At 66.5% G+C, this 112,112-nt stretch carries 110 protein-coding genes and 2 tRNA genes (2 of these 112 cut by a window edge); 55 read left to right on the top strand and 57 right to left on the bottom strand.

Going from position 1 to position 112,112, the window contains the following annotated elements; translation table 11 throughout:
* The 6 genes from CHB74_RS07990 to xth form a co-directional block, all read left to right on the top strand.
* Window positions 1–1,460: the 3' portion of a bifunctional [glutamine synthetase] adenylyltransferase/[glutamine synthetase]-adenylyl-L-tyrosine phosphorylase gene (locus tag CHB74_RS07990; RefSeq protein WP_245842729.1), read on the top strand. 1,210 nt of this gene lie to the left of the window's left edge; the window shows 1,460 of its 2,670 coding nt (coding positions 1,211–2,670); the start codon falls outside the window, past its left edge; it ends in the stop codon at window positions 1,458–1,460.
* A gap of 17 nt (window positions 1,461–1,477) precedes the next feature.
* Entirely contained in the window at window positions 1,478–1,939 is a 462-nt protein-coding gene (locus CHB74_RS07985) for a peroxiredoxin (RefSeq protein WP_089219124.1), read from the top strand.
* Window positions 1,936–2,787: a ferritin-like domain-containing protein gene (locus tag CHB74_RS07980; RefSeq protein WP_089219094.1), complete on the top strand. Its 852-nt coding sequence runs from the start codon at window positions 1,936–1,938 to the stop codon at window positions 2,785–2,787. Before CHB74_RS07985 ends, CHB74_RS07980 begins: the two co-directional genes overlap by 4 nt.
* A gap of 87 nt (window positions 2,788–2,874) precedes the next feature.
* Window positions 2,875–4,020 carry a M23 family metallopeptidase gene (locus tag CHB74_RS07975; RefSeq protein ID WP_089219093.1) on the top strand — a complete coding sequence of 382 codons (1,146 nt, stop codon included), beginning with the start codon at window positions 2,875–2,877 and terminating at the stop codon, window positions 4,018–4,020.
* A gap of 92 nt (window positions 4,021–4,112) precedes the next feature.
* The gene (gene erpA, locus CHB74_RS07970; protein ID WP_089219092.1) at window positions 4,113–4,448 is read left to right on the top strand and encodes an iron-sulfur cluster insertion protein ErpA; all 336 of its coding nucleotides are present in this window, start codon (window positions 4,113–4,115) and stop codon (window positions 4,446–4,448) included.
* Between the two features lie 40 nt (window positions 4,449–4,488).
* Entirely contained in the window at window positions 4,489–5,265 is a 777-nt protein-coding gene (gene xth / locus CHB74_RS07965) for an exodeoxyribonuclease III (protein WP_089219091.1), read from the top strand.
* 18 nt (window positions 5,266–5,283) lie between these two features.
* On the opposite strand, the gene CHB74_RS07960 is transcribed toward xth, so the two are convergent.
* On the bottom strand, window positions 5,284–5,886 hold the full coding sequence (locus tag CHB74_RS07960) for a peptidylprolyl isomerase (RefSeq protein ID WP_089219090.1): 603 nt from the start codon (window positions 5,884–5,886) through the stop codon (window positions 5,284–5,286).
* A gap of 151 nt (window positions 5,887–6,037) precedes the next feature.
* Between CHB74_RS07960 and CHB74_RS07955 the strand changes: the two genes are divergently transcribed.
* The 3 genes from CHB74_RS07955 (at window position 6,038) to CHB74_RS07945 (ending at window position 8,160) form a co-directional block, all read left to right on the top strand.
* Complete coding sequence (locus tag CHB74_RS07955; RefSeq protein ID WP_089219089.1) at window positions 6,038–6,463, top strand: EF-hand domain-containing protein; 426 nt, start codon at window positions 6,038–6,040, stop codon at window positions 6,461–6,463.
* A gap of 108 nt (window positions 6,464–6,571) precedes the next feature.
* A complete protein-coding gene (locus CHB74_RS07950) occupies window positions 6,572–7,120 on the top strand; it encodes a DUF4136 domain-containing protein (protein ID WP_089219088.1) in 549 nt (182 codons plus the stop codon).
* Between the two features lie 125 nt (window positions 7,121–7,245).
* Entirely contained in the window at window positions 7,246–8,160 is a 915-nt protein-coding gene (locus CHB74_RS07945; RefSeq protein ID WP_089219123.1) for a formylglycine-generating enzyme family protein, read from the top strand.
* 110 nt (window positions 8,161–8,270) lie between these two features.
* Here CHB74_RS07945 and CHB74_RS07940 read toward each other — a convergent pair whose 3' ends face one another.
* Window positions 8,271–9,140 (bottom strand): bile acid:sodium symporter family protein, encoded by an 870-nt coding sequence (locus CHB74_RS07940; protein ID WP_089219122.1) that lies wholly within the window; start codon window positions 9,138–9,140, stop codon window positions 8,271–8,273.
* A gap of 389 nt (window positions 9,141–9,529) precedes the next feature.
* Here CHB74_RS07940 and CHB74_RS07935 point away from each other — a divergent pair, with 389 nt between their 5' ends.
* Window positions 9,530–10,177, top strand: a complete 648-nt coding sequence (locus CHB74_RS07935; protein ID WP_089219087.1) for a response regulator — start codon at window positions 9,530–9,532, stop codon at window positions 10,175–10,177.
* 53 nt (window positions 10,178–10,230) lie between these two features.
* On the opposite strand, the gene CHB74_RS07930 is transcribed toward CHB74_RS07935, so the two are convergent.
* Window positions 10,231–11,454, bottom strand: coding sequence for a sensor histidine kinase (locus CHB74_RS07930; RefSeq protein ID WP_218821402.1), 1,224 nt, complete (start codon window positions 11,452–11,454; stop codon window positions 10,231–10,233).
* Between the two features lie 307 nt (window positions 11,455–11,761).
* On the opposite strand from CHB74_RS07930, the gene CHB74_RS07925 reads away from it, so the two are divergent.
* Window positions 11,762–12,130: a DUF1622 domain-containing protein gene (locus tag CHB74_RS07925; protein WP_089219085.1), complete on the top strand. Its 369-nt coding sequence runs from the start codon at window positions 11,762–11,764 to the stop codon at window positions 12,128–12,130.
* Between the two features lie 62 nt (window positions 12,131–12,192).
* Here the strand turns inward: CHB74_RS07925 and CHB74_RS07920 are convergent, their stop codons facing one another.
* From CHB74_RS07920 to CHB74_RS07905, 4 genes are all read right to left on the bottom strand, one after another.
* Window positions 12,193–13,128, bottom strand: a complete 936-nt coding sequence (locus CHB74_RS07920; protein WP_089219084.1) for a TIGR03619 family F420-dependent LLM class oxidoreductase — start codon at window positions 13,126–13,128, stop codon at window positions 12,193–12,195.
* On the bottom strand, window positions 13,125–13,496 hold the full coding sequence (locus CHB74_RS07915; protein ID WP_089219083.1) for a nuclear transport factor 2 family protein: 372 nt from the start codon (window positions 13,494–13,496) through the stop codon (window positions 13,125–13,127). Before CHB74_RS07915 ends, CHB74_RS07920 begins: the two co-directional genes overlap by 4 nt.
* Window positions 13,497–13,557: 61 nt before the next feature.
* On the bottom strand, window positions 13,558–13,875 hold the full coding sequence (locus CHB74_RS07910; protein WP_179220760.1) for a 2Fe-2S iron-sulfur cluster-binding family protein: 318 nt from the start codon (window positions 13,873–13,875) through the stop codon (window positions 13,558–13,560).
* Window position 13,876: 1 nt separating this feature from the next.
* Complete coding sequence (locus tag CHB74_RS07905; protein ID WP_218821401.1) at window positions 13,877–15,040, bottom strand: cytochrome P450; 1,164 nt, start codon at window positions 15,038–15,040, stop codon at window positions 13,877–13,879.
* 167 nt (window positions 15,041–15,207) lie between these two features.
* Between CHB74_RS07905 and CHB74_RS07900 the strand changes: the two genes are divergently transcribed.
* On the top strand, window positions 15,208–16,314 hold the full coding sequence (locus CHB74_RS07900; RefSeq protein ID WP_144033749.1) for a helix-turn-helix transcriptional regulator: 1,107 nt from the start codon (window positions 15,208–15,210) through the stop codon (window positions 16,312–16,314).
* Between the two features lie 316 nt (window positions 16,315–16,630).
* Entirely contained in the window at window positions 16,631–17,299 is a 669-nt protein-coding gene (locus tag CHB74_RS07895) for a choice-of-anchor C family PEP-CTERM protein (RefSeq protein WP_179220758.1), read from the top strand.
* 31 nt (window positions 17,300–17,330) lie between these two features.
* Here the strand turns inward: CHB74_RS07895 and CHB74_RS07890 are convergent, their stop codons facing one another.
* Window positions 17,331–18,116, bottom strand: coding sequence for an AraC family transcriptional regulator (locus CHB74_RS07890; RefSeq protein WP_089219079.1), 786 nt, complete (start codon window positions 18,114–18,116; stop codon window positions 17,331–17,333).
* Between the two features lie 94 nt (window positions 18,117–18,210).
* On the opposite strand from CHB74_RS07890, the gene CHB74_RS07885 reads away from it, so the two are divergent.
* Window positions 18,211–18,978: a class I SAM-dependent methyltransferase gene (locus CHB74_RS07885; protein WP_179220757.1), complete on the top strand. Its 768-nt coding sequence runs from the start codon at window positions 18,211–18,213 to the stop codon at window positions 18,976–18,978.
* 7 nt (window positions 18,979–18,985) lie between these two features.
* On the opposite strand, the gene CHB74_RS07880 is transcribed toward CHB74_RS07885, so the two are convergent.
* Complete coding sequence (locus CHB74_RS07880) at window positions 18,986–19,480, bottom strand: YbaK/EbsC family protein (protein ID WP_089219077.1); 495 nt, start codon at window positions 19,478–19,480, stop codon at window positions 18,986–18,988.
* A gap of 67 nt (window positions 19,481–19,547) precedes the next feature.
* The gene (gene serB / locus CHB74_RS07875; RefSeq protein ID WP_179220756.1) at window positions 19,548–20,420 is read right to left on the bottom strand and encodes a phosphoserine phosphatase SerB; all 873 of its coding nucleotides are present in this window, start codon (window positions 20,418–20,420) and stop codon (window positions 19,548–19,550) included.
* Here serB and miaA point away from each other — a divergent pair.
* The 4 genes from miaA (at window position 20,413) to ilvC (ending at window position 25,020) form a co-directional block, all read left to right on the top strand.
* A complete protein-coding gene (gene miaA / locus CHB74_RS07870; RefSeq protein ID WP_089219075.1) occupies window positions 20,413–21,372 on the top strand; it encodes a tRNA (adenosine(37)-N6)-dimethylallyltransferase MiaA in 960 nt (319 codons plus the stop codon). The genes serB and miaA overlap by 8 nt on opposite strands.
* A 125-nt stretch (window positions 21,373–21,497) precedes the next feature.
* Window positions 21,498–23,252, top strand: a complete 1,755-nt coding sequence (locus tag CHB74_RS07865) for an acetolactate synthase 3 large subunit (protein ID WP_089219074.1) — start codon at window positions 21,498–21,500, stop codon at window positions 23,250–23,252.
* Window positions 23,253–23,366: 114 nt separating this feature from the next.
* Complete coding sequence (gene ilvN, locus CHB74_RS07860; protein WP_089219073.1) at window positions 23,367–23,882, top strand: acetolactate synthase small subunit; 516 nt, start codon at window positions 23,367–23,369, stop codon at window positions 23,880–23,882.
* Window positions 23,883–24,000: 118 nt separating this feature from the next.
* Window positions 24,001–25,020, top strand: a complete 1,020-nt coding sequence (gene ilvC / locus CHB74_RS07855; protein WP_089219072.1) for a ketol-acid reductoisomerase — start codon at window positions 24,001–24,003, stop codon at window positions 25,018–25,020.
* Window positions 25,021–25,110: 90 nt separating this feature from the next.
* On the opposite strand, the gene CHB74_RS07850 is transcribed toward ilvC, so the two are convergent.
* Both CHB74_RS07850 and CHB74_RS07845 read right to left on the bottom strand, forming a co-directional pair.
* On the bottom strand, window positions 25,111–25,428 hold the full coding sequence (locus CHB74_RS07850) for a PilZ domain-containing protein (protein ID WP_089219071.1): 318 nt from the start codon (window positions 25,426–25,428) through the stop codon (window positions 25,111–25,113).
* A 65-nt stretch (window positions 25,429–25,493) separates the two neighbouring features.
* The gene (locus CHB74_RS07845) at window positions 25,494–26,390 is read right to left on the bottom strand and encodes an SPOR domain-containing protein (RefSeq protein WP_089219070.1); all 897 of its coding nucleotides are present in this window, start codon (window positions 26,388–26,390) and stop codon (window positions 25,494–25,496) included.
* A gap of 178 nt (window positions 26,391–26,568) precedes the next feature.
* On the opposite strand from CHB74_RS07845, the gene CHB74_RS07840 reads away from it, so the two are divergent.
* The 3 genes from CHB74_RS07840 to CHB74_RS07830 are packed head-to-tail and all read left to right on the top strand — an operon-like array spanning window position 26,569 to window position 29,359.
* Window positions 26,569–27,285, top strand: coding sequence for a ParA family protein (locus CHB74_RS07840; RefSeq protein ID WP_089219069.1), 717 nt, complete (start codon window positions 26,569–26,571; stop codon window positions 27,283–27,285).
* 11 nt (window positions 27,286–27,296) lie between these two features.
* Window positions 27,297–27,917 (top strand): hypothetical protein, encoded by a 621-nt coding sequence (locus CHB74_RS07835; RefSeq protein WP_089219120.1) that lies wholly within the window; start codon window positions 27,297–27,299, stop codon window positions 27,915–27,917.
* Between the two features lie 20 nt (window positions 27,918–27,937).
* Complete coding sequence (locus CHB74_RS07830; protein WP_089219068.1) at window positions 27,938–29,359, top strand: SPOR domain-containing protein; 1,422 nt, start codon at window positions 27,938–27,940, stop codon at window positions 29,357–29,359.
* Between the two features lie 81 nt (window positions 29,360–29,440).
* Here the strand turns inward: CHB74_RS07830 and CHB74_RS07825 are convergent, their stop codons facing one another.
* The 6 genes from CHB74_RS07825 to CHB74_RS07800 all read right to left on the bottom strand — a co-directional run bounded on the left by CHB74_RS07825 (window position 29,441) and on the right by CHB74_RS07800 (window position 32,196).
* Entirely contained in the window at window positions 29,441–29,668 is a 228-nt protein-coding gene (locus CHB74_RS07825) for a DUF4170 domain-containing protein (protein WP_089219067.1), read from the bottom strand.
* A gap of 148 nt (window positions 29,669–29,816) precedes the next feature.
* Window positions 29,817–30,419, bottom strand: coding sequence for an MlaC/ttg2D family ABC transporter substrate-binding protein (locus CHB74_RS07820; RefSeq protein ID WP_089219066.1), 603 nt, complete (start codon window positions 30,417–30,419; stop codon window positions 29,817–29,819).
* A 63-nt stretch (window positions 30,420–30,482) separates the two neighbouring features.
* A complete protein-coding gene (locus tag CHB74_RS07815; RefSeq protein ID WP_089219065.1) occupies window positions 30,483–30,956 on the bottom strand; it encodes a hypothetical protein in 474 nt (157 codons plus the stop codon).
* Window positions 30,957–31,001: 45 nt separating this feature from the next.
* Window positions 31,002–31,331, bottom strand: coding sequence for a DUF3618 domain-containing protein (locus tag CHB74_RS07810; RefSeq protein WP_089219064.1), 330 nt, complete (start codon window positions 31,329–31,331; stop codon window positions 31,002–31,004).
* Window positions 31,328–31,684 carry a phage holin family protein gene (locus CHB74_RS07805; RefSeq protein WP_089219063.1) on the bottom strand — a complete coding sequence of 119 codons (357 nt, stop codon included), beginning with the start codon at window positions 31,682–31,684 and terminating at the stop codon, window positions 31,328–31,330. The genes CHB74_RS07810 and CHB74_RS07805 overlap by 4 nt, the downstream gene beginning before the upstream one ends.
* An 8-nt stretch (window positions 31,685–31,692) precedes the next feature.
* Window positions 31,693–32,196, bottom strand: coding sequence for a hypothetical protein (locus tag CHB74_RS07800; RefSeq protein ID WP_089219062.1), 504 nt, complete (start codon window positions 32,194–32,196; stop codon window positions 31,693–31,695).
* 171 nt (window positions 32,197–32,367) lie between these two features.
* Between CHB74_RS07800 and eno the strand changes: the two genes are divergently transcribed.
* From eno to CHB74_RS07775, 5 genes are all read left to right on the top strand, one after another.
* On the top strand, window positions 32,368–33,645 hold the full coding sequence (gene eno, locus CHB74_RS07795) for a phosphopyruvate hydratase (protein ID WP_089219061.1): 1,278 nt from the start codon (window positions 32,368–32,370) through the stop codon (window positions 33,643–33,645).
* Window positions 33,646–33,770: 125 nt separating this feature from the next.
* Complete coding sequence (locus tag CHB74_RS07790; RefSeq protein ID WP_245842727.1) at window positions 33,771–34,076, top strand: septum formation initiator; 306 nt, start codon at window positions 33,771–33,773, stop codon at window positions 34,074–34,076.
* Window positions 34,077–34,241: 165 nt separating this feature from the next.
* Window positions 34,242–35,327 (top strand): pyruvate dehydrogenase (acetyl-transferring) E1 component subunit alpha, encoded by a 1,086-nt coding sequence (gene pdhA / locus CHB74_RS07785; RefSeq protein WP_089219060.1) that lies wholly within the window; start codon window positions 34,242–34,244, stop codon window positions 35,325–35,327.
* Window positions 35,327–36,715: a pyruvate dehydrogenase complex E1 component subunit beta gene (locus CHB74_RS07780; protein WP_089219059.1), complete on the top strand. Its 1,389-nt coding sequence runs from the start codon at window positions 35,327–35,329 to the stop codon at window positions 36,713–36,715. Before pdhA ends, CHB74_RS07780 begins: the two co-directional genes overlap by 1 nt.
* Complete coding sequence (locus CHB74_RS07775) at window positions 36,706–37,920, top strand: serine hydrolase domain-containing protein (protein WP_342746580.1); 1,215 nt, start codon at window positions 36,706–36,708, stop codon at window positions 37,918–37,920. Before CHB74_RS07780 ends, CHB74_RS07775 begins: the two co-directional genes overlap by 10 nt.
* Here the strand turns inward: CHB74_RS07775 and CHB74_RS07770 are convergent.
* The 4 genes from CHB74_RS07770 to CHB74_RS07755 form a co-directional block, all read right to left on the bottom strand.
* Window positions 37,911–39,290 carry a methyl-accepting chemotaxis protein gene (locus CHB74_RS07770; RefSeq protein WP_089219058.1) on the bottom strand — a complete coding sequence of 460 codons (1,380 nt, stop codon included), beginning with the start codon at window positions 39,288–39,290 and terminating at the stop codon, window positions 37,911–37,913. The genes CHB74_RS07775 and CHB74_RS07770 overlap by 10 nt on opposite strands.
* Window positions 39,291–39,344: 54 nt before the next feature.
* Entirely contained in the window at window positions 39,345–39,902 is a 558-nt protein-coding gene (locus CHB74_RS07765) for a hypothetical protein (protein ID WP_089219057.1), read from the bottom strand.
* A 118-nt stretch (window positions 39,903–40,020) separates the two neighbouring features.
* Window positions 40,021–41,544 (bottom strand): fumarate hydratase, encoded by a 1,524-nt coding sequence (locus tag CHB74_RS07760; protein ID WP_089219056.1) that lies wholly within the window; start codon window positions 41,542–41,544, stop codon window positions 40,021–40,023.
* Window positions 41,545–41,726: 182 nt separating this feature from the next.
* Window positions 41,727–42,512 (bottom strand): DUF2189 domain-containing protein, encoded by a 786-nt coding sequence (locus CHB74_RS07755; protein WP_179220755.1) that lies wholly within the window; start codon window positions 42,510–42,512, stop codon window positions 41,727–41,729.
* Between the two features lie 623 nt (window positions 42,513–43,135).
* On the opposite strand from CHB74_RS07755, the gene CHB74_RS07750 reads away from it, so the two are divergent.
* The 5 genes from CHB74_RS07750 to CHB74_RS07730 all read left to right on the top strand — a co-directional run bounded on the left by CHB74_RS07750 (window position 43,136) and on the right by CHB74_RS07730 (window position 47,561).
* Window positions 43,136–45,046 carry a ribonucleoside-diphosphate reductase subunit alpha gene (locus tag CHB74_RS07750; RefSeq protein WP_089219055.1) on the top strand — a complete coding sequence of 637 codons (1,911 nt, stop codon included), beginning with the start codon at window positions 43,136–43,138 and terminating at the stop codon, window positions 45,044–45,046.
* Window positions 45,047–45,063: 17 nt separating this feature from the next.
* Window positions 45,064–45,330, top strand: a complete 267-nt coding sequence (locus CHB74_RS07745) for a hypothetical protein (RefSeq protein WP_089219054.1) — start codon at window positions 45,064–45,066, stop codon at window positions 45,328–45,330.
* Window positions 45,331–45,420: 90 nt separating this feature from the next.
* The gene (locus CHB74_RS07740; protein WP_089219053.1) at window positions 45,421–46,473 is read left to right on the top strand and encodes a ribonucleotide-diphosphate reductase subunit beta; all 1,053 of its coding nucleotides are present in this window, start codon (window positions 45,421–45,423) and stop codon (window positions 46,471–46,473) included.
* Between the two features lie 102 nt (window positions 46,474–46,575).
* Window positions 46,576–47,058, top strand: a complete 483-nt coding sequence (locus CHB74_RS07735) for a DUF3592 domain-containing protein (protein WP_089219052.1) — start codon at window positions 46,576–46,578, stop codon at window positions 47,056–47,058.
* A 128-nt stretch (window positions 47,059–47,186) separates the two neighbouring features.
* The gene (locus tag CHB74_RS07730; RefSeq protein WP_089219051.1) at window positions 47,187–47,561 is read left to right on the top strand and encodes a glycine zipper 2TM domain-containing protein; all 375 of its coding nucleotides are present in this window, start codon (window positions 47,187–47,189) and stop codon (window positions 47,559–47,561) included.
* An 85-nt stretch (window positions 47,562–47,646) separates the two neighbouring features.
* Here the strand turns inward: CHB74_RS07730 and CHB74_RS07725 are convergent, their stop codons facing one another.
* The 3 genes from CHB74_RS07725 to CHB74_RS07715 all read right to left on the bottom strand — a co-directional run bounded on the left by CHB74_RS07725 (window position 47,647) and on the right by CHB74_RS07715 (window position 49,963).
* Window positions 47,647–48,534 carry a hypothetical protein gene (locus tag CHB74_RS07725; RefSeq protein ID WP_089219050.1) on the bottom strand — a complete coding sequence of 296 codons (888 nt, stop codon included), beginning with the start codon at window positions 48,532–48,534 and terminating at the stop codon, window positions 47,647–47,649.
* 123 nt (window positions 48,535–48,657) lie between these two features.
* Window positions 48,658–49,260, bottom strand: a complete 603-nt coding sequence (locus tag CHB74_RS07720) for a YdeI/OmpD-associated family protein (RefSeq protein ID WP_089219049.1) — start codon at window positions 49,258–49,260, stop codon at window positions 48,658–48,660.
* 28 nt (window positions 49,261–49,288) lie between these two features.
* Entirely contained in the window at window positions 49,289–49,963 is a 675-nt protein-coding gene (locus CHB74_RS07715) for an arylesterase (RefSeq protein ID WP_089219048.1), read from the bottom strand.
* On the opposite strand from CHB74_RS07715, the gene CHB74_RS07710 reads away from it, so the two are divergent.
* Window positions 49,962–50,657, top strand: a complete 696-nt coding sequence (locus tag CHB74_RS07710) for an ABC transporter ATP-binding protein (RefSeq protein WP_089219047.1) — start codon at window positions 49,962–49,964, stop codon at window positions 50,655–50,657. The two genes, CHB74_RS07715 and CHB74_RS07710, sit on opposite strands and share 2 nt — an antisense overlap.
* The gene (locus CHB74_RS07705; protein WP_089219046.1) at window positions 50,654–53,149 is read left to right on the top strand and encodes an ABC transporter permease; all 2,496 of its coding nucleotides are present in this window, start codon (window positions 50,654–50,656) and stop codon (window positions 53,147–53,149) included. The genes CHB74_RS07710 and CHB74_RS07705 overlap by 4 nt, the downstream gene beginning before the upstream one ends.
* On the opposite strand, the gene pgeF is transcribed toward CHB74_RS07705, so the two are convergent.
* The 3 genes from pgeF to lgt all read right to left on the bottom strand — a co-directional run bounded on the left by pgeF (window position 53,144) and on the right by lgt (window position 55,935).
* Complete coding sequence (gene pgeF / locus CHB74_RS07700; RefSeq protein ID WP_089219116.1) at window positions 53,144–53,911, bottom strand: peptidoglycan editing factor PgeF; 768 nt, start codon at window positions 53,909–53,911, stop codon at window positions 53,144–53,146. The two genes, CHB74_RS07705 and pgeF, sit on opposite strands and share 6 nt — an antisense overlap.
* A 25-nt stretch (window positions 53,912–53,936) precedes the next feature.
* The gene (locus CHB74_RS07695) at window positions 53,937–54,989 is read right to left on the bottom strand and encodes a class I SAM-dependent methyltransferase (protein ID WP_089219045.1); all 1,053 of its coding nucleotides are present in this window, start codon (window positions 54,987–54,989) and stop codon (window positions 53,937–53,939) included.
* A gap of 73 nt (window positions 54,990–55,062) precedes the next feature.
* Window positions 55,063–55,935 (bottom strand): prolipoprotein diacylglyceryl transferase, encoded by an 873-nt coding sequence (gene lgt, locus CHB74_RS07690; protein ID WP_089219044.1) that lies wholly within the window; start codon window positions 55,933–55,935, stop codon window positions 55,063–55,065.
* Window positions 55,936–56,029: 94 nt separating this feature from the next.
* Here lgt and CHB74_RS07685 point away from each other — a divergent pair, with 94 nt between their 5' ends.
* The 6 genes from CHB74_RS07685 (at window position 56,030) to CHB74_RS07660 (ending at window position 64,561) form a co-directional block, all read left to right on the top strand.
* A complete protein-coding gene (locus tag CHB74_RS07685; RefSeq protein ID WP_089219043.1) occupies window positions 56,030–57,703 on the top strand; it encodes a class I adenylate-forming enzyme family protein in 1,674 nt (557 codons plus the stop codon).
* 130 nt (window positions 57,704–57,833) lie between these two features.
* The gene (locus tag CHB74_RS07680; RefSeq protein ID WP_089219042.1) at window positions 57,834–60,044 is read left to right on the top strand and encodes a xanthine dehydrogenase family protein molybdopterin-binding subunit; all 2,211 of its coding nucleotides are present in this window, start codon (window positions 57,834–57,836) and stop codon (window positions 60,042–60,044) included.
* Window positions 60,044–61,036 (top strand): ferrochelatase, encoded by a 993-nt coding sequence (hemH, locus tag CHB74_RS07675; RefSeq protein ID WP_089219041.1) that lies wholly within the window; start codon window positions 60,044–60,046, stop codon window positions 61,034–61,036. The genes CHB74_RS07680 and hemH overlap by 1 nt, the downstream gene beginning before the upstream one ends.
* Before the next feature lie 31 nt (window positions 61,037–61,067).
* Complete coding sequence (gene phbB / locus CHB74_RS07670; RefSeq protein WP_089219040.1) at window positions 61,068–61,790, top strand: acetoacetyl-CoA reductase; 723 nt, start codon at window positions 61,068–61,070, stop codon at window positions 61,788–61,790.
* A 45-nt stretch (window positions 61,791–61,835) separates the two neighbouring features.
* Complete coding sequence (locus tag CHB74_RS07665) at window positions 61,836–62,063, top strand: ribbon-helix-helix domain-containing protein (protein WP_089219039.1); 228 nt, start codon at window positions 61,836–61,838, stop codon at window positions 62,061–62,063.
* Window positions 62,064–62,155: 92 nt separating this feature from the next.
* Entirely contained in the window at window positions 62,156–64,561 is a 2,406-nt protein-coding gene (locus tag CHB74_RS07660; protein WP_245842725.1) for a TonB-dependent receptor, read from the top strand.
* A 49-nt stretch (window positions 64,562–64,610) separates the two neighbouring features.
* On the opposite strand, the gene CHB74_RS07655 is transcribed toward CHB74_RS07660, so the two are convergent.
* A complete protein-coding gene (locus tag CHB74_RS07655) occupies window positions 64,611–65,603 on the bottom strand; it encodes an FAD:protein FMN transferase (RefSeq protein WP_089219038.1) in 993 nt (330 codons plus the stop codon).
* A gap of 112 nt (window positions 65,604–65,715) precedes the next feature.
* On the opposite strand from CHB74_RS07655, the gene fliD reads away from it, so the two are divergent.
* The 3 genes from fliD to CHB74_RS07640 all read left to right on the top strand — a co-directional run bounded on the left by fliD (window position 65,716) and on the right by CHB74_RS07640 (window position 68,803).
* Window positions 65,716–67,329 carry a flagellar filament capping protein FliD gene (gene fliD / locus CHB74_RS07650; protein WP_089219114.1) on the top strand — a complete coding sequence of 538 codons (1,614 nt, stop codon included), beginning with the start codon at window positions 65,716–65,718 and terminating at the stop codon, window positions 67,327–67,329.
* Between the two features lie 70 nt (window positions 67,330–67,399).
* Window positions 67,400–67,798 carry a flagellar export chaperone FliS gene (locus CHB74_RS07645; protein WP_089219037.1) on the top strand — a complete coding sequence of 133 codons (399 nt, stop codon included), beginning with the start codon at window positions 67,400–67,402 and terminating at the stop codon, window positions 67,796–67,798.
* Window positions 67,799–67,927: 129 nt separating this feature from the next.
* Entirely contained in the window at window positions 67,928–68,803 is an 876-nt protein-coding gene (locus CHB74_RS07640; protein WP_089219036.1) for an LLM class flavin-dependent oxidoreductase, read from the top strand.
* 217 nt (window positions 68,804–69,020) lie between these two features.
* On the opposite strand, the gene CHB74_RS07635 is transcribed toward CHB74_RS07640, so the two are convergent.
* Together CHB74_RS07635 and CHB74_RS07630 are read right to left on the bottom strand one after the other, a co-directional pair.
* Window positions 69,021–70,250: a copper resistance protein B gene (locus tag CHB74_RS07635; RefSeq protein ID WP_089219035.1), complete on the bottom strand. Its 1,230-nt coding sequence runs from the start codon at window positions 70,248–70,250 to the stop codon at window positions 69,021–69,023.
* Window positions 70,247–71,968 (bottom strand): copper resistance system multicopper oxidase, encoded by a 1,722-nt coding sequence (locus CHB74_RS07630; protein WP_089219034.1) that lies wholly within the window; start codon window positions 71,966–71,968, stop codon window positions 70,247–70,249. The genes CHB74_RS07635 and CHB74_RS07630 overlap by 4 nt, the downstream gene beginning before the upstream one ends.
* Window positions 71,969–72,165: 197 nt before the next feature.
* Here CHB74_RS07630 and CHB74_RS07625 point away from each other — a divergent pair, with 197 nt between their 5' ends.
* The 4 genes from CHB74_RS07625 to CHB74_RS07610 all read left to right on the top strand — a co-directional run bounded on the left by CHB74_RS07625 (window position 72,166) and on the right by CHB74_RS07610 (window position 76,047).
* Window positions 72,166–73,317: an epoxide hydrolase family protein gene (locus CHB74_RS07625; protein WP_089219033.1), complete on the top strand. Its 1,152-nt coding sequence runs from the start codon at window positions 72,166–72,168 to the stop codon at window positions 73,315–73,317.
* Window positions 73,318–73,345: 28 nt separating this feature from the next.
* Window positions 73,346–73,750 (top strand): RidA family protein, encoded by a 405-nt coding sequence (locus CHB74_RS07620; protein ID WP_089219032.1) that lies wholly within the window; start codon window positions 73,346–73,348, stop codon window positions 73,748–73,750.
* Window positions 73,751–73,779: 29 nt separating this feature from the next.
* A complete protein-coding gene (locus tag CHB74_RS07615) occupies window positions 73,780–74,577 on the top strand; it encodes an SDR family NAD(P)-dependent oxidoreductase (RefSeq protein ID WP_089219031.1) in 798 nt (265 codons plus the stop codon).
* A gap of 81 nt (window positions 74,578–74,658) precedes the next feature.
* On the top strand, window positions 74,659–76,047 hold the full coding sequence (locus CHB74_RS07610) for an OprO/OprP family phosphate-selective porin (RefSeq protein ID WP_089219030.1): 1,389 nt from the start codon (window positions 74,659–74,661) through the stop codon (window positions 76,045–76,047).
* Between the two features lie 246 nt (window positions 76,048–76,293).
* Here the strand turns inward: CHB74_RS07610 and CHB74_RS07605 are convergent.
* The 3 genes from CHB74_RS07605 to moaA all read right to left on the bottom strand — a co-directional run bounded on the left by CHB74_RS07605 (window position 76,294) and on the right by moaA (window position 78,250).
* Window positions 76,294–76,368 (bottom strand) — tRNA-Asn (locus CHB74_RS07605).
* 89 nt (window positions 76,369–76,457) lie between these two features.
* Window positions 76,458–77,234, bottom strand: coding sequence for an NAD kinase (locus tag CHB74_RS07600; RefSeq protein ID WP_089219029.1), 777 nt, complete (start codon window positions 77,232–77,234; stop codon window positions 76,458–76,460).
* Window positions 77,231–78,250, bottom strand: a complete 1,020-nt coding sequence (gene moaA, locus CHB74_RS07595; RefSeq protein ID WP_089219028.1) for a GTP 3',8-cyclase MoaA — start codon at window positions 78,248–78,250, stop codon at window positions 77,231–77,233. The genes CHB74_RS07600 and moaA overlap by 4 nt, the downstream gene beginning before the upstream one ends.
* 269 nt (window positions 78,251–78,519) lie before the next feature.
* Between moaA and CHB74_RS07590 the strand changes: the two genes are divergently transcribed.
* Both CHB74_RS07590 and CHB74_RS07585 read left to right on the top strand, forming a co-directional pair.
* Complete coding sequence (locus tag CHB74_RS07590) at window positions 78,520–80,196, top strand: putative bifunctional diguanylate cyclase/phosphodiesterase (protein WP_179220753.1); 1,677 nt, start codon at window positions 78,520–78,522, stop codon at window positions 80,194–80,196.
* A gap of 38 nt (window positions 80,197–80,234) precedes the next feature.
* Window positions 80,235–80,936 carry a hypothetical protein gene (locus CHB74_RS07585; protein ID WP_089219026.1) on the top strand — a complete coding sequence of 234 codons (702 nt, stop codon included), beginning with the start codon at window positions 80,235–80,237 and terminating at the stop codon, window positions 80,934–80,936.
* Between the two features lie 34 nt (window positions 80,937–80,970).
* Here CHB74_RS07585 and recN read toward each other — a convergent pair whose 3' ends face one another.
* The 7 genes from recN to CHB74_RS07550 all read right to left on the bottom strand — a co-directional run bounded on the left by recN (window position 80,971) and on the right by CHB74_RS07550 (window position 87,585).
* On the bottom strand, window positions 80,971–82,632 hold the full coding sequence (gene recN / locus CHB74_RS07580) for a DNA repair protein RecN (protein WP_089219025.1): 1,662 nt from the start codon (window positions 82,630–82,632) through the stop codon (window positions 80,971–80,973).
* Window positions 82,633–82,674: 42 nt separating this feature from the next.
* Window positions 82,675–83,451 carry an outer membrane protein assembly factor BamD gene (locus tag CHB74_RS07575; protein WP_089219024.1) on the bottom strand — a complete coding sequence of 259 codons (777 nt, stop codon included), beginning with the start codon at window positions 83,449–83,451 and terminating at the stop codon, window positions 82,675–82,677.
* Between the two features lie 89 nt (window positions 83,452–83,540).
* Window positions 83,541–83,909, bottom strand: coding sequence for an MTH938/NDUFAF3 family protein (locus CHB74_RS07570; RefSeq protein ID WP_089219113.1), 369 nt, complete (start codon window positions 83,907–83,909; stop codon window positions 83,541–83,543).
* Between the two features lie 23 nt (window positions 83,910–83,932).
* Window positions 83,933–84,907 carry a protein translocase subunit SecF gene (gene secF / locus CHB74_RS07565; protein WP_089219023.1) on the bottom strand — a complete coding sequence of 325 codons (975 nt, stop codon included), beginning with the start codon at window positions 84,905–84,907 and terminating at the stop codon, window positions 83,933–83,935.
* Between the two features lie 15 nt (window positions 84,908–84,922).
* Window positions 84,923–86,521, bottom strand: a complete 1,599-nt coding sequence (secD, locus tag CHB74_RS07560) for a protein translocase subunit SecD (RefSeq protein WP_089219022.1) — start codon at window positions 86,519–86,521, stop codon at window positions 84,923–84,925.
* A gap of 8 nt (window positions 86,522–86,529) precedes the next feature.
* Entirely contained in the window at window positions 86,530–86,868 is a 339-nt protein-coding gene (gene yajC / locus CHB74_RS07555) for a preprotein translocase subunit YajC (protein WP_089219021.1), read from the bottom strand.
* A 234-nt stretch (window positions 86,869–87,102) separates the two neighbouring features.
* On the bottom strand, window positions 87,103–87,585 hold the full coding sequence (locus tag CHB74_RS07550) for a PaaI family thioesterase (RefSeq protein ID WP_089219020.1): 483 nt from the start codon (window positions 87,583–87,585) through the stop codon (window positions 87,103–87,105).
* A gap of 161 nt (window positions 87,586–87,746) precedes the next feature.
* On the opposite strand from CHB74_RS07550, the gene CHB74_RS07545 reads away from it, so the two are divergent.
* The 3 genes from CHB74_RS07545 to CHB74_RS07535 all read left to right on the top strand — a co-directional run bounded on the left by CHB74_RS07545 (window position 87,747) and on the right by CHB74_RS07535 (window position 94,274).
* Window positions 87,747–87,823 (top strand) — tRNA-Pro (locus CHB74_RS07545).
* Between the two features lie 164 nt (window positions 87,824–87,987).
* Window positions 87,988–90,081 carry an autotransporter assembly complex protein TamA gene (locus CHB74_RS07540; protein ID WP_089219019.1) on the top strand — a complete coding sequence of 698 codons (2,094 nt, stop codon included), beginning with the start codon at window positions 87,988–87,990 and terminating at the stop codon, window positions 90,079–90,081.
* An 8-nt stretch (window positions 90,082–90,089) separates the two neighbouring features.
* Window positions 90,090–94,274: a translocation/assembly module TamB domain-containing protein gene (locus tag CHB74_RS07535; RefSeq protein WP_089219018.1), complete on the top strand. Its 4,185-nt coding sequence runs from the start codon at window positions 90,090–90,092 to the stop codon at window positions 94,272–94,274.
* A 4-nt stretch (window positions 94,275–94,278) separates the two neighbouring features.
* Here CHB74_RS07535 and CHB74_RS07530 read toward each other — a convergent pair whose 3' ends face one another.
* Window positions 94,279–95,535: a multidrug effflux MFS transporter gene (locus CHB74_RS07530; protein ID WP_089219017.1), complete on the bottom strand. Its 1,257-nt coding sequence runs from the start codon at window positions 95,533–95,535 to the stop codon at window positions 94,279–94,281.
* 301 nt (window positions 95,536–95,836) lie between these two features.
* Between CHB74_RS07530 and CHB74_RS07520 the strand changes: the two genes are divergently transcribed.
* Both CHB74_RS07520 and CHB74_RS07515 read left to right on the top strand, forming a co-directional pair.
* Complete coding sequence (locus CHB74_RS07520) at window positions 95,837–97,081, top strand: glycosyltransferase (RefSeq protein ID WP_089219015.1); 1,245 nt, start codon at window positions 95,837–95,839, stop codon at window positions 97,079–97,081.
* A gap of 32 nt (window positions 97,082–97,113) precedes the next feature.
* On the top strand, window positions 97,114–98,130 hold the full coding sequence (locus CHB74_RS07515; protein ID WP_179220752.1) for a glycosyltransferase 61 family protein: 1,017 nt from the start codon (window positions 97,114–97,116) through the stop codon (window positions 98,128–98,130).
* A 27-nt stretch (window positions 98,131–98,157) separates the two neighbouring features.
* Here the strand turns inward: CHB74_RS07515 and CHB74_RS07510 are convergent, their stop codons facing one another.
* The 4 genes from CHB74_RS07510 to CHB74_RS21585 form a co-directional block, all read right to left on the bottom strand.
* The gene (locus CHB74_RS07510; protein WP_089219013.1) at window positions 98,158–99,519 is read right to left on the bottom strand and encodes an oligosaccharide flippase family protein; all 1,362 of its coding nucleotides are present in this window, start codon (window positions 99,517–99,519) and stop codon (window positions 98,158–98,160) included.
* 57 nt (window positions 99,520–99,576) lie between these two features.
* Window positions 99,577–100,137: a nucleotide exchange factor GrpE gene (gene grpE / locus CHB74_RS07505; protein ID WP_089219012.1), complete on the bottom strand. Its 561-nt coding sequence runs from the start codon at window positions 100,135–100,137 to the stop codon at window positions 99,577–99,579.
* Window positions 100,134–101,174, bottom strand: a complete 1,041-nt coding sequence (hrcA, locus tag CHB74_RS07500; RefSeq protein ID WP_089219011.1) for a heat-inducible transcriptional repressor HrcA — start codon at window positions 101,172–101,174, stop codon at window positions 100,134–100,136. The genes grpE and hrcA overlap by 4 nt, the downstream gene beginning before the upstream one ends.
* A gap of 92 nt (window positions 101,175–101,266) precedes the next feature.
* Window positions 101,267–101,506, bottom strand: a complete 240-nt coding sequence (locus tag CHB74_RS21585; protein ID WP_144033747.1) for a hypothetical protein — start codon at window positions 101,504–101,506, stop codon at window positions 101,267–101,269.
* A 55-nt stretch (window positions 101,507–101,561) separates the two neighbouring features.
* On the opposite strand from CHB74_RS21585, the gene CHB74_RS07495 reads away from it, so the two are divergent.
* Window positions 101,562–103,199, top strand: coding sequence for an NAD(P)/FAD-dependent oxidoreductase (locus tag CHB74_RS07495; protein ID WP_089219010.1), 1,638 nt, complete (start codon window positions 101,562–101,564; stop codon window positions 103,197–103,199).
* Window positions 103,200–103,280: 81 nt separating this feature from the next.
* Entirely contained in the window at window positions 103,281–103,961 is a 681-nt protein-coding gene (locus CHB74_RS07490; protein ID WP_089219009.1) for a hypothetical protein, read from the top strand.
* A gap of 716 nt (window positions 103,962–104,677) precedes the next feature.
* Here the strand turns inward: CHB74_RS07490 and CHB74_RS07485 are convergent.
* The 11 genes from CHB74_RS07485 to CHB74_RS07435 form a co-directional block, all read right to left on the bottom strand.
* Window positions 104,678–105,373, bottom strand: a complete 696-nt coding sequence (locus CHB74_RS07485) for an ATP12 family chaperone protein (RefSeq protein WP_089219008.1) — start codon at window positions 105,371–105,373, stop codon at window positions 104,678–104,680.
* Complete coding sequence (locus tag CHB74_RS07480) at window positions 105,370–105,600, bottom strand: hypothetical protein (RefSeq protein WP_089219007.1); 231 nt, start codon at window positions 105,598–105,600, stop codon at window positions 105,370–105,372. The genes CHB74_RS07485 and CHB74_RS07480 overlap by 4 nt, the downstream gene beginning before the upstream one ends.
* On the bottom strand, window positions 105,597–106,256 hold the full coding sequence (locus CHB74_RS07475) for an HAD-IA family hydrolase (protein WP_089219006.1): 660 nt from the start codon (window positions 106,254–106,256) through the stop codon (window positions 105,597–105,599). Before CHB74_RS07475 ends, CHB74_RS07480 begins: the two co-directional genes overlap by 4 nt.
* Window positions 106,253–106,714 carry a hypothetical protein gene (locus CHB74_RS07470; protein WP_144033746.1) on the bottom strand — a complete coding sequence of 154 codons (462 nt, stop codon included), beginning with the start codon at window positions 106,712–106,714 and terminating at the stop codon, window positions 106,253–106,255. The genes CHB74_RS07475 and CHB74_RS07470 overlap by 4 nt, the downstream gene beginning before the upstream one ends.
* Window positions 106,715–106,752: 38 nt before the next feature.
* Entirely contained in the window at window positions 106,753–107,886 is a 1,134-nt protein-coding gene (locus CHB74_RS07465) for an RluA family pseudouridine synthase (RefSeq protein WP_089219004.1), read from the bottom strand.
* Window positions 107,883–108,260 (bottom strand): fluoride efflux transporter CrcB, encoded by a 378-nt coding sequence (gene crcB, locus CHB74_RS07460; protein ID WP_089219003.1) that lies wholly within the window; start codon window positions 108,258–108,260, stop codon window positions 107,883–107,885. The genes CHB74_RS07465 and crcB overlap by 4 nt, the downstream gene beginning before the upstream one ends.
* Before the next feature lie 46 nt (window positions 108,261–108,306).
* Window positions 108,307–108,714, bottom strand: coding sequence for a RidA family protein (locus tag CHB74_RS07455; RefSeq protein WP_089219002.1), 408 nt, complete (start codon window positions 108,712–108,714; stop codon window positions 108,307–108,309).
* 157 nt (window positions 108,715–108,871) lie between these two features.
* Window positions 108,872–109,351 carry a VOC family protein gene (locus CHB74_RS07450; RefSeq protein ID WP_179220750.1) on the bottom strand — a complete coding sequence of 160 codons (480 nt, stop codon included), beginning with the start codon at window positions 109,349–109,351 and terminating at the stop codon, window positions 108,872–108,874.
* Between the two features lie 93 nt (window positions 109,352–109,444).
* The gene (locus CHB74_RS07445) at window positions 109,445–110,812 is read right to left on the bottom strand and encodes an FAD/NAD(P)-dependent oxidoreductase (protein ID WP_089219000.1); all 1,368 of its coding nucleotides are present in this window, start codon (window positions 110,810–110,812) and stop codon (window positions 109,445–109,447) included.
* The gene (locus CHB74_RS07440) at window positions 110,805–111,080 is read right to left on the bottom strand and encodes a (2Fe-2S)-binding protein (protein ID WP_218821400.1); all 276 of its coding nucleotides are present in this window, start codon (window positions 111,078–111,080) and stop codon (window positions 110,805–110,807) included. The genes CHB74_RS07445 and CHB74_RS07440 overlap by 8 nt, the downstream gene beginning before the upstream one ends.
* 5 nt (window positions 111,081–111,085) lie before the next feature.
* Window positions 111,086–112,112: the 3' portion of an NAD(P)/FAD-dependent oxidoreductase gene (locus CHB74_RS07435; RefSeq protein ID WP_089218998.1), read on the bottom strand. It continues 203 nt past the right edge of the window; the window shows 1,027 of its 1,230 coding nt (coding positions 204–1,230); its start codon lies off the right edge, out of view — the gene reads right to left on this strand; the stop codon is at window positions 111,086–111,088.

Raw genomic sequence — 112,112 nt, 5'->3', positions numbered from 1 at the left:
ACGATGCGGCTCGCGTCGAAGCAGCGCTTGCCGATGCCGGGTTCGCCGATCCCGCATCGGCCCGCGCGCGGATCGAGGCATGGCGGTCGGGCGGATCGCGCGCGCTGCGTTCGCCCGCCGCGCGCGAGGCGCTGGAAGCGGTGCTGCCCGGCCTTGTCGCGGCGCTGGGCCATGCGCCCGATGCCAATGCCGCGCTCAACCGCTTCGACGATATCGTGTCACGCCTGCCGAGCGCGGTGCCGCTGTTCCGCCTGCTCGAAGCGCGCCCGGCGCTCGCCCGGATGGTGGCCGATGTCCTCGTCCACGCGCCCACGCTGGCCGATGCGCTGGGGCGGCGGCCGACATTGCTCGACGGGTTGATCGACGCCAGCGCCTTCAATCCGCCCCCCGACGTGCCGGCTTTGGCGGCCGAGATCGGCCGGCGCGAGGCGGACGACGATTATCAGATGCTGCTCGATCGCGCCCGCCAGCGGGTTGGCGAAAAGCGGTTCGCACTGGGCGTGCAACTGATCGAACGGGTCAGCGATCCGCTCGACGTCGCGGCGGGCTATGCGCGCGTCGCCGAAGCGGCGCTGGTCGCGCTGGTCGATGCTACCGTGGCCGAATTCGAAGCCGCGCATGGCCGTGTGCCGGGCGAAGGGCTCGTCATTCTCGCGCTCGGCCGGCTTGGTGGCGCGGCGCTGACGCACGCGTCCGACCTCGATCTCATCTATCTGTTCGATGGCGATCATCTGGCGGAATCGGACGGGCCGAAGCCGCTCGGCGCCACGCAATATTATAACCGCCTTGCCCAGCGCGTGACGGCGGCGTTGAGCGTGCCCACCGCGTCCGGCCCGCTTTACGAGGTCGATACCCGGCTGCGCCCGTCGGGGGCGCAGGGCCTGCTCGCCGTGTCGATGGACAGTTTCGCCCAATATCAGCGCGACAGCGCCTGGACCTGGGAACATATGGCGCTATGCCGCGCCCGGCCGGTTTATGGACGGCCGCAAGCGCGCGCCGCCGCGGCCGCGATTATCGAGGAGACGCTGCGCCGTCCGCGCGATCCGGCGGCCCTGCTGGCCGATGCGGTGAAGATGCGCGGCGACATGGCGAAGCATAAGCCGCCATCGGGGCCGTTCGACGTCAAGCTGATCGATGGCGGCCTGGTCGATTGCGAGTTCACCGTCCACGTCCAGCAATTGCGCAACGCCACCGCTTTCGACCCCCGTCTGCGCGAAGCGATCCGCATGCTCGCCGATGACGGGCTGGTGTCGCCCGCGCTTGGTGATGCCTATGCGCTGCTCGCGCGGATGCTGGTAACGTTCCGGCTGGTTTCGCCGCAAGGCGGGGAGCCGCTGCCGGTATCCCGCGCGCTGGTGGCCGAAGCCTGCGGCCAGCCCGATTGGGACGCGCTGCTCGCCGCCTATGAAACCGCCCGTGCCACCGTCCGTGCCGAATGGGCGCGGGTGTCGGCGGCCTGATCTCAAGGAGAATGACCATGCTCAACCCCGGCGACAAGGCGCCCGACGTGACTTTGCAGATGGCCGACGGCAGCCTGAAGCCGCTGGCCGAACTCGCCCGGCCGCTGGTGCTGTATTTCTACCCCAAGGACGATACCAGCGGCTGCACTACCGAGGCGCTGGATTTCACCGCGCTGGCGGGCGATTTCGCGGCGGCGGGCGTCGGCATCCTCGGCGTGTCGAAGGACAAGCCGGCCAAGCACCAGAAGTTCATCGCCAAGCATGACCTGAAGGTCGATCTGGCGACCGACGCCGATGACAGCGTGTGCGAAGCGTTCGGCACCTGGGTCGAAAAGTCGATGTACGGCCGCAAATATATGGGCATCGAACGCGCGACCTTCCTGATCGGCAAGGACGGCACGATCGCGCGGATCTGGCGCAAGGTGAAGGTGTCCGGCCACGCGGCCGAGGTGCTGGAGGCCGCCAAGTCGCTCGCATGACGGTTATTGCCGAAGGCGCCAATGTTGCCGATGCCGTTCGCGCCGTGCTGCTGACGGCCGATCCCCGCGCCAAGGTGAAGGCGGCGCGCGCGGCGGCGCGGGATTGGCGGCTGGGCGGGCTCGCCCACGCCTTTCCGGTGGCGATGCCCGCACAGCCCTTGCGCGGGCCGCGGCCGGAGCTGCTGCCGCCGTCGCGCATGCCCAAAAGGGGCAGGGCGGGCAGCCTGCGCGCGCGCATCGCCATGCTCCACGCGCTCGCCCATATCGAACATAGCGCGATCGACCTCGCGGCGGACATTATCGGCCGTTTCGGCCACCTCTTCCCACGCGCCTTCGTCGATGATTGGATGCGTGTTCTGGCCGAGGAGGCGATGCATTTCGCGCTCGTCGCGCGGCGGCTGCGCGCGCTCGGCGCGGCTTATGGCGATCTGCCCGCGCATGACGGCTTGTGGGAAGCGGCCGAGGTGACGGCGCATGATCCGCTGGCCCGGCTGGCGATCGTGCCGATGGTGCTGGAAGCGCGTGGGCTGGATGTCACGCCGGCGATGATCGATCGCTTTGCCGCTGTCGGCGACATGGCGTCGGCGCGCATCCTGCAGCGCATTTTCGACGATGAAATCGGCCATGTCGCCACCGGCGTGCGCTGGTTCGAATCCAGTTGCCGGGTGCAGGGATTCGCCGCACCCGCGCAATGGCAGATGCTTGTCGACACGCATTTCAGGGGGGCGCTTAAGCCTCCGTTCAACGACTCGGCGCGCGACTCAGCCGGATTAACTCAGGATTTCTACCTAGCCCTTGCCGAACGCGATTCGGTTTTCCAGAAAGCCAAAAGCACCATAGCGGGATGAGCGCCCGCTATAGGTAAGCATCAGTAAATCAGGCTCCTCGGGTCGTACTTCCGGAGAGTTCCGCCCACCAGGTCGCCGGGGGAATGAATGTCAGTTGCCGTGCATCCGCTTAACGCGGGTCTGTTTGGAAGGTTCCGGGGCGCGCTTCGCCCCCGTGATCTCTTCTTCCACGACGGATCGAGCCTGCGCCGGATTCGGCTCTGCACCCGCCGGCAGCTTGCCCTGATCGCCGCCACCGTCGCCCTGCTCGGCTGGGCGGTTTTCGCCACCGTGCAGGCCTTCACCGCCACGCCGACCCGTCAGGTCGCGCAGATGGAAAAGAAGGTCGCCGCGATGAAGGCGGAATATGCCGCGATGAAGCGCGACGCGCTGGCGCAGGCGGCGCGTATCGAACAGCGCCAGGCATTCCTGTCGGCGCTGGTCGAAGGCACGGCCGATGCCAAGACGCTGGCCGCGATGGTTCCGGGCGACATGCCGGAATCCCCGGCCACCGCGCTGACCGCGCCTTATGCGCGCCTCGCGGCGAAGCAGGACGCGCTGGCCGGCAAGGCGCTGGCCGCGACCGAAGAACGCTATCGCACCACCACCGCCGCGCTCCGCAAGCTCGGCATCGATGCCCGCCGCTTCCAGCGCGGTGGCGCCCAGCTTGGCATGGGCGGCCCGTATGAGCCGGTGACCAAGGCCAATACCGACGATGCCGATCCGCAGTTCCGCGCCCTCTTCCTGTCGTGGAAGAAGATGGACTCGCTGGAACGCGAAGTGATCTCGGTGCCGTCGGCCCGCCCGGTGCCCGCCAAGCATATCTCTTTCACCAGCGGCTATGGCGTCCGTTCGGATCCGTTCCGTGGCAGCGCCGCGATGCACGCCGGCATCGATCTCGCGGGCCCGGTCGGCACGCCGATCTATGCGACGGCGGACGGCATGGTCGGCCGCGCCCAGTGGGCCAACGGCTATGGCAATCTTGTCGAACTGAACCACGGCAAGGGCATCCAGACCCGCTATGGCCACCTGTCGAAGATCCTCGTCTCGGCCGGCCAGCGCGTGAAGCGCGGCGATCTGATCGCCAAGATGGGCTCCACCGGCCGTTCGACCGGCAGCCACCTCCATTATGAAGTGCGCCTCGATGGCCGCGCGGTTAACCCGATCCCCTTCCTGCAGTCGACCGATTATCTGCTCGCCGTGCAGAACCGCGCCAATGCGCAGGTCGCGCTGGGTGGCCCGGACACCAACTGAGTTTCCAGCATTTTGAGATCCCGAAAGCGGGAGAGGAGAGGGGCCGTCGGCAAGCAGTTGCCGGCGGCCCTTTTCATTCCTATCTGGTGGATATGAGCGAAGCCGCCACCGTCGATATCACCCCCGCCGCCGCCGCGCGCGTCGCGGCGATCGCCGCACGCCAGGGCAAGCCCGCGATTCTCCGCCTCGCCGTCGATGGCGGCGGCTGCGCGGGGTTCCAATATCGCTTCGGCCTCTCCGATGTCGTCGAGCCGGATGACATGGTGAAGGAACGGGACGGCGCGACGCTGGTGGTCGATCCGATGAGCCTCGACCTGCTGGCCGGCAGCGCGGTGGATTATGTCGAATCGTTGGGCGGCGCGGCGTTCCAGGTCACCAATCCCAATGCGGCCTCGGGCTGCGGCTGCGGTTCCAGTTTTTCGGTCTGATCCGTTTCCACCGGGCGGTTGACCCTCTAAGGTCGCGCGCATGAAGATCGCGACGTTCAACATCAACGGCATCAAGGCCCGTCTGCCCCGGCTCATCGAATGGCTGGAGGAGACGCAGCCCGACGTCGCCTGCCTGCAGGAACTCAAGACTTCGGACGAAACTTTCCCAGAGGCCGATATCCGCGCCGCCGGTTATGGCGCGATCTGGCATGGGCAAAAGGGGTTCAACGGCGTCGCCATCCTCGCCCGTGGCACCGATCCGGTCGAACGCCGGCGCGGGCTGCCCGACGATCCCGATCCCGCGCACAGCCGCTATCTCGAAGCCGATGTGAACGGCATCACCATCGCGTCGATCTATCTGCCCAATGGTAATCCGGTGCCCGGCCCCAAATTCGATTACAAGCTCGCCTGGATGGAGCAGCTTCGGCTGCATGCCGCCGGTTTGTTCGCCAGCGAACGCCCGGTGGTGCTGGCGGGCGACTATAACGTCATCCCGACCGATCATAAGGACGATGTCTTCTCGCCGACCGCGATGGCGGCCGATGCGCTGACCAAGCCGGAAAGCCGCGCCGCCTTCCGCCGCATCGTCCATCAGGGTTGGACGGATGCGCTCCGCGCGCGGCATCCGGCCGGCCAGCTTTATACCTTCTGGGATTATCAGGCCGGCGCCTGGCCGCGCGACGCGGGGTTCCGCATCGATCACCTGCTGCTCAGCCCGCTCGCGGCGGATCGGCTGGTCGATGCCGGCGTCGACAAGGACTATCGCGGGCGCGAAAAGGCCAGCGATCACGCGCCGACCTGGATCACACTGAAATAAGCCGGCGTGGGGGCGGCGCTATCGCCCCACCCGCCGCGCGGTGATGATCCGGGGCTTGTCGATGATCGACTGGCCCATCGTCGTCCGCGAATAGCCGCCCGGATAGGTCGGCTTGGCGAGGATCTTGCGCACCACGGGCATGCCGCTCACGACATGGCCGAAGGCCGCATAGCCGACATAGCTGCCTTTGGCGTCCAGCGTTGCGGCCGGCCCCACGGTGATGAAGAATTCGCCCATCGCCGTGCCGGGCGCGTTGCGCGCCATGGATAGCGTGCCGTCGACATGCTTCAGCCCGGTCTTGGACGTCGGTTCATGCGCGATCGGGTTGAAGGCGCGGGTCATCCGCCGGTCGATGCCGCCCTGGATCAGCCCGTTGCCCGATCCGTTGCTGGCGCGCGCGGCACGATAGAAGGTCGTGTCGTCGAACCGCCCGGAATCGACATAGCGCAGGAAATTGGCGGCGGTGATCGGCGCCTTCTTCGTTTCGACCGCCACCACGATCGGCCCCTCGCTGGTCTGCAGCCGGACGAGCACCTGCCCGGGCGCGGGCGGCGCGGCGGCGGGGAGGGCCGGCAGGCAGAGGGCGAGGAAGGCGAGGCGGGTCAGGAAACGCGGAATCATCCCGGCCTTCCTAGCGCAATTGGCGGTGGTTGCGCCAATTCCTGCCGAGGATGCGGCGGATGGGCCGCCTGTCGGGGCAAATCCCGATGGCGATTGCACCGCGCCGGCCGGCACATTGGCGGTGACGTTCGGTCGCAAAGGAGTAGCGAGGATGCGGCTCGCGAAGATTTTCGGAGGCGGTTTGCTGGTGGTGGCGCTGGCCTTTCCCGCCGGTGCGCAACGGCCGGGGCGCGATCCCGCCGCCGCCTTTGCCGCAGCCGATGCGAATGGCGATGGCAGCATCAGCCGCACCGAATATGCCGCGGCGCGCGAGGCGCGTTTCGCGCGGATGGACCGCAATGGCGACGGCGCGGTCAGCCGTGACGATTTTCCGCGCGCGGGCCAGCGTCCACAGGCCGCCGCGCGGCTGGACGAGCTGATCGCGGAGGCCGATGGCGATCATGATGGCCGGGTGACGAAGGCGGAACTGGCTGAGGCGCCGATACCCTTGTTCGAGCGGCTTGACACGAATCGCGACGGCGCGGTGAGCCAGAGCGAACTGGCCGCGCTTCGGGAGGAAGCGGGGCGCCGGCGCTGAACCCCGGGCATGGCGGGATTTTCGCATGCTCCCGGGGTTTACCCCGATAGGTGCGCGCGCGGTTCTTCACGATAGTCGGCCGGTAAGGCATCCTTGGGGAGACGGGCGATGGCCAGGCGCGCGACGATGGTTTGGGGCATGCTGTTGCTGGCGGGGTGCAGTTCCACACCGCGCGTCAACATGGATGCCGATCCGTCGGTCAATTTCAGCGGCTACCGTACCTATACCTGGATCTATTCGGGCGTGCCGGCAGGGATGAACGCGTTGCTGTTCCAGCGCGTCAAGGCGTCGATCGATCGCGGGCTGGCGGCGCGTTCCTTCACCCAGGCCACGCCCGGCGATTTCGCCATCGCCTTCACGCTGGGGCGTCGCGATCGCGTGGAGGTGAACGATTACGGGCCCTACGGCCCTTATTATCCCGGCTGGGGTGCCGGTTATCGCTATGGCTGGGCCTATCCCTACAATAATGTCGACGTCCGCAACGTCACCGATGGCACTTTGGCTGTCGATATCTATGATGTGAAGACGAAGAAGCCGATCTGGCATGCCGTCGCCACCCAGCAGATCACGCCGGGCCAGGTGGATCAGGCCAAGATCGACGCCGCGGTGGATGCGGTGCTGGCCAAGTTCCCGCCACCCCTGCCGGGCAGCAAGTGACGGCGGGCGTGGAACGGCAAGAGGATGATGTGATGGCGCAATCGGCCCAGGCGATTGAAACAGCTGGCGAAGCAACCGGCGAACCGGCGGGTAAGCCGGCAGGCGATCCCGCGCCGCGCGAAGGCATGGTCTGGATCCCCGGCGGCCGGTTCCAGATGGGATCGGACCACCATTATCCCGAGGAAGCGCCTGTCCACCGCGTCGATGTCGATGGCTTCTATATCGATAGCCATCCCGTCACCAATCGCCAGTTCCGCCGCTTCGTGGAGGAAACCGGTCACGTCACCTTCGCGGAGATTCCGCCCAATCCGGCGGATTATCCCAATGCCTTGCCTGAGATGCTCTACGCCGGCTCGCTGGTTTTCTCGAAACCGCGCCATGCGGTCGAGACGCGGGACTGGAGCCAGTGGTGGCGTTTCGTCAAAGGCGCCGACTGGCGGCACCCTTATGGCCGCGCCAAGGCGAAAAGCGCGTTGCCCGATCATCCCGTCGTCCACATCACGCTGTCCGACGCGCTGGCTTATGCGCAATGGGCGGGCAAGGAATTGCCGACCGAGGCCGAGTGGGAATTTGCCGCGCGCGGCGGGCTGGATGGCGCCGAATTCGCCTGGGGGGATGAACTGACGCCGGGCGGCCGCCACATGGCCAACACCTGGCAGGGGCAGTTCCCCCACGAAAACCTGGTTGCAGATGGCTATCAGGGCACGTCGCCGGTCAACGCCTTCCCGCCCAATGGCTATGGCGTCTACGACATGATCGGCAATGTCTGGGAATGGACGACCGACTGGTTCACCGAAAAGCATGAGGCGGATGCCGGCAAGCCATGCTGCATCCCGCGCAACCCGCGCGGCGGGGCGGAGGAGACCAGTTACGACCATTGCCAGCCCGAGGTGCGCATTCCGCGCAGGGTGCTGAAGGGCGGATCGCATCTGTGCGCGCCCAATTATTGCCGGCGCTACCGCCCGGCGGCGCGCCATGCCCAGCCGGTCGATTCCTCATCCAACCATATCGGCTTCCGCTGCATCTCGCGTATCGGCTGACGCTGGCAAAAGGCGCGGGGTCAGCGGCACGGGGTCAGGGGCGCGGGGTCAGCGGCACAGGGGCCGGGGGTGCGGGGTGGCGGCGCTGGTCTCGCCGCCACCCCGCCCGGTCATTCCGCCGCGCTCTCATGGGCGGCGGCGCGCCGGTTGACGAAGATCTGATAGGGTATCTGCACGATCAGCCCGACGATCAGGGTCAGCAGCACGGCGGCGGACACCTTCTTGTCGACCAGATTGGCACCGGCGAGCGCGAGCGCGATGCCCGGATGGCGTGTCGCGGCGGTGAAGGCCAGGATCGGGCGATCCTCGAAGCGCGGGCCGCCGAGCGCATGGCCGCAAAGCAGCACCAGCGCGATGATGATCGCGATCGCGATCACCGCCCCGTCACGCACCAGCGCCATGATGTCCGACCAGAGCGGAATGATGAGCGCGATGAAGGCCAGCGAGACGCAGATCGCCGCGATCGTGGAGATGATCGGCGCATATTTGTGGGCGATCTTCGGCATCAGCCAGCGGCCCAGCACGATGCCGATCGCCAGCGGCACGACGACGCCGATCAGAACATTCTTGGCCAGCACGGACAGCGGGAAAATGGCGTCCACGCCATAATAATGGCTCAGAATTTCGCCCAGCAGCGGCACCGTGACGATCGAACAGATCGCCATGGCGGCATAGATGCCATAGGCATATTCGGTGCGGCCGCCATATTTGATGTCCTTGTTCGGCAGTACCGGCGGCACGGGCGATATCGCCATCAGCAATATGCCTGCCTTCACCGCCGGCAGCAGCGGAAAGAAGCTGGTGACGATCACCGCGATCAGCGGCGGCAGAATATTCACTGCCAGCATCGCCTTGCCCAGCAGGGGCGGGCGCTTGAGCACATAAGCGAAATCGCCGCGCCACGATGCCATGCCGACCGAAATCAGCAGCAGCATGATGCTTCCCGTCAGCAGGAGGGGAATCAGGGTTTTCAGATCCATCGCGGTTGCGCCTCCTTCATCCTGCCATTCATGGCTGAACCGCAGGCCCGTGGGCATCGGGTAAAGCCCGCATAGGGCGACGGAACATTACGGACCGGCATCAACCGGCCGGGGGCGGCTGCGCCAACCTGTCCGGCCATGGCGGCTACACCATAGCAATCGGCAAAATCGGGGATAATCCCTATGGTGATTGCCGCGCAGTCGTTAGACCATGGTGCAAGAGGGCAACGACAGGGATCGCGCACAATGCAAGCGATGCTAACAGCTTCACCAGCCTGTGCCGGCGATTGCGGGCAGCGGCGCGCGGATGATCGAATCGTCGATCGCCTGGTGGGCTCCCATCCCTCCGACCCCATTGATGTCGCCGTCCTGCGCCGATCGGAGAAGTGATGCCCAGTCCCACGCGCCGCGTTCTGATCGCCGACGACCATGATGTCATCCGCCGGGGTGTGCGCACGCTGCTGGAATCGCGGCCCCATCACCAGATCGTCGCCGAAGCGGCGAATCGCCGGGAGGCGCTGGAACTCGCCCGCGCCACCGCGCCCGACATCGCCGTGATCGATTATTCGCTGCCCGAACTGAACGGGCTCGATCTCACCGTCGCGCTGAAGGCGGCGCTGCCGCGGATCGAAATCCTGATCTATACGATGCACGATCGCGAGGATCTGATCCTCGAAGTGCTGCGCGCCGGCGCGCGCGGCTATGTGCTGAAATCCGATTCTGAAAAGCATCTGTTCGGTGCGATCGACGCGCTGTCGATCCACCGACCCTATTTCTCGGACGCGATTTCGGAAACCTTGCTCGATCGTTTCCTCGAAACCACGTCCGGCGGCAGCTCGACGACGCTCACCCATCGCGAGCGCGAGGTCGTGCAGCTCATCGCCGAGGGCAAGATCAACAAGGAAATCGGCCATATCCTGAACATCAGCGTCAAGACGGTGGAGACCCATCGGGCGTCGTCGATGCACAAGCTGAAGCTGAAGACGACCGCCGAACTGGTGCGCTATGCCGTAAGGAATAATATCATCGAGGCGTGATCCGCAGGCCGGATGGCCGGCGGCAATGGGCCGTCCTTATCCGACGGCCGCCCTTATTCGACGATCTTCAGGCCATGCGCATGGCCGATCTGCTTGCAGGGCACTGTCGCCGTCACCGATGTGCCGCGCGTAAGCCGGCGGATCCGCAGCGCGCCGCCAAGTTCGGCCACGCGGGCGATCATGCCCGGCACGCCGACGCCCAGGCTGGGGGCTTCGTCGCCGCCGTCGAAGCCCACGCCATCGTCGCGGATCGAAAGGCGCAGGCCGCTGCCCTTCACCTCCAGCCGCACGCGCACCGCCTTGGCGAAGGCATGTTTGTGGACGTTGATCAGCGCCTCCTGCGCGACGCGATAGAGCGCCGTTTCCGCGTCGCAGGCGCACATGCTGGTCAGCGGCCCCACCGTATAGCTGATCGTCAGCCCCGTCCGCTTGGCGAAGCCGCGCAGCAATGCGCCCAGCGCATCGGCAAGCCCGGCTTCCTTAAGTTCCGGGGGATGGAACATGTAGGACATGCTGCGGATCTCGTCCTGCGCGCGGCCCAGCGCGTCGCTCATCTCGGCGACGATCCGTTCGGTGCCGCTGTCATGCGGCGCCTGCTTCAACTGCATCAGGCTCAGGCTGAGGACGACCAGATGCTGCGAGGTTGAATCGTGCAGTTCGCGGCCGATGCGCTGGCGCTCGCGTTCCTGCGCGTTCAATATCTGCGCGCTGAAGGTCTGCTGGTTGCGCCGCAGTTCCAGCAATTCGGTGATGTCGTAGCAGGCGGCCGTCGCGCACACGCGGTCGCCGATGCGGTAACGCGACACGCAGATCTGGAAATGGCGCCCGGCGGACAGCCCCCAGCCCGAAAATGGCTGCCAGAACTGGGTGCGCTTGCCGTCCTCCAGCGCACGCAGGCCGGCCAGGATCGACGCGGCATGGGCGTAGCCATCCTTCGCAAAGCCAGCGCAAATCTCGGAGAAATTGCTGCCGACGGCGGCAAATTGCCGATAATGGATATTGGCATCGCGCCAGGGTGCGTTGACCGCCGTAATGACCCAGTTTTCATCCATCAGGGCGATCTGTTCGGGCAGTCGATCGATCACTGCCTGCAAGCTGTCGTCACCGCCAAAATCGTGGGGGACAAGCAAATCGGGGCGAAACTGGAAGATGCCGCTCACCCGCGGATCGGACGAAATCTTGACGTCAAAGCCCCGGCAATCGAAATCGTGGCCGGGTTTGGGCTGTGTCCCGGCCATGGGCAGATATTGAGGATGGCTTTCATCCTGCAGCATCATCACCCCCTTAACGACTACTGAACAAGAACTGGCAACGCACGACCCTGAAAAACGATGCATGCTTTTTCGTCGATGGTGCGGATTATTTTCGACCCGGCAATCAGGGTAATTCCCTAGGGGCCTGAACAAATGTGGAACTTGTCGATCCTGACTTGGGTGAAACGGTATTTGCCATTCCTTCCATGATTTGCCCGCCATTGGCGGATTTCCGTGCCTTTCCTCGCGAATCCCGTCGCCGGCGCATCGGGAAAATGCCCGATGTGCGTGACAGTGGTTTGACCGCATGTAGGGGCAGGGAGGGCGCTGCATGGAAGAGCAGTTCCGGATCATCGCCAGTTTCGGCGCGCTGATGCTCGAAGCCGCGGTCGTGCTGATCGTCGCTTGCGGGGCGATCGAGGCGCTGACGCATATCGTGCGCTACTTCCTCCTCGGGGCCGGGTCGGCGCTCAGCCGTCGCGAATTATGGCTGCGCTTCGCCAGCTGGATTCTGCTCGCGCTGGAATTCGCCCTTGCGGCGGATGTCGTCCGCACGGCGATCGCGCCGACATGGGACGATATCGGCAAGCTCGCCGCCATCGCCACCGTCCGCACGCTGCTCAGTTTCTTCCTCGATCGCGATATCCAGTCGATGCGCCGTCAGGGAGAGGCGGCTTCGGACAAGGCGGGTTCAGCCTGATCCGCGCCTGATCCGCGCGCGCCGGAAGTGGCCGTGTCGGGAAATGAACATCGCGGCGGCAATCAGCCCCTGAGCGCGAGGATCGCGGCCAACGCCTCGGGCAGCGCATCGGCGCTGCGGCAGAACAGGCCCGGCGCGAATTCGAGATGGGTGGCGCCTGCCGCCAGATAATCGGCCGCAGAGCCGATCGTCGCGCCAAGATCGAAGCCCTCGGCGCCCAGCACGGGTTCGGGCATCACGCGGATGGCGAAGCCGGCGGGGTCGCGCCCGCGTGCGGCCAGCGCGGCGTGGATGCGCGCGCGGCCCTCGGCGATCCGCGCCAGCGCCTCAGCGCGGCCGATGTCGCGCGCGGCATCGCCCGATGGCAGGCCGAACCAGGGGGCCCAGCCGGCGCCATGTTCCGCGATCCGCGCCACATTGGCCGGCCCCGGCGCGATGCCGAACCAGATCGGCACGCCGCCCGGCTGGCGCGGGAAGGGCAGGCTGTAAAGGCCGTCGAACGCCACATGGCGGCCGGCGAAGCTGGCCGGCGCACTGGTCCACAAGGCCCGCATCGCGCGCACCTGTTCGTCCAGCAGCGCCGTTCGTCCGTCAAAGGGCACGCCGCACCCGTCATATTCGGCCTTCTGCCAGCCGGTGCCCAGCCCGATTTCCAGCCGCCCGCCGGAAAGCTGGTCGATCGTGGCGAGTTGCTTGGCCAGCAGCACGGCCGGGCGCAGCGGCGCGATCAGGATGCTGGTCGATAGCCGCGCGCGGCTCGTCACCGCCGCGACGGCGGATAGCAAGGCGACGGGTTCGTACCAGTCGGCGTCCACCGTCGATGGGTAGCGGCCATAGGGATAGCCGATGATCTCGCGTCCCATCGCGACATGCTCGGATACGGTCAGCTGGTCCGCGCCCGCAGCGTCGGCGGCGCGCGCGAAATCGAGCACGCCGCCGATACCCCCGGTCAGATGCTCGATCCCGGTCAGGCTGATCGTGATCCGCGCTCGGCTCATTCGGCCGCCGCTCCGGCAAAGGGGGCCATGTCGAAATAATCGAGCCAGCGCGCGACCAGCCCGTCCTTCAGCTTGAAACTGCCCATCACCGGCAGGGCCACGCGCCGGCCGCCATAATCGAAATGGTCCACCCGTTCGGTCAGCACGGTGCCGTCCTCGGCCTCGGCGATCGACAGGATTTCGAAATCGACGGTCTGGGCATCGCCCAGGAAGCCGCGGATGAACTGGGTGATCGCCGGGCGGCCCACCACCGGCTCCATCGGCACATTGTGGTAGAAGCAGTCCTCGGTCATCAGCGCGGCGATTTTCTCGGCATCGCGCGATGTCCAGGCCTCGCAAAAGGCGCGCACGGCGGGAATGTTGGTCATGGGCTCTCTCCTGAAAACGATGATGGAAATGAGGGGGGGGGGACGGCGCCGGGCCGCGCGGTCAAACCTGCGATGCGGGCACGATGAAGGTGATGCCTTCCAGTTCGGGCGCCAGCACCACCTGGCAGGTCAGCCGGCTCGTCGGCCGGGTGTCGATGCACCCGTCGATCATGTCGCGTTCCTGCGCGGCCGGATCGGGCAGGGTGGCTCCGTCCGGCGGCGTCGCGTAGCAATGGCAGGTGGCGCAGGCCATGGCGCCGCCGCATTCGCCGATGATGCCGGGGATCAGCGCGCGGGTGGCACAGCGCATCGCGCTTTCGCCGGCTTCGCCCTCCACCAGATGTTCGCAGCCGTCGGGATCGATGAAACGGACCAGCATCTCACGCCTCCCCATAAGGCTGGACGATCATGTGGCGCACCCCGCGCAGCACCGCGCCGACATGCTGCACATCCTGCCCCGGCTTCAGCCGGATATTGGGGAAGCGTTCAAACACCACGCGCAGCGCCGTTTCCAGTTCGCGTCGGGCGACATGCATGCCCAGGCAGAAATGGGTGCTCCGCCCGAAGGTCAGGATCTCGCGATTGTCGCGGCTCGGATCGAACCGGCGGGGATCGGGGAAGACGGCGGGATCGTTGTTGGCGGCGGTGATGCCGAACAGGGTCCAGTCGCCCTTGGCGATGCGGACGCCGCCGAAATCCACGTCGGCGCTCGCCATGCGCGGCAGGAAGGCGGTGGGCGGCTGCCAGCGCAGCCCTTCGGTGACGATCGCTTCGCGGTCCTTGTCGCTGCCACGCGCCATCGCGCACAGTTCCGGCTTGCCCAGCAGTTCGGCGAACAGGCTGCTGCCATTCTTGTAGGTGGTGTCCGATCCGGCGGGGAACAGCAGGCCCAGGAAGGAAAGGATGCGTTCGTCGCTCAGCTTCTGGCCTTCATATTCGGCATGGGCCAGCCGCGATACGAAATCGTCGCCCGGATTGGCGCGGCGATCGTCGATGATCGCCTGCATATAAGCGTCGAACTCCTCCTTGGCGCGGACGGAGCCTTCCGGATCCCACGGAAAGTCGATCATCTTGATCGCCCATTCCATGAACCGCGCCTCATCCTCCACCGGAATGCCGAGCAGGCGGGTGATCACCAGGAACGGATAGGGGCGGGCGAAGGCGGACACGAATTCCACCTCGCGCTGGCCTTCGATGCGGTCGCACAGCTCATGCGCGATCGGCTCGATCAGCGCCTCGACATAGGATCGCACCTTCACCGGCATGAACAATGGATTCACCAGCGCGCGGCTCACCCGATGCTCCTCGCCCGCCATGGTCTGCAAGGTCTTGCCCATCGAAGGTTCGGCGATCAGCTTATAGCCTTCGGTCGCGTCGAAATGGACATAATCCTCGAACGCGCCCTTCAGCAGGCCATGGTCCATGATCAGCCAGACGGGCGATCCGTGATAGCGCACCGGCACCACCGGGCCATGGGCGCGCAGCTCGTCGATCAGCTCGTGCAGGTTGGGCACGTCGTCATGGGCGAAGTCGATGTCCGGCATCAGTGGCGTTACGGCATTCATGCTTTGCGGCCCTTCATCCCTCAATGTAGGATTTGGGGATAAGACGGCGCGCGCGGCGGCGCTGTCCCCGAATGGGGACATTCGTCGGGCGACGCGCTTTTTGGGGCGGAGAGGCCATGCCCGGAGCGGCAAAAGGCGACGATGGGATGCACGGCGCATCCATGCACGGTGACGTGATCGCCGCGATCTATGACGCGCCGATGGCGGCCCAGCCCTGGGCCGAACTCAGCGGGCGGCTGCGGCGCGAACTGGATTGTTCGGGCACGATGTTCAAGTTCGCGCGCGCCGACGCTGCGGACGGGCGGACCCGCTTCATCTTCGATACCGCCTGGGATGCGCGGGAAAGCTGGCGCCTCTACGACAGCACCTACCGCTATCTCGATCCCACCTGCCATCGGCCGATGGCACCGGGCGCGGTCTATGATTTCGATCAGATGATGCCCCTCTCACCGGATGGAGAAGCCGAACGCTATCTCGGCTTCTGCCGTTCGATCGGCGCCTCGCACGCGCTGTTCACCTATCTCGGCGAACATCGCGGCGTGCGCGCCTGGCTGTCGATCAGCCGGGATGATGCGCGCGGCAGGTTCGATGATGGCGAGGCGGCGGCGCTGGTGGCGCTGCTCCCCCATCTCCAGCGCGCGGCCGCGATCCACGCCCGGCTGGAGGCGGAGCGCAACAGTGCGACCATCCACGCGGCGGCGCTCGCCGATATCGGCGTCGGCGTGATCCTGCTCGATGGCGGCGGCGCGATCATCTCCACCAACCGGCTGGCCGATCGGCTGCTCGATCGCGGCACCGCCATCGTCCGCGATCGCGATCGCCTCAAGGTGCGGGGCGCGAATGGCGCCGCGCTCAGCCGCTCGCTGGCGGGGGCGGGCGTGGGTGAGGGCGATGGCCGCGTCATCGTCGCGGGCGATGGCGCCGGCGATCCGCTTCACCTCCTTGTCCGCCCGTGGCGCGATGAGCAGGGGGACGGCGCCGGCGCGGCTTATGTCGTCTATGTCGATAGCCCCGCCGATCAGGCGGTGCCGCGCGTCGATGCGCTGCGGCGGCGTTTCGGCTTCACTTATGCCGAGGCGCGGATGGCCGCCTTGCTGGCCGAAGGGCGCACGCTGGAAGCCGCCGGCGAGGCGATGGGCCTCACCCTCGCCAGCGCCCGCACCTATGGCAAACGCGTCCTCGCGCGGGTCGGTGCGACTCGGCAGGCCGATCTCGTCCGGATGATCCTCACCAGCCTCGCCCGACTGGATTGAGAAATCGGGGGCTTGGCGACATGTCCCAAAATGGGACATTTTTTCGCTATCGCATGTTTTCAGTCGCTTGGACGGTCATAACGGCGTCGTTCCGTCTTCGGGCTGTGGACGAATCGTGTTGCGTCGCAACATCTTGTCTTTTCGGTTCCCGATCGCGGCAATGAAATCGTCATCGCTTCCGTGGCTTGCCTCGCTGCGATCGCTTGCGCGAATTGCGTCGGCCCGATCACTTTTGCCTATGTTATGATCGCCCCGCTCAGATGATCCGTCTCTTGCCCGTTCCCGCTCGATGCGAGCCGAAAAAGGGGAGTGCGTCATGCGTAAGCTGTCGATCGGACTTGCGACCATTCTGTTTGCCACCACAAGTGCCCATGCAGCGACCATCATCAACGGCAGTTTCGAACTAGGTACCCCGCAGCCGGCGTCGGGAACCTTCAACACCCTGGGGGCCGGCAGCACGGCGATTACGGGGTGGACGGTCGTCAGCGGTTCGATCGATTGGATCAACGGTTACTGGCAGGCGCAGGATGGCACGCACAGTGTCGATCTCGCCGGCAATGAACCGGGGGCGATCGAACAGTCGTTCGTCACCACGCCCGGCGTGCTCTACACCGTGGATTACTGGTTGTCCGGCAATCCCGATGGCGGCGATATCGCCAAGGAAGGGCTGGTCGCCGCGATCAACGGCGCGTCGCAGATCGCCAGTTCCACGATCACGGGCATCAAGGGCTCGTCGCGTGGCGACATGCAATATCTGCTCAATACCTTCCAGTTCACGGCCACGGGGGCGCTCACCACGCTGCGCTTCTCGTCCAGCCCGTTCGAAGGGCCTTATGGCGCGTCGCTCGATTCGGTGTCGATCCGCGGCCAGAACGCCCCGACGCCGGTTCCCGAACCGACCACCTGGGCGATGCTGATGATCGGTTTCGGGGTCGTCGGTGTGTCAATGCGCCGGCGGCGCACGGTTCGCCGCCAGCTTTCCTGAAAGTTTCGGATCCGTATCGGGTGCCGCGATGTCATCGGTCCATGATGTCGCGACGCCCGTTCGGTTCCACCGTGTTGTTGCGATAGCGTACTGGATTCTCGCCCGTCAGGCGTGCGAAGACCTTGGCAAAGGCGCTTAGCGAGCTGAATCCGACATCCTGTGCCACATCGGTCACGCGGCGGCCCTGCGCCAGCAGCGCCATCGCCGCCAATATGCGCGCCTGCCCCAGCCATTGCTGCCAGCCCATGCCGGTTTCGCGGCGGAAGCTGCGGCGGAAATTGCGTTCGGACATGTGCGCGGCGGCGATCGCGCGGGCGATGCCGGGATGGTCGCTGCGGGCCAGCGCCAGCGGCAATTCGCCATCCAGCCATTCGCCGCACATCAGCGCCAGCGTGGCGAAGAAGCTTTCCGCCAGCAGGTCGCCCTCGGCCGTGCCCTGTGGCCAGCGCAGCGCATGCAGGATCATCTCGCGCATCACCGGCGTTGCGATCAGGATACGCAGCCGGTCGCCCGGATCGGCCACCGCGTCGGGCGCGAAATATAGCGATGCGCCGTCCACGTCCGACATCAAGGTGCGATGGGCAAGGCCCGCCGGGATCCACGCCGCGCGTCCGGGTGGCAGGAACAGCCGCGCGACGCGCGTCTCGATCTGCGTGGTGCCGCTGATCGCATAAAGCAACTGGTGATAGGCATGGGCGTGCCAGCCATAATGCACCCGCCGCTCGGGATCGCGGAAGGCAAAGCCGGGGCCGCGCGGCCGGGTCAGGCCATAATCGGTCAGCGCCGCCTGGGTTTCGGCATCGGAAAGCGTCTTCATGGCCGTTTGGCGTCCATTATTGGCCGTTCGACGTTAGCCGGCCATTCCGGCCTGCTCTACCCCTGTCGGCGGTTACCACCAAGGACAGATGCACATGACTGCCAACCAGACCCACAACCAGCGCATCGTTGCCCAGTTCACCCGCTGGGCGCGGCCCTTTGCCGATCTGCCGATCCATTCGGAAGCCGACGGCATGGCCCGCACGCTTGCGGCTGCCGCGATCACCCCCGGCGCCCGCCTGCTCGATGTGGCCTGCGGCCCGGGCATCGTCGCCTGCGCGGCGGCGGCCCAAGGCGCCGATGTCACCGGCATCGATATCACCCCGGCCATGATCGCCGAGGCGCGCCACCGGCAGGATGCGCTCGGCCTCCGCAATCTCGACTGGCATGTCGGCGATGCGACCGCGCTGCCCTTTGCCGACGGCGCCTTCGATATCGTCGTCACCCGCTACAGCTTCCACCATATGCCGCAGCCGGCTGCCGCGCTGGCCGAAATGCGCCGCGTGTGCCGTGCGGGTGGGCGGATCGTGGTGGTCGATGCCACGCCGTCGCCTGAAACGCAGGCCGCTTATGATCGGATGGAACGGCTGCGCGATCCTTCGCACACCAGCGCGCTCACGCTCGATCAGTTGCGCAGCCTCGGTCGCGCCGCCGGGCTGGAGGAGGTGCTGGTCGACGGCTATCGCCTCGAAGCGCTGCTCGCCACCCTGGCGGACGATGCGGACATGGCCGCGCTCGACGCGATGTTCGATGCCGATATCGCCAGCGGAGAGGATCGCATCGGCGTCGGCGCGTGGCGGGCGGCGGATGGCATCCGTTTCTACTTTCCGCTGTCGATCCTGGCCTGGTCGCGCCCGGCCTGACCATCGGTCACTCGGCGGCTTCGGCGGCCCCTTCGGCCATTGGCGGCTGGCAGACATCGACCCACTGGGCGTCGACAAGCGCTGCCAGCCGTTCCGGCGTCAGCATCACCGACGATGTGGTCGATCCCGCCGCGGGATAGACCTGGGCGAAATCCTTCAGCGAAAGATCGCAATAGACCGGGATCGGCGTCGCCAGCCCGAAGGGGCAGACGCCGCCCACGCGATGCCCGGTCAGCTCGAACACCTCGTCGGCGCCCAACATCCGGGGGCGCCCGCCGAAGGCTGCCTTGGTCTTGCGATTGTCCAGCCGCGCATCGCCCCGCGCCACGATCAGCACGACGCGCCCGTCGATGCGGACGGACAGGGTCTTGGCGATCTGCCCAGGCTCCACCCCCAAGGTCCGCGCGGCATCGGCCACGGTGGCGGTGCTTTCGCCCTGATCGATGATGGCGATATCGGGGGCATGTTCGGCGAGCCAGGCCCGCACCGATTCAAGGCTCATGTCCGTCCTTCGCGTTGGTTGCCACCCCCATGCCGGAAGGCGTGGGGGCGGTGCAAGCTGGTCCGTCTCAGGCCACCCAGTCCTTGCGCGCATAGCCCTGTGCGTAGAGGAGCGCGGTCAGGTCACCCCGGTCGATCCGCGCGGCGGCGGCGGCGGCGGTCTTGGGCTTGGCGTGGTAGGCGATGCCGAGCCCGGCCGCCTGGATCATAGGAATATCGTTGGCGCCATCGCCCACCGCCAATGTGGCGCCCAGGTCGATGCCGAGCGCTTCCGCTTCGGCGATCAGCGTTTCGCGCTTGGTCTGCGCGCCGACGATCGGGCGGGCGACAGTGCCGGTCAGCTTGCCATCGGCGATTTCCAGTGTGTTGGATAGCGCGCGGTCGAACCCGATTTCGGCCGCCACCCGATCCGCGAACACGGTGAAGCCGCCCGACACCAGCACCGATCGCGCGCCATGCGCCTTCATCGTGCGGATCAAGGTCGTCGCGCCGCCCATCAGCTTCACGCGTTCGGCATGGCAGCGATCGATGGCGGTGGCTTCAAGATCCTTGAGCAGCGCGACACGGGCATCCAGCGCCGCCTCGAAATCCAGCTCGCCGCGCATCGCCCGTTCGGTCACTTCGGCGATCTCGGCCTTGATGCCCGCATAATCGGCCAGTTCGTCGATGCACTCGATCGTGATCATCGTCGAATCCATGTCGGCGACGAGCAGCTTCTTGGCGCGGCCCGCCTCCGGCTGGACAACCACGTCGGCCAGCGGTTCCAGCACCGCACGCGCGGTTGCGGGATCGCGGGTAAAGGCGAGGTCGAGCGCATAGCCTTCGTCGATCCACCGCCCGACGACGGGTCCGCAGCCGGCATCGGCCAGCGCAAGGCGCGCCGTATCGGAAATTTCGGGCGCGAGGCTGCCGTCCGTTGCTATCAGCGTTGCAATGAACACGAAGGACTCCCTGGTGGCGGAAAAGAAACCGGCGGTGGCGCTCATTGCAGGGCCGACGGCAAGCGGCAAGTCGGCATTGGCGATTGCGCTTGCCGAATCTTCGGGCGGCATCGTCATCAATGCCGATGCGAGCCAGGTCTATCGCGATCTCCGCATCCTGTCCGCCCGCCCGTCCGAAGCGGATGAGGCCCGCGCGCCGCACCGGCTGTTCGGCTATATCGACGGCGCCGAAACCTGTTCGGCCGCGCGCTGGGCCGAAGATGCGAAGGCCGCCATCGCCGCCGCCCATGCCGCTGGCCGGCTGCCGATTCTGGTCGGCGGCACCGGCCTCTATATCCGCACGCTGATCGACGGGATCGCGCCGGTGCCCGATATCGACCCGGCCGTCCGCGCGGCCGTCCGCGCGCTTCCCGTTGCCGAGGCGCATGCCGCGCTCATGATCGAGGATGCGGAGGCCGCCCGGCGTCTCAACCCCGCCGATACGACGCGCGTCGCCCGCGCGCTCGAAGTGGTGCGCGCCACCGGCCGCACGCTCGGCCAATGGCAGGCTGATCGCGCCGGCGGGATCGGCGATGCCGTCCGCATCGTGCCCACCATCCTGCTGCCCCCGCGCGATTGGCTGCGCGCGCGGTGCGACATGCGCTTCGAAGCCATGCTGGCCGAAGGCGCGGTGGCGGAGGTCGAAGCACTGCTAGCCCGGCAGCTCGATCCCGCCCTGCCGGTGATGCGCGCGATCGGCGTGCCCGAAATCGCCGACTGGCTGGCGGGCCGGATCGATCGCGCCACGATGGTCGAACGCGCCACCGCCGCCACCCGCCAATATGCCAAGCGCCAATATACCTGGTTTCGCCAGCAGCCGCCGGCGGATTGGGCGCGTTTTGGCGAGCAACTCGATAACGTCAACATTGGTAAAATCGCAATAAAATTACACGATGAGGCGTTGACAGGTTAGTTTCTTACCTATAGCAGCGCCCATTCCCCGTGCTTTGTGCAGTGCGGCGGACCCGAAGCTTCAAGCGGGGACGGATTTGGATTATCCGGCCCCGCATATTTTGAGTGATGGAAAGGACGAGAGCGATGGTTGCCGAACGTTCCGGCGCGGACATTCTGATCGAGGCGCTGACTGATCTCGGCGTCGAGGTCGTGTTCGGTTATCCGGGCGGCGCGGTGCTTCCCATCTACGACGCCATCTTCAAGCAGAAGAAGATCCGCCATATCCTCGTCCGCCAGGAAGGCGGCGCCGCCCACGCGGCCGAAGGTTATGCGCGGTCGACCGGCAAGCCCGGCGTCGTCCTCGTCACCTCCGGCCCCGGCGCCACCAATGCCGTCACCGGCATTGCCGATGCCCTGCTCGATTCGATTCCCATGGTCGTCATCACCGGCCAGGTCCCGACCGGCCTGATCGGCACCGATGCGTTCCAGGAATGCGATACGATCGGCATCACGCGCCACTGCACCAAGCATAATTATCTGGTGAAGGATCCGGCGAAGCTCGGCGATATCGTCCACGAGGCGTTCCACATCGCCACGTCCGGCCGCCCGGGCCCGGTCGTGATCGATCTGCCCAAGGACGTTCAGGTCGCCACCGCGCCCTATCGGAAGCCCGCTACGGCGTCGCTGCCGCATAAGGGCTATCGCCCGCAGGTGAAGGCGGAACCGACGCTGATCGAGGCAGCGGTCGAAATGATCGCGGCCGCCGAACGGCCGATCTTCTACACCGGCGGCGGCGTCATCAATTCCGGGCCCGGCGCCAGCCAGGTGCTGCGCGAACTGGCGCGGATCACCGGCGCCCCCGTCACCTCCACGCTGATGGGCCTTGGCGCCTTCCCGGCCTCCAGCCCGCAATGGCTGGGCATGCTGGGCATGCACGGCACCTACGAAGCCAATCTGGCGATGAACGAGGCGGACCTGATCGTCGCCCTGGGCGCGCGCTTCGACGATCGCGTCACCGGCCGGCTCGATGCGTTCAGCCCCAAATCCAAGAAGATCCACATCGACATCGATCGTTCGTCGATCAACAAGATCGTGCGTGCCGATCTCGGCATCGTCGGCGATGTCGGCCGCGCGATGGAGGACATGGTCAAGCTGTGGAAGGTCCGCCAGCACCAGCCGCAGGATCTGAAGCCGTGGCACGCCAGGATCGATCAGTGGCGGGCGAAGAAGTGCCTCGCTTATCCTGAATCGAAGAAGGAAATCATGCCCCAGCACGCGATCAAGCGGCTGTGGGAAGCGACGCACGCGAAGAACCCGATCATCACCACCGAGGTTGGCCAGCACCAGATGTGGGCCGCCCAGCACTTCGATTTCGAAGGGCCGAACAAGTGGCTGACGTCCGGCGGCCTCGGCACGATGGGCTACGGCCTGCCCGCCGCGATCGGCGCGCAGGTCGGCAATCCCAACGCGCTCGTCATCGATATTGCCGGCGAAGCGTCGATCATGATGAACATCCAGGAGATGTCGACGGCGACGCAATATCGCCTGCCGGTGAAGATCTTCATCCTCAACAACGAATATATGGGCATGGTCCGCCAGTGGCAGGATCTGACCTATGGTGGCCGCTATTCGGAAAGCTATTCGGCCGCCCTTCCCGATTTCGTGAAGCTGGCCGAAGCCTATGGCTGGACCGGCATCCGCATCGAGGGCACGCAGGAACTGGACGCGGGCATCGAGCAGATGATCTCGACGCCGGGGCCGGTGATGGTCGACTGCCGCGTCGCCAAGCTCGCCAACTGCTTCCCGATGATCCCGAGCGGCGCCGCCCATACCGACATGATCCTGCAGGCCAATGAGGTATCGGGCGAAATGGACGACGAGGCCAAGGCGCTGGTGTAGCCGCGGGCGGAACCAGCGCCGCCGCCCCGGCGAAGGCCGGGGCCGCGCCCCCGCAAACCGCACATTTTCTGCACGAGATCCCAGCCTGCGCTGGGATGACGAGAGAAGAAACGAATGCATATCAAGGAAGAGACCGTCGAGCGCCACACGCTCTCCGTCATCGTCGATAACGAGGCGGGCATTTTGGCGCGCATCGCGGGCATGTTCTCGTCGCGCGGCTACAACATCCAGAGCCTGACCGTCGCGGACGTGACGGAAGACGAGACGATCAGCCGCATCACCATCGTGACCGCGGGCTCGCCGGAGGTGATCGACCAGATCATCTCCCAGCTCGATCGACTGGTGAATGTCCACAAGGTGACCGACCTCACCGAGCTTGGGCCCCATGTCGAGCGCGAACTGGCGCTGGTGAAGGTGAAGGGCACCGGCGATCACCGGATCGAGGCGCTGCGGCTGGCCGAGGTCTATCGCGCCCGCGTCGTCGACGCGACGATCTCCAGCTTCGTGTTCGAAGTGACCGGCGGCTCGGAGAAGATCGACAAGTTCCTCGAACTGATGCGCGAGGTGGGCCTGATCGAAGTCGCCCGCACCGGCGTTGCCGCCATCGCGCGCGGCCAGGAACCGGCCTGAATATAGGAGCAAGTCACCCCGGCGAAGGCTGGGGTCTCATGCGGAACGGGGTCCGCTCCAGCCCCACGAGATGCCAGCCTGCGCTGGCATGACGAATTGACGGAAGGAAAGTGAAGACATGCGCGTTTATTATGATCGTGACGCCGATATCGGCCTCATCAAGACCAAGAAGGTCGCCATCGTCGGCTATGGCAGCCAGGGCCATGCCCATGCCCAGAACCTCCGCGATTCGGGCGTCGGCGAAGTCGCGATCGCGCTGCGTCCCGGTTCGGCGACGGCCAAGAAGGCCGAAGAGGCCGGCTTCAAGGTGATGTCCAACGCCGATGCCGCCAAGTGGGCGGATATCGTGATGATCCTCGCGCCCGACGAACATCAGGCCGCGATCTACGAGAACGATCTGAAGGACAATCTGAAGCAGGGCGCCGCGCTCGCCTTCGCCCACGGCCTCAACGTCCATTTCGGCCTGATCGAGCCGCGCGCCGACCTCGACGTGTTCATGATCGCGCCGAAGGGCCCGGGCCACACCGTCCGTTCCGAATATCAGCGCGGCGGCGGCGTGCCCTGCCTCATCGCGATCGCGCAGGACGCGTCGGGCAACGCGCATGACGTCGCCCTGTCCTACGCCTCGGCGATCGGCGGCGGCCGTTCGGGCGTGATCGAGACGAACTTCAAGGAAGAGTGCGAAACCGATCTGTTCGGCGAACAGGTCGTGCTTTGCGGCGGCATCACCCACCTCATCCAGGCGGGTTTCGAAACGCTGGTCGAAGCCGGCTACGCGCCGGAAATGGCCTATTTCGAATGCCTCCACGAAACCAAGCTGATCGTCGACCTGCTGTATGAAGGCGGCATCGCCAACATGCGCTACTCGATCTCGAACACCGCCGAATATGGCGACATCACCACCGGCCCGCGGATCATCACCGATGAAACCAAGGCCGAAATGAAGCGCGTCCTCGCCGACATCCAGCAGGGCCGCTTCGTCAAGAACTTCATCCTCGACAACCGCGCCGGCCAGCCGGAACTGAAGGCCAGCCGCAAGCTCGCCGCCGATCACCAGATCGAAAAGGTCGGTTCGGAACTCCGCGCGATGATGCCGTGGATCGCCAAGAACAAGCTGGTCGACAAGGCCAAGAACTAAGTCCCGGTCTCAAGCCGGAACGGGAAGGGGCGGCCTGGCCGCCCCTTTTTCTTTGGGATCGAGGCGCGATTTAACCGCTTTGGCAACAGGCTAGCCGCGCCGGCACATGTCGCTGCCGATCGCGGTCAGGGCGAAGGCGACGGCGCGGCCGTCGCGATCGAAGCGGAGCGCGACGCCATCGCCGGTGACGCCCGCGACATGCGCGCGAATCGCGCCGGCTTCCGGGTGGCGCAGTTCCACCGCCGTGCCGAGCGCAGGGCGGGCGAGCGTTTCGACGAAGGCACCGGCGGCCGAAATATCGCGCAGCGCAGCGGGCGAGGGGGCATCGCTGACCAGCAGGCACATGCGCTGCCGCCGCCAGGGCGACGCCATCCTGATCCTGCGGGTAAAATCGCCCTGAATCGCCATGTCCGGCTTTCCTCTCCGCGCCGGGCTAGACCGGAGGCGGTGGACGAACCGTTAAGCAGGCGAAATCAGGGTTCGCGCACCGCGAAGCAGGGATGGTCCTGCCGGCGGATTGCGGCGCAGGCCTGTTCGGCGGCGGCGCTGCTGCCGAACGGCCCGGCCTGAAGCCGTGTGACCGACCCGGCCTTGACCACATAATGCTGCTTGTCGGCGAGGCTGGCATCGGCCGCGCTGATCTGGCGCCACAACCGTTCGGCGCGGTCCGCGTCGCCGAACGCGCCGAGTTGGACGCGCCAGCCGCGCCCCTTGGCCTTGCCGGATGCGGGCGATGATGCCGGCGTCGCAGCGGTGCGCGGGCTGGCGGTGGGCGGGGCGGCCGCGGGCAGGGGCTTTGCGGCGGTTGCGCCGCGCCCCATTTCGCGGGCGAGCGCGATGCCCTGCTGGCGCTGATCGAGCGGGATATAGCGATCCATCTCCGCCAGGCTGGCGACGGCCTGGGGTAGCGAGGCGGCCGCCGCACGCGTCATCAGCGCATAAGCACGCACCCAGTCCCGCGGGGGTGGATCGCCGTTGAAGAGCACGGTGCCGACGACATATTGCGCGCGCGGATCGCCGCGATCGGCGGCTTTTTGCAGCCAGGGCATGGCGCCGGCGCGATCGCCGTCTTCATAAAGCAGGAGGCCGTAATTGGCCTGGGCCTGCGCGTGATTCTGCTGGGCGGCCTTGAGATACCAGTCGCGTGCCGCGCGGGGATCGGCGGGCACGCCCCGGCCGAGGCGATAGGCCTGGCCAAGATTGAACTGCGCATCGGCAACGCCTGCGGTGGCGAGTGGCCGCCACAGTGCGACGGCGCGGGCATGATCGCCCGCCTTCCATGCGGCGACGCCGGCCTGCAGATCTTCCGCGGCGGAGGCGGCCGCAACCGCAGGCGCCATAACCGCCACGATCGCCGTTCCGATGGCCATTATCCGCACGTTCGCATTGCCCCCGTTCCTTCGCCCCTGCGCCCGATCATGCGCCAATATGGTTAGTTTGTCGCTAGGGAATGATGTGCGGCGCGGTGCGAAGATCTTTCCGGTTTAACCACTTCTTAGGCCCCGGGATGGCATCCGGGAGGGTAGCGACGACTATCGGGGAATGGTTATGCGGGTTTTGGCGTTGGCATCGCAGAAGGGCGGGTCCGGCAAGACCACGCTTTCGGGCCATCTGGCCGTTCAGGCACAGCGCGCGGGCGCGGGGCCGGTGGTGCTGATCGACATCGATCCGCAAGGATCGCTGGCCGACTGGTGGAACGAGCGGCAGGATGACATGCCGGCTTATGCGCAGACCACGGTTGCGCGCCTGGCCGCCGATCTGGAAATGCTGCGCCAGCAGGGCTTCCGCCTGGCGGTGATCGATACGCCGCCCGCGATCACGGTCGCGATCCAGAGCGTGATCCAGGTTGCCGAACTGATCGTCATCCCGACTCGGCCGAGCCCGCACGATCTGCGCGCCGTGGGCGCCACCGTCGATCTGTGCGATCGTGCCGGCAAGCCGCTGATCTTCGTGGTCAATGCCGCCACGCCCAAGGCCAAGATCACCTATGAAGCCGCCGTCGCGCTGTCGCAGCACGGCACCGTCGCGCCGGTAACGCTGCACCATCGCACCGATTTCGCCGCGTCGATGATCGACGGGCGGACGGTGATGGAGGTCGACCCCAAGAGCAAATCGGCCGCCGAGGTCGAGGGCCTGTGGTCCTATATATCGGACCGGCTGGAAAAGAATTTCCGCCGCACCGTGTTCGCGGCGCCCGGCCAGATCGCCGGAACCGCCGGTGCCCGCGCAATGGGTGGCTTCGGCCGCCGCGTTGTTCAGCACTGAGGGAGATGGCGATGAGCGACGCACGTCCTTTTGCTTCCCTCACTTCGGGGCTGCTGGCGCGCAAGGGCTTCGCCCGGCCGGCCATGCGCCCGCAGGGCCATGCGCTGACCCCGAGCCTGGAGGATCTTGGCTGGAACGACATGGGGAGCCATGTCGCCGAAGTTCCGGCGCAGCATCCGCCGGTTTCGTTCCTGACCCCGCTGAACAACGATGCCGAACCTGCGCCGCTCGTCGCCACCGCCGAGGCGCCGGTGCCCGAGGTGCTGCGCCAGCAGGCCGAAATCGAGCAGGAATTCGGCGTCGATCAGGCCTTCGATGCGGTGACGGAGCCCGCCGCCCCGGTGGCGCAGGCGATGCTAACCCCGGCCAAGCCCAAGGCCGCGCGCAAGGCGCCTGCCAAGCGCATGGTGACGCCGCGCGCTCCGCGCACCCGCGCGGCGGCCGGCAACGGCGCCAAGGCGGCGTTCACCCTGCGGCTCGATCCCGAACGGCATCTGCGGCTGCGGCTGGCCTGCGCGGTGGGCCATCGGTCTGCCCAGCGTCTGCTGATCAATGCGCTGGACGCCTATCTCGATGCCATTCCCGGCCTTGATGAGATCGCCGCCAACGTGCCCGACGGGCGCTCCGCCTGATCCGCACAGGGAGAAGCAAGATGAAGACCAGCGTCCTGCTCAAGCTTTCGGCCTCGGCTGCGATGCTTGCCCTCGTCACCGTGGGTTGCAAGCCCGCGAGCACCCGGCCGGCTTCGCTTTCGTCCAACGCCCCTTCGGCGCAGCGTGATGCGGCGCGGGCGGTGGCCAAGGCGCACGCCGCAATCGCCAATCGCAAGGCTGCCGAGGCGGTGGCCGAAGCCGAGAAGGCGGTGGCGCTGGCTCCGCGCGATGCCGGCTATCGCGCGACGCTGGGCCAGGCCTATCTGTTGGCCGGGCGATTCGTTTCGGCCCGCACCGCGTTCAACGACGCGATGCGGCTGCACGCCGATCAGCCGCAGGCGGGTTTCAGCCTGGCGCTGACCGAAGTGGCGACGGGCGACGGCTATGCCGCGCTGCGTACGCTCGACAGCCTGGAAGGGAAGGTCACCGAAAGCGATCGCGGGCTCGGCTATGCGCTGGCCGGCGATGTCGAACGCGCGATCGGGATTCTCGAAGTGGCGGCGCGGGCGCCGGATGCTTCGGCGAAGGCCCGGCAGAATCTGGCGCTGGGCTATGCGCTTGGCGGTCGCTGGGCGGAAGCGCGCGCGGTGGCCGCGCAGGACGTGCCGGCCGATCAACTCGACCGGCGGATGCTGGAATGGGCGATGTTCGCCAGACCGCGCACCAGCTGGCAGCAGGTCGCCGGGCTGCTGGGCGTCGAGCCGCATTTCGATACCGGCCAGCCGGTCGCTCTGGCGCTGGCGCCCGATGCGGCAGCCCCGGTGGCAGTCGCTGCGGCGGAGCCCGTGCCTGAACCGCAAGCACCGGCCGCGCCCGAATTGCCGATGCAGGTCGCGGACGTAACCCCGCCGCCTGCGCCAGTGGCCGAATATGCCGCGCCTCAGCCGCAGACGGAGCCGGCGGAATTGCTGCGTGCGCCGGCCCAGCAGGCGGTGATGCAGCGGGCTTCCATGCAGGAAGCACCGATGAACGATGCGTCGATGAACGAGGCGTCTGCGGGCCATGCGGTGGTCCCGGCGTTGATCGCGGCGCCGCGCGCGCCGATCAAGGTCGCTTATGTGGCGCCTGTCCGCAAGGCGGCGGCACCTGCCCTCGCTTCGCAGACCGCGAAGGGCGGCTTCGTCGTCCAGCTAGGCGCCTATAGCACGGCGGCGCGGGTGGAGACGGCGTGGAACCGCATCGCCGCGCGCGTGCAGATGATCGCCGATTATGTGCCGTCGAGCGGCACGTTCGACCTGGAACATAAGGGTGCGGTCTATCGGCTCAGCCTGGCCGGTTTCGAAACCCGGGCTGCTGCGGTCGACCTGTGCGAACGGGTGCGGGTGAAAGGCGGCGAATGCTTCGTCCGCGCAACTTTTGACGATCGGCCGGTGCGCTGGGCATCGCGCAAGGAAAAGGGCGTCCAGCTCGCATCGCGCTGATCGCGCCGCCCGACTCAGGGGCGATAAGGGCTCAATTGTCGGAAAGGGAATTGGCGGGGCGATAGCCCCGCCATTGCCGACTCAGGCGGCCGGGGCGTCGAGATCCGGCTGCAGCAGGCGGTGGAGGTGGACCACCACATATTTCATCTCGGCATCGTCCACAGTGCGCTGCGCGGCGCCGCGCCAGGCTTTTTCGGCCGACTGATAATCTTCGTAGAATCCAACGACGTCGATCTTGCTCAGGTCTTCGAATTCGAGCGTGCGCGGGTCTTTCACCCGGCCCCCGAAGACGAGGTGGATCTTGCTCATGGAAATGTCCCTAATTGTGGGTTTGGCGCCCCCTAGCACGGACGCCGCACTGCAACAATCATGCGCGGCAGGGAAATCCGGCTTTGATCCGATGCGGTGATCCGGGATGACGGGAAATGCGCCTGGAGTAGCACTTCCCGTCCCCTGTTCAGCCCTTGGACTTCATGAACGCGACCAGCTTGTCGAAGCCATTGCGCTGGATATAGGCGTCGAAATCGGCCGCCTGGGTGAGCGTGAGGTTGATGCCCGCGACGGTGAGGTTGCTGACCTTGTAGCCCTGCGGCGTCTTCACCACCGACCAGATCGCGTTGATCGGTGCCTGGCCCTTCTTCGTCACCTGCGAAACCACGGCGGCGCCGTTGGCGGCCGGCTGGGTGCGGATGATCTTCATATCGGCGCTGGCATATTCGAACAGCCGATCGGCGTAGAGGCCGATGATATAGTTGGGCAAAGCGGCCTTGTAGGCGTTGAGCTGTTCGGGCTTCAGCGTCGGCTTCCAGCGGCGGATCAGGCGATCGCCGATCTGGTCGACCGCAACATGCTGGGCCAGCATGCTGCGGAACTTGGACTTGGCGGCCACGCGATCGCCGCCGCGCAGCGCCGCGAAGCCTTCCTGCGAGAAGCCCGAGATGAAGGCGGTGGGATCCTGATTGTTGATCGCCGCGTGCGCCGGCGCGGCGATGGCGATCGGCGCCGCGATCGACGCGAGCGCAAGGGTAGCGGCAGTCAGAGGGCTACGCAGTAGACGCATTCGAGAAAGCTCCCAATCGGTTGGCGCATATGTGGGGTAGTGGTGGTGAACCGCGCTTGAATATCAGCGGTTCTTGACTGTTCCCATCGCGGCATTGCCGGCGGCGCTCGCCGATTTGGTGGCGGCCTGGACGAACTTGTCGACCTGCGCCTGCGCGGCATCCTTGTTGATGCCAAGCTCTTCCATCGCCTCGCGGCCGGCATCCTTGGCGGCGGCATAAGCGGTGCGGGCGGCTTCGTTCAGCTTGCCGCCGACCGTGCCCAACGCTTCCTTTTCCCGTTCGCCGCGCGGGAGCAGCGCGCCGACGATCGCGCCGAGCGCAAGGCCGGCGACGAGCGCCGCCACGGGATTGTCCTCGATCCCCTGCGCGGTGGCCGATTTGGCCTCGTCCACCTTGCCGCGTGCCGATTCCAGCGCGTCATGGGCCGCCGCGCGGGTGGCCTGCGAACGATCGCGGAGCGTCTGCTTGGCTTCCGCCAGCTTTTCGCTGGCAAATGCGCTTGCCCGTTCGGCGCTGTCCTTCACGCTGTTGCTCATCACTCGTCTCCTCGATCCGTCGCCGGGGTGCGCGACGGGATTGGTTCAGTCCTCATCAGAACCTTCGGGCGCGGGCTCGGTTTCATCGTGCCGGCGATCCAGCAGGCTCATCACGCCGTGGGCGATCGGCTTGCGGGCGAGAAACAGGGCCACCGCGCCGGCGATGGCGGCGGTGCGGCCGGGCTTTTCCTTCGCGCTCCTGATCGCGTCGTCGGCCATTTCGGTGCCGCGTTCGCGCAATTCCTCCCACGCTTCCTTCATCAGGGCGCGGGGGTGGAGGCGCTGCTGCAACTCGCCCAGCGTGGCGACCAGCCGGCCACGGGCGATATCCGCCTGCGCACGCGCGTTGGCGAGGTCCGCCTTGTCGCCGATCATGGCGCGGTCTCCTCTTCATCGGGGGCGGCAATGCTGGGCAGGCGCTTGAAGCCGGAGCGGAGGAGGAGCGCGGCGATCGCGAAACCGATCAGCGCCGCGACGATGCCGCCGCCGACGGGGCCGATGAAGTGCGCCAGCCCCAAAGCCAGCCCGACGATCAACGCGGCCGCCGATCCGAAGGCGAGCAGCACGCCCGCCAGCATCATGCCGACGGCGAGCCGCGCGGCGAGCGCGCGCCGGATCGCCAGCCGTCGATAGACGGCAAGCTCCGCCCGGACGAGCTGGCCGCCCTCCTGAAAGGCGCGGCTGAACAGATCGCCGATGGTTTCTTCTGGTTCCTCCACCCCCGCCATGGCCAGGCTCAGGCCGACTTGTCCTTGTCGACACCATGATTGGTGCCTGACCGGACGAGGCGGGCGAGAACGAAGCCGACGGCGACGGCCGCGCCGATCGCAAGCGCGGGGCTCTTGCGGACGACGCCACGCGCGTCGTCAAGCAGTTCGTCCACGTCCTTCGATCGCAGCGATCCCGCCACGCTGGCGACGGCGGACGCCGCCTTGCGGGCATAATCGCCATATTGCGCGCCAACCTTGTCGTCGATCGTGGTGGCGGCGTCGTCCATCAGGCGCGATACGCTGTCGAGGCCTTCGACCGTCTTGTCCTTGCCGATGGCGGCATAATCGCGGGCTTTGCCCGTGGCCTGATCCTTGATGCCGCTCGCCTGCTCGCCCGCCTTGGCGCGGGCCGCAGCGAATGCTTCGCGTGCCTTCGATCCGGTGGGGTTGATCTCGATATCGGCCGCGTTGGGCGCGGGCGCCGCATCCGTGTTCGCGTTGCCGGGCAGGTCGTTCGAGGTCGTGGCCATGTGCGTCTCCGTCGAAAGCGTTTCGGCTCGTCTTTCCAACATCCGCCCCCGTCCGGATGTTCCGCCGGAAAGATAATGTTGGCAAGCATCCGGCGGCGAAGCGTTGCCTATCGCGCCCCTCCCGGATAGAGCGCGGCCCATCCAGCGTCCAGAAAAAGGTGCGATCCCGAAATGACCGCGATCATCGACGTCCACGCCCGGCAGATCATCGACAGCCGGGGAAATCCCACCGTCGAAGTTGACGTGACGCTGGAGGATGGCAGCTTCGGCCGCGCCGCCGTTCCGTCGGGCGCGTCGACCGGCGCGCATGAAGCCGTCGAGAAGCGCGACGGCGACAAGGCGCGCTGGATGGGCAAGGGCGTTTCCGCCGCCGTCGACGCCGTGAACGGCGAGATCGCCGAGGCGGTTGCCGGGCTTGAGGCGGAGGACCAGGAAGAGGTCGACGCCGTGATGATCGATCTCGATGGCACGCCGAACAAGGGCCGCCTTGGCGCCAACGCGATTCTGGGCGTCAGCCTCGCCGTGGCGAAGGCCGCCGCCGATGCGCGCAGCCTGCCGCTTTATCGCTATGTCGGCGGCACCGCCGCCAAGGTGCTGCCGGTGCCGATGATGAACATCATCAACGGCGGCGCCCATGCCGACAATCCGATCGACTTCCAGGAATTCATGATCATGCCGGTCGGCGCGGAAAGCTTCGCCGAGGCACTGCGCTGCGGATCGGAGATCTTCCACACGCTGAAGACGGCGCTGCACGACAAGGGCCTTGCGACGGCGGTGGGCGACGAGGGCGGCTTCGCCCCCAACCTCGCTTCGGCGCCGGATGCGCTCGATTTCATCATGTCGTCGATCGAAAAGGCCGGATACAAGCCCGGCGACGATGTGGTGCTGGCGCTCGACTGCGCGGCGACCGAATTCTTCAAGAACGGCGTCTATGATTTCCACGGCGAAGGCGTGAAGCGTTCGCCCGCCGAAATGGCCGATTATCTGGCGGATCTGTGCGCGCGCTACCCGATCAAGTCGATCGAGGACGGCATGGGCGAGGATGATTTCGAAGGCTGGAAGATCCTGACCGACAAGATCGGTTCGAAGGTCCAGCTGGTCGGCGACGATCTGTTCGTCACCAACCCGGCGCGCCTGCGCGACGGCATCGAACAGGGGCTCGCCAACTCGCTCTTGGTGAAGGTGAACCAGATCGGCACGCTGTCCGAAACGCTGGAGGCGGTGTCGACCGCGCAGCGCGCCGGCTACACCGCCGTCATGTCGCACCGTTCGGGCGAAACCGAGGACGCGACGATCGCCGACCTCGCCGTCGCCACCAACTGCGGCCAGATCAAGACCGGATCGATGGCGCGTTCGGACCGGCTGGCCAAGTATAACCAGCTGCTGCGTATCGAGGAGGAACTGGGCTTCGTCTCGCGCTATGCGGGCCGCGGCATCTTCCGCAGCTGATCTGCCGTCATGACGCCACCCCGGCCACGGCCGGGGTGAGTCTTTCCGGGCACTGCCCCGATAATCCGCACGGGCCCGCCGATTCGGGCTTGCCTTGGCGCCGCGTTAGTGATTCCTGATTCACCGTGATCCGCAAGCGCTCCCCCTTTCGTCTGATCGCGTCGGCCGTCGCGCCGACGATGGCGGTGCTCGTCATGCTGATGTTCGCCGGCTATGCGGTGCTCGGCGCGAACGGGCTGCTGGCGCGCGGCGAATATCGCAAGCAACTGGTGACGGCGAAGGCCAGGCTGGCCCAGGTCGAGGCGGAAAAGCACCGCCTGATCAATCGCAAACGCCTGATCGCACAGGGTGATCCCGATCTTGCCGACGAGCTGACTCGCGGCGCCACCGAGATGGTCGGCGAAGGCGAATATGTGATCGTCACCCGCTGAACGGCGGGCTTTTTTCATAACAAGATTGCCAGCATTTTCGCGACTGTGTTCGATTGTGTCTTTAGACCGCGAACCCGCCTGTTTCCGCCGTCCGCCGTTGCGGAATCGGCCCGCTGCGGCCTATAGACCTCCCCGATATCCTATTCTCCACAGGAGCGTTTGAGCTTGGCCAAAGCAGCACAGCCGCGAACCCGGAAGGCGCCCGCCGCGGCCGCCCCGAAATCGGCGGTATCCGCCGCCCCCGCATCCAACCGTGAGCGTCCGGCCGAACCCGTCCGCTATAAGGCGTCGAAGCAGGAGATGCTCGACTTCTACAGCCAGATGCTGCTGATCCGCCGGTTCGAGGAAAAGGCCGGGCAGCTATACGGCCTCGGCCTGATCGGCGGCTTCTGCCACCTCTATATCGGCCAGGAAGCGGTGGCCGTTGGCCTCCAGTCCGCGCTCGAAGTGGGCAAGGACAGCGTGATCACCGGTTATCGCGATCATGGCCACATGCTCGCTTATGGCATCGATCCCAAGGTCATCATGGCCGAGCTGACCGGCCGCGCCGCCGGCATTTCGCGCGGCAAGGGCGGCTCGATGCACATGTTCTCGGTCGAACATAAATTCTACGGCGGCCACGGCATCGTCGGCGCGCAGGTGTCGCTCGGCACCGGCCTTGCCTTCAAGCACAAATATGCCGGCGATGGCGGCGTCGCGATGGCCTATTTCGGCGATGGCGCGGCCAACCAGGGCCAGGTGTATGAATCGTTCAACATGGCCGAGCTGTGGAAGCTCCCGATCATCTTCGTGATCGAGAACAACCAATATGCCATGGGCACGAGCGTCAACCGCGCCTCGTCCGAAGACCAGCTCTACCGCCGTGGCGAAAGCTTCCGCATCCCCGGCATCCAGGTCGACGGCATGGACGTGCTGGCCGTGCGCGGCGCCGCCGAGGAAGCGGTGGCCTGGGTCCGCGCCGGCAAGGGGCCGATCCTGCTCGAGCTCAAGACCTATCGCTATCGCGGCCATTCGATGTCCGACCCCGCCAAATATCGCTCGCGCGAGGAAGTGCAGGCGGTGCGCGACAAATCCGATCCGATCGAGCATCTGAAGAAGGAGCTTGAGGCGGCCGGCGTGACCGAGGACGAGCTGAAGGCGCTCGAAAAGGATATCCGCAAGGTGGTGCAGGACGCCGCCGATTTCGCCGAGGAAGCGCCCGAGCCCGAGCTTTCCGAACTCTATACCGATGTGCTGGTGGGGCAGTATTGATGGCCATTGAACTGAAGATGCCGGCGCTTTCCCCCACCATGGAGGAAGGCACGCTTTCGAAATGGCTCGTCAAGGAAGGCGACGCCGTGAAGTCGGGCGACATCCTTGCCGAGATTGAGACCGACAAGGCGACGATGGAGTTCGAGGCGGTCGACGAAGGCACGATCGCCAAGATCGTCATCGCCGAAGGCACGGACGGCGTGAAGGTGGGCGAAGTGATCGCCCTGATCGCCGCCGAGGGCGAAGATGCGTCCGCCGTCGAAGCCGCGCCGCAGGCGGCGCCCGCCGCCAAGGCCGAAGCGCCGGCCGAGGCCGCGCCCAAGAAGGCCGAAAGCGGCACGCAGCAGCTGGTGGCGCCCGCCGCCCGCGTCAGCGTTGCCGATCCCGATATTCCCGCCGGCACCGAAATGGTGAAGACCACCGTGCGCGAAGCGCTGCGCGACGCCATGGCCGAGGAGATGCGCGCCGACGAGACCGTCTTCGTGATGGGCGAGGAAGTCGCGCAATATCAGGGCGCCTACAAGGTGACGCAGGGCCTGCTCGACGAATTCGGCGACAAGCGCGTCATCGACACGCCGATCACCGAATATGGCTTTGCCGGCGTCGGCAGCGGCGCTGCGATGGCGGGCCTGAAGCCGATCGTCGAGTTCATGACGTTCAACTTCGCCATGCAGGCGATCGATCATGTCATCAACTCGGCCGCCAAGACCAACTATATGTCCGGCGGCCAGATGCGCTGCCCGATCGTGTTCCGTGGCCCCAACGGCGCGGCCAGCCGCGTCGGCGCGCAGCACAGCCAGAATTACGGGCCATGGTATGCCGCCGTTCCCGGCCTGATCGTGATCGCGCCTTACAGCGCGGCCGACGCCAAGGGCTTGCTGAAGGCGGCGATCCGCTGCCCCGATCCGGTCGTCTTCCTCGAAAACGAGCTGATGTACGGCCACAGCTTCGACGTGCCCAAGCTTGACGATTATGTCCTGCCGATCGGCAAGGCCCGCATCGCGCGCGAAGGCAAGGATGTGACGCTGGTCAGCTATTCGATCGGCGTGGGCGTCGCGCTCGAAGCCGCTGACAAGCTGGCGGCGGAAGGCATTGAGGCGGAGGTGATCGACCTGCGCACGCTGCGTCCGCTCGACAAGGAAACCGTGCTCAAGTCGCTCGCCAAGACCAACCGCATGGTGGTGGTCGAGGAAGGCTGGCCGGTGTGCTCGATTGCGTCGGAAATCGCGGCGATCGCGATGGAGGACGGCTTCGACGATCTCGACGCGCCGGTTCTGCGCGTCACCAACGAGGATGTGCCGCTGCCTTATGCGGCGAACCTCGAAAAGGCGGCGCTGATCAAGTCCGACGACGTGGTCGCCGCGGTGAAGAAGGTGACATACCGCTGAGGCGTGGCCGGCGGCAATGGTGGGGAGGGGCGGCGCGCCTGATCGCGCTCTCCCTTGCTCTCGTTGCCGCGGGCTGCACCACGTCCGCCCCCATCGGTCAGGTTCGGGTCGATTTCGATCGCGCCGGTGAAAAAGCGGTCTGGACCGAGGGACTGGCGGATCGCGCGCGCGGCCGCGCGATCGGCGCGGACGATCCGGTCCGCATCGCCTCCATCTCCAAGCTGGTCGTCGCTATCGGCGTGATGCGGCTGGTGGAGGAAAAACGGCTCGATCTCGACGCCGATATTTCCGCGACGCTGGGCTATCCGGTCCGCAATCCCGCTTTTCCGGATGTGCCGATCACGCTGCGCCTGCTCTTGTCGCACCGCGCCGGGCTGACCGACGCGTCGGATTATGCCCTGCCGCTCGACGCACGCATCCGCGACACATTGGCCGATCCGAAGGCGTGGGACGCCGCACATCGGCCGGGCGCCTTTTTCCGCTATGCCAACCTCAACTTCCCGGTGGTGGCGAGCGTGATGGAGGCGGTGACGGCCGAGCGGTTCGACCGGCTGATGGCGCGGCTGGTGCTGGCGCCGCTGGGCATCGACGCCTGCTACAACTGGCCCGGTTGTTCCGATGCGGCGGTGGCGCGGGCGGTGGTGCTCTATGACGGCAAGGGGCGGCCGGTGCGCGACGATCTGGGCGGGCGGCGGCCCGATTGCCCGGTCACGCCGGCGCGCGACGGCACCTGCGACCTCGCCGGCTGGCGGCCGGGCGCCAATGGCGCGATCTTTTCACCCCAGGGCGGCTTGCGCATTTCGGCGCGCGATCTTGCCCGGATCGGGCGGTTGCTGCTGAACGACGGCATGCTGGATGGCGCGCGCCTGTTGACCCCGGCATCGGTGGCGACACTGGTCGGCCCGGAATGGGGCTTTGACGGCCGCAACGGCGCGACCGAGCACGGCTTTTACTGCCGCTATGGCCTGGCCGTGCAGATGCTGGCGTCGGCGCAGCCGGGTTGCCATGACGATCCGTTCGGCGACGGGCGCCCGCGCGTGGGACATGCCGGCGATGCTTATGGCCTGCGCTCCGGCCTGTGGATCGATCGTGCGGCGGGCACCGGGGTCGCCTTCTTCGCGACCGGGGTAAGCGCGGGGGATCGCGGCCGGGATTCGGCCTTCACCGGGGCGGAGGAGAGGCTGGCGCGGCGCCCTCAGCCCTGATCGGCGTAAGCGAGCTGCAATATGCCCCAATGCTGGCCGGCGACGTGGATCGACGCGATCACCTGCTTGAGCAGCATCACCCCGCCGCCGGCGACCGGACGGCGATAGGCCTTGAGCCAGAAGGGCTGGGTGATCCGGCACTGCACCCGCTGGTCTTCATAATCGAAGAACACCTGATGCCGGCTATGTTCGGCATTCCACACGGCATCGTCGCGCCGGGGCAGCGAGCGTTCGGGCATCTGCACCGCGCCATAGGTGTTGCGATCGGTGAGCGACATGCCGAAGAAGCCGGGCAGGGCGCGGGCCTGTTCCTGATAGGGCCGCGCGGCGGCGACCATGAAGGCGGTGGCGGGATGTTCGAACTGCTGGGGATCGCTGCCCGCGATCGGCGCATAATGTTCGGAAAAGAACGCCTCGCGCGTGATCCGCCCGGTGGCGATGTCGGCTTCGAGCGCGGATATGATGGCGGTCGCCGCGTCCAGCGCGAAGCGGACATAGGGGCTGTCGGGGATTTCGACGCCGGTTTCCGCCATGTGCTGCAACAGCACGTTGGTATCGTCGCTGACATGGCTGAGCCGCTGGCTGAGCCGGACGAGATCGGCGGCGTTGGCACCGGATGTCGCCGACAGGGCATCGAGGCCGCCGCGAATGCCGGAAACCGAGCCGATGATCGATTCCAGGCTGCCGGCCACCGCATCGCTATTGTCCGAAAGGCCGCGCATCAGGGTGGAGAGGCTGCCGACGAGCGTTTCGATTTCCTGGGTGCCGTGATGGGCCGATCGCGCTTTCTCGACGCCGGTGCCGATCCGGCACAGCATCGCCTGCGCCTCGGCCGTCAGCGCGCCGATCGATTGATTGATCTTTTGCGTGGCGGCGGCGGTTTCCTGCGCCAGCTTCTTCACCTCGCTTGCCACCACCGCGAAGCCGCGGCCCGATTCACCGGCGCGCGCGGCTTCGATCGTGGCGTTGAGCGCGAGCAGGTTGGTCTGGCCGGCGATCTCGCTGATCGCCTCGGTAACGCTGGCGACGGTGGCGAGCGCGGCATTGAAGCTGCCGAGGCCGGCGTGGATCTGGCTGACCTGTTCGATCAGTTCGACGACATTGTCGGTCGCGGCGTGCAGGCGTTCGCTGGAATCGGCGATCACGCCGCGCGCGGCCGACGCCTTTTCCTTGGCGTCGCGCGCGGTTTCGGCGACGGCGGAGCGATCGCGTTCCAGCCGATCGGCATCGTCGCCGATCCGTTCCACCGTATCGGCCTGTTCCGTCACCCGTTCGGCGAGCGCGGCGATATCCGCCTGCAGATCGAGCGTCCTGATCCCCAGGTCACCCGATAGCCTGGCCGCCTTGACCACCGTTTCTGCGATCTGCATCCGGCAATTCCCCACTGAATGGCCGGATTATGCGCAAACTTGGCTAACAAGCCGTCAACGCGCGGGTGCGGACCGGGCACGCCTTTCACGCGCGGTCTTGAGCCGGTAGCGCCGGGCCTCGACCCGGTCGTTCAGCAGCGCCGAGATCGCCGTCTCATCGCGGTGGAGCCGGCTGCGATGCAGAAAGGACAGGCCGACGACGATGCCGATCATCACCAGCGGCGGCAGCAGCAGCAGCGTGCGGAGGAGTGGCCCGACATTGCTGGTCCACCCCATATAGACGGAAAAGCTGACCATCGACGCGAACCAGAACAGCAGATAGCGGCTGGTGCTGGTCGGCGTGCGGAAGCGGCCACGGATCTGCGTGCCGTTGCCGTCGCGATAGATGCGGGCGTGGAGGCCGAATTCGCTGTCGTCATGCTTGCGGCGATGGCGGCAGGCGATGTGGAGCGTCGATCCGCGCGCGACGCCGGCAAAGACCATGTCCGCGCCATCATCGGCAAAGGCGAGGTCCTGTGCGGGGACGAGCATTCCGGCCAGCCGCTCGACCACGGTTTCGGGCGGTAAGGGGGATCGGTAGCGCGCGTCGCGGCCGGTGATTTCGGGGATCATGCCGGGCGCTCGGAAAATGGGAGCGCGTTCCCGTGCCGCGCCCATGCAGGGGCGCGGACGGTGCCCGCCGGGACGGCACTGGCCGCCGCCGGCAGGGAAAGCGAGAACGCGCCCGCGATCATGCGTTCTCGAGCAGCTTTTCCTTGGCGATCTTCTCGCGCCAGACCAGCGGGGCCATGTGGTGGACGTTCTGGCCGGTGGAATCCACCGCGACCGTCACCGGCATGTCCTGCACGTCGAACTCGTAGATCGCTTCCATGCCGAGATCCTCGAAGCCGACGACCTTGGCGCCCTTGATGGCGCGCGCCACCAGATAGGCCGCACCGCCCACCGCCATCAGATAGGCGGCCTTGTGCTTCTTGATCGATTCCACGGCGGCCGGGCCACGCTCGGCCTTGCCCACCATCGCGATCAGCCCGGTCTGTTCGAGCATCATGTCGGTGAACTTGTCCATCCGGGTCGCGGTCGTCGGGCCGGCGGGGCCGACGACCTCGTCGCCCACCGGATCGACCGGGCCGACATAATAGATCACCCGGCCCTTGAAGCTGACCGGCAGTTCCTCGCCCTTGGCCAGCATGTCCTGGATGCGCTTGTGCGCGGCGTCGCGCCCGGTGAGCATCTTGCCGTTCAGGAGCAGGCGATCGCCCGGCTTCCAGCTCGCCACGATCTCCGGCGTCAGCGTATCGAGATCGACCTTGATCGCTTCCTTGCTGGGGGTCCATTCCACCTTGGGCCATTCGTCCAGGCTCGGCGGATCGAGATAGGTCGGCCCCGAACCGTCGAGGGTGAAGTGGGCGTGGCGGGTGGCCGCGCAGTTCGGGATCATCGCCACCGGCTTCGACGCCGCATGGGTGGGATAATCCATGATCTTCACGTCGAGGATGGTGGCAAGCCCGCCCAAGCCCTGCGCGCCGATGCCGAGCGCGTTCACCTTGTCGAAGATCTCGATGCGCAGCCGCTCGATATCATTCTGCGGCCCGCGCTCCTTCAGCTGGGCCATGTCGATATGGCCCATCAGCGATTCCTTGGCGAGGCTCATCGCCTTTTCGGCGGTGCCGCCAATGCCGATGCCCAGCATGCCCGGCGGGCACCAGCCGGCGCCCATCTGCGGCACCATCTCCAGCACCCAGTCGACGATCGAATCCGACGGGTTGAGCATCTTGAACTTGGACTTGTTTTCCGAACCGCCGCCCTTGGCCGCGACGTCGATATGCACCTTGGCGCCGGGCACCATCTCCACGCTCATCACGCAAGGGGTGTTGTCCTTGGTGTTGACGCGGCTGAACGCGGGATCCTTCAGGATCGAGGCGCGCAGGCGGTTTTCGGGGTGCAGATAGGCGCGGCGGACGCCTTCATCGACCACGTCCTGCAGCGATTTGTCGCTGTCGAGCAGGCACTGCTGGCCCCACTTCACGAACACGGTGACGATGCCGGTATCCTGGCAGATCGGGCGGTGGCCTTCGGCGCACATGCGGCTGTTGGTCAGGATCTGCGCGATCGCGTCCTTGGCCGCCGGGCCCTGTTCCGCCTCATAGGCGGCACCCAGCGCCTGGATATAATCCATCGGGTGATAGTAGCTGATATATTGGAGTGCGTCGGCGACGCTCTCGATCAGATCGGCTTCCTTGATGATGACGGTCATGTGGCCCCTCGAAGGCTGGATCGGACGCGATTTCGATTGTGTCGCGGCGTCCCTACGCCCGTGGCCGGAGGGGTGCAATCCCGTAGCGACGGGCGGCCCTGGCGGGAAATATGGTGGGGTGCGGCCTGCGCCACCGCCCGGTCGTTATGACGATCCGGGCGGTGGCGCCTCCGGTCCAGCCCTTACCGTTCCACCAAACGCGTATAGAGGTGCCAGGTTGCGTAGCCGAGCACCGGCAGCACCACGGCGAGGCCGACGAACAGCGGCATGCAGCCGATCACCAGCAGCGCCGCGACGATCAGGCCCCAGGTGCCCACCGTCACCGGGTTATGCGCCGTCGCCTTGAACGAGGTGGCGATGGCGGTGCCGACATGCACGGGCTTGTCGACCAGCATCGGGAAGGTGACGACGCTCGTGGCCAGCGCGAGGATGGCGAAGCCGAGCCCGACGAGATTGCCGAAGATGACGAGCTGCCAGCCTTCGGTGGTGGTGAACATCTGCGTCAGGAAGGCCGAGACGGTGAGGCCGCTGCTCTGGCCGAAGCTGCCCTGATAAAGCCGCCATGCGGTGCCGACCCAGGCAAGGAACAGCAAGGCGAGCGTGAGCGTGGCGAGCACCAGTTCGCGCCCCGAATGGCCGAACCACGGATCGAAGAAATGCGTCCAGCTCGATTCGAGGCCCTGTTCGCGGCGCCGGGCGAGTTCGTAGAACCCCGTCGCCACCGTCGGCCCGAGCAATGAAAGCCCGGCGACCAGCGGGAAGAGCAGGGGTGTCAACTCGCCATTGAGCGCGAACCAGGCCGCGATGAAACCCACCAGCGGATAGATGAAGCCGACGAGCACGATATCGCCGCGCTTCTCCCTGAAATCGGCCCATCCTTCGGCAAGCGCCCAGCGCAGATCGGCCATGCCGATCTTGCGGACATGCGGAACGGTATCGGTGACGGCGGCTTTGGGAATTGCGACCATATGCATGCCCTCCTTGTGCCGGCAGGCGGGCAGGCGCCCGTACGCTGCGAGCATCAATTCGGCCGCCGGCCGGAGGGACGCATCACGATCGCGACCCGGGAACTCAGCCCTGGTCGGCGGCGGATGGCAAAGTTTACGCCCGGCCGGCACCATCCCCAAGCGAAATCGCCTTCCGACGCCGGCACCTGGTGGCAGGGTCCAAATGATTGAGTCCCCGATGCATCGGGCGATGAATATTTTTTCGTTTCTCTTGTGTTCTCTTGCGCGCGACGGGAGTGCTGGGAAATCCACGCGTCGCGCCTGATGAAGCGCCCGATGGGTGCGGTGAAGCGAATCACGGGGGCGACCAGCCGAACCCCTGTCCAGCAAAATTCGGCCTTGCGTCCGCAGGCGGATCGGGCACTATGGATAGTGGTGATGCCAGGGGGCTGGCCCAAGAGATTGTTAACGCCGCGCCGCACCCCATATTGCGGAAGGGCCGTTCGCGTCTCTCAGAAAGGCGGGGATAAGCCGAAATTCGGCCTCCCCTTGCGGCCCCTCCATGCTACCCTCGGGGCGCGTTGCTCCGAGTCGAACATTTTGGGAACGAATGGCCAACCGGGCCACCAGACGAGGCGCGCGACATGGACCTTTCAGGCAGCAACAACGAAGCGGGCGCAAGCGACGTGGCGACTATCCTCGACAACCCGAAGGCCGATGCGGCCCCGGCGATCGACAGCAACCAGGGCGCGATCAAGGCGCCCTATCCGGTCGAGGTCGATCATGGCCGCGACGCGCTGCTCACCGATTTCGGTAAGGAGACGCTGAAGGATCGCTATCTGCTGCCCGGTGAGAGCTATCAGGATCTCTTCGTGCGCGTGGCGTCGGCTTATGCCGACGATGCGCCCCATGCCCAGCGGCTCTACGACTATATCTCGAAGCTGTGGTTCATGCCGGCCACGCCGGTGCTGTCGAACGGCGGCACGGGGCGCGGCCTGCCGATCAGCTGCTATTTGAACTCGGTTGACGACAGCCTTCAGGCGATCACCGAAATCTGGAACGAGAATGTCTGGCTCGCTTCGCGCGGGGGCGGCATCGGCACCTATTGGGGCAATGTCCGCGGCATTGGCGAACCGGTCGGCCTCAACGGCAAGACGAGCGGAATCATCCCCTTCGTCCGCGTGATGGATTCGCTGACGCTCGCCATCTCGCAGGGCAGCCTGCGTCGTGGTTCGGCTGCCTGCTATCTCGATGTCAGCCATCCGGAGATCGAGGAGTTCCTCGAAATCCGCAAACCCTCGGGCGATTTCAACCGCAAGGCGCTGAACCTCCACCACGGCGTGCTCTTGACCGATGCCTTCATGGAAGCGGTGCGCGACGGCCGCGAGTGGGAGCTCACCAGCCCCAAGGACGGCAGCGTCCGTGGCAAGGTCGATGCCCGCGCGCTGTTCCAGAAGCTTGTCGAAACCCGGCTGGCGACGGGCGAGCCCTATATCGTGTTCGCCGACACGGTGAACCGCGCGATGCCGCGCCACCACCGCGAACTCGGCCTCAAGGTCTCGACCTCGAACCTTTGTTCGGAAATCACGCTGCCCACGGGCCGCGACCATCTGGGCAATGATCGCACGGCCGTCTGCTGCCTCTCCTCGCTCAACCTCGAGACGTGGGACGAGTGGAACGGCGACAAGCAGTTCATCGAGGATGTGATGCGCTTCCTCGATAACGTGCTGACCGATTATATCGACCGCGCGCCCGAAGAGATGGCGCGGGCCAAATATTCGGCGATGCGCGAACGCTCGGTCGGCCTCGGCGTGATGGGCTTCCACAGCTTCCTCCAGGCGCGCGGCCTGCCCTTCGAAGGGGCGATGGCCAAGAGCTGGAACCTGCGCATGTTCAAGCACATCGCCGCGAAGGCCGAAGAAGCGTCGATGCTGCTCGCCACCGAACGGGGCCCGTGCCCCGACGCAGCCGAACGCGGTGTGATGGAACGGTTCAGCTGCAAGATGGCGATCGCGCCGACCGCTTCCATCTCGATCATCTGCGGTGGCACTTCGGCCTGCATCGAACCGATCCCGGCGAATATCTACACGCACAAGACGCTGTCGGGCAGCTTCTCGATCAAGAACGTCTATCTGCAGAAGGTCCTGGCCGAAAAGTCCAAGGATTCGGATGCGGTGTGGAACTCGATCCTCGAACAAGGCGGATCGGTCCAGCATCTCGATTTCCTGAGCCAGGAAGAAAAGGACACGTTCAAGACCAGCTTCGAGATCGACCAGCGCTGGCTGATCGAGCTGGCGGCGGACCGCACGCCCTATATCGATCAGGCGACGTCGCTGAACCTGTTCATCCCGGCCGACGTGGAAAAGTGGGATCTGCTGATGCTCCACTTCCGCGCGTGGGAACTGGGCATCAAGTCGCTTTATTATCTGCGGTCGAAGTCGATCCAGCGCGCGGGCTTCGCCGGCGGGGTGGAGGCGGACAACACGCCCGATCTCAAGAAGATCGAGCTTGCCACCGACAGCACCGATTATGACGAATGCCTGGCGTGCCAATAACAAGGGCGATCGAGATCATGACCACTCCGGGCTGGGCGTTGATCGTGCCGATCGCGGTGTTCAACATCGTCATCGGCCTGTGGAGCCTGCGCGATGCCGCGCGGCATGAACGCTATATCAAGAGCCGCATCGGCGCGGGCGACCCGTTCTTCGAGGAACAGAGCCGCCACCCCGATTTCCCGGGGATGAAGGAGGTCAGCTCCGCCCGCGCCAAGGGCATCATCCTCTCGCTTTCGGGCGTTGTGTTGCTGATGCTGCTATATCTGCCCCGGCTGACGGGCTGATTGTTTGGCGTCATCCCAGCGTAGGCTGGGATCCGGCCGCCACAAGAGTTTGAATATCCCGGCCCGCCGGGATGACGAAGGAAGAACGCCATGCCTCTCCTCCAGGCCTCCCGCACCTACAAGCCCTTCGAATATCCGTGGGCGTTCGAATATTGGAAGCGCCAGCAGCAGCTCCACTGGCTGCCCGAGGAAGTGCCGCTGGGCGAGGATTGCCGCGATTGGGCGCAGAAGCTGACCGATCATGAGCGCAACCTGCTGACCCAGATCTTCCGTTTCTTCACGCAGGCCGATGTCGAGGTGCAGGATTGCTACCACGACAAATATGGCCGCGTGTTCAAGCCGACCGAAGTGAAGATGATGCTGACCGCGTTCAGCAACATGGAAACGGTCCACATCGCGGCCTACAGCCACCTGCTCGATACGATCGGCATGCCTGAAACCGAATATTCGGCCTTCCTCCAATATAAGGAGATGAAGGACAAGCATGACTATCTGGCGCAGTTCGGCGTCGATAGCGACGAGGATATCGCCCGCACGCTCGCCATGTTCGGCGGCTTCACCGAAGGGCTGCAGCTGTTCGCCAGCTTCGCCATGCTGATGAACTTCCCGCGCTTCAACAAGATGAAGGGCATGGGCCAGATCGTCACCTGGTCGATCCGCGACGAGACGCTGCATTGCGAAGGCATCACGCGCCTCTTCCACGCCTTCGTGAAGGAACGGAACTGCCTGACGCCGGCGGTGCGCGACGACATTCTCGATCAGTGCCAGAAGACGGTGCGCCTGGAAGACGCCTTCATCGATCTCGTCTTCGAAATGGGCCCGGTGTCCGGCATGACGCCCAAGGACATCAAGAAATATGTCCGCTACATCGCCGATTGGCGGCTGGGCCAGCTCGGCTTCAAGCCGATCTACATGATCGACGAACATCCGCTGCCGTGGCTGGCGCCGCTGCTCAACGGTGTCGAACACGCCAATTTCTTCGAAACCCGCGCCACCGAATATTCCAAGGCCGCGACGCGCGGCAACTGGAACGAGGTGTGGGACGCCTTCGATCGTCGCAAGGCGGCCAAGGACAGCCCGGCCGCCAACGAGGATGTGGCGGGCGAGGATATGTTCAGCCGCGCGGGCGTCGCGGCGGAATAAGGGCCGGTTGCGGCGGGCAACGCACGCCGTTGCCCGCCACCCGCCAATTATGACATCCTTCCTCCCCACGGGCGCGTGCATCCATGGGGGGAGGGTAAGGCGATGTGGCCGAAGATTCTGTTCTTCTGCGTCGGGCTGCTGATCGCTGGCAGTGCCGGTGGCGTCTATGGCTATGGCCTCTATCGCTACGCCGTCGCGGAATCTGCGTGGGAGGAAACCGACGGCCGGATCCTGGCGTCCGAATATAGCGAACATGTCAGCGAGGATACGGACGGATCGAGCAGCACCTCCTACCGCGCGCATGTCCGCTATCTCTATGCGGTCGGCGGGCGGGAATATCGCGGCCGGGCAATCTGGCTCTATTATCATATCCCGATCGACGATCGTTTCGACGCGCAGGATCTGGTGGAGGCTTTTGCCGCAGGTCGGACGGTGCCGGTCTATTATGATCCCGCCGACCCCGGCGATGCCGTGCTGATCGTCGAACCGCCGTCGCTCTGGTGGCTTGCCGGCGTCGCCTTTGGCCTGCCTTTCCTGCTGGTCGGCCTGTTCGCGCCGCGTTTCGACATGCGGCCGCTGGCCTGAGCGGCCTTAAGCGCCTCGATCCGTTGTTTTCCTTCGGCCAGATGAACGAGCCGTCGCTGTCCGTTCAGGCGAATCGTGCAACAAGGCCCCGGTAGTCGCACTGAAGCGTACGAAAGGGAGAACAGAACATGCGCAAGCTCATCCTCGCCGCGATCGCGGCCGCCGTCATGGTTCCCACCGCCCCGGCCCTGGCCGATCGTGGCGATCGCGGACATGGCCGGTATGACGAGCGCCATGGCGGCAAGCATTATGACAAGCGCGGCCATTGGAAGGGCGACCGCTATTATTCCAACGGCCGTTATGATGGCCGTCGCCTGAGCCGCAACGATCAGGTGTGGCGGGGCAATGACGGTCGCTACCACTGCAAGCGCGACAATGGCACGACCGGCCTGATCATCGGCGCCGCGGGCGGTGCGCTGCTCGGCCGGATGATCGACACCAATGGCGATCGCCTGCTCGGTACGCTCCTGGGCGGTGCGGGCGGCGCGCTGCTCGGCCGCTAGATCGACCGTGGCGATTATCGCTGCCGTTAAGTGACGTTGTTGGAAAGGCGCCTGTTGCGCCTTTCCGGCTGGACGGGGAGGCGGCTTACATGGCCTCCCCGTCGGCACCGAACTCGATGAGCCGCCAGCCAGCGGCCGTCTTGCCGAAATAATAGCCATAAGGCCCGCAGAACAGCACGAAGCGATCCCCCTCGCGGATCGGCTTAGCGGTCATAAGGCATGGCCGCTGGGGCGGCGAAAACAGGCTCATCCACAGGCTGTCGAACTCGTCCGCTTCCATCCGGTGGCCTTCGAAGGCGAAGGGGAAGGCGATCAGCGCCTTCACGCCCGCCTGATCTTCCCTAGCGATTGCATCGCCAAAGGCGCGGCGAAAGGCGGCGAAGTCATCGGGCAGGCCGCTGAGGTCGGGCGCGGCGGCGGGATGGAGCATGGCGGGCCCGCCCCCGCGCGGCGGGCCGAGTTCCAGCCGGGTGATCCGGCGTTCGCTGTCATACCAGTCGTCGGCGAAATAGGCGGCCTTCGCCCACATGCCGTCGCGGATCGCGACCGGCGGATCGGCCGAATTGGTGAAGGACGCCTGGCTGGGATAACCGTTGACGATGAAGGTGAACGGCGTTTCGCCGACATAGAAATATTCGTAGGTCGTCGTGTCGTACCGATCGAAGCTGGTGACGCCCACCCCGCGCGACGAGCCCGCCCAGCGCCGTTCGGACCAGCGCTTGTGGCCGCTGACCGGGCCTTCGGCGGTGACGATATCGCCTGCCTTGGCCCGTGCCTGCACGCGGGCATGATCGGCGAAGGGGAGCGCCACCGTCAGCAGCGCCAGCAGCAGCGTGAAGATCGCAGCCCATTTCCATGCGCCCCGCCCGGCGGATTTCCAGAGCCATAGCGTCAGCAACAGGCCGCCCAGCGGAAAGAGCAGGAGCAGCCATGGATCGAAGGCCGTGCCGGCCGCATCATGCACCAGCTTCATCGCTTATGCCCTTTCGCTTAGAGCGATTTCAAACCGGGTGGCACATCCGGCGGCTCGGAAATCGCGGCATATCAGGAAAATAGAGCGGTTGATCTGATGCAGGCAGAGCAGCCGATCGGGCGATCAGCAGTTTTCATATTTCCAGTTGCGACGCTTGCCTTCGGCCAGCCATTCCACCGCCTGCGCAAGCCGCCGCGCGCGGGTTTCGGGGCGCTTCGCCTCGAAGATCCAGTCGACATATTCGCGTTGCTGGCCGGGTGGGAAGCCATCGAAGCTGGCCTGCGCCGCCGGATGGGCGGCCAGCGCCGCGATCAGATCGGCCGGCGGTTCGGCTGGCGGCCGGGCGTGTTTCAGCGGGCGCGGTGTCTTGGTGCCCTTGTCGATCAGGGCCATGCCCCGCGTGATGAAGCCGGCCAGCGTGGCGTCATCGGGCAGGTCGGCGATCGTGGCGATCCGGCCGAACTGGCCCATCGCGCTCCGTTCTTCGGGCGTGCCCGTCACTTCGGCCCCGCGCCAGAAGCCGAAGGCGGCATGGCCCTTGAACGCGGCCATGCTGCACAGGATCTGCCCCTTGTAGAGGAAGGCCGGGCTGGACCATTTGATCGCTTCCTCGACCTCCGGGCAGGCGGCGTGCACGCGGTCGCGCAAATGCGTCAGGATCGGCCGGGCGAATTCCGCCTTCCGTTCGATATAGGCATCCACCCGATCGTCGCGCGTTCCGCCCATCGCCGCTCTCCTGGTGGCGTGGCGCCTGCTATTGCGCCAGCGCCTTGCGCACCTGTGGCAGGATGCCCCGCACGATCACGTCCACCCCGCGCGGATTGGGGTGCATCCCGTCCTTCAGCAGCAGGGCGCGGTTGGCGGCCACGCCCTCCATGAAGAAGGGATATAGCGGAAGGCCGTGCTTGCGCGCCAGCGTGGGATAGATGGCGTTGAATTCCTTCGTGTAAGCCGGCCCCATATTGGGCGCGGCACGCATGCCCGCGATCAGGACGGGCACCTTGCGGCGCTTCAGGTCGGTCAGGATCGCGTCGAGGTTCAGCCGCGTCTGCGCATTGGGCAGGCCGCGTAGCATATCGTTGGCGCCGAGTTCGACGATCACGAGATCGGGCCTGGCCTTCAGCGCGCCGAGCACCCAGCCCAACCGCGCCTTGCCCTGAGCGGTGGTATCGCCCGACACGCCGGCATTGTGGACGTGCGCGGCCACCCCGCTCTTGCGCAACGCGGCTTCGAGGCGCGGCGCGAAGCCTTCGCCCGGTTTCAGCTGATATCCCGCCATCAGGCTGTCGCCGAACGCCACGACCAGCCGGTCGGCGGCATGGGCGGGCAGGGTAACGAACAATGTCAGCAAAGCGGCGGCATGGACAATCAGCCGGCGCACGCCATATGCGAAACGATCTGGCCTCAAAGGGATACCTTCCTTCATCATGTCAGCCGACAATATCGCCATCCATGCCCGGAATGTCACGCTGGCGCTGGGCAAGGGCGAAGCGCGCGTGGATATCCTGCGCGGGATCGACCTCGCCATCGCCAGGGGCGAGACGGTGGCGCTGCTGGGGCCCTCGGGATCGGGCAAATCATCGCTGATGGCGGTGCTCTCCGGGCTGGAACGGGCCGATAGCGGCGAGATCCATGTGGCGGGCGCCGATTTCGGCGCGATGGACGAGGACGCGCTGGCCAAGGCGCGGCGTGGGCGGATCGGCATCATCCTGCAGGCCTTCCACCTGCTGCCGACGATGACCGCGCTGGAAAATGTGGCGGTGCCGCTGGAACTGGCCGGGCAGGGCGATGCCTTCGCCCGCGCCCGTGCCGAGCTGGAAGCGGTAGGGCTTGGCCATCGCACGGGCCATTATCCCGCCCAGCTTTCCGGCGGCGAACAGCAGCGCGTGGCCATCGCCCGCGCGGTCGCCCCCGCGCCCGCCATCCTGTTCGCCGACGAACCCACCGGCAATCTCGATGCGAAAACCGGCGCGGCGATCATGGACCTGCTGTTCGGTCGCCAGCGCGAAACCGGCGAAACCCTGCTCGTCATCACGCACGATCCCGCGCTGGCCGCGCGCTGCGGCCGGGTGATCGAGATGCTTGACGGCCGCATCGTGCGCGACAGCGCGGCGGGCCGATGAACCTTCCCCTCACGCTGGCGCTGCGCGATCTGCGCGGGGGCTTTGCCGGGCTCCGCCTGCTGGCCGTTTGCCTGTTTCTCGGCGTCGCGGCGCTGGCCGGAGTGGGCAGCCTTTCCACCGCGATCACCTCCGAACTCGCGTTGCAGGGCCAGTCTATCCTCGGCGGCGATGTCGAGATGGAGATCGTTCAGCGCACCGCCGACGACGCCGAGCGCGCAGCCTTCGCGGCCGCCGGCGATCTTTCGGAAACGATCCGTATGCGGGCCATGGCCTCGCGCCCCGATGGCAGCCAGGCGGCGCTCGCGGAGCTGAAGGGCGTCGATGGCGTCTATCCGCTCTACGGCCAGTTTCGCCTCGCGCCCGGCGCGCTGGCGCCGCGCCCGGCGGGTCGCGACGTTGCCATCGCCCCGGCGCTGGCCGAACGGCTGCAGGTGAAGCCGGGCGATCCGATCCGCATCGGCGACGCGGAATTGCGCGTCATCGGGCTCATCGCGGAGGAACCCGATCGTGTCGGCGAAGGCTTCACCTTCGGCCCGGTCGCGCTGGTCGATATGGACGGGCTGAAGGCGACGGGGCTCGTCCAGCCGGGCAGCCTCTATACCACGCGCTACCGCATCCGGCTTGCCGATGGCGTCGATGCCGGCGCCGTCGCCAAGCGCCTTGCCGATCGTTTCCCCAGCGCCGGCTGGGAGGTGCAGGACCGGACCAATGCGGCGCCCGGCACGCGGCGCTTCATCGGTCGCCTCGGCCAGTTCCTGATGCTCGTCGGGCTGACCGCGCTGGCGGTGGCCGGGATCGGCGTGGGCAATGGCGTGACATCCTATCTGGAAGGCAAGCGCGGCGCGATCGCCACGCTGAAGGCGCTGGGTGCATCCTCGCGCACGATCTTCCTGTCCTATCTGATCCAGATCGGGCTGATCGCGGGCGCGGGTATCGTGGCCGGCCTCGTCGCGGGCAGCCTGGTGCCGCTGGCGGTCGTCGCCGTCGCGGGCGATGCGCTGCCGGTGCAGCCGCGCTTTGCCGTGCATCCCGGCCCGCTCGCCTTGGCCGCGCTTTATGGCGTGCTGATCACGCTGCTCTTCGTCCTCGCCCCGCTGGCGCGCGCGCGCGCGGTGACAGCCGCCTCCCTGTTCCGGGGCGGGGTGGAGGGCGCGGCACGCCCGACTGGCCCGGTGATCGCCGCGATCGGCCTGACATTGACGGCGATCGTGGCGCTCGCCGTCGGCACCGCGCGTGACCCGCTGTTCGCGGCGATGTTCGTCGGCGCGGCCGCGGGGCTCCTGCTCCTGCTCACCGCGCTTGGCTGGCTGGTGCGCCGTGTAGCGGCGGGCCTGCCGCGTTCGCGCCGCCCGCTCGTCCGCCTTGCCGTCGCCAACCTGCATCGCCCGGGCGCGCAGACGGGCCGGCTGGTCGTCGCGCTTGGCCTCGGCCTCACCCTGTTCGCCACGCTGGCGGTGGTGGAAACCAACCTGTCGGGGCAGATCCGCAGCACCGTGCCGGCCAAGGCACCGAGCTTCTTCGCGCTCGATATTCCGGTGGAGGACAAGGATCGCTTCCTCGCGCTGGTCGCCGCCCAGGCCCCGGGCGCCGAGGTGAAGATGGTGGCGTCGCTGCGCGGGCCGGTGGTGTCGTTCGGCGGCAAGCGCGTCGCGGAGCTCAAGGAGCTACCCGAAGGCGCGTGGATATTGCGCGGCGATCGCGGCCTCACTTATGCGGCGACGCCGCCCGAAGGGAGCCGCATCGTGGCCGGCAAATGGTGGCCGGCCGATTATCAGGGGCCGCCGCTCGTTTCGCTCGACCTAGAGGCGGCGCGCGCGCTCGGCCTCGGCATCGGGGACGAGATCATAGTCTCGGTGCTCGGCGTCGAAGTGCCCGCGAAGATCGCGTCGTTGCGCGAGATCAAGTGGGACACGATGGGCTTCAACTTCGTGCTGGTCTATTCGCCCGGCGTGCTGGAAGGCGCCCCCCACAGCTATATGGCGACGATCGCCATGCCCGAAACTGGGGAGGTGACGCTGAACCGGGCGATCACGCAAGCGTTCCCCTCGGTCTCGCTGATTCGCGTCAAGGAAGTGATCGGTCAGGTGGCGGGCGTGCTCGGCCAGCTTTCGACGGCGGTGCGGGCCGCCGCGTCGGTCGCGCTGGCGGCGGGGATCGCGGTGCTGGTCGGCGCGATTGCGGCGTCGCGTCGTGCCCGCATCTATGATTCGGTGCTGCTCAAGCTGCTTGGCGCGACGCGCGGGCAGGTGCTGGCGGCGCAGGCGATCGAATATGCCGTGCTGGCGCTGATCCTTTCCATCCTTGCCGCCGGCATCGGCGCGGCAGCGGGCTGGTATGTGGTGACCCGTGTGTTCGAACTCGACTGGGCGACCGACTGGCGGGTGGTGGGCGTCACGCTGGCGATCGGCGGTTTCGGCACGCTCGCGCTCGGTCTTCTCGGATCGCTGCCCGCGCTCGCCGCCCGCCCGGCGCGGGCGCTGCGCGCGCTATAGACCGATCAGCGAGACCTGGCGGCCATAGCCCGGCTCGCCGCGATGCGTGGCGCGGCGGAAGCTGTAGAAGCGATCCTCATGGGCATAGGTGTCGAGCCCCAGCGCCGCGACCCGGCCGATGCCCGCCGCCGCCAGCTGCGCGGTGACATAGGCTTCGATATCGAACTGGTGATGCCCGTCGCGCACGCCATCGGCAAAGAAGCGTTCATTCTCGGGATCGGCTTCGGCGAAGCGGCGGAAGAAGCCGTCGTCGACCTCATAGGAGGCGCGGGCGATGCATGGCCCGATCGCCGCGACGATGCGGCCGCGATCCGCGCCGAGCTTTTCCATCGCGGCGATGGTGGCATCGGTGACGCCGTTGATCGCGCCCTTCCAGCCCGCATGGGCGGCACCGACCACCCCGGCCGCCGGATCGGCGAACAGCACCGGCACGCAATCGGCGGTCAGGATGCCGAGCAGCAGGCCGGGCCGGTCGGTGACGAGCGCATCGGCATGGGGGCGGGCATCATCGGCAAAGGGCGCGGTGACCGCCACCGCATCCGCCGAATGCACCTGATGCAGCGTCACCAGCGCCGCGCCCGGCGCGACGGCCGCCACCGCCCGCCGCCGATTTTCGAGAATCGCGTCGCGATCGTCGTCCGATCCCAAGCCGACGTTCAGCCCGGCATGGATGCCGGTGGAAACGCCGCCCCTGCGGCCGAGAAAGCCATGGCGGACATCGCCCAGCGAAGGCGCGCGGATCGGTTCGACAATATCGGTCATGCCCCCGCCCATAAGGCAAGTCGGCTCAGTCGTCGAACCCCGCCGGCTCGGGCCATTCGGGGGCGGTGAGGGCCATCACCTTGAACAATTCGCCCATCTCCTCGGCATGGGTCAGCCGATGGCGCGCGGCGGCGATTTCCTCGCCGCGATGGGGCGATCCCTGGGTCAGCGCGGCGGCGCGGGCGCCGATGCCCAGCCGTTCGAGCCATTCGCCCTGGCCGATGGGGCCGTGGACATGCAGCCCTTCGCCGCGCGCGGCATGGTCGAGTGCGGTGAAATCGACATGCGCGGTCAGATCGCGCGTTCCGGGCCGGGCGAAGGGATCGGCATAGGCATGGGCATGGACGGCCTGCAGCGTATCGCCCGCCGCATAGCCGGCATAGCCATAGTCGACGATGATCGCGACGCCGCCCTGATCGGCGATGCGCGACGCGATGTCGCGCGCGATCGAAACCGAGGCGGGGGAACTTTCCAGGATGCTGCCGGGCTGCGCATCGTGCAGGCGCGGCGGCACCAGCGCATCGACCGGCAGGTCGCCGGCCACCGGCACAAAGCCGTCAGGGCCATAAGCGACCATCCGTTCGCGCCAGCCGTTGACCGAGCGGACGAGCTGGCGGATCGGCAGCGCATCGAAAAACTCGTTCGCAACGACGAGCAGTGGCTTGTTGGTCGGCAGCGTCGAAAGATCGTCATGCCAGGCGGCATTGGGAAAGCGTTCCGCCTGCGCGGCGCGGAGCGCGGGGCTGGTTTCCACGAAATGCACCGCCGGCGTGAGGCCCACGGCGCGCATCGCCCGTGTCGCATCCTGCGCCAGCGTGCCGCGCCCCGGCCCCAGTTCGACATAAGCGACGTCGCTTTCGCCCGCCTGCTGCCACAGATCGGCCAGCCACAGGCCGATCAGTTCGCCGAACATCTGGCTGATTTCGGGCGCGGTGATGAAATCGCCCGCCGCGCCCAGCGGATCGCGCGCGGCATAATAGGCCCCGTTGGCCTCCGCCATGAACTGCGCGATGGGAATGGGGCCCATCGTCTCGATCAGGCGGACAAGGCGATCCTCACAGGAAAACGGGGCGGTCATGCCGCCCCGTCTCCGTCTTTTCGGTTCGTTGCGCAAGCCGCCCCGGCCGTCATTAAGGCTGTTCCGGCGGGCTTCAGGGGACGCTCTCGCCGCCGGCGATCGGCTCGACCCGCTGGCGCCGGCCCTTGGCGGTGACGATGAGGTAGAGGCCGCCGAGAATCATCGGCACGGTCAGCCACTGGCCCATGCTGAGCCCGGTTTCGACCGCGAACTGCATCAGCTGCGCGTCCGGTTCGCGGAAGAATTCGACGGTGAAGCGGCTGAGGCCGTAGCCGAGCAGGAAGGTGCCGACGAGCTTGCCCGGCTGGTAGCGCGCGTCCGTCTTCCAGAACAGGAACCACAAGACGGCGAACAGCACCACGCCTTCGAGCCCGGCTTCATAAAGCTGGCTGGGATGACGCACGACTTCGCCGCCGCGCGGGAAGATCATGCCCCAGGGCGCGTCGGTGGCGCGGCCCCACAGTTCGCCATTCACGAAATTGGCGAGCCGGCCGAAAAGCAGGCCGAAGGGCACGCAGCAGGCGACATAATCGTGGATGCGCAGCCAGTTGAGCTTGTTCTTCCACGCCAGGTAGATGATGCCCAGCGACACGCCGATGACGCCGCCGTGGAAGGACATGCCGCCTTCCCACAATTTCAGCACATCGAGCGGGTTCTGCCAGATTTCCGGCTGGTAGAAGGTGACATAGGCCAGCCGCCCGCCGAGCAGGATGCCGAGCGTGGCATAGAAGACCATGTCGTCGGCGTGGCGCCGCGCCATCGGCGCGCCGGGCTGGGCCAGCAGCTTGAGCAGATACCACCAGCCGATCAGGATGCCGCCGATATAGGCAAGCGAATACCAGCGAAGCTTGAACGCGCCGAAATCCATACCCGGAACGACCGGGGACAGGCCGAGGTCTTCGAAACGTATGGCTGCCGTAGCGTCAGCGAGGAAGGTCAGGATCAAGGCTTTTCCCCGAGGATTTTGGCCCTCATAAAGGGCACGACAAGAAACGCAAAGAGCGAGAGGACGAGCGATGCCAAGTGAGCAGGACGCTCGCATGAAGGCGGTGATGGGCGCGCTGACGGGTCCGGGCGGACTCATCGAGACGACGCTCGACGCGCAGGGCCGGGCCGTGGCGGCGAAGCTGCCGGCGACGATCGGCGATCTGTTCCGCTTTTTCTGCGGCGAACATGGCGACGAAATCGCGCTGGTCGCGGGCGACGAGCGGCTGACCTATCGCGAGATCGACATGTGGTCCGAACGGCTGGCCCGCGCGCTCGCAGGCGGGCATGGCATCCGCAAGGGCGATCGCGTGGCGATCGCGATGCGCAATGCACCGGCCTGGATCGTCGCTTATGTCGCCATCGCCAAGGCCGGCGGTATCGCGACGCTGGTCAATGGTTGGTGGACGCCGGCCGAAATGGCGTTCGGGCTCGAACTGACGACGCCCAGCCTGATCATCGCGGATGGCCCACGCGCGCAGCGGCTGCAGGAAAGCGGATATGCCGGGCGGATCGTCGGCCTGCCGATCGAACAGCCGATCGCCCACGCGCTTGCGCCACTGATCGATGGCGTTGCCGAGGCGGCGTTGCCGCAGGTCGATGCCGATGACGACGCCACCATCCTCTTCACCTCCGGTTCGACAGGCAAGAGCAAGGGCGCGGTTTCCACGCATCGCGCGGTCACCACCTCCACGTATTGCTTCGTGTCGCTGACGGCGATGTTGCTCGGCACTTTCCATGGCGGCGATCGCAAGAACCTGCCCAGCCCGCCGGCGGCGCTGGTGACGGTGCCGCTGTTCCACGTCACCGGCGAAATCCCGGTGTTCATCGCCAGCTTCGTCATCCAGCGCAAGCTGGTGCTGATGCCGAAATGGGATGCGGGCGAGGCGCTGCGGCTGATCGAGGCGGAGAAGGTGAGCTATTTCGTCGGCGTGCCGACGATGAGCCTGGAACTGATGCAGCATCCCGAACGGCACAAATATGATCTGTCGACGCTGCTCGATATCGCCGCCGGCGGCGCGCCGCGCCCGCCCAGCCATGTGCCCCGGCTGATCGAAAGCTTCCCCAAGGGCCATCCGATGATGGGCTATGGCCTGACCGAGACCAATGCGGTCGGCTGCACCAATTGCCGCGACAATTATGTCGCCAAGCCGTCCTCCACCGGCCCGGCGCAGGCGCCCTTCGTCGAGGTTGCGATCTTCGGCGAGGACGGCAACGCCCTGCCGGCCGGCGAAACCGGCGAGATCGGGATCGCGTCCGCCGCCAATGTGCGCGGCTATTGGGACAATGCCGAAGCGACGGCGGCCGCGTTCCGCCCCGATGGCTACTTCCTGACCGGCGATCTCGGCTATCTGGACGAGGATGGCTATCTGTTCATCGTCGATCGGGTGAAGGACATCATCATCCGGGGTGGCGAGAACATCTCGTGCATCGAGGTCGAATCGGCGCTCTACACCCATCCGGACACCGCCGAGGCCTGCGTGTTCGGCCTGCCCGACGAGCGTCTGGGCGAGGTGGTTGGTGCGGTCGTCCGGCTGCGCGATGGCGCATCGGCGGATGGCGCGGCGTTGACCGGGTTTCTCGCCGGGCGGCTGGCGAAGTTCAAGCTGCCCGCGCGATTGTGGCTGGTCACCGAACCGATGCCGCGCCTCGGCACCGGCAAGATCGATCGGGTGGCGCTGCGCACCAGCTTCCGCGCGCAGGCGGCGGCCGATGCGCGGGCGGCCTGAGCACGGGCGTAAACGCCGCTGGCGGTCAGGCTGATCGGGAAAATCAGGCATTTGCCCGCCGTCTGGTGGCTGGCGTTCGCGCGCGTCGGCCCCTATTCACCATCGCCATGATCGGACGTGGACGCCCCCTGTGGAACTGAACCGCCGCACATTGCTGGTCGGCGGCGGCGCCGGTGCCGGCCTGCTGCTCGCCTGGGGGCTGTGGCCGCGCAGCTATCGCCCCAATCTTGTCGCCAATCCGGGTGAGGCGATCTTCAACGCCTTCCTGAAAATCGGCGAGGACGGCCATATCGTCGTCGTCGTTCCGCAGGCGGAAATGGGGCAGGGGGTATGGACCTCGCTGCCGCAGGTGCTGGCCGATGAACTTGGCGCGGACTGGCGCACCGTGGCGGTGGAGCCCGCGCCGATCAGCCCGCTTTACGCCAATGATTTCCTGATCGGCGAAGCGGCACAGAACATGATGCCAGATCTGCTGAAGGGCGTGGGCGGCTGGGCGGCGCGCCAGTTCGCGATCCGATCGGCGATGATGGTGACAGGCGGGTCGAGTTCGATCCGCGGGTTCGAGGCGCGCTTTCGCGAAGCGGGTGCCGCCGCCCGCGCCCTGCTGTGCGCAGCGGCGGGCAAAAGGTGGAACGCCGACTGGCGGGCCTGCGACACGGCGGCGGGCTTCGTCACCCGGGGCGATGATCGCCTGCGCTTTGGCGAACTCGCGGCTGAGGCGGCGGCGCTGGACGTGCCCAAGGGCGTCACGCTGCGCGCGGTGGGCGCGGGCGGGCTTTCCGGCCGGCCGGTGCCGCGCATCGATCTGCCGTCCAAGGTGGACGGATCGGCGCGCTTTGCCGGTGATGTGCGCGTGCAGGACATGGTCTATGCCGCCGTCCGCCATGGCCCCCATGGCGCGACCAGCCTGGCGGGCGTCGACAAGAAGGCGGCCGAAAAGGTGGCGGGCACGATCGCCGTCGTTGAAAATCCCGGCTGGGTGGCGGCGGTTGCGACCAACGGCTGGGCGGCCGAGCGGGCGCTGGATGCGATGCGGCCGCGCTTCACCACCCAGGGGCCGTTCCCCGACAGTGCGTCGATCGACAAAGCCCTGGCCGCCGCGCTCGACGGGGATGAGGCGACGCGCTTCTTTGCGGTCGGCGATGTCGATGCCGCGTTCCAGAATGCGAAGGGGCTGAAGGTCGATTATGGCGTGCCCGTCGCGGTTCATGCGGCGATGGAGCCGCTGGTCGCCACCGCCCGGCTGACCGGCGACAAGCTGGAAATCTGGATGCCGACGCAGGCGCCCGGCCTGTCGCGCAGCGTCGTCGCCGGGGCGATGGGCATGGCCGAAGCGCAGGTGACGATCTACCCGATGCTCGTCGGCGGCGGTTTCGGCCGCAAGATCGAAAATGACGCGGCGGTGCAGGCGGCGATCATCGCCCGCGAAGTGCGGCGCCCGGTGCAACTCACCTGGTCGCGCCGCGACGATATCCAGCAGGATCGCTATCGCCCGCCGGCACGCGGGCGCCTGTCGGCCGCGCTTGGCAAGGGGGGCGAGATATTGGGCTGGCAGGCGCGGATCGCCGCGCCGGCGGCGATGGCCTCGATGGGATCGCGGCTGATGCCGGGATCGGGCGAGCCGGGCGCGAAGGCGGAACTGTCCGCCGTGGAAGGCGCGCTGCCGCCTTATGCGATCCCCGCGATCGCGATCGACCATCTGCCCGCCGATATCGGCATTCCGACCGGCATCTGGCGATCCGTGGCGCACAGCTACACCGCCTTCTTCACTGAATCCTTCGTCGACGAACTGGCCCGCATCGCGGCGATCGAGCCGCTGTCGTTCCGCATGCAGATGATGGGCGGCAATACCCGCCTCGCCCATTGCCTGACGACGGTGACGGCGATGGGCGGATGGGATGGCGGTGTGGCCGGCAGCGTACAGGGGCTGGCCTGCCATTCCAGCTTCGGTAGCCATGTCGCCATGCTGGTGGAAGCGCGTGTCGGCGAAGGCCAGCAGATCAGCGTCGACCGCGTTTTCGCGGCGGTCGATTGCGGACGCATCGTTCACCCCGAAATCGTCCGCCAGCAGATCGAAGGCGGCATCGTCTGGGGCATCGCCGCCGCGCTGGGCGCGACCACCGGCTTTACCCGCGGCATGGCCGATGCGCGGAACTTCGACGCGCTGAACCTGCCGATTCTGGCGACGACACCCGAAATCCAGATCGAACTGATCGCCAGCAAGGAAGAACCGGGCGGCGTGGGGGAAATCGCGGTGCCGCCCGTGGCGCCGGCGATCGCCAATGCGTTGTTCGCCGCGACCGGGCAACGGCTGCGCAGCCTGCCCCTGGCGATCGGCTGATGGGCGTCGCGGCGGAACAGGGCCGGATCGGCGTGCTGCTGATCAATCTCGGCACGCCCGACGCGCCGGAGGCGGGCGCGGTGCGGCGCTATCTGAAGGAGTTTCTGTCCGATCCGCGCGTGGTGGAAATCCCGCAGCTGATCTGGCAGCCGATCCTGCGCGGTCTGGTGCTGACGACGCGGCCGGCCAAATCGGCCCATGCCTATCAGCAGGTGTGGCGGCCCGATGGATCGCCGCTGGCGGCGTTCACGCGCGGGCAGGCCGCTGCGCTGGCCGATGCCTTTGGCCCCGGCGTGATCGTCGACCATGCGATGCGTTATGGCAGCCCGGCGATTGCCGATCGCGTGCGGGCGCTGAAGGACGCTGGCTGCGATCGCATCCTGCTCGCCCCGCTTTATCCGCAATATTGCGCCGCGACGACGGCCACCGCCAATGACGCGGCGTTCGCCGCTCTCGGCGCGTTGCGCTGGCAGCCGGCGGTGCGCACGCTGCCGCCTTATTATGACGATCCAGCCTATATCGCCGCGCTCAGGGCGGGCGTGGAAGCAGGGCTGGCGGCCCTCGATTTCGCGCCGCAGGCCATTGTCGCGAGCTTCCATGGCATGCCGCAGCGGACGGCGGATCTGGGTGACCCCTATCATCGGCAATGCCTGGAAACCGCGCGGTTGCTGGGCGCTGCGCTGGGGCGCGATCTCGTCACATCTTTCCAGTCGCGATTCGGCCGGGCCAAATGGCTGGAACCGGCAACCGATGCCACGCTGCGCGGCCTGCCCGCCCGGGGGATAAGCCGTGTCGCGGTGATCGCGCCGGGCTTCTCGGTCGATTGCCTCGAAACGCTGGAGGAGGTGGCGATGCAGGGGCGCGACGCCTTCCTGGCCGCCGGGGGTGAGCATTTCGCCTATCTGCCCTGTCTGAACGACAGCCCGGTCGGCGTGGACATGCTGAAAAAACTGCTCCGTCGCGAGCTTGAAGGCTGGCTGGCGCCTCTCTAGTCTTTCATCGGATTTAGCGTGGGAGATCGATGTGGCCAGAGTTGCGATCGTGACCGGTGGAACGCGTGGTATCGGCGAGGCGATCAGCCTCGCACTCAAGGCGAAGGGAATCACCGTCGCCGCCAATTATGCCGGCAATGACGAGCGCGCCCGCGCCTTCACCGAACGCACTGGCATCCCCGCCTATAAATGGGACGTCGCCGATCATGATGCGTGCCTGGCGGGCGTGAAGGCGGTCGAAGCCGAACTGGGCCCGATCGACATTCTGGTCAACAATGCCGGCATCACCCGCGATGGCACGCTGCTCAAGATGGACTGGCAGGCCTGGAAGGAAGTGATCGACACCAATCTGGGCGGGTGCTTCAACATGGCGAAGGCGACCTTCCCGGGCATGCGCGAACGCGGCTGGGGCCGGATCGTCAATATCGGGTCGATCAACGGGCAGGCGGGCCAATATGGCCAGGTCAATTATGCCGCCGCCAAGTCGGGCATTCATGGCTTCACCAAGGCGCTGGCGCAGGAAGGCGCGAAGTTCGGCGTGACGGTGAACGCGATCGCGCCGGGCTATATCGACACCGACATGGTGGCCGCCGTGCCGCAGGACGTGCTGGCCAAGATCGTCGCCAAGGTGCCCGTCGGCCGGCTTGGCCATGCCGAGGAAATCGCCCGTGGCGTGACCTTCCTGACCGGCGAGGAAGCGGGCTTCGTCACCGGATCGACGCTGTCGATCAACGGTGGCCAGCACATGTATTGAGGGATCCCCCCCCCTCCCGCCGCCCGGTGGGAGGGGGGCCTTTTGATGCCCGGTCCCGTCAAGCGTTCGGTGATGATCGCCGGCCATTCCACCTCGATCAGCCTGGAGCCGGTCTTCTGGGCGGCGCTGGTCGATGCGGCGCAGGCGGAAGCCTTGCCGCTCAACGCGCTCGTCGCGCGGATCGACGCCGAACGCGTCGTTGAACCCGATCCACCCAACCTCGCCAGCGCGATCCGCGTGTGGCTTTTTGAGCGTGCAAATCGATCTCAGTAATCGACAGTTGACATTATTGAGAATGACTAGCAGTAGCCCACCCCGAACATTCGGGCCGCGAAACCGTGGCCGCAATCGAAGGGGGAAACATCGTGGCGAGTTCCGATTTCCGTTCGTCCGCCAGCCTGCCCGCGTTCATCGCGCTCGGCTGCGTCGGCTTCATCAGCACCGCGCCGGCCATGGCGCAGTCCGAAACGCAGGGCGGCAAGCTTGGCGGCGTGACGGTTGAGGCGACGGCGATCGAGGAAGAGGTGAAGGTCGAGCGCGTCGAATCGCCGAAGGCGACCGCCCCGCTGCTCGATACGCCACAGACGATCACCGTGATCAGCGATCAGACGCTGCGCAAGCAGAACCTGCTCACGCTGCGCGACGCGCTGCAGACGATCCCCGGCATCACCTTCGGCGCCGGCGAAGGCGGCGGCGGCTATGGCGACAGCATCAACCTGCGCGGCTATTCGGCCAATAACGACATCACGCAGGATGGCGTGCGCGACAGCGCCCAATATAGCCGCACCGAAACCTTCAATCTCCAGCAGATCGAAGTCTATAACGGCGCCAACACCGTGTTCAACGGCTCGGGCTCGGTCGGCGGGACGATCAACCTCGTCACCAAGACGCCGCAGGCGGACGATCTGACGATCCTGTCGGCGGGCATCGGCACCGACGATTATTATCGCGCCACGGTGGACAGCAATCTGCGCGTCAGCGATCTCGTCGCCTTCCGGCTGAACGGCGTCTATCACCGCAACGATTATCCGGGCCGCGACGTCGAACGCTACAAGCGTTGGGGCATCGCGCCGTCCGTCACCATCGGCATGGATGGCCCGACGCGCTTCACTTTGTCCTACGTCCACCAGAAGGACGATAATATCCCGGTCTATGGCGTGCCCTTCTTCGCCAGCCCGACCAACAAGGGGCCGCTGCCGGGCGTTTCGGACAGCGATTATTTCGGCATCGCCAATCTCGACGATCAGGATATCCGCCTCGACCAGGCGACCGCGCGCATCGATCATGACTTCAGCGACAAGGTGTCGATCCGCAACCTCACCCGCTTCCAGCGCGTGAAGCAGGATTCGGTGACGAGCGCGCCGCAGGGCGTCTATTGCCTGCCCGGCGGCGTCCAGCCGACCACCGGTGCCAATGGCCAGCCCAACGCCTGTCCGGCAACGCAGAATGTGCCCGGCACCTATTATCCCAGCGGGCCGCGCGGCCTGGTGCGCAACCAGACCAACGATCTGTTCTACAACCAGACCGATCTGAAGGCGGTGTTCAACACCGGCGGGCTGGAGCATAATTTCGTCATCGGCGCCTCCTTCTCGAAGGAGGATTACAAGCTCACCACCGGCAATCTGCTGCGCAAGGCGACGGGCGAGGCCGAGCCGCAGTCGCCGATCGACATCTATAATCCCGACACCACTTATGCCGGCGCGGTGAACCTGATCGTCAGCGGGAAATCCTACGGCACCAATGAATCGAAGGCGATCTACGCCTTCGACACGATCAAGCTTGGCCAGCATTTCGAGCTGAACGCGGGCGCCCGCTACGAAAATTACAAGGGCACCTTCCGCGCCGACACCTTCTCCACGGCGGTGGCGACGCTGGGGGATTACAAGCGCGGTGATGACCAGAAGAACAGCGAGGACCTGTTCTCCTATCGCGTCGGCCTGAATTACAAGCCGGTCGAAACCGTCAGCGTCTATGCCGCTTACGCCAATTCGCGCACGCCGCGTTCGGCCACCGTGCGGCTTGGCTGTGGCCCGATCATCGATGCGCCCGGCGGCGCGGTCGACCCCTGCGATGTCGGCGCCGAAAAGGCGTTCAACTATGAAGTCGGCGTGAAGGCCGATCTGTTCGATCGCCGCCTCCAGCTGACCGGCGCCGTGTTCCGCAACGATCGCACCAATTTCTCGGTGCCGACCAACGATCCGGTCGTCGGTTCGCTGCCGGTGCTCGACGGCAAGTCGCGCGTCGACGGCATCGCGCTCGGCGCCACCGGCAACATCACCGAAGCCTGGTCGATCTTCGCCAACTACACCTATCTCGACAGCAAGGTGCGTCAGGGTGTTTCGGATGCCTGCCTGGCCAATCCGGGACAAAATAACTGCACCAACAGCGTCGCCAACCCCGATCCGCAGGCGGGCGACAATCTGGTGCAGACGCCCAAGCATTCGGGCAGCCTGTTCACCACCTACACGCTGCCCTTTGGCCTGCAGCTCGGTTACGGCTTCACCTATCAGGGCAGCTTCGGCCTGAACCAGAGTTCGGTGCTGAACGGCGTCCAATATCGTTCGGACGATTATCTCATCCACCGGGCGATGCTGTCCTATCCGTTCGACAACGGCATGACGCTGCAGCTCAACGTCCAGAACTTCACCGACGAAAATTATTATACCGGCATCCGCAGCAACGTGAACGGCACCACCGGCGCGGTCACCGGCGGCTGGGCAACGCCGGGCGAGGGCCGCTCGGCCCGCCTGAGCCTGTTCTACAGCTTCTGACTTTTCGTCCCTCCGTCCCCCCGGCTTTGGCCGGGGGCGGTTGGGGATATCAGTCCAGCATCGCCGCGAGGGCGGGGGAGAAGGCTTCCCCGCCCTCGTTGCTTATGAAGCGCGCGGCAAGGCCCTGTTCGATCGCGAGCGCCATGCCCTGATCCATGCCCAGCACGGTGAGCGCGGTGGCCCAGGCGTCGGCGTCCATGCAGCGGCGATGGACCACCGACACGCTGGCCACGCCGTTCGCCACCGGCCGGCCCGATCGCGGATCGATGCTGTGGGCGTAACGCTGCCCGTCATGATCGAAATAGCGGCGATAATCGCCGGTCGTCGCGATCGCGAGGCCGTGGAGCGCGATCCGCGCCGGCGGCACCAGGTTTCCGGGCGGGGCTTCTAGATCGACCCACCAGGGCTGGCCATCGGGCGTCACCCCTTCGCCCACCAGTTCACCACCCACCTCGACCAGAAAATGGCGATGGCCGGCCACGCGCAGATGTTCGGCCAGCAGATCGACGGCAAAGCCCTTGGCGATGCCCGACAGATCGAGCACGAGCCCGCCCGGCTGCTGCGCGCGGCGCGCATGGATGTCGATGGCGATGCGGCCATGCCCCGCCGCCGCCAGCGCGGCCGCGATCTCGGTATCGGATGGCGGGGCCAAGCGCGCGGGGGCCGGGCCGAAGCCCCACAGGTCGACCAGTGCGCCGGCGGTGGGATCGAAGGCGCCGCCACTGGCCGCCGCGATGTCGAGCGCGCGGCGCAACACCGTGAAGAAATCGGGCGGCAGCGCCTGCCAACGGCCCGCCGGGGCGCGGTTGAAGCGGCTGATGTCGCTTGTCGTTTCCCAATTGCTCATCTCGGCGATCACGCGGTCGAGCAGCGTTTCGAGCAGCGCCTGCATCCCGGCGAGGCTTTGCGTGGCGACGATCTTTGCCGACCAGCTTGTGCCCATGGTGCGGCCGCCCAGCGCCACGATCCGTCCGTCTGCAATGCGCGCATCAAAGGCTTGGCGGGAAAGATCGGGCGGGATCAGGATATGCGGTTCGGCCATGGCTTTCGTTAGCGCAGGCGGGCCGGCCGGCAACCGCGAAAAAAGCGTCGCGCGGCCCTAAACATCCGCGCATTCCCGCCGTTCCTGCCAATGAACATTTGGGGGATTGCCGGTGACATCGATTGCAGCCAGCCTGGGTATCGGATCGGGGCTCGATACAGCCTCGCTGATCGACCAGCTTTCGGCCGCGTCGAAGACGCCGAAGGAAAATTTGCTCAAGAAGCGCGAGGAAACCAACACCGCCAAGATTTCGGCGCTGGGCAGCATCGTCGGCGGTATCGATGGCTTCGCTACGGCGCTCGGCTCGCTGATCTCGGGCGGAACGCTGTTCACCCAGGCGACCTCGTCGGACAGCAGCATCGTCGGCACCACGGCGATCGCCGGCGCGCGGATCGGCGGTCTTGCCGCGCAGCTTGAAGTGAAGCAGCTCGCCGCCGCCCAGTCGATCGTCTCGGCCAATGTGGCGGGCACCAACAACCCGATCGGCCAGGGCAAGATTACGCTGACGACGGCCAGCGGCACGTTCGACATCACGATCAACTCGGCCAATGATTCGCTGCTCGGCCTTGCCCGCGCGATCAATGCCGCCAGTGCGGGCGTCACCGCCTCGATCCTGGAGGATACGGCCGGATCGCGGATCGTGCTGAAGGGCGCGACCGGCGATGCGCAGAGCTTCAAGCTGGCGGTCGATCCCGCCGCCGATGCCGGGTTGCAGCAGTTCGCCTTCGATCCCGCCACCTATGACCCCGCCACGGCGACCGGCATGACGCTGGCCCAGAAGGCGCAGGATGCCATCGTCAAGCTCGACGGTGTCGAGGTTCGCCGCGTGGCCAACAGCTTTTCCGATCTTATTCCGGGCGTGAAGATCGATCTCAAGAAGGCGGCGGTCGGCACCACCGTCGCGATCGGGGCGCAGCGCCAGACCGACGTTATCGCCCAGGCGGTCAACGATTTCGTCGCCGCTTATAACGAACTGAAGTCGATCCTCGACGAAGCGACCGCGCCCAGCACCGGCGTTCTGCGCGGCGATGTCGGCATCCGGGACATGCAGCGCCAGCTTTCGCGGCTGACGTCCACCGTGCTGTCGAGCGCGGGTGGCCCGTCGACGCTGGCCGAAATCGGCGTCCGCACCGAACGCAACGGCACGCTCAGCGTCGATAGCGCGCGGCTGACGGAGATGCTCGAAAAGGATCCTGACGGCGTCGAAGCGATGTTCAATCCCGGCCAGACGGCTTCGTCGCCGCTGATCAAGATCGTCAGCCCCTATGGCCGTGCCAAGCCGGGCACCTACACGGTTTCCGATCTGGTGGCGGGCGATCTCGTCAACCCGGCATCGGGCAAGATCGGCGGCCATTCCGCGATCGCGGCGGGTGGCCAGCTGATCTCGTCGATCGGGGCGCCGTCCAAGGGGCTGATCATCGAACCGCTCGGCAATCTCGCCGAAGGCACGATCACCATCGATCTCGGCGTCGGTGGCGCGCTGCAGGCGATCCGCGATGCGCTGCGCGCCAGCGGAGGCCCGCTCGCCAGTTCGCAGAATCGGCTGACCACCGAAACCAAGACGATCGCCGAGGATCGCGAGCGCATGGAAACGCGTGAGGAAAGCTATCGCGTCCAGCTCGTCAAGCAGTTCACCACCATGGATTCCCGCGTCTCCGCCTTCAAGGCGACGCAGAGCTATCTCGACCAGCAGATCAAGATGTGGACGAACAGCCAGGACGGCTGATCAACCGCTTCCCCGTTCCTGACCATCGATATTCCCGCGGCCCGTTCCTGCCGCCACAGGAGAGTTTTGCATGTTTGGTTCCGCCGCCCGCGCCCGTTATGCCCCCGCCGGTGCCCGCTATCATGCCGTGGACGTGGCGACGCGGATCGAGGGCGCATCGCCGCATCGGCTGGTGGCGATCCTCTATGAAGAACTGCTGACCCGGATGAGCGGGCTGAAGGCGGCGATGGGCAATGGTGATGGCGCGCGGCGCGCCGACAACCAGACCCGCGTGCTCGCGATCATCGCCGCGCTCGACGCGGGGCTCGATCATGACAAGGGCGGCGATGTCGCCCCGCTGCTCGCCAAGATCTATGCTGAAGCGAGCCGCCTCGTCTCGCTCGCCGTGCGCGACAATGACGCCGCACCGCTCGACGATGCGCGCGGCATCATCGCCGATATCGCGACCGCCTGGGATCAGATCCGCTGAACCATATCACCAACGGAACATCGCCCGCGTCCTTTCGGACAAATCCGGCCTGATCGCGATTCTGGCCGTTTCCCGCGCGATCCGCTACGCCGCTCTCCGACTGAACAGAGGTTGAGAGGAGCCGGCCTGATGCGTTTCCACCACGCTGAATCGATGACGCCGTTCGAAAATCTGCTGCCGCTGGCCAAGGACGCGGAAGCGCATGGCTATGCCGGCTACATGATCCCGGACAGCCTGATCTACCCGCAGGATACCGACAGCAAATATACCTACACCGAAGATGGCGGGCGCGAGTTTCTGGAAAACAAGCCCTTCGTCGAAAGCTTCATCCTCGCAACCGCGATCGGCGCGTCGACGACGACGCTGGAAATGACCACCAACGTCGTCAAGCTGCCGGTGCGCCCGCCGCTTTATTCGGCGAAGCTGGCGGCCTCGATCGCGGCGATCACCAACAACCGCTTCAACTTTGGCGTCGGCCTCTCGGTTTGGGAGGAGGACTATAAGGTGATGGGCGTCGATTTCGGCAAGCGCGGCAAGCGTTTCGACGAATGTCTGGAAATCGTGCGCGGCCTCACCAATGGCGGCTATTACGGCTTCAAGGGCGAATTCTACGATATCATGCCGGTGAAGATTAACCCGGTGCCGACCAAGCCGCTGCCGATCCTGATCGGCGGCCATTCGGATGCCGCGCTGAAGCGCGCCGCCCGTTTCGACGGCTGGCTGTGCGCGGGCGGCACTTATGATCAGACCAAGCCGCTGCTCGATAAGCTGGCCGCCTATCGCGAGGAACTGGGCACGGCGAACAAGCCCTATCGCATCTTCACCACCGCGATGGGCCAGATGCTCAGCCTCGACGATGTGAACCGCCTGCGCGATGCCGGCGTCACCGACATCGCGGTCGCCTTCCGCAATCTTTACGCGGTGGAGGAAGACCGCCAGCCGCTTGACGAAAAGAAGGCCGATCTTCGCCGCTTCGCCGATGAAGTGATCGCCAAGGCGGGCTGAACATTGCGTCCGCCGGGCAGAAGGGGCTGCCCGGCGGACGACTGACGCCTGATTCCAATGCGATTGCGAGGCCGGCGGACGCGTCCGCTGCCTCTGCAATCGCGCTACGCCGACGCTAGAGCGCTTTCCAAGCAGTGGAATTACCTGCTGACTCGGAAAGCGCGACAAGCAAATAGCTTAGAGCATTCGAGCCGACGCAGTCGGATCGGAAACTGCTCTAGAACCAGGCGCGCAGGCCGATAAGCGCACGCCAGCCGCCGACGCCTTCGCCCTCGGCCCGCGCGAAATCGGCGGTGTCGCCGATCTTCCGTTCATATTCGACGCCCACATAAGGGGCGAATTCGCGCACGAATTCGTAGCGCAGCCGGACGCCGGCCTCGATCGACGACAGGCCCGATCCGATGCCGAGTTCGGGCACGTCCTGCGCCGCCAGATCGAATTCGATGCGCGGCTGGACAATCAGCTTCTGCGTGATGCGCTGATCATATTCGGCCTCCACCCGCGCGGTGAGATCGCCCTTGTCCGACAGGAAGGCGGCCGCGTCGATTTCGAACCAGTAAGGCGCAAGGCCCTGGATGCCGAAGACGGCATAGGTGTGATCCTCGCCATGCCGACGGAAATCGGTGCGGATGCCGGTCTGCAGATCGAACCACGGGTTCACCGCATGGCTCCACAGCGCCTGCACCTCGGCTTCCTCGAAGCCACCGTTGAAGCTGCCTTCGCCCTCGGTCTTGACCCATAATTTGTCGATGTCGCCGCCCGTCCAGCCCTGCGCATCCCACAGATAGGCGTCGGTGCCGTCACCGATCCGTGCCTCCAGCCGATCGGCCATCAGCATATGCGCGGTGCCGCCGCCATGTTCCTTGGCGAGCTGCGCGCGCGCGGCAGCCATCGCTTCGGGCGTGAAACTGGCATCGGCGGCATGGCGCGGACCGGAAAGCGCGCCCGGCGGCGGCGGGGCGACCGGCGGGAGCGCGTTGGCGGTGGTGCCGCCCATATTGTGCCCGGCATGTGGATCGGCCGCTTGAGTGCCACCCATGTCGTGCCCGGCATGTGGATCGGCCGCCTGAGCGCCACCCATGTCGTGCCCGGCATGTGGATCGGCCGCTTGAGTGCCGCTCATGTCGTGCCCGGCATGCGGGTCAGCCGCCTGAGTGCCGCTCATGTCGTGCCCGGCATGCGGGTCAGCGGCCTGAGCGCCACCCATGTCGTGTCCGGCATGCGGGTCGGCCGCTTGAGTGCCGCCGATGTCGTGCCCGGCATGCGGGTCAGCGGCCTGAGCGCCACTCATGCCATGCCCGGCATGTGGATCGGCTGCCTGAGCGCCGTCCATATTGTGCCCGGCATGCGGGTCAGCCGCCTGAGTGCCGCTCATGTCGTGCCCGGCATGCTGGGCGAGCGCGGGGGTGGCCGTTGTGATCAACAGCGCGATGGCGATCTTCTTCATGCCGCCTCTCCTTCGAGCGGGCGGACACTGACGACGCGGAACATCCCGGCATGCATGTGCAGCAGCAGGTGGCAATGGAAGGCCCAGTCGCCCGGCGCGTCGGCGGTCAGATCGAAATCGACGATGCCGCCCGGCAGCACGTTCACCGTATGCTTCACCGGATGGTTGCCGGTATGGCCGTTCACCACCTCGAAGAAGTGGCCGTGCAGGTGGATCGGGTGGGCCATCATGCTGTCGTTCACCAGCCGCACGCGCACGCGTTCGTTGCGTTCGAAGCGGATTGGTTCGGTGCCCTCGCTATATTTCTCGCCGTCGAACGACCACATGAAGCGTTCCATCGTGCCGGTCAGATGCAGCTCAACCGTGCGGGTCGGCGCCCGCGTGTCGGGATTGGGGGTGAGCGAGATGAGGTCGCGATAGGTGAGCACCTTGTGGCCCACATCTTCCAGCCCCAGCCCCGGGTCGCCGGTGCGGTCGACCGGCATGGACGCGATCGATTCGACGCCGACGCCCACCGTCATGCCGGGGGGTGCCTTGCTCTTGTCGCGCATCTTCATCGAACCATGGTCCATGGCCGCGCCGTCGCCATGGTCCATGCCGGAATGATCCATGCCGCCCATGCCCATGTCCTTCATGGTCAATGTCGGACGGGGGCGCAGCGGCGGCACTTCGGCCGACATGCCCGCGCGCGGCGCCAGCGTGCCGCGTGCCATGCCCGAACGATCGACCGATTCGGCGACCAGGGTGAAGGCGCGATCCTCCGTCGGGGCGACGATCACGTCGAAGGTTTCGGCGACGGTGATCTGGAACTCGTCCACCGTCACGGGGCGCACATATTGCCCGTCCGAACCGACCACCGTCATCGGCAGGCCGGGGATGCGGACGTTGAAGATCGTCATGGCCGATGCGTTGATGAAGCGCAGGCGGACGCGTTCGCCCGGCCGGAACAGGCCCGTCCAGTTTTCGCCCGGCCCATGGCCGTTGATCAGATAGGTGTAGGTGGTGCCGGTGACGTCCGAAATGTCGGTCGGGTCCATCCGCATCCGCCCCCACGTCGCGCGGTCGGCGGCGGACATCGGGGCGTTGTCGATCAGGGTCTGCTGCTGGCGGTTGAAATAGCCGCCCTGCGCCTTGAGCTTGCGGAAGATTTCGTGGGGGTGGAGGAAGCTCCAGTCCGACAGCACGATCACATGTTCGCGGTCATAGGCCACCGGATCGGCACCCGCCGGATCGATGATGATCGGCCCATAATGACCCATCTGTTCCTGCAGGCCCGAATGGCTGTGATACCAATAGGTGCCCGATTGCTTGATCGGGAATTCATAGGTGAAGGTTTCGCGCGGGCGGATGCCGGGGAAGCTGACGCCCGGCACGCCATCCATCTGGAACGGCAGGATCAGCCCGTGCCAGTGGATCGACGTGTCCTCGTCCAGCGTGTTGGTGACGGCCAGGCGCACATTCTGCCCTTCGCGCAGGCGGATCAGCGGCGCCGGCAGCGTGCCGTTGACGGTGATGGCATGGCCCGTCCGCCCGCCGACGGTGAAGGCGGAATGGCCGATCTTCAGCGCGATATCCTCGCCCGACAAAGTGGGCATGTCGGGCTTCAGCCCGCCGGTGCCGCTCTGCGCCCAGGCGGGCAGCGCCGCGTTCAGCATCAATCCGCCGCTCAGCAGCGACGCGCCGCGCAACAGGCCGCGGCGGTCGATCAGGTCGTTCATCTCGGTTCCCAAAATGCCCAGGCTCAAAAACAGTCCCTATCACTGCATTACGCGGGCGGCGCGCTTATCCCTCATCCCAGTTGATGGGGCGCGAACAAAAGCATGGCTTTTGTGATGGCTTGCCAGCCTTAGAGCGCGCTCTAATCTTCCGTCGAAGGCGACAGACGCCATGAACAATGATCGGAGGATGGCCGGCAATGAGCATCACCCCCTTCACCATCGCGGTGCCGCAGGACAAGCTCGACTGGATCGCACGGCGGCTGAAGGACGCGCATTGGCCGACGCCGGCGGCGGGCGATCCCTGGGCCTATGGCGCCAGCATCGCCGAGATGCGGAGCCTCGTCGATTATTGGCTGACCGGATATGACTGGCGCGCGCGAGAGCGGGAACTCAACCGCTTTCCCCACTTCAAGGGCCATGTCGAGGTCGACGGCGCGGCCTATGACGTCCATTTCATCCATGTCCAGGGCAAGGGGCCGAACCCGACGCCGGTGATCATCACCCATGGCTGGCCCGGCTCCTTCGTGGAATTCATGGAGGTGATCGAACCGCTGACCGATCCGGCGCGCTTTGGCGGCGATCCGGCCGATGCGGTGTCGGTCGTGATCCCCTCGCTGATCGGCTACGGCTTTTCGTCCAAGCCTGCCCGGCCGATCGGCCCGCGCACCATCGCGCGTGCCTTCGACACGCTGATGCGCGAGGAACTCGGCTATGCCAGCTATATCGCGCAAGGGGGCGACTGGGGGTCTTCGGTGTCCGGCTGGCTCGGCTATGAAGGGCAGGGGTGCCGCGCCATCCACCTCAACTTCACTTTCGGCTGGACCAACCCGGACGCGCATCCGCAGACCGAGGAGGAGATCGCCGCCGCCCAGAATCTCCAGAATATCTGGCGGGGGGAAAGCGGCTATATGGTCATCCAGTCGACCAAGCCGGTGACGCTCGATCACGCGATGGCGGATAGCCCGCTGGGCGTCGCCGCGTGGATCGTCGAGAAGTTCCACACCTGGTCCGAACTCGTCGATGGCGATCTCTGGTCGGTCTATACGCGCGACCGGATCATCGACAATCTGATGGTCTATCTCGTCACCGATACGTTCGGCACCGCGTCCTGGCTCTATCGCGGCGTGTTCGACGAACCTGTGCCGGCGGGCGCACGGGTGGAAAAGCCGGTGGCGGTGGCGAACTTCCCCGGCGAACTGGCCCGCTTCCCGCGCAGCACGGTGGAGAAGAGCTACAATGTCGTGCGCTGGGCCGATCTGCCCAAGGGCGGCCATTTCGCCGCGATGGAGCAGCCCGCCTTGTTCGTGGACGAACTGCGCGCCGCGCTGCGCGACCTTCGCGCCGCCTGACCCTTCACACCCCAAAGCAGGAACCATCATGAGCGTCCAGCACATCAACCCCGACAGCCTGTTCAAGCTAGACGGCTTCGCGCAGATTTCCGTGCCGCCGGCCGGCAAGCGGCTGGCCCATATCGCCGGGCAGACCGCGCTCGACACCAGCCTGCAACTGCCCAGCCGGGATTTTCACGATCAGGTGGTGCTCGCCTTCCGCAATGTCGCGCATGCGCTTGCCGCGCTGGGCGCGACGACGGCGGACGTGGTCAGCATGACCTTCTACATCGTCGGCTTGACCGACGAGAAGTTCCAGCGCTTCGTGGCGGCGATGAACGTGGCGCTCGACGGCCAGCCTTTCCCCGCCAACGCGTCCTCGGTGATCGGTATCGAGCGGCTGGCGCTGGAAGGGCTGGAGATCGAGATGACCACCGTCGTCGCGATCGACTGAACGACAGAAAGAAACGTTAGGGAGTGGATATGGCGCAGGGCAGGCTTCAGGGGCGCACCGCGCTCATCACCGGCGGCGGCGAAGGCATCGGGCGCGGCATGGCGCGGCGCATGGCGGCCGAAGGCGCGGCGGTGGTGATCGCGGATTTCCAGGCCGAACTGGGCGAACGCACCGCGCAGGCCCTGCGCGACGATTTCGGTGTGGACAGCCTGGCCGTCGCCACCGACGTGCGCGATCGCGGCCAGCTGCTCGGCGCGATCGACGCCGCCACCGCGCGTTTTGGCGCGGTCGACATCCTCGTCAACAACGCCTGGGGCGGATCGACCGTCGCCCGGCTGGAGGACAAGAGCGAGGAGATCATGGCCGGCGGGCTGCAAATGGCGCTGTGGCCAACCTTCTGGGCGATGCAGGCGGTGTTCCCGTCGATGAAGGAACGGCGCTGGGGCCGGATCATCAACATGTGCTCGCTGAACGGCGTCAACGCGCATCTTTATTCGGCCGAATATAATGTCGCCAAGGAAGCGGTGCGCGCGCTCACCCGCACGGCGGCGCGCGAATGGGCGAAGCACGGCATCACCGCCAATGTCATCTGCCCCGGCGCGGCATCGGCCGCATATGAACGCTATGCCGCGATGAGCCCGGAAAATGCGGCGAAGACGGCCGCCGCCGTGCCGATGGGCTGGGTGGGCGATCCCGAACGCGATATCGGCCCGGTGGCGGTGTTCCTCGCCTCGGAGGACAGCCGCTACATGACGGGCAACACGCTGTTCGTGGATGGCGGCGGCCATATCAACGGCGTGCCGTGGGAACCCCAGTTGCCGGAATGAGGCCCCGGCTGGCCGCGCTATTGACATTTTGACACAAAAGTCGATCGGAACAGCAACAATGCGTCCGTAGGGGGCCCCCGCATGTCTGCGTTCCTGAAGTTTCCCGTGGCGGTGCCGTTCGGCATCGGCCTTGCGCTGGCCCTGCCGGCTCCGCTTGCCGCGCAGACGATCAGCGCGGCCGAGGCAGAAGCGCTGCGCCAGGAGATCCGGGAACTGAAGGCGAAGCTGGCCGACGTCGAAAACCGGCTCGGGCCGGAAACGCCGGCGGCCGCACCCGCGGCGCCCGCCGCTGCCGCGAAAGCCCCGCCGCCGGCCACGACGATCCAGTGGAAGGGATCGCCGCAATTCGTCAGCGAGGATCGCGCCTTCAAGGTCAAGGGCCGCATCCAGGCCGATGCCGGCTATGTGACGCCGCCCGATGGCACCAGCGACCAGGGTTTCGGTTCGACCAGCGAGTTCCGCCGCATCCGGCTGGGTGGTGAAGGCAAGCTGGGCGGCGGCATCGGCTACAAGCTGGAAGTCGAGCTGTCCGACAATGCGGTCGATCTGGTCGACACCTTCGTCACCTATGAAACCAAGTCCTGGCTGATCAGCATCGGCAATCAGAACCAGTTCCAGTCGCTCGACGAACTGACCGGCGATACCACCGGATCGACGATGGAGCGCGCGGCCTTCACCGATGCGTTCAACTTCGAACGGCGGCTGGGCATCGCGGCGCAATATCGCGCGAAGGACTGGCTATTCCAGGCGGGCCTGTTCACCGACGATATCGGCGCGCTTTCGAACGACAGCGACGGGCCGGACGGCGGCGACGAAAATAACAGCTACGGCGTCGACGGCCGTATCGTGTTCGCCCCCAAGGTCGATGGCACCCAGCTCCATTTCGGCGCTTCGGGCCATTGGCGCACGCTGAACCGGCTGACCGATTCGTCGACGCGCTATCGCCAGCGCCCCTATCTCCACGGCACCAACAGCCGCGTGCTCGCCACGCCGTCGATGAATGTCGAGAACGAGGTGCATTATGGCGCCGAGGCCGCGATGATCAGCGGCCCCTGGCATGCGGTGGGCGAAGTGCACTGGCTGCGCTCCGATCAGCGCGATGCGCCCACGGCGGGCTTCTTCGGCGGCTATGCGGAGGTCGGCTATTTCTTCACCAAGGGCGATACGCGCAGCTACAAGAATGGCATCTTCGGAGGCGTCAATCCGGCCAGCCCGCTGAACGATGGCGGCATGGGCGCGCTCCAGCTCAACCTGCGCTACGATTATCTCGATCTGATCGATCGCTCGGCCGGGATCGTCGGCGGCAAGCAGAACGCGATCATCGCCGCCCTGGTGTGGACGCCGATCGATTATCTGCGCCTCAACCTGAATTACGGCTATCTGATGTACGACGATGCCGCGATCAACTCGACCAGCGGCAACGACTATAATCTCCACGTTGTCGGCACGCGCATCGAACTGGATTTCTAAGCCGGGCGCGGCTGACCAACTGATACCGGCAAATTGGCGGGGGCGGGGCGCGTTCGATCGCGCTGCCGCCTCTGCGCTTGAGATTCGCCGTTGAACTGTCGTGGCGGGCGAGGCTTTCCCGACGGTGCCTGCCACTGCGTATCAGGGCGATCTGCGAACATTTGGATGTGGGAACGGGTGTGGGAATGCCGCTTTCGGCATAGCTCCGCCCTCGCTGGAAAATCGCAGATTTTCAGGAAGGTGGAGTGGCTCCCCGGGCCTGATTCGAACAGGCGGCCGTCCGATTAACAGTCGGATGCTCTACCGCTGAGCTACCGGGGAACACTCATCCGCTGCGACATGGCGTCGAAGCGAGGCGCGCCTATAGCAGCGGCTTGGCGAAGGTGGCAACCCCCCCAATTCCACCTTTTTTAAACGGCGAACTGTTCCATCGTAATCCGGTCGTCCAGCGCGTGTTCCGGGTCGAACAGCAGGGTCAGCGAACTGGCGCGATCAATGGCGACCGCCACGGTGGCGACGTCGCGCACTTCGCGCTGATCGGCCACGGCGCTGACCGGACGTTTGACGGGATCGAGCACGCGGAACATGATTCGCGTCCGTTCGGGCAGAATCGCGCCGCGCCACCGCCGGGGGCGGAAGGGGCTGATCGGGGTGAGCGCGATCAGCGCCGAATCGAGCGGCAGGATCGGCCCTTGCGCAGAAAGATTATAGGCGGTCGAACCGGCGGGGGTGGAAACGAGCACGCCGTCGCACACCAGTTCCGGCATCACGACACGATCGTTGACCAGCACTTCCAGCTTCGCTGTCTGCCGCGTTTCGCGAAGCAGCGAGACTTCGTTGATCGCGGGATAGGACACGCTTTCGCCATCCACCGTCACGATCTCCATGCGCAGCGGCGTGACGGTGAAGGTCTTGGCCCGCTCGATCCGATTTTCGAGCAGGTCGGGGCTCCATTCGTTCATCAGGAAGCCGACGGTGCCAAGGTTCATGCCGAACACGGGCAGGATACGCCGCCGATCGAGCATGCCGTGCAGCGTCTGGAGCAGGAAGCCGTCTCCGCCCAGCGCGACGGCCATCGTCGCCTGTTCGATCGGCACCCATTCGTAACGGTCGCGCAGCACCTTGGCCGCCTCCTGGGCGGGTTCGGTCGGGGAATGGATCAGGGCAAGCTTGAGTTCTGCGGTCATCCGCCGGTAACGCTCATATGTCGTTGCACCGCGGGGGCGGCATTCCGCTCTTCTATGCGGAAATCGTGGCGCAAAGGTTTCAGGGACATGGCCTCGTCCAGCAACGCGTCGAGCGCGGCCGGCCCGCCTTCGCGGAGCGCCGCGCGCAGATCGACCCGATCGTCATGGCCGAGGCACATATAGAGTTTGCCGGTGGCGGTGATCCGCACCCGGTTGCAGCCGGCACAGAAATTCTCGGTCAGCGGCGTGATGAAGCCGATCCGCGCGCCGAGTTCGGTGACCTGATGGTAGCGGGCCGGCCCGCCGGTGCGATCGGCCAGCGGGGTCAGCGTGTAGCGGCTGGCGAGATCGTCGCGCACGCCATCGAGCGGCAGATAGCGATCGGTGCGATCCTCGTCGATCATGCCGAGCGGCATGGTTTCGATCAGCGTCAGATCATGGCCTTCGCCCGCGCACCAGCGCAGCATCGGTTCGATCTCGGCCTCGTTCAGCCCCTTGAGCGCGACCATGTTGATCTTCACGCGCAGCCCGGCCGCCTTGGCGGCGCGAATGCCGTCCAGCACCTTGTCGACATCGCCCCAGCGGGTGATGTGGCGGAACACGGCCGGATCGCGGCTGTCGAGGCTCACATTCACCCGGCGCACGCCGGCATCGAACAGGGCGTCGGCGGAACGGGCCAGGTTGGTGCCGTTGGTGGTCAGCGTCAGTTCGTCGAGATCGCCGGTGCCGATATGGCGGCCGATCAGCCTCGCCAGGTCGGGAATGCCCCGGCGGATCAAAGGCTCACCACCCGTCAGCCGGATCTTGCGGACGCCGCGCGCAATGAATGCGTCGGCAACGGCGGCGATCTCCTCCAGCGACAGGATCTGTTCGCGCGGCATGAAGGTCATCGCTTCGGCCATGCAATAACGGCAGCGCAGGTCGCAGCGATCGGTAACCGAAATGCGCAAATAGGTGATTCGCCGGCCGAAGCCGTCGATCAGGGGCCGTCCGCCCGCCTGAACCTGCGCAGTCATGGACGAAGGCTACGGCGGTCGCAGCGCCGGGGCAACCCTCGTTGCGGCCGGATCAGCTCGTATCGTTAACGTAACGCCTCAGCATTTTCGGCCATTGGCGGCGGCCGCGAACCGGATTAGCATCGCGCCCGAACCCCAGATCGCCTGGACTCCAGACCGAAGGATGACCGCACATCGCGTCCCGGCTTGAAAGCGATGCGGATAGCGCCCCCGGCGGGCCGCCCGCGATCTTCCTCGTTTCCTTCCGCCACCGCGACGAGATCGCCGGCATGGCGGAGCGGGCGGGGTGGCGGACCGATGCCCTGAAACGCGGCGCCGGCGATGCGGAGCGCCGTTTCCTCGCCAGCGGCGCCTCGGTGGCCGTGGTCGATGCGCGCGGCGCGCTGGATGAGGGGCTGGCCGCCGTCCGCCGGCTCGCCGATCCGGTGGAAACCAATGCGGCGGCGTTGCTGGTGCTCCTGTCGCGCGGGGATGTCGCCGCGCTGGAAGCGGTGCACGCCGCCGGCGCCACCCATTATCTCGCGAGCCCCTTTGGCGAGGCTGAGTTCGCGCAGATGCTGCGCTTTGCCGATCGCCATGCCGATCGCCTGGCCCGTGGCCGCCCACGCGCGGCGATCGTGCCGTCCGGCGATCAGGATGGCGTGCGCAACCGGCGCAGCCGCGATGCACTGACCGGGCTGGCCGATGGCGCGGCGTTGCGCCGCTGGATCGACCGCCAGCTGAAACAGGGGGCGGCCGCCGGGCTGGATGGCCCGTCCTGCGTGGCGATGCTGCTGTCGGTTACGCGGTTCGAGGCGATCAACGCGGCCTTCGGCACCTCGGCCGGGGACAAGGCGTTGCAGGCGGTCGCGCGCCGCATCGAACGCCAGCTCGATCCGGCGGAGGCGCGGCGCGGTTGCGTGGCGCGGGTGGCGGGGGCCGAGTTCGCGGTGGCGCTGGCGGCGCCGGTCACGATCGACGATGCGCGCCGCATCGCCGCCGATCTGGAGGATGCGATCGCGCGGCCCTTCGCGGTCGACCAGCATGTCATCGCATTATCCTGCCGGATCGGCATCGCCTGTGCCGACGCCGCCGATCAGGGCGCTGCGCTGCTGCGTCGCGCCAGCCTTGCGCTCGCCGAAGCCAAAACGGGGGATGGCGGGCGGGCGCTGGCGCTCGACGCCGGGGGCGAGGCCCGGGCCGCGCATGACAGCCGGCTTGAAGTCGATCTGCGCGCCGCGCTCGATCGCGACGAGATCGGCATCCTGTTCCAGCCGCAGGTCTCCGTAACCAGCGGCGCGATCGTCGGTGTCGAGGCGCTGGCGCGCTGGCACCACCCCGAACGCGGGGCGCTGGGCGCTGCCACGCTGTTCGCGGCGGCCGAACGTTCGGACTATCTGGTCCAGCTTTCCGAACATGTGCAGCGCAAGGCGATCCGCATGGCGGCGGGCTGGCAGGGCGCACTCGCCGATCTGCGGCTGGCGGTGAACGTCACCGCCGCCGACATTGCCCGCCCCGGCTTCGCCGCGCGGCTGCTGGCGATGGTGGATGACGAAGGCTTCCCCCGCGCACGGCTGACGGTGGAGGTTACCGAAAGCGGGCTGATCGACGATCTTGGCCAGGCGGCCGCTTTCCTTGGCGAATTGCGCGCGGCGGGCCTGCGCGTCGCGATCGACGATTTCGGCACGGGCTATTCCAGCCTCGCCTATCTCAAGGCGCTGCCGCTCGATTATCTCAAGATCGATCAGCGGCTGGCGCAGGACATTACGGGCTCGGCGCGCGATCGCGTGGTGGTGCGCGGCGTGATCGAAATGGCCCGTTCGCTCGGGCTGGCCGTCATCGCGGAAGGGGTGGAGACCGAGGAGCAACTGGCGCTGCTCGCCGCGGAGGGCTGCAACATCTATCAGGGCTTCCTGCGCGCGCCACCGCTGGATGAAGGCGCGCTTCAGCAATTGATGTCGGAATAATTGCGGGAACTCCGGTGGTTGCCGCGCGTCATGGGGGAATGCCGATCTTGCGTAACCTGACGATTGCCTGCACGTCCCTCCTCCTCATGGCCGCATCCGCCCCGGCGCACGCGACGGCCGAAACCGCCCGCGACATCATGGTCAGCGCGGCCTATCAGACCAGCGACAAGGCGACCGCGCTGGCGATGATCGACAAGGCGCTGCAGCGCGCCGATGCGGTGCTGGCGGCCCGGCCGGGCGATCGCGAGGCGATGCTGCAACGGGGTGTGGCGATCGGCTATCGCGGCAAGCTCGCGCGCAATATCGGCGATGCCAAGGCGGCGCGGGCGATTTTCGAGGAGCTGGTGAAAGCCAATCCGCGCGATGCGGAAGCGCAGATGCTGCTCGCCGGCTGGCATCTCGATGCGATCGCCCAACTGGGTGGCCTTCTGGCCCGCACGGCGCTCGGCGCGCGGCAGTCCGCCGGCGATGCGGCGCTCGATCGCTCGGTCGCGCTGGGCGGCAACCGTGCGCTCTACCCGGGGATGGCCGCGATCTTGCGGATTCGGGAGAATCCCAAGAATGTGCCGCTCGCGCTCAAGCTGGCGACGGCGGCGATCGCCGCGCCCGCGCCCACGCCACTCGATCGGCATGTGAAGCGGGCGGTCGAAACCTTGCTGCCGTCGTTGCGCGCCAATGACGGCAAGGCCGCCGCGATGATGGCGCGGCGGCTCGTGCCCTTCGGCCGGATCACCAACTAGCCGCCAGGCCGGTTCTGGGCCGGTTCTGGGCCGGTCAGGCCGCTTCGAGCAGCCGTGCCGCCTGCGCGCGCGCCTCGTCGGTTACCGCCGCGCCGCTCAGCATCCGCGCGATTTCCTCGCGTCGCTCGGCGGCGTCGAGCGCGGTGACGCCGGTCCGGGTGACGAGCCCGTCATGGCTCTTGGCGATCAGCCAATGCGCGTCGGCGCGCGCCGCCACCTGCGGGCTGTGGGTGACGACCAGCAACTGCGCCCGCGTCGCCAGCCGCGCCAGCCGTTCGCCAATGGCGCTTGCCACCGCGCCACCGACACCGCGGTCGATTTCATCGAACACCATCGTCGTGGCACCACCTTCCTCGGCCAGCGCGACCTTGAGCGCGAGGATGAAGCGGCTCAGTTCGCCACCGCTGGCGATCTTGATCAACGGGGCGAAGGGCGCGCCCGGATTGGTCGAAATCTCGAACTCCACCCGATCGCGCCCGGTGGCGTTCCACTGGCTTTCGGGCAGCGGCTCGACGGTGGTGCGGAAGCGTGCGGCGTCGAGCTTGAGCGGCGGCAGTTCGCCCGCCACCGCCGCGTCGAGCCGGGCGGCGGCGGCGGTCCGCGCCTGGCTGAGCGCTGCTGTCGCAGCGTCATAGGCTGCGCGCGCGCCGGCCCGTTCGGCTTCGAGCCGCGTGATCCCGGCGCCACCGGCCTCGATCCGGCCGAGCCGTTCGGCAAGTTCGGCGGCAAGCCCCGGTAACGCATCGGGCTCCACCCGGTGCTTGCGGGCCATGGCACGCAGTTCGAACAGCCGCGTCTCCGTATCTTCCAGCCGTTGCGGATCGAAAGAGAGCGCGTCGCGCGCGCCGGCAAGCCGTTCTTCGGCTTCCGATGCTTCGATGACGGCGCGGTCGAGCGCTTCGAGCGCGTCGGCCAGCAGCGGATGTTCGCCGGCGATACGGTCCAGTCGGCGGGCGGCCTGGCGCAGTTGCGCGGCGCCACCGTCGGATCCTTCCAGATGGTCGGAAATGGCGGTCAGGTCTTCCGCCAGCCGCGCGCCTTTCTGCATGTCGGCGCGCGCGGCGGACAATTCCTCCTCCTCGCCCGGCTCCGCGCCCAGCGCGGTCAGTTCGGCGACGGCATGTTCCAGCCATTCACGGTCGCGCGCGGCACTTTCCAGTTCCGCATGGGCATCGGCCAGCCGCTGTTCGGCATCGCGCCAGGCGCGCCACGCATTGCCCGCATCGCCCGTGTCGATCCGGCCGAAGGCATCGAGCAGCGCGCGATGGCCGCGCGCATTCAGCAGCCCGCGATCGTCATGCTGGCCATGAATTTCGACGAGATAGGGGGCGAGTTCCTTGAGCAAAGATGCCGACGCCGCCTGATCGTTCACGGTTGCGCGGCTGCCGCCATCCGCCTTGACGATGCGACGGATCACCAGCGGTTCGCCCGGTTCCGCCGCCAGCCCGTTTTCGGCGAGCAGCTCGCTCGCGCCATGATCGTCGGGCAGGTCGAAGCTCGCTGTCACCACCGCCTGCGCCGCGCCGTTGCGCACCAGCCCGCTGTCAGCCCGCGCGCCGAGCGCGAGGCCGAGCGAATCGAGCAGGATGGATTTACCTGCGCCCGTCTCGCCGGTCAGGGCGCCGAGGCCGGTGCCGAAATCGAGGTCGAGCGCCTCGATCAGCACGACATCGCGGATCGAAAGCGCGGTCAGCACGGCGTCAGCGGGGCAGGGGAGCGGCCGGGGTGGCCCGCCGCCTCACGCCGCGTGCTTCTGCACCAGCTCATAGGCACGCTCGTACCATTTCGAGCCCGGATAATTGGCGCCAAGCACCGCCGCCGCCTTCTTCGCTTCCTCGGGCACGCCAAGGGCGAGATAGCATTCGGTGAGCCGCATCAGCGCTTCGGGCGTGTGGGTGGTCGTCTGATATTCGTCCACCACCTTGCGGAAGCGGATCGTCGCGGCCAGCCAGTCGCGCCGGCGTTCATAGAAGCGGCCGATCTCCATCTCCTTGCCGCCGAGATGGTCGCGCACGAGATCCATCTTGAGCCGCGCGTCGGCGGCATAGCGGGTGTCGGGATAGCGACGGACGACTTCGCCCAGCGAATCGAGCGCCTGCTGGGTGATCTTCTGGTCGCGCGTAACGTCCTGGATCTGTTCGTAATAGGCCACGCCGATCAGGTAGAGCGCGTAGGGCGCATCCTTGTTGCCGGGGTGGATCGACAGGAAGCGCTGCGACGACTGGATCGATTCGCGATATTGCCGGGCCAGATAATAGCTGAACGCGCTCATCAGCTGCGCACGGCGCGCCCAGGCCGAATAGGGGTGCTGGCGTTCCACCTCGTCGAACAGCACGGCCGCGATCTTGTACTGGCCGTTGTCCAGCCGTTCCATCGCGGCGTTGTAGAGCGTGTCGACATCGCGGGCGACATATTTGGTGTCGGCCTTGTTGGCGCTGTTGGACGCGCAACCTGCGAGCGGAGCGACCAGAATGGCGGCGATGGCGATGGCAATCGGGCGGGCAATTTTACGCATAGGGCGAGGTCTTAACCCAGGCTTTGCAGGCCGCCAAGCGCGAAGGCGGCGTGCGGGTGGGGGATCGTGCCGATTGGCATGATCGGGGATCAGAAGGGCAGCAACGCGGCGGCGATCCACCGGCCTTCGCCGCGCAGCACGCCCCAGGCGCGGGCGGCCGCCTTGCTGTCCATCGCCTCGACGCCGATGCCGGCGGCCTCCAGCGCACGGACGAAGGCGACGGGCGGGCGGGTCATCGCCGCGCCGGTGCCGATCAGGATGAATTCGGGCGGCGGCGCCATCGCCACCAGATCCGCGACATCGTCGATGGTGAGCGTGGCGACATCGGTCGCCGTCCAGTCGCGCGCGTCATCGGGCGTCAGTTTCAGGCCGCCGGGCACATAGCGATCGGCGACCAGATAGCCATGCCCGCGAAAGCCCCGGACGATGGGGCCTTCGGGGGTGCTATCACGATCCATGAAGGGGCCGGACATGGCGGACCTCAGGGAACCGCGCCCTCATTGTCGCGCTTGGTGACGCGCTCCGCATTGCCGGCGGCCTTGGGCGCGAAGCTCTGCGCGGTCACGCCGAGCGAGATGAGCAGCGACGAGGAGACGTAGATCGACGAATAGGTGCCGACGAGGATGCCGAGCATCATCGCGGCGGTGAAGCCGCGGATCACGTCGCCGCCGAAGATCAGCAGCGCGCCGAGCGCGATGAGCAGCGTCAACGAGGTCATCACCGTACGCGGCAGCGTTTCGTTGACCGACAGGTCGACCAGCGTCCGCATGTCCATCTGGCGATATTTGCGCAGATTTTCGCGGATACGATCGTCGATGACGATCTTGTCGTTGATCGAATAGCCGACGATGGTGAGCACGGCCGCGACGATCGACAGGTCGAACTCGATCTGGGTCAGCGCGAAGAAGCCCATGGTCACGATCACGTCGTGGACGATGGCGACGGCGGTCGAAACGCCGAACTGCCATTCGAAGCGGAACCACGAAAACAGCGCGATGCCGACGATCGACAGCACGACCGCGATCACGCCGGTGCGGATCAGCTCACCCGAAACCTTGCCCGACACGGTATCGGTGCGGCGGAACTGCACGCCGGGATATTCGGCGGACAATGCGGTCTGCACCTTCTTCACCACCGCGTTGGTGGCGCCTTCGTCGGTGGATTCGGGCAGCGGCAGGCGGATCGACACGACATTGGCCTGGCCGAACTGCTGGAGCGAGCTTTCGCCCACGCCGAGCTGGTTCACCTTGCCGCGCAGCTCATCGAGCGAAACCGGCTTCTGGAACTCGGTCTCGATCATCAGGCCGCCGACGAAGTCCACGCCGAGGTTGAGGCCGCGCATGCCGATCAGCGCCAGCGACGCGATCGTCAGCACCAGCGTGAACGAAAAGGCGATCCACCTCAGCTTCACGAAGCCGATATTGGTGTTGTCGGGGACGAGCTTGAGCAAACGCATGGGTCGATATCCCGATCAGATGGTGATGGTCTGCGGGCGCTTGGTGCGCAGCCAGCGGGAAACCATCAGGCGCGTGAGCGTGACGGCGGTGAACACCGAGGTGGCGATACCGATGATCAGCACGACGGCGAAACCCTTCACCGGCCCCGTGCCGAGCATGAACATGATCACGGCCGCGATGGTGTTGGTGATGTTCGCGTCGAAGATTGCGCGGCTGGCTTCCTTATAGCCAAGTTCGATCGACTGGATGACGTTGCGGCCGCGTCGCTGTTCCTCGCGGATACGCTCGTTGATCAGCACGTTGGCGTCAACCGCGGCGCCGATCGTCAGCACGAAGCCGGCGATGCCGGGCAGCGTCAGCGTCGCGCCGGCGAGCGCCATCACGCCCAGGACCATCAGAATGTTGATGACCAGCGCGATGTTCGCATAGACGCCGAAGCGGCCGTAGGTGACGAGCATGAAGACCACGACGGCGACGGTGGCGATGATCGCCGCGATCGTGCCCGAACGGATCGAATCCGCGCCGAGATCGGGACCGACGGTGCGTTCCTCGACCACCTTCAGCGCGACCGGCAGCTTGCCGGACTTGAGCGCGATGGCGAGTTCGTTCGCCGTCTGGACGGTGAAGTTGCCCGAAATCTGCGCCTGGCCACCGAGGATCGGTTCGTTGATGTTCGGCGCGGAAATGACCTTGCCGTCGAGGATCATCGCGAACGGCTTGCCGACATTCTCGGTCGTCACCCGGCCGAACTTGCGGCCGCCCGAATTGTTGAACGCGATGCTGGTGACGGGGCGGCCCTGCTGGTCGAAGCTCTGCTTGGCGTCGATCAGCTCGTCGCCGCTTACCATCACGCGGCGATAGACGGCGATGGCGGGCACGCCGCCGGGATTGTCGGGATAAGGCAGGATCTGGCTGCCCGGAGGCGCGCGATTGGCGGCGATGTCGGCCGGGCTCACCGTCAGGTCGACCAGCTTGAATTCCAGCTTGGCGGTCTTGCCGAGCAGCGATTTCAGCGCCTCGGGGTTCTGCAGGCCCGGCACCTGGACGACGATGCGCTCGCTGCCCTGACGGATGATCGTCGGTTCGCGCGTGCCCATTTCGTCGATGCGGCGGCGGACGACATCGGTGGCGACGTCCATCGCGTCGTTCACGGCGGTGTCGAGGCCCGATTTGGTGGGCGTCAGCACGATCCGGGTCGAATCGACCACGGCGACGTCCCAGTCGCGCTGGCCGGTCATGCCGGCGGGCTGGGTCAGCGTGCGGATGCGCTCGACCGCGGTGTCCAGCTTGGTCGTGTCGCGGACGAAGAAGCTCAGCTTCCCGCCGGCGGTGGAGATGTCACCGATCTCGATCCTGGTGTCGCCGCGCCGCATCTCGGTGCGGACATTCTCCTCCATCAGCTGGAGGCGCTGCTTGGCGACGTCGGCGGTGTCGGCTTCCAGCAGGATGTGGCTGCCGCCGGCCAGGTCGAGGCCGAGGTTGATCCTCGGCAGACCGGCCAGGCCAGCCCGCGCCAGTGTCGCTTCGGGGATCAGGCTTGGGATCGACAGCAATATGCCGACGACCACCGTGGTGACGATCGTCCAGACCTTCCAGCGCGGGAAATCGAGCATGTTGGGGCTCAGTCGTTGGCGGGCTTGGCGCCGCCGAGCGGCTGGACATCGGTGAGGGTCGCCTTGACGACCTTGATCTTCACCGAGGAGGCGATTTCGACCTCCACTTCATGCTCTTCGACCTTGGTCACCTTGCCGATGATGCCGCCGCCGGTGACGACGGTGTCGCCTTTCTTCACCGCGTCGATCTTGGCGCGATGCTCCTTCAGCTTCTTCTGCTGCGGGCGGATGATGAGGAACCAGAAGATGGCGCCAAGCAGGACGAACTGGCCGACCAGAACGGCAATGCTGCCGCCGGAGGAGGGGGCAGCGCCGGCTGCCTGGGCATATGCGGGGGTCACGAACATCGGGATAGGGCTTCCTGGAAAGCGTGGCCGTCAACAAGGCCCGGGAAAGGCGAGGCGCCTATCACGGGAAGGGCGATCCACGCAACGGTGCGCGCGCTACGCAATGTTTCGGGGCCGCTTGATTCAACGGGCTTATCGCGCTGCTGCCGGGTGCCATGCTGAATCCTGTTCAGCCCGGTCCTGTTCGACCCAGCCCTGTTCAGCCTGTCCTGTTCAGCCGCGCGGGCGGGGCGATCATGCCTCGGGCGCGAACACCATCAGCGTCGATGTGCCGTGGGCGACGATCCGTCCGCGCGAATCGGTCATGCGGATATCGGTGGCGATGATCCGCCGCCCGCCGGTGATTACCCGGCCCTCGGCGCGGATCGGGCCGCTATCGGGGCTGAGCGGGCGGGCGAAGTTCGCCTTGGTCTCGATCGTCGTATAGCCATGGCCCGGCGGCAGCGTGCTGTGCGCCGCGCAGCCGCCGGCGCTGTCGATCAGGGTCAGCGCCCAGCCGCCATGGACGGTGCCCAGCGGGTTGAGCAGATCGGGAAAGGGCGTGCCTTCGAAAATCGCCACGCCGTCACCCACTTCGACCAGCCCGAAGCCCATCAGCCGCGCGATCGGCGGGGCGGGCAGGTGGCCGGCGATCATCGCCTCCAGCATTTCGCGCCCGCTCATGCCGGCAATCTGTTGGGGCGTCGCGACGCCATAATCGCGGGGGCTGGTGGCCATGTAAGTTTCCTTTCGCTACTTATCTAGGCCTGCCGCGCGCCGGACGCAATGTCATCGCCATTGCCACCGACATGCGGCTTGCATGTGCGGGCGGACCTCAGTAAAGCGCGCCGCCTAGGGCTGGAACCTTCGGGAAACCGGGGTGGCCCTGAAGGCTAGGTCGGGGCGTAGCGCAGCCTGGTAGCGCATCAGACTGGGGGTCTGGGGGTCGCAGGTTCGAATCCTGTCGCCCCGACCAGCTTTTATCCGCCGTATATCCCGCCCCCAGCGGGATCGGCATCCCACCGCATCGCGGGGCTTTTCCATCCTTTCAAAGCGGCGTCCGCGGCTTTCGGGCCGGGCCTGCCATGGCCTGCGTTTTCCCGGCTGGCGGGGCGCATCGGGCGACGCTAGTTAACCGTCATGCAAGTGGATTTTCGCCGGCGCACTACGCGAAGCCTTGCGCTGGCCACAGCGCTGCTCGTCTGCGCGAATCCCGTGCTGGCGCAGGTGGCGGCGGATGCCACCATGCCCCCGCCGCCCGATGGCGGGCTCGATCCAACCTCGCCGATGCAGGAATTGCCCGATCTGGGCATCGCCTGGCCCGATCTCGACGCACCCGATGACGTGCCTGCCGATGCCGAGGAATCGGCCGAGCCGGCGCCGATGGACGGCGTACCGCCGGCCGTTTCGCCCATCGCCCCCGGCGCCCCGCTTGTGCAGACGGCAGAGCCGGCGGCGCCCACCCCACCCACGGCACCACCCGCCACGCCGATCGATGCATCGGCCGAGCGCCGCTACCATGTCTCGGTTTCGGGCCTCGACGGGCTGGTGGTGGCGAAGGAGAAGATCCGCGCCCAGTTCGATTCGCTTTCCGCGCTCGAAGCCGGGGACGACAAGGACGCCAACGTCGCCCAGATCGACCGGCGCGCGCGCGAAGATCAGCGGATGCTGGCCGATCTGCTGCGCGCGCACGGCTATTATGACGCCTTTGTCCGCACCCGCGTCGAAGGGCGGGGCGCCGGCGCGATCACCGTGGTGCTGGAGGCGGAGGCCGGCGAAGTCTATCGATTCACCGATGTTGAGATCGTCGGGATCGACGCTGCCGGCGACAAGGCCGATGCGCTGCGCAACGCCTTCCCGGTCAAGCGGGACGATGTGGTGGATGCCGCCGCCGTCACCGCCGCGCAGGCCAATTTGCGGCTGGCGCTCGGCCGCAGCGGTTTTCCCTTCGGCAAGCTCGACGAGGCCGAGATCGTCGTCGATCACGACACCCGCACGGCCACGTTGAAGGCCACGCTCGATCCCGGCGGCGCCAAGCGCTTTGGCGAGATCGAGACGCGCGGCCGCCCGATCTTCTCGGTCAAGCATCTCGGCCGCATCGCGCGTTTCCATCCCGGCGATCCCTATGACAGCGCCAAGGTCGATGATTTCCGGCGCGCTTTGATCCAGACCGGGCTGGTGTCTCAGGTGACGCTGACGCCCGAACCCGGTGATACGCCCGACACGGTGGACATGGCGGTGGCGCTGGAACGCGCGCCGGTGCGCACGATCGCGGGCGAACTGGGCTATGGCACGGGCGAAGGCGTGCGTGCCGAAGTGAGCTGGCAGCATCGCAACCTGATCAGCCCCGAAGGCGCCGTCACCGTGCGCGGCGTGGCCGGCACGCAGGAACAGTCGCTCGGCGTCCTGCTCCGCCGCAACAATTTCAAGGCGCGCGATCGTGTGCTCAATGCGCAGGTCGTCGCCAGCCATACCGAGCGTGACGCCTATGAAGCGCGCACCTTCACCATCGGCGCGGCGCTGGAACGGCAGACCAACATCATCTGGCAGAAGACGTGGACCTGGTCGCTGGGTGCCGAACTGGCGCTTTCCGACGAAAAGGATGTCGAGGGCGCAACCGATATTCCGCGCCGCCGCACCTTCATCATCGCCGCGCTGCCGACGACGCTGGCTTATGACGGGTCGGACGACCTGTTGAACCCGATGCGCGGCTTCCGCCTCTCGGCGCGCGTGTCGCCCGAAGCTTCCTTCCAGGGCAGCGCCTTCGCCTATTGGAAGTCGCAGGTGGATGCGAGCGCCTATCTGCCGGTCAATGATCGCTTCACCATGGCCGGGCGGGTGCGTGTCGGCGCGATCTTCGGGGCGAGCCGCGATCGCATTGCCCCGTCGCGGCGCTTCTATGCCGGCGGCGGCGGATCGGTGCGCGGCTATGGCTATCAGGATATCGGCCCGCGCGATCTGAACAACGATCCCATCGGCGGCCGCAGCCTGGCGGAATTTTCGATCGAAGGGCGCTACCGCATCGGCAATTTCGGCGTGGTGCCGTTCCTCGACGCCGGCAACATCTACACCGATGCGCTGCCCACGTTCACCGATCTGCGCTACGGCGCGGGGCTGGGCGTGCGCTATTACAGCAGCTTCGGCCCGATCCGCGTCGATGTCGGCACGCCGCTCAATCCGCAGCCGGGCGACGCGAAGGTTGCGGTCTATGTGTCGCTGGGGCAGGCTTTTTGAGCTCCGGGATGATCCCTGAGGGCGAAACGCCACCCCCCGCGTCCTCACCCGGCCGGCGCAAATCCCGCCTGTGGGCGCCCGTGCGCTGGCTGCTTTGGGCGCTGGCCGGCCTGATCGCGCTGGCGGGGGCGGCGTTGCTGGCGATCGATACCGATCCCGGCCATCGTTTCCTGGCCGATCGCGTGGCGCAATTGTCGCCTTCATCGGGTCTCAAGATCCGCATCGGCCGGATCGACGGCTCGCTCTGGGGGCGCACCAAGCTGCGCGACCTGCGGCTCTACGATCCGCGCGGCCTGTTCCTCGAGGTGCCCGAACTCGATCTCGATTGGCGGCCCAGCGCGTGGCTCGCCAACCGGCTCCATATCGATCGGCTGGCGACCGATATCGCCATCCTGCACCGCCTGCCCAAATTCCATCCCGGCAAGAAGCCGGGCGGGCCGATCCTGCCGGGCTTCGACATTCATGTCGGCGATCTCGATATCCAGACGATCCGTATCGAACCCGGCGTTTCCGGCCAGCGCCGCGTCGGCCGGATCAAGGGCAAGGCGGATATCCGCAACGGGCGAGCATTGGTCGATCTTGCCGCGTCCACCGATGCCGGCGATCGCTTCACCCTGCTGCTCGATGCCGAACCCGATCGCGATCGCTTCGATCTCGATGCCAATCTCCATTCGCCGAAGGGCGGTGTCGTCGGCAAGGTTGCCGGCACCGAACGGCCGATCGGTCTCGTCGTGCGCGGCGACGGGACGTGGAAGACGTGGAAGGGCGTGGCCAAGCTCGATATCGGTGCATTCCACGTCGTCGATCTCGCGCTTGGGGTGCGGGAGGGGAATTATTCGCTGTCCGGCACGCTGGCGCCGTCGCCGCTGCTGAAGGGCAAGCTCCAGCGCCTCACCGCGCCGCGCATCCTTGTCACCGGTGAGGCCAAGCTCGCCGATCGCCGGCTCGATTCCACGCTGTCGTTGCGCTCCCCGGCGCTCACCATCGATTTAGCCGGTGTGCTCGATCTTGCCGAAAGCGGCTTCGATGGCGTTCAGGTCAATGCCCGGCTGCTGAAGCCGCCGGCGATGTTCCCGAACATGACGGGCAACAACATCCGCCTCAAGGTGCTGCTCAACGGCCCGTTCAAGACGGCGGGCTTCGATTATGCGCTGACGGCCGATCGCGCCGCGTTCGACAATACCGGGTTCGAAGTCGTCCGCGCGCAGGGACGCGGCAAGCTTTCCGATCCGCCGGTCAAGTTGCCCGTGCGGCTCACCGCGCGGCGGGTGACGGGCGTCGGCGACGTCGCGGGCGGCATCCTGGCCAATCTGTCGGTCGATGGCGTGCTCGACGTCACGGCGCGCGATGTGCGCGGCAATGGGCTGCGCCTGTCGTCGGACAAGCTGAAGGGCAAGCTGGCCCTGTTCCTCAACCTCGTCACCGGCCAATATGATGTCGGCATTTCGGGCGGGCTGACGCGCTATCTGATCCCGGGGATCGGCCTTGTCGACGTGACCAGCGATCTCAAGGCGGTGCCCGGCCCCGGCGGGCGCGGCACGATCGTGCAGGGCACCGGGCGCGGCTGGGTGCGTCGGTTCGACAATGCCTTCTTCGCCTCGCTCGCGGGTGGATTGCCGCAGATCGAGACGGGTCTCGTGCGCGGGCCGGATGGAATCCTGCTGTTCCGCAACCTGCGCCTGCGCGGGCCGACGATCACGATTACCGGCAACGGCCTGCGCCGTCGCGACGGCACTTTCTATTTCGAAGGGGCGGGCAGCCAGGGCGAATATGGCCCGTTCACGATGACGCTGGATGGCGATATCAGCCGTCCCCGCATCGATCTCGCGCTCGCACGGCCGATGGATGCGCTGGGGTTGAGCAAGGTGATGCTCCACCTCGATCCCAACCCGCAGGGCTTCGCCTATCGCGCCAATGGCGGATCGCGGCTCGGGCCGTTCATCAGCAACGGGCAGATCCTGCTGCCGGCGGGCAGCCCGGCGACGATCGGCGTGGCGGCGCTCGACGTCGCCAACACGCGGGCAAGCGGCGCCTTGCAAGCGCAGACTGGCGGCTTCCTTGGCCGGCTTGGGCTGAAGGGCGGCGGGCTGGATGGCGAACTGATCTTCCGTCCGGTGCTGGGCGAACAGGAAATCGAGGCGCATGTCGCCCTCTTGCGCGCGGCCTTCCCCGGCCCGCCGGAAATCCGCGTGGCGCGCGGGCGGATCGACGGGTCGTTGCGGCTCGATCCCGATGGCATGTCGATCACCGGGCGCGCCAGCGGGCTCGGCGTCCGTTATGGCAATGTCGCGATCGGGCGGGTCCGTGCCGAGGCGGAACTGGCGGGCGGCGCCGGCAAGGTGACGGCGATGGTCGCCGGCAATCGCGGGCGCGCTTTCGCGGTCAATGCGGATGCCGATATCGCGCCGGGCCGCGTCACGCTCAGCGGGCAGGGCACGCTCGACGGGCGGCCATTGCGGCTCGTCACCCCGGCGCAGCTGACGCAGGTGGATGATGGCTGGCAGCTCGCCACTACCCGCCTCCAGTTCAATGGCGGCAACGCCACGCTGGCGGGGCGCTATACGTCGACCGCCCTGTCGGTGGATGCCGGCGTCGATCGCATGCCGCTCACCGTGCTCGATATCGTCGTGCCGCGCCTCGCGCTCGGCGGGCAGGCGAGCGGCAAGATCAGCTATCAATCGGTGGAAGGCAGCGCGCCAACGGGCCGGGCGGACATCAAGGTGCGTGGGCTCACCCGTTCGGGCCTCGTCCTGTCCTCAACCCCGGTCGACATGGGGCTCGCCGCCGTGCTCAGCGGCGATCGCGCGGTGGCGCGGGCGGTGGTGGCGACGGGCGGCAAGACGCTCGGCCGCGCCCAGGCCCGCCTTGCCCCGCTGGGTGAGGGCGATATCGCCACGCGGCTGATGAACGCCCCGCTATTCGCCCAGCTACGCTATGACGGCCCGGCCGATACCTTGTGGCGGCTCACCGGCGTCGGCACGATCGACGTGTCCGGCCCCGTCGCCATCGGCGCGGACGTCACCGGGCGGCTGGCCGATCCGCAGATTCGCGGCTCGCTGCGGACCAGCGATGCCCGCATCGAAAGCGCGGTCAGCGGCACGATCATCACCAACGTCAAGGCCGCCGGCCGCTTCGGCGGATCGCGGCTGGTGATCGACAGTTTCAGCGGCCAGACGCGCGATGACGGCGCGGTCACCGGGCGCGGCAGCGTCGATTTCGCGCTCGACAGCGGTTTTGCGATGGATCTCGCGGCCGAAGCGCGCAGCGCGGTGCTGATCAATCGCGACGATATCGGCGCCACGGTCACCGGGCCGATCCGGATCACGGCGGCGCGTGGCAGCGGGCTGATCGCGGGCGATGTCACGCTCGATCGCGGGCGTTTCCGCCTCGGCCGCGCCGCCGCCGCCGAAATCCCGCGCCTCAAGGTGACGGAAATCAATCGCCCGGCCGATGAAGGCGATGTCGAAGCGCCGCCGATGCCATGGGGGCTCGACCTCAAGGCCAAGGCGCGCAACCGCCTGACGGTGACGGGGCTGGGCCTCGATTCCGAATGGCGGGCCGATCTCGCCATCAAGGGCACGATCGACAATCCGGCGATCAGCGGCCGGGCCGATCTGGTGCGCGGCGGTTATGAATTTGCCGGCCGCCGCTTCGATCTCGAACGCGGCTCCATCCGCTTCCTTGGCGAAACCCCGCCCGATCCAGTGCTCGATATCGTGGCGGAAGCGGACATGCAGGATCTGAACGCGACGATCCGGGTGTCGGGCACCGCTTATCGGCCCGAAATCAAGTTCGTCAGCATTCCCGCGCTGCCGGAGGATGAATTGTTGTCGCGGATGCTGTTCGGTACGTCGATCACCAACCTGTCTGCGCCCGAAGCGGTGCAGCTGGCCGCCGCCGTCGCCTCGCTGCAGGGCGGCGGCACCGGCCTCAACCCGATCAACGCCGTCCGCCAGGCGGCGGGGCTCGATCGCCTGCGCATCCTGCCGGCGGATACGACGACGGGGCAGGGCACCTCGATCGCGGCGGGCAAATATATCACCCGCAAGACCTATGTGGAGCTGGTGACCGACGGTCAGGGCTATTCGGCGACGCGGATCGAGTTTCAGATCACGCGCTGGCTATCGCTCCTGTCCAGCATCTCCACGATCGGGCGCACGAGCGCCAACGTCCGCGTCTCGAAGGATTATTGATCGGTCAGGAAACGGTTTCGTTGGCGACCGGATGGCCACGGAACAGCTTGCCGCGTTCCGTGACCGCGACGATGGCAAGCGACACGAGGCCGAGCACCAGATAACCCGCCGCCATCGGCAGGGTCGTGCCGTCATAATGCTGGCCGATCAGGATGCCGAGCGCGGCGCCGCCCACCGTCGATGTGAAACCCTGGATCGACGATGCCGTGCCCGCGATATGGCCCACCGGCTCCATCGCCATCGACCCGAAATTGGATCCCGCCAGGCCGAAGCAGCCCATCGTCGCCGCCTGCAGCAGCGCGAAGGTCAGCAGCGTTTCATGCCCGCTCGCCGCGACGGCGACATGCACGGCCGAACAGAGGATGAAGCCGACCAGCGCGGTGTGCGACACCAGCCGCGTGCCCAGCCGTTCCACGATGCGCGAATTGAGATAGGATGCGACGCCCATCGACGCGGCGATCCCGGCGAAGATCAACGGGAACAGATCGACCTCGTGGAAGATGTCGCTGAAGATCTGCTGGACGGAGGTGATGAAACCCATCAGCGCGCCGAACAACATGGTCGATGCCAGCGTGTAGCCCCGCGAATAACGGTTGCCGATCACCACCTTGGCCGCGCTGCTGATCTTCGCGATCGAAATCGGGCGGCGGTCTTCGGGATGCAGCGTTTCGGGCAGGCGCAGAGCCGCCCAGCCGACCAGCACGATGCCGAACAGCGCCAGGAACAGGAAGATGCCCTGCCAGGGCGCGAACAGCAGGATGAACTGGCCGATCGTCGGCGCCAGGATCGGCACGGCGAGGAACACGATGAACGACAGCGACATCACCCGCGCCATCTGCCGGCCCGAATAACGGTCGCGGACGATCGATATGGCCAGCACGCGCGATGCCGCCGCACATACGCCCTGCAGCACACGCGCGGCGATGATCGACTGGAAGTCCCAGGCGAAGGCCGCCAGCACGCTGGTCGCGGCGAACAGCATCATGCTGATCAGCAGGATCGGCTTGCGGCCGAAGCGATCGGCCAGCGGGCCATAGATCAGCTGCGTCGATCCGAAACCGAACACATAGGCCGCGATGATCCACTGGCGCTGATTGTCGTTGCCGATGTCGAGCGCGTCGCCGATCGCGGGCAGCGCGGGCAGCATCGAATCGATGCCCAGCGCGTTGATCGCCATCAACATGGCCACGAGCCCCACGAATTCGCGGAAACCCATGCGGAACGAAGGCGCGCCGCCGCGTTCGCCGGTGGCTTGGGACATGGTTCGACCTCGGTTTCGGGCGTCCCCGAAAAATGCCGGGGGCGAGGCGCCGGCGCAGGGATGGCGCGGCGCCGATCCGCCCCTACAGCCGGATTATCCCTTGCATGTCAAGAAATCGGGCGATGCGCCGATCGGCTGCGTGCCGGGATCGGCCGTGGGATCGCTGGGGCCGGCTGCCGCAGTGTAGCGACAATCTTTTTGCCTTCGCTTCAGGGGTTGGATAGTTTTTCGCGTCAATGGCCGGGCGAAATTCGCGGCGCTGGCTGGCCCATCGCGGCCGGCCGATGATGGAACGGAATGGATGCGCGCCGAAAGGGTAGGTGAAGTGGATGGTTCGCCCGGCTGGCGCGGTGGCGCCGGGCCACGCGTTGTCATCGTCCCCAGCGTTTTCGCGGCGCCCGGAGACGGTGGCATATTCCTCGATGACAAGGCGATCAGTGGCCTTGCCACATGGCATCGGGACTGGCCTGGGCCGGTGCGGGCGATCTTCCGCCGGGGCCCGCAGGCCACGATTTCCTTCGGGCGCCTCTATGATCCGCAGGCGCTGGGTTTCGAAATCGCGCTGGCCGATGCCGAGGCGCCGATTCCCGATGCGCTGATCGCCGATGCCGACATCATCCTCGCCGGCGGCGACGATATTCGCGATTTTCCGATGCTCGCCCAGGCCAGGCGGCTCGGCGTCGCGATCGTCTACATCATCGAAAACCTGCTGCGCACGCGCCTCCAGATCAACGCGTCGGCGAATATCGGCGCGTGGCAGACGTTGAAGAGCGCGGTGTGGGCGGCTGGCATGGAACTGCGTCGCCGGCGCATCTTCCGTGGGGCGGATGGCCTGCAGGCGAACGGCACGCCTGCCGCCGATCTCTATGGCCGGATCAACCCGCAGACCCTGTGTTTCTTCGACACGCGGTTGCCCGTGTCGATGATGGCGGACGATGCGGCGATGGCAACGCGGGCCGATCGGCTGCGCGGCGGCAGACCGCTCAGGCTCGCCTTTACCGGCCGGCTCGAAGCACTGAAAGGCGCCGATCATCTCGTGCCCGTCGCCCGCGAACTCGCGGCGCGCGGTATTGCCTTCCATCTCGATATCTTCGGTACGGGCAGCCAGTCCGATGCGATCGGCCGCGCGATCGGCGAAGCGGGGCTGGGCGATCGGGTGACGCTGCATGGCGGCGTCGATTTCGAAACGCGATTGATGCCCTATCTGCGTGAACAGGTGGATCTGTTCGTCTGCTGCCACCGCCAATCCGATCCATCCTGCACCTATCTCGAAACCTTTGGCTGCGGCGTGCCGATGGTGGCGTATGAAAATCTGGCGTTCGACGGCATCGTCCGGCTGGCGCCCGTCGGCTGGAGCGTGCGGCGGGACGATCCGGCCGCGATGGCGGACCGCATCGCCACGCTGGATCGCGATCGCGAGGCGCTGTGCGCCGCCGCCATCGCCGCCCGTCGTTTCGCCGGCCAGCACGACATGTCCGCCACCTTCGCGGCCCGGCAACAGCATTTGCTCGGGCTTCTCGACCATGCCGGCAGGTGCGCGGCATGACACTGTCCTTTCGGCCTTTCAGCGGGAGGCTATTGAGCCGGCTCCCGGGCGTCCGTCGGGACATATTGGGTGACGCGGTCGAACAGATCACGCTCGCCCCTGCGCTCGAACGCGACGCGCCACCGGCCTATTGCCTGCCTGGCGATCTCGATCGCGTCGTCAAGGTGCAGGAAGAAACGAACTGGGATTATGAACTTTTCCGCCTGAAGGCCGGCCCGTGCCCGCATGGTGCCACGGTCGCCTACCGGATCCCCGATGTGGTGATGGCGCATGGCGCGCTGTTCAGCCGGCGCGGTTATTTGGCGCTGCGCAAATATGATGGCCCCCATGTGCTGACCGGCCCGATCGAGGAGATCGGGGAGGCGATGCTGTGCACCAGTTCGGTGGCGGAACGCTATTTCGGCCACTGGTTGCGGGATGGTCTGCTCTATGAAGAACTGGCCGCAACGCGCGGCTGGTCGCCGATCGTAACCCGGCGCAAGCCCTGGCTGCACGAACCGGGCTATCGCGCACTGTTGGGCAGGGAAGCGCGCGCCGTTGAACGCGCTCGCATCGGCCAGCTCTGGCTGGTCGATGATCGCGGGCTCAACCAGAGCTGGGCCGAACGGCTGGCGGCGCTGCGATCGCGCCTGCGCGCCCAGGCCCGCCCGGGCGGGCCGAAGCGGGTATTCCTTACGCGCGGCGTCACCGGCTCGCCCCGTCATCTTGCCAATGAGGCGCAGATCGCCGCACTGCTGGCGGCGCGGGGCTTTGCGATCCTCAACCCCGAAAAGGAAAAGGTCGCCGACATTGTCGACATGCTGGCCAATGCGGAAATGACGGTTTTCGTGGAAGGCTCGGCCCACAATCATGTGCTGATGGCGGCTCCGCAGGGCAGCGTTGCACTCGCCATCCAGCCGCCGGATCGCTTCAATGCACACTTCAAGCCCTTTGCCGATGCGGCGGGCATAGGCTGGGGCTATGTCGTCGCCGATCCGGTCGAACAGGGTTTCACGCTACCCCCGGAACGCCTGTTCCAGCTGATCGAACAGGTCGAACAAGCGCGCTGAGCCGCGCCGCGCGTGTTCGAAACCGCCTTAATGGATGAACAGCAGGCCCACGGCCGTCACGCCTTCGCCCAATAGCGCGCCGAGCAGGGCAGCGGCCAGCAACAGCAGCTCTTCCTTCACATTCAGCAGGCCGTTGCGGCCGAGCGCGAACCAGTAATAAAGCTGCGCCGCCACCTCGACCGTGCCCACCGCTGCGATCAGGCCGATCGGGCCGAAGCCGAGATAGCCGAGCGTGCCGCCGCCGATCAGCCAGCACAAGCGCACGATATTGCTGGCCATCGTTGTCCACATCCGTCCGGCCGCGATCAGCACGGCGTTGGCGGCTTGCGTGTTGAGCGCGGGGATCGCGCCGATGGCGAGCAGTTGCAGATAGACGGACGCGCCGCGATAGCGCGGATCGTAGAGCAGCTCGATCGCCAGCGGCGCCGAAGTCACCAACCCGCCCGCCGCCAGCGCGAACAGCGCGCTGATCCGCCGCCGCCAGCTGTAGAAGCGCTCGCGCAAGGCTGCCGGCTCCTCGCGCGCGATGCGGGCATAAGCGGGAAAGAGGACGCGGTTGGCATAAGGCGCGGCAAAGGCCAGCGGGCCTTGCGCCAGCGTCACCGCGATCATGTAGAGGCCGAAAAGATCGAGCGGCAGGAACCGCGACAGGGCGATCTTGTCGCTCTGCGAGATGATCATCGTCAGGATGCTCGATCCCGTGATGTAGCGGGCAAAGCGCCACAGTTCGGCCGCCCGCGCGCGGCTGAAATGCCAGTGCCGGCGCGATCCCGAAAACATCGCATAGCTCAGCACGATCTTCACGACGTTGCCGAGCAGCGTGGCATAGATGATCGCCCAGTAGCTGCGCAGGAAATAGGCGATGAAGATGGTCAGCGCGGTCTGGATGACGGCGGCCGAGATGTCGAACAGGCTGATCCGGCCGACCTGTCCGTTGCGGATCGAGGTCGCCGTTGCCATCGACGTGATCCCTTCCAGCAGGAAGCTCATGCCGAACACGGCCAGGGCCGGGGCGAGATCGGGTTCGCCGATATAAGCGGAAATCGGCCAGGCGAGCACCGCCAGCAACACCGCCAGCCCGGCGGATCGCATCAGCCGCAGCGTCCAGATCTCATCGAGGAAGCGTTTGTCGGTGCCCTCTGCGCTGCGGATCACATAGGCCGCGAAGCCGAGGTCGGAAATCATCCCGAAAATGATCGTGATCGATGTCAGGATGCCGACGACGCCGAATACCTCGACGTCCAGCATGCGCGTCAGCACCATGCTGCTGACGATGCGGATGATGTTGAGGATGACGACGGTGCCGGCGACCAGCGTCGCCGGTGCCTTGGCCTTGGCGGCGATCATCCGCCAGCGCGAAGCCGCGGGTGCGATGGCGGCTTCGTTCATCCGCGCCCGCCGGGGGCCGTCGTCGTCATCATCACGCGGTCCCCGGCGGTCGGGCGATCAGGCCTGGGTGTCGACGCTGTGGCCGGCCGGGGCCTTCGCCACGCCCACCATCGCGGGGCGCAGCAGCCGATCCTTCAGCATGTAGCCGGTCTGCATTTCATGGACGATCGTGCCGGGTGCCGCTTCGCCATGCTCCATTTCCATGATCGCCTGATGGCGATTGGGATCGAGCGCTTCGCCCATCGCCGGGATCTTGCTGATGCCGTTGCGCTGGAACACGGTTTCCAGTTCGCGCGCGGTCATCTCGATGCCGGTGATGAACGGCTTCAGCTTTTCGTCGGACGCAGCCTCGGGCGGCACGGCGGCCAGCGCGCGGGCCATATTGTCCGCCACCGAAAGCATGTCGCGGGCAAAGCCGGTCGCGGCATAGGCGATGGCGTCGGCCTTCTCCTTCTCCAGCCGGCGGCGCACATTCTGCGTTTCGGCCTGGGCGTAGAGCAGGTCGGTCTTGAGCTTCTCCAGATCCGCCTCAAGATTGGCGAGCGGATTCTTCGCGGCCTCCTCGGCGCTCTCCGGCGCGGAGGCGTCGGGGGTCTCGGGGGTCGTCTGTTCGGTCATGCCATCAATCTCGTCAAAGTCTGTGCGGTGAAATCCACCATGGGAACGACACGCGCATAGTTCAACCGGGTCGGCCCGATCACTCCGACCACGCCGACCACGCGGCCGTCGCCGCCGCGATAGGGGGCCGCTATCACGGATGAGCCGGAAAGCGAGAATAGTTTGTTCTCCGATCCGATGAAGATCTTCATCCCCTGGCCGGATCGGGCGCTGTCGAGCAGGCGGGCGATCTCCTCCTTGCTCTCCAGTTCGTCGAGCAACTGGCGCACGCGTTCAAGGTCGGCCGCCGCCGCCGGGTCGATCAGATTGGCCTGGCCGCGCACGATCAGCACCGGGCGCGACGCGCCGTCTTCCGACCAGACGGCAAGGCCGCGCGCGATCAGATCGGCGGCGGCATTGTCCAGCGCGGCGCGGCCATGGCCGATTTCGCCGCGCAGCTTTTCCTCGGCCTCCCGCAGCGTCAGCCCCGAAAGCTGGCTGCTGATATAATTGCTGGCATCGGTCAGCAGGTGGGCGGGGGTGCCCTGCGGCAGATCGACGACGCGATTTTCCACCGTGCCGTCCGCGCCGACCAGCACGGCCAGCGCCTGATCGCGGGACAGCGGCACGAAGCCGAACTGGCGCACCACCGGCTCACGCGGGGGGACGAGCACGATACCCGCGCAGGATGACAGGCCGGATAGCACCGCGCTTGCCGCCGTCAGCGCATCTTCCACCGGCCCGCCGGTGATCCGCGCCTCGATCGCGGCGCGTTCATGGGCGGATGGCTCGGCCGCCTGCATCATCCCGTCGACGAACAGGCGCAGGCCGATTTCGGTGGGCATTCGCCCGGCCGATGTGTGCGGTGCAGCAAGAAGGCCCAGCTCCTCCAGATCCTGCATCACGTTGCGGATCGAGGCGGGCGAAAGATTGAGGCCGGAAAGGCGCGAAATGGTGCGCGATCCCACTGGCGCGCCGGTGCCGATATAGCTTTCGACGACGACACGAAAAATGTCGCGTGCCCGGTCGGATAGCTCGCTGATCGGCGGGGTCGTCATCGCGACCGGAATGTAGGCAGAGAAAGACGCTTGCGAAAGAGGCAATCCCCGCTCCGGCGGCAGGCCGGGCGGGGAGTGCCATCAGGTGCGGATCAGAAGGTAACGATCACGCCCACCGCGAGTACCTGCGAGGCGATCGCCAGCGCCAGGCTGGTCGCCGTTTCGAACATACGCATGGAATATCCTCCATCGCGCCGGCGGAATAGCCGGCGTGGCGCGTGCCGGCCCCCACTCGGGCACTGCACTTTTGTGCGCTGCACAATGAATAGTCTACCGATCTGGTAGAAGTCGATTAAAAAATGCAACCGCACGATTGCATAAAATGCAATCATTGCTCTCGGCCGTGGCGGATGGTGCTCGCAGGCGGTCGGGGGTAAAGGCGCGGTCATGTTGCGCATCACCGAACTGAAGCTTCCGCTCGATCATCCGGCCGAAGCCCTGCCTGCCGCCATCGCGGCGCGGCTGGGGCTGGACCCGGCCGAAATCCTGTCCTGGACGGTGGCGCGGCGCGGCAATGATGCGCGGCGCAAATCGGCGATCCAGCTGGTCTATTCGATCGACGTCGCGGTTGCGGATGAGGCCGCGTTGCTCGCCCGCTTCGCCACCGACAGCCACGTAAACCGCGCGCCCGAAACCGAATATCGCTTCGTTGCCCAGGCACCCGCCGATTATGCCGGGCCGCGCCCGGTGGTGATCGGGGCGGGGCCCTGCGGCCTGCTCGCCGGCCTGATCCTCGCCCAGATGGGCTTCCGGCCGATCATCGTCGATCGCGGCAAGGTCGTTCGCGAACGCACAAAGGATACCTGGGGCCTGTGGCGCCGCTCGGAGCTCAACCCCGAATCGAACGTCCAGTTCGGCGAAGGCGGGGCGGGCACCTTTTCCGATGGCAAGCTCTACAGCCGGGTCAAGGATCCACGCCATCTCGGCCGCAAGGTGCTCACCGAATTCGTCAAGGCGGGTGCACCGCCGGAAATCCTGACGGACGCGCATCCGCATATCGGCACCTTCCGGCTGGTCACGATGGTCGAAAGCATCCGCGAGACGATTCAGGAGCTTGGCGGCGAATATCGCTTCGAACATCGGGTCGATGATCTCGATATCGAAACGTCGGCCGATGGCAGCCGCCACGTGCGCGGCCTCCATTTCCACAATGGCACCTATCTCGTCGCCGATCATGTCGTGATGGCGGTGCGCCACAGCGCGCGCGACACCTTCCACATGCTCCACGATCGCGGCGTCCATATCGAGGCGAAGCCGTTTGCGATCGGCGTGCGGATCGAACATCCCCAGTCGTGGATCGACAGGGCCCGCTATGGCGATTGCGCCAAACATCCCGATCTCGGCGCCGCCGCCTACAGCATCTCGCACCAGGCGACGAACGGGCGGACGGTCTACAGCTTCTGCATGTGCCCGGGCGGCCGCGTCGTCGCCGCCACGTCGGAAGAAGGCCGCGTCGTCACCAACGGGATGAGCCAATATTCGCGCGCGGAATTCAACGCCAATTCGGGGCTCGTCGTCACGATCGACCCGGAACGCGATTATCCCGGCCACCCGCTCGCCGGCATCGAGTTCCAGCGCCACTGGGAATCGCTGGCCTATGTCGCGGGCGGATCGAGCTATGCCGCGCCGGGGCAGAAGGTGGGCGATTTCCTTGCCGGCCGCCCGTCGACCGAGCTTGGCGCGGTCACGCCATCCTACAAGCCGGGCGTCCACCTCACCGATCTGTCGCAATGCCTGCCGCCCTACGCGATCGAGGCTCTGCGTGAGGCGCTGCCGATCTTCGGCCGCCAGATCGCCAATTATGATCATCCCGATGCGGTGATGACGGGGGTGGAAACGCGAACCTCCTCGCCGATCCGCATCACGCGCGGGCCGGACGGGCAGAGCCTCAACCTCGCCGGTCTCTACCCGGCGGGCGAGGGGGCCGGCTATGCGGGCGGCATCCTGTCCGCCGCGATCGACGGCATCAAGGTGGCCGAAGCCGTCGCGCTGGCGCTTGCCGGGGGCTGGCAATCCGCCGCCTGATCCTCGCGCGTCATTTGGGGCTTGCCGCCGGCTTGCGCTGATGTTTCAACGGCATCGTCAGCCAGTCAGGCGGGGGCGCCCATGGACTTTCTGAAGCTCGTCCGGTCACTCGAAGAATTGCTCTACGAGGTGATGACCTGGCTGATCTTCTATCCCCGTACCTTTTCGCGCACCGTCCGCCACCCGGTCCGGCTGGCGCATTATACCCAATCCGAAATGGGTGAGCCGTTCGACGAACAGTTCACCGATATGCTCAGCCCGCCCTTGTTCCTGATGCTCTCGTTGCTGCTCGCGCACGGGCTGGAACTGCTGCTCCACACCCAGATCGATCAGGGCGTGTCGGATGTCGGCAAGGCGATTGTCGGGTCGGAACAGAATCTGCTGATCTTCCGCTCGCTCGTGTTCAGCCTCTTTCCGCTGATGATGGCGCAGGGGCTGCTCCATCGCCAGCACCAGCGCGTCGACCGCAAGAGCCTGCGCCGCCCCTTCTTCCTGCAATGCTATTATGCCGGCCCCTATGCGATCATCATTTCGATGTCGTCGGTGCTGGCGCGGTTGCACGGCACCGGCTGGCAGGTGGTGGGCCTCGCCGTCTCGGCGATCGCGACGGTCTGGTATATCGCCATCGAAACCCACTGGTTCCACACGCAGTTGGCGATCAGCCGACTCCGTGCGCTCGGCATCGCGCTCAAACTCTATTTCGGCGCCCTGCTGCTCGGCGGCGTGATCGGCCTGCTGCTGCTCGGCCCGGCTGCCGGCTAGGTCGTGATCGCAGCCTTTGGGCCAGGCGAAACCTGCCGATCAGGACTTCCCCGGTGTTTGGTTTGGGTGGGTAGCGGACCTGCGGCTTTCTAGCGAAAAAGATATCAAACGCGGATGCTCGCATAACCGACAGCAATCAGCTTCGCTTAGCAGGGGCCGTGCCAATATAGGTCATAGTTTAACTCTGACCAACATTCGGGAAGCCATCCAAGGTTTCGTTTGTCCGGAGCGAAGCCGTATCCCCAGCCGCCATCGAAAAATGGTTTCGTGCCGATGTGCACCGACCCATGGAAAACAGTAACAGAATAAGGCTCCAATTCGGCGATCGTAGGTGGCCATTGATCTTCCGGAATACTGGCGGGATCGTCATGGGGTCCGATCGGGTGAGCGGCCATCAAATGCTTGGATTCCAAAGCTATCGCCTTCAATCTTGCCTGATTATGGATAGGGTGCGGGAATGCGCTATATATACCGAGCGCTACTAAAATAATGATCGGCACCCCGATCCGCAGGCATCCGATCGATTGGTTTTTTCTCGGAGCCTCCATGGATTTAACTTACACTTGCATTGAATGTCTGCAAGTCGATACCCGAGGATTGTTGTCCAGTGACGTAGTTCGGTCGTGAGCGGTCGAAGTCAGCGGTGCCAAATCTTGAGGGGCGACGACTTTCCGTGAAGCAAGTGACCCGCCGCCATGGCTATCCGACGCGCTGCCCTAACCCGCCGCCAGCGCCGCGAAGCGGGCTGCTGCGGTGAAATCCTGCCGGCGCCGTTCGCGGGCCTCTGCGGCCAGATAATCCTCGCCCCATTGCTCGGCCTGCCACAGCTCGTCGAGATGGGTGGTGGCGAAGGCGGCTTCGGCGTCGATCGCGCCTTCCAGCACGGCGAGGGCGGCGACCAGCGATCCGCTGATCGTGGTCAGCGGCGACAGCGCGGCCAGCGCAAAGGGATCGCGCACCGCCACGGCATCGGCCAGCCGGGCCACTGTCGCTTCGGGCTGCGCCTTGTGGATGATCCCGGTCGCGATCTCGAAATGCACGTCATAGCGGGTGCGTGCCCAGTCGAGCAGCGCGTCCCACTGTTCGGCCTGCCGCGCCACCAGATCCTCGGGCTCGTCGGCGCGATAGCAGGTGAGGTCGGTCTCGGCATAGACGGCGATATCTTTGGCAAAGCGCGCGGGGTCCGGCGCCACCCGGTCGATCGCGGCATTGGCCAGCCCCGTCATCGGCATGGATCGCGGGTCGATCGTCTCGCCCTGCGCGTCCCATTCGGCCGCCACGGCTTCGGCCAGCGCGGCGTTGGGCAGCATCAGCGCATTGCGCGCGGGCGTTTTCACAGGCCGGCCATCGAGCGTGATGCCCCAGCCGTCCGGCCCGGCCACGGTGGCGACCTGCTTGTAGAAACGCTTCATTCCGGCGGGGTCCTCCACTTGCGCGCAAAGATTTGCGGCAGCAGCAGCGATTCGATGAAGCCGATGGCGAACAGCGGCACGCCGACGACCGGCCAGCCGCCATCGCGCAGGATATTGCCGTTCCAGATCCACAGGCCGAGCAGCATCAGCAGCACGCCCGAGGCGCGCATCGCCGAAAGCATGGCGTAACGCGTCCGCGCCAGCCGATCGCGGTCTTCGGGGGTCATCGCATCTCCTTGAGCATCTCGATCAGCTCCTGCGGGTGCCGCGCCACGCGATCCGCGCCCTCGGCATGAAGCTCGGCCGCGTCATGATAGCCCCAGGCCACGCCGATCGCGGTGGCGCCCACGGCCTTGGCCATCGCGATGTCATAGCGCGTATCGCCGATCATCACCGTGGTTGCGGGGGCGGCGCCGGCATCGGCCATCGCCTGGATCAGCATCGACGGGTGGGGCTTGCTGGGGTGCCGGTCCGCCGTTTGCAGCGTGACGAAGCGATCGGCGATAGCGTGGTGGGCGAGGCACAGGTTGAGGCCCCGATCCGACTTGCCGGTCGCCACGCCGAGCAGCCAGCCATCGGCGTCCAACGCGGCGATCGTTTCCGCTATGCCGTCGAACAGCGGTTCGGATACCAGCCCGCGCCCGCGCAGCGCGTGGAAGCAGCTCTTATAATCCTGCGCCATCGCCTGATGCAGTGCGGCATCGCCCAGCGGATGCAGTTCGCGCACCGCTTCCACCAGGCTCAGGCCCACGATCCGCCGCACCGCCTCGCGATCCGGCACCGCCAGCCCGGCGCGGGTGAAGGTTTCCTCCATCGCGTCGCAGATATTGGCCTGGCTATCGACCAGCGTCCCATCGCAATCGAAAACGGCGAGGTGGTTCATGGCTGGTCTCCCGGGAAGCCGCCCGCAGGCGCGACGCCCCGCGCAAAACGGCAGGCTGGGTCGGCCGGCTGTGCTTCCACGATGATGCGTCGAAGCTGGCCATTTTCATCGCCATGATAAACCGGGCGAATGATGTCGGGCGGGATGCAGGGCAACGAAACCGCGAGTGTGTCACGATCGCGCCAAGCGATGCCGATGTCGAAAGCGTAGGGAGATTCGTAGACGAGAACAGCCCGTCCCTTGCCGCCCGCGCTGGCCTTGATCGTCACCATCCTTTCGATGTCGAATGCTTGGTCTGAGGTGACGATCTGAGCGATATATTTGCCGTCCGGCGACAATTTTCTCATCGAAACATCATTTTGGTAAAGGCCGAGGCGGCTACCAAGTATACCGACTGCAACCGCCACAAGGCCGATCAAAGCAAGGACGGCCCACGTCGCCCGGCCGATGAATTTCACCGCGGAAAGCGCTGCGCCTTTTGCCCTGCCGCTTGCTGTCACTTCCGTCCCCGGCCGCGCCGTTCGCCTTTGCGTTCCTTGCGGCGGGCCTTGGCGGCGGCGTTGGTCGCGCGGCGCTTGCCTTCGGCGGTTTCGCTGAACTTGGGTTCGTCCAGCGGCAGCCGATCGCCGTCGGCGGGGTCGAAGCCCAGCGTTTCCAGGCTTTCGGCGAAGTGCGACGGCAGCTCGGCACGGACGTCGATCTGCCCGCCTTCGGGGTGGTCGACGCGCAGGCGGCGGGCATGGAGGTGCATCTTGCGGCTGATGCCGCCGGTCAGAAAGGCTTCCTGGCCGCCATATTTGCCGTCGCCGACGATCGGGTGGCCGATCGCCGCCATGTGGACGCGCAGCTGGTGGGTGCGGCCGGTATAGGGCTGCAGCTCCACCCAGGCGGCGCGGTTGCCGGCGCGCTCGATCACGCGATAGCGGGTGCGCGCGGGCGAACCTTCCTTCTCGTCGACATGCATCTTCTCGCCGCCGGTGCCGGGCTGCTTGGCGATCGGCAGTTCGATCATGCCATCGTCGATCGAAGGCACGCCGGTGATCAGTGCCCAATAGACCTTGCGCGCCGTGCGGCTGCTGAACGCCTTGGCGAAATGGCCGGCGGCATTGGCCGACCGCGCGACCAGCAGCACGCCCGACGTATCCTTGTCGAGCCGGTGGACCAGCTTGGGCCGTCCGTCCGCCTCGAACTGCACGGCGTCGAGCATTCCGTCGACATGGCGTTCGGTCTTGGTGCCGCCCTGCGTGGCGAGGCCGGGGGGCTTGTTGAGCACGATCGCCGCCCTGTCGCGGTGGATCACCATCGCCTGGGCGAATTCCGTATCCTCGGGCGAAAGCGGCGGGCGGGCCTTTTTCGGGCGCGGCGCGGCGGCGGCCGGTGCGCTTTCGGCCGGGGGAACGCGGATGATCTGCCCCGCCTCGATCCGGTCGCCCGGCGCGATGCGCTTGCCGTCGACGCGCAACTGCCCGGTGCGCGCCCAGCGCGACACGGTGTTGAAGCTCGCATCGGGCAGGTGCCGCTTGAACCAGCGGTCGAGCCGGATGCCGTGATCGTCGTCGGCGACGGTGAACTGGCGCACATTGTCCGCCGCTTTGTCCACTGACTTGTCTCCGCTCGTGCTTCCGCTCATGCCAGCGCCCTCCCGATGAACAGGCCGATGATGCACAGCACCACCGAACCGGCGACCGACGATACGGCATAAGCGGCGGCCATCACATGCCCGCCGGCCTGCAGCATCCCCACGGTTTCCAGGCTGAAGGCCGAAAAGGTGGTGAAACCGCCCAGCACGCCGGCGCCCAGCAGCAGGCGCAGCGGCGCCGTGCCCACCGGATCGCCGGAAAGCGCGCCGACCAATATGCCCATCAGCAACCCGCCGACGAGGTTGATGATCCAGGTTCCCCAGGGGAAACCCGAACCCATGATCTGAAGGGCAAAGCGCGATATTTGATAACGCAGGCCGGCACCGATGGCGCCGCCCAGCATGACAAGGAGAAGCGGAGGCATGGCGCCGCTCTACCGTGCGCGGCCGTGGGTGAACAGCCCTCTTGGCTCAGCCCGGCAGCGCCGCCGTCGCCTCGATCTCGATCAGGAAATCGGGCAGCGCCAGCGCGGCCACGCCGATGAAGGTGTTGGGGGCGGGGGTCGCCCCGGCATAGAAGGCACCGATTTCGGGCAGCACCACGCCCAGCTTGTCGGGGCTGTGGTTCACCACATAGGTGCGCAGCCGCACGATATTGGCTGGCGTCGCGCCGGCGGCGGCCAGCACGGCGTTCAGATTGGCCAGCGCCTGCCGCGTCTGCGCGGCCAGATCGCCACCGCCGACGACGTTGCAATCCTTGTCCCACGCCACCTGGCCCGCCAGGTGCAGCGTCCGGCCGCCTTCCTGCACGGATGCGTGGGAAAATCCGTAGCCGACGGCATCATAAAGGCCTTCGGGGTTGATCTTGCTGTTGGGCATGTCTGCAGTCCTCAAAGGTTTAACTCACCCGTTCGTGTTGAGCCGCATCGAGCGAAGCCGAGATGCGTCGGTCGAGACACGTCGGTCGAGACGCGGGCCCAAAAGTTGCGCCCACGGTTCCCGACGTGGCTCGAACCAAACGGAGGAGGGGGTAAAATCAGTCGACAATCTCAAGCTGGTGCCCGAACGGATCGAGCACATAGACATTCTTCTTCCCCGCCATCGGCCCTTCGGTGATGTGGATGATTTCCGATGCCTTGCAGCTATGCGCCTCCAGCCAGACGATCGCCTTGTCGACATCGTCCACCTTCAGGCCGAGATGGTGGCCGCCGCGATCGCAGTTGCGCGGCACATCCTGCCGGCGGTCGGCGGGCTTGTCATATTGGACGAGCTGGAAGTTCATATTGTCGGTCAGCTTCAGCATGACGAGCGTCAGCTTCGCGCCGGCAACGCCGACATGCGCTTCCATCCAGTCGCGCCCATCCGCCTCGCGCGGCATCTCGGCGGCGTCGAGCGGGCCGAGCCGGAACAGCTCCTCCGCGCCCAGCACGCCGCAATAGAAAGCGAGCGCCGCGTCCAGATCGGGCACCGTCCAGCTGATATGGTCGACGGCAAGGATTCTGGGCTTTTCGGGCATGGGGCTCTCCATTGGGAATGGCGCGAGTGTGTCGGGCACGATCCTGTCAGGCAACGCAACGCATCGGCAAAGATCGTTGCTGCGGAAGCAACGTCAATCCGCCAGATCGCCGATCGCGACCGGCCGGGCGGGAAAGCGCTGGGTGAAGCCGGTATCGTCGGTTCGTCCTGCCGTTGCCATTCGGCGTAGCAGCGTCGGCTCGCAATTGCGGCCCTGGCACGCGCCCATGCCGCAGCGGGTGGCGAGCTTCACGGCATTGGCCGATCCGCCGGTCGCGATCGCCTGATCGATCGTGGCGAAATCGACATCCTCGCAGCGGCAGGCCAGCGTGTCGGGGGTGGGGGCGGGAAGGTAGCCCGTCGGATCGGCCACCGCATCGAGCATCCGGGCAAAGCCCAGCAACCGCGCATGGCGCCGCCGGGCCGGGCCGGCGCGGTGCTGGGCCTCGCTCGCATCGATCAGCCCCAGGCTGTGCGCGATGCCGATGCCCGCCATTTCGCCCGCGGCCATTGCCGCCGGTGCGCCGGCGACGCCGGTGGTCTCGCCCGCCACGAACAGGCCGGGCACGCTCGATTGGCCCCAGCCGTCCGCCACCGTCGCCCAGCCACCCGCCGGGCCGGCCGTCTGCACGCGGGCACCCGCCATGCGCGGCAGCGTGGATTGCGGGACGAAGCCGTAGCACAGGCCGATCGCATTGCAGGCGATGTCGCCGGCAGCGGTCCGTGCCCCTTCCACCTGGCTATTGCCGATCGCCGCCGTCAGCGCGGTATCGAAGCGCACGGCGACGCCGGCGCCGGCCAGCACCTTCATCGCCGATGCCGCCGCCGCCAGATTGCCGGCATGGGCGGCGGCGGCCGTCGCATGGCGCAGCGCGTTCGCGATCATCGTCTGGCGCGGCTGGGCGAACAGCACGCCCGCCAGCGTGCCGCCCGCCGCCACGATCTGTGCGCCGATCAGCAGCATCAGGGGATGGGTGCCGGCAAGCAGCACGCGTTCGCCCGGCACGATCTGCTGGCTCTTGATGAAGGCCTGGATGCCGCCCGCCGCATAGACGCCGGGCAAGGTCCAGCCGGGCAGCGGCACGGCCAGATCCTGGCAACCCGCGGCCACCAGCACGCGCCGCGCGACCAGCCGGCGCAACCCGTCCTGCCCGCTTGCCTGCACGACAAGCCCGTCCGCTTCGCGCACCAACCCGATGGCGGAATGGCCACCCAGCCAGCTTATGCCCTCCAGCGCCTCGAACCGGGCCAGTTGCGCCTTCAGCCCGTCATAGCTGCGGCCGGGCAGCCAGTTGGATACGGCAAAGGGTGCGGGCGGCTGGCGCAGGATCTGCCCGCCCGGCCGGGGCGGTTCGTCGATCACCGCAATGGCAAGGCCGTGGCCGGCCAGCGCCAGCGCCAGCGCCGCGGCCTGCCCCGCCGGGCCGCCGCCGATGATCACGACGTCGAACGTGTCAGCCACGGGTCGCGATCTCCATCCCGTCGACCGCCTCGGTCAGGCAGGCGCGCACCCGTCGCCCGCTCGCCACGATCGTCACGAGGCATTCGCTGCACGTGCCCATGTTGCAGTAAAGCCCGCGCGGCTTTCCCCCGGTATCGGCGCGGAAGACCTGCCGCCCCGCCGCCAGCATCGCGGTCGCCACGGTTTCGCCGGCAAAAGCGGGCAGCGCCTCGCCATCGACGATGATGGTGATCGCATTGCCGCGCGTCACATCTGCTTCGATCCGCATCCCCATCACCCCATGAAGCTGTTGAGATGTTCGAACCGCGCGGGCGAAAGCAGGTCCAGTTCCGCCACCCGCTCGCCGCCCATTGCGCGCGCCAGCAGCCGGGCGAAGGTCGGGCCCAGCGTGAAGGCCGATCCGCCCCCCGCCACGAACAGGCCGGGCATGCGCGGCACTTCGCCCACGATCGGCAACTGATCGGCGCTGATCGCGGTCACACCGGTCCAGCTGCGGATCAGGTTCAGCCGTTCCACCATCGGCACCGTATCGATCGCCGCGCGCAGATTGCCCGCCAGCGAGGCTTGGATAATGCTCGCCTTGGCGCCGAGGTCGAACCCGCCATCGGCCTTTTGCGCCAGCCGCGACGGCCAGCCGCCGCCGATCAGGATATTGCCGGCATAAGCCTGCTTCATCGAAAGCCGGCGGCCGACATGCTGGATCAACTGGGGCAGGACCGGCGCGGTCCGCTCGGTCGCGTTCATCAGCAGCGCCACCGGATAAAGCGGCATGTGCAGGTTGGCGAGCGCCGCGACATGCGCGGTCCACGCACCGCAGGCGATCAGCACCCGGTCGGCGCGGAAGGCGGCGTCGGCCGTGCCGACATGGAACGCGCCCGCCTCGCGACGGATCGCCTGCACCGCCGTTCGCGTGCGAATGTCGGCGCCCTCGGCGCGGGCAGCGGCGGCAAAGGCGGGCGTCACCGCGCGGGGATCGGCATGGCCTTCGTCCGGCAGGTGGCAGGCGGCCAGGATTTGCGGGGCAAGGCAGGGCGCGACGGCGCGGGCCTGATCGCCGTCGATCAGCCGGCTCGCCAGTCCTTCGGCGCTTTCGCGGCGGACCTTGGCTTCCAGCATCGCCACCTGTTCGGGGGTTTCGGCCACCATCAGGCCTCCGGCCATGCTGACGTGCAGGTCGGCGCCCAGTTCGGCTTCCAGCCCGCGCCAGTCGGTGATCGCCAGCCGGTTGAGCGCAACGATCCGCGCCGCCTGTTCGGCCAGCGCCTCGCCATTTTCGATAAAGCGCCGTTCGATCTGGAAA

The organism is Edaphosphingomonas laterariae, assembly GCF_900188165.1.
GTDB classification, from domain to species: Bacteria; Pseudomonadota; Alphaproteobacteria; order Sphingomonadales; family Sphingomonadaceae; genus Sphingomonas_E; species Sphingomonas_E laterariae.
This window is presented reverse-complemented; position numbering and strand designations above follow the sequence as displayed.

Coding starts and splice junctions, on each gene's coding strand:
- CHB74_RS07985 (WP_089219124.1), top strand. CDS start 1,478: ATGCTCAACCCCGGCGACAAGGCGCCCGACGTGACTTTGCAGATGGCC.
- CHB74_RS07980 (WP_089219094.1), top strand. CDS start 1,936: ATGACGGTTATTGCCGAAGGCGCCAATGTTGCCGATGCCGTTCGCGCC.
- CHB74_RS07975 (WP_089219093.1), top strand. CDS start 2,875: ATGTCAGTTGCCGTGCATCCGCTTAACGCGGGTCTGTTTGGAAGGTTC.
- erpA (WP_089219092.1), top strand. CDS start 4,113: ATGAGCGAAGCCGCCACCGTCGATATCACCCCCGCCGCCGCCGCGCGC.
- xth (WP_089219091.1), top strand. CDS start 4,489: ATGAAGATCGCGACGTTCAACATCAACGGCATCAAGGCCCGTCTGCCC.
- CHB74_RS07960 (WP_089219090.1), bottom strand. CDS start 5,886: ATGATTCCGCGTTTCCTGACCCGCCTCGCCTTCCTCGCCCTCTGCCTG.
- CHB74_RS07955 (WP_089219089.1), top strand. CDS start 6,038: ATGCGGCTCGCGAAGATTTTCGGAGGCGGTTTGCTGGTGGTGGCGCTG.
- CHB74_RS07950 (WP_089219088.1), top strand. CDS start 6,572: ATGGCCAGGCGCGCGACGATGGTTTGGGGCATGCTGTTGCTGGCGGGG.
- CHB74_RS07945 (WP_089219123.1), top strand. CDS start 7,246: ATGGTCTGGATCCCCGGCGGCCGGTTCCAGATGGGATCGGACCACCAT.
- CHB74_RS07940 (WP_089219122.1), bottom strand. CDS start 9,140: ATGGATCTGAAAACCCTGATTCCCCTCCTGCTGACGGGAAGCATCATG.
- CHB74_RS07935 (WP_089219087.1), top strand. CDS start 9,530: ATGCCCAGTCCCACGCGCCGCGTTCTGATCGCCGACGACCATGATGTC.
- CHB74_RS07930 (WP_218821402.1), bottom strand. CDS start 11,454: ATGATGCTGCAGGATGAAAGCCATCCTCAATATCTGCCCATGGCCGGG.
- CHB74_RS07925 (WP_089219085.1), top strand. CDS start 11,762: ATGGAAGAGCAGTTCCGGATCATCGCCAGTTTCGGCGCGCTGATGCTC.
- CHB74_RS07920 (WP_089219084.1), bottom strand. CDS start 13,128: ATGAGCCGAGCGCGGATCACGATCAGCCTGACCGGGATCGAGCATCTG.
- CHB74_RS07915 (WP_089219083.1), bottom strand. CDS start 13,496: ATGACCAACATTCCCGCCGTGCGCGCCTTTTGCGAGGCCTGGACATCG.
- CHB74_RS07910 (WP_179220760.1), bottom strand. CDS start 13,875: ATGCTGGTCCGTTTCATCGATCCCGACGGCTGCGAACATCTGGTGGAG.
- CHB74_RS07905 (WP_218821401.1), bottom strand. CDS start 15,040: ATGCCGGACATCGACTTCGCCCATGACGACGTGCCCAACCTGCACGAG.
- CHB74_RS07900 (WP_144033749.1), top strand. CDS start 15,208: ATGCACGGCGCATCCATGCACGGTGACGTGATCGCCGCGATCTATGAC.
- CHB74_RS07895 (WP_179220758.1), top strand. CDS start 16,631: ATGCGTAAGCTGTCGATCGGACTTGCGACCATTCTGTTTGCCACCACA.
- CHB74_RS07890 (WP_089219079.1), bottom strand. CDS start 18,116: ATGAAGACGCTTTCCGATGCCGAAACCCAGGCGGCGCTGACCGATTAT.
- CHB74_RS07885 (WP_179220757.1), top strand. CDS start 18,211: ATGACTGCCAACCAGACCCACAACCAGCGCATCGTTGCCCAGTTCACC.
- CHB74_RS07880 (WP_089219077.1), bottom strand. CDS start 19,480: ATGAGCCTTGAATCGGTGCGGGCCTGGCTCGCCGAACATGCCCCCGAT.
- miaA (WP_089219075.1), top strand. CDS start 20,413: ATGAACACGAAGGACTCCCTGGTGGCGGAAAAGAAACCGGCGGTGGCG.
- CHB74_RS07865 (WP_089219074.1), top strand. CDS start 21,498: ATGGTTGCCGAACGTTCCGGCGCGGACATTCTGATCGAGGCGCTGACT.
- ilvN (WP_089219073.1), top strand. CDS start 23,367: ATGCATATCAAGGAAGAGACCGTCGAGCGCCACACGCTCTCCGTCATC.
- ilvC (WP_089219072.1), top strand. CDS start 24,001: ATGCGCGTTTATTATGATCGTGACGCCGATATCGGCCTCATCAAGACC.
- CHB74_RS07850 (WP_089219071.1), bottom strand. CDS start 25,428: ATGGCGATTCAGGGCGATTTTACCCGCAGGATCAGGATGGCGTCGCCC.
- CHB74_RS07845 (WP_089219070.1), bottom strand. CDS start 26,390: ATGGCCATCGGAACGGCGATCGTGGCGGTTATGGCGCCTGCGGTTGCG.
- CHB74_RS07840 (WP_089219069.1), top strand. CDS start 26,569: ATGCGGGTTTTGGCGTTGGCATCGCAGAAGGGCGGGTCCGGCAAGACC.
- CHB74_RS07835 (WP_089219120.1), top strand. CDS start 27,297: ATGAGCGACGCACGTCCTTTTGCTTCCCTCACTTCGGGGCTGCTGGCG.
- CHB74_RS07830 (WP_089219068.1), top strand. CDS start 27,938: ATGAAGACCAGCGTCCTGCTCAAGCTTTCGGCCTCGGCTGCGATGCTT.
- CHB74_RS07825 (WP_089219067.1), bottom strand. CDS start 29,668: ATGAGCAAGATCCACCTCGTCTTCGGGGGCCGGGTGAAAGACCCGCGC.
- CHB74_RS07820 (WP_089219066.1), bottom strand. CDS start 30,419: ATGCGTCTACTGCGTAGCCCTCTGACTGCCGCTACCCTTGCGCTCGCG.
- CHB74_RS07815 (WP_089219065.1), bottom strand. CDS start 30,956: ATGAGCAACAGCGTGAAGGACAGCGCCGAACGGGCAAGCGCATTTGCC.
- CHB74_RS07810 (WP_089219064.1), bottom strand. CDS start 31,331: ATGATCGGCGACAAGGCGGACCTCGCCAACGCGCGTGCGCAGGCGGAT.
- CHB74_RS07805 (WP_089219063.1), bottom strand. CDS start 31,684: ATGGCGGGGGTGGAGGAACCAGAAGAAACCATCGGCGATCTGTTCAGC.
- CHB74_RS07800 (WP_089219062.1), bottom strand. CDS start 32,196: ATGGCCACGACCTCGAACGACCTGCCCGGCAACGCGAACACGGATGCG.
- eno (WP_089219061.1), top strand. CDS start 32,368: ATGACCGCGATCATCGACGTCCACGCCCGGCAGATCATCGACAGCCGG.
- CHB74_RS07780 (WP_089219059.1), top strand. CDS start 35,327: ATGGCCATTGAACTGAAGATGCCGGCGCTTTCCCCCACCATGGAGGAA.
- CHB74_RS07770 (WP_089219058.1), bottom strand. CDS start 39,290: ATGCAGATCGCAGAAACGGTGGTCAAGGCGGCCAGGCTATCGGGTGAC.
- CHB74_RS07765 (WP_089219057.1), bottom strand. CDS start 39,902: ATGATCCCCGAAATCACCGGCCGCGACGCGCGCTACCGATCCCCCTTA.
- CHB74_RS07760 (WP_089219056.1), bottom strand. CDS start 41,544: ATGACCGTCATCATCAAGGAAGCCGATCTGATCGAGAGCGTCGCCGAC.
- CHB74_RS07755 (WP_179220755.1), bottom strand. CDS start 42,512: ATGGTCGCAATTCCCAAAGCCGCCGTCACCGATACCGTTCCGCATGTC.
- CHB74_RS07750 (WP_089219055.1), top strand. CDS start 43,136: ATGGACCTTTCAGGCAGCAACAACGAAGCGGGCGCAAGCGACGTGGCG.
- CHB74_RS07745 (WP_089219054.1), top strand. CDS start 45,064: ATGACCACTCCGGGCTGGGCGTTGATCGTGCCGATCGCGGTGTTCAAC.
- CHB74_RS07740 (WP_089219053.1), top strand. CDS start 45,421: ATGCCTCTCCTCCAGGCCTCCCGCACCTACAAGCCCTTCGAATATCCG.
- CHB74_RS07735 (WP_089219052.1), top strand. CDS start 46,576: ATGTGGCCGAAGATTCTGTTCTTCTGCGTCGGGCTGCTGATCGCTGGC.
- CHB74_RS07730 (WP_089219051.1), top strand. CDS start 47,187: ATGCGCAAGCTCATCCTCGCCGCGATCGCGGCCGCCGTCATGGTTCCC.
- CHB74_RS07725 (WP_089219050.1), bottom strand. CDS start 48,534: ATGAAGCTGGTGCATGATGCGGCCGGCACGGCCTTCGATCCATGGCTG.
- CHB74_RS07720 (WP_089219049.1), bottom strand. CDS start 49,260: ATGGGCGGAACGCGCGACGATCGGGTGGATGCCTATATCGAACGGAAG.
- CHB74_RS07710 (WP_089219047.1), top strand. CDS start 49,962: ATGTCAGCCGACAATATCGCCATCCATGCCCGGAATGTCACGCTGGCG.
- CHB74_RS07715 (WP_089219048.1), bottom strand. CDS start 49,963: ATGATGAAGGAAGGTATCCCTTTGAGGCCAGATCGTTTCGCATATGGC.
- CHB74_RS07705 (WP_089219046.1), top strand. CDS start 50,654: ATGAACCTTCCCCTCACGCTGGCGCTGCGCGATCTGCGCGGGGGCTTT.
- pgeF (WP_089219116.1), bottom strand. CDS start 53,911: ATGACCGATATTGTCGAACCGATCCGCGCGCCTTCGCTGGGCGATGTC.
- CHB74_RS07695 (WP_089219045.1), bottom strand. CDS start 54,989: ATGACCGCCCCGTTTTCCTGTGAGGATCGCCTTGTCCGCCTGATCGAG.
- CHB74_RS07685 (WP_089219043.1), top strand. CDS start 56,030: ATGAAGGCGGTGATGGGCGCGCTGACGGGTCCGGGCGGACTCATCGAG.
- hemH (WP_089219041.1), top strand. CDS start 60,044: ATGGGCGTCGCGGCGGAACAGGGCCGGATCGGCGTGCTGCTGATCAAT.
- CHB74_RS07665 (WP_089219039.1), top strand. CDS start 61,836: ATGCCCGGTCCCGTCAAGCGTTCGGTGATGATCGCCGGCCATTCCACC.
- CHB74_RS07655 (WP_089219038.1), bottom strand. CDS start 65,603: ATGGCCGAACCGCATATCCTGATCCCGCCCGATCTTTCCCGCCAAGCC.
- CHB74_RS07645 (WP_089219037.1), top strand. CDS start 67,400: ATGTTTGGTTCCGCCGCCCGCGCCCGTTATGCCCCCGCCGGTGCCCGC.
- CHB74_RS07640 (WP_089219036.1), top strand. CDS start 67,928: ATGCGTTTCCACCACGCTGAATCGATGACGCCGTTCGAAAATCTGCTG.
- CHB74_RS07635 (WP_089219035.1), bottom strand. CDS start 70,250: ATGAAGAAGATCGCCATCGCGCTGTTGATCACAACGGCCACCCCCGCG.
- CHB74_RS07630 (WP_089219034.1), bottom strand. CDS start 71,968: ATGAACGACCTGATCGACCGCCGCGGCCTGTTGCGCGGCGCGTCGCTG.
- CHB74_RS07625 (WP_089219033.1), top strand. CDS start 72,166: ATGAGCATCACCCCCTTCACCATCGCGGTGCCGCAGGACAAGCTCGAC.
- CHB74_RS07620 (WP_089219032.1), top strand. CDS start 73,346: ATGAGCGTCCAGCACATCAACCCCGACAGCCTGTTCAAGCTAGACGGC.
- CHB74_RS07615 (WP_089219031.1), top strand. CDS start 73,780: ATGGCGCAGGGCAGGCTTCAGGGGCGCACCGCGCTCATCACCGGCGGC.
- CHB74_RS07610 (WP_089219030.1), top strand. CDS start 74,659: ATGTCTGCGTTCCTGAAGTTTCCCGTGGCGGTGCCGTTCGGCATCGGC.
- CHB74_RS07600 (WP_089219029.1), bottom strand. CDS start 77,234: ATGACCGCAGAACTCAAGCTTGCCCTGATCCATTCCCCGACCGAACCC.
- moaA (WP_089219028.1), bottom strand. CDS start 78,250: ATGACTGCGCAGGTTCAGGCGGGCGGACGGCCCCTGATCGACGGCTTC.
- CHB74_RS07590 (WP_179220753.1), top strand. CDS start 78,520: ATGGCGGAGCGGGCGGGGTGGCGGACCGATGCCCTGAAACGCGGCGCC.
- CHB74_RS07585 (WP_089219026.1), top strand. CDS start 80,235: ATGCCGATCTTGCGTAACCTGACGATTGCCTGCACGTCCCTCCTCCTC.
- CHB74_RS07575 (WP_089219024.1), bottom strand. CDS start 83,451: ATGCGTAAAATTGCCCGCCCGATTGCCATCGCCATCGCCGCCATTCTG.
- CHB74_RS07570 (WP_089219113.1), bottom strand. CDS start 83,909: ATGGATCGTGATAGCACCCCCGAAGGCCCCATCGTCCGGGGCTTTCGC.
- secF (WP_089219023.1), bottom strand. CDS start 84,907: ATGCGTTTGCTCAAGCTCGTCCCCGACAACACCAATATCGGCTTCGTG.
- secD (WP_089219022.1), bottom strand. CDS start 86,521: ATGCTCGATTTCCCGCGCTGGAAGGTCTGGACGATCGTCACCACGGTG.
- yajC (WP_089219021.1), bottom strand. CDS start 86,868: ATGTTCGTGACCCCCGCATATGCCCAGGCAGCCGGCGCTGCCCCCTCC.
- CHB74_RS07550 (WP_089219020.1), bottom strand. CDS start 87,585: ATGGCCACCAGCCCCCGCGATTATGGCGTCGCGACGCCCCAACAGATT.
- CHB74_RS07540 (WP_089219019.1), top strand. CDS start 87,988: ATGCAAGTGGATTTTCGCCGGCGCACTACGCGAAGCCTTGCGCTGGCC.
- CHB74_RS07535 (WP_089219018.1), top strand. CDS start 90,090: ATGATCCCTGAGGGCGAAACGCCACCCCCCGCGTCCTCACCCGGCCGG.
- CHB74_RS07530 (WP_089219017.1), bottom strand. CDS start 95,535: ATGTCCCAAGCCACCGGCGAACGCGGCGGCGCGCCTTCGTTCCGCATG.
- CHB74_RS07520 (WP_089219015.1), top strand. CDS start 95,837: ATGCGCGCCGAAAGGGTAGGTGAAGTGGATGGTTCGCCCGGCTGGCGC.
- CHB74_RS07510 (WP_089219013.1), bottom strand. CDS start 99,519: ATGAACGAAGCCGCCATCGCACCCGCGGCTTCGCGCTGGCGGATGATC.
- grpE (WP_089219012.1), bottom strand. CDS start 100,137: ATGACCGAACAGACGACCCCCGAGACCCCCGACGCCTCCGCGCCGGAG.
- hrcA (WP_089219011.1), bottom strand. CDS start 101,174: ATGACGACCCCGCCGATCAGCGAGCTATCCGACCGGGCACGCGACATT.
- CHB74_RS21585 (WP_144033747.1), bottom strand. CDS start 101,506: ATGATTGCATTTTATGCAATCGTGCGGTTGCATTTTTTAATCGACTTC.
- CHB74_RS07495 (WP_089219010.1), top strand. CDS start 101,562: ATGTTGCGCATCACCGAACTGAAGCTTCCGCTCGATCATCCGGCCGAA.
- CHB74_RS07490 (WP_089219009.1), top strand. CDS start 103,281: ATGGACTTTCTGAAGCTCGTCCGGTCACTCGAAGAATTGCTCTACGAG.
- CHB74_RS07485 (WP_089219008.1), bottom strand. CDS start 105,373: ATGAAGCGTTTCTACAAGCAGGTCGCCACCGTGGCCGGGCCGGACGGC.
- CHB74_RS07480 (WP_089219007.1), bottom strand. CDS start 105,600: ATGACCCCCGAAGACCGCGATCGGCTGGCGCGGACGCGTTACGCCATG.
- CHB74_RS07475 (WP_089219006.1), bottom strand. CDS start 106,256: ATGAACCACCTCGCCGTTTTCGATTGCGATGGGACGCTGGTCGATAGC.
- CHB74_RS07465 (WP_089219004.1), bottom strand. CDS start 107,886: ATGAGCGGAAGCACGAGCGGAGACAAGTCAGTGGACAAAGCGGCGGAC.
- crcB (WP_089219003.1), bottom strand. CDS start 108,260: ATGCCTCCGCTTCTCCTTGTCATGCTGGGCGGCGCCATCGGTGCCGGC.
- CHB74_RS07455 (WP_089219002.1), bottom strand. CDS start 108,714: ATGCCCAACAGCAAGATCAACCCCGAAGGCCTTTATGATGCCGTCGGC.
- CHB74_RS07450 (WP_179220750.1), bottom strand. CDS start 109,351: ATGCCCGAAAAGCCCAGAATCCTTGCCGTCGACCATATCAGCTGGACG.
- CHB74_RS07440 (WP_218821400.1), bottom strand. CDS start 111,080: ATGCGGATCGAAGCAGATGTGACGCGCGGCAATGCGATCACCATCATC.